Genomic DNA, 96,087 nt, shown 5'->3' on the forward strand with positions numbered 1-96,087 from the left:
TCGGTCCAGTCGATGACGTCGGAGAGCTTCTCCGCCCCGATGACGAGCGCGTTGCGCGACGCCCCGGCCCGGATCGCGTGGTCGACGGTGCCCAGCGCGTACGCGAAGCCGGAGCAGGCGGTGTTGACGTCGTACGCGGCCGGCGCCGTGATGCCGAGCTTCGCGGCGACCCGGCAGGCCACGTTCGGGCTGCGGTCGATCGAGGTGCAGGTGGCCACCACGACGAGGTCGATGTCGGCGGCGGTGAGGCCGGCGTTCGCCAGGGCCTTGCCGGCGGCGGCCGTCGCCATGTCGGCCACCGTCTCGTCGCCGGCGATCCGGCGGCTGACGATGCCGACCCGGTCCCGGATCCACTCGTCGTTGGTGTCGACGATTTGGGCGATGTCGTCGTTGGTGACGACCCGGGACGGCTGGTAGTGCCCCAGCGCGAGAATCCGGCTGCCAGTCATCAGTGTTGACCCCCGATTCGGGCGAGCGGTTGGCCCGGTGCGACCGGGTTCTCGTGGTGGGCGAGCCACTCGGTGAGCAGGCCGCTGTCGTGCGCGGTCACCTCGACCGGGCCCTGCCGGGTGGCGACGTGCCCGATCACCTGGCCGGTGTGCAGCGGCTCGCCCTCGGCCAGCCCCTCGGCCGGCGCGAAGGTGCCCGCCGCGGGGGCCACCACCACCCGGAACTGCATGGTCGGCTGGTGGCTCGGGGCCATTCCGTGGCGGGCGATCAGGTCGCGTGCTGCCGGCAGGTCGTTCGGCGTGTTCAGGGTGACGATCTCGGGGATGCCCGACTCCTTGAGCTCCCGCTTGATCAGGCCGGCGAGGGTGCCGGCCGGCGGTAGTTCGATGACCCCGGTGACGCCGAGGTCGGCGAGGGCGCGTACGCAGAGGTCCCAGCGCACCGGCGAGGTGACCTGGCGGACCAGCCGTCGCATCATCTCCCGGCCGTGGGTCACCGCCGCGCCGTCGAGGTTGGACAGCAGGATCCGGTTCGCGTCGGCCGGGGTGATCCCGGCGGCCACCGCGCCCAGCGCGGCCTCGGCCGGGGCCATGTACGGAGTGTGGAACGCGCCGGCCACCTTCAGCCGGACAACCCGGGCCTTCGCGGGCGGCTCGGCGACGAGCTTGTCCAGCCCGGCCATCGACCCGGCGGCGACGATCTGCCCGGCGCCGTTGCGGTTGGCCGGAGCGAGCCCGTGGGTGTCGAGGACGGCGAGCACCTCGTCGGTCTCCCCGCCCAGCACGGCGGCCATGCCGGTCGGCTCCAGGGCGCAGGCTGCGGCCATCTCCCGGCCGCGCACCCCGGCGAGGGTGATCGCGGTCTCGGCGGGGAGGACACCGGCGAGCGCCGCCGCCCCCAGCTCGCCGACGCTGTGTCCGGCGGTGAGTGTGACATCGTGCATGGGCAGGTGCTCGGCGGCGAGCAGCGCCGCGGCGACCAGCAGCGGCTGCGTGCGGGCGGTGTCCTTGATCTCGTCGGCGTCGGCCGCCGTGCCGAGGTGGATCAGGTCGACGCCCGCCAGCGCGGACCACCAGCGCAGTCGTGCCTCGGCGCCGGTCAGGTCGAGCCAGGGGGTCAGGAAGCCGGGTTTCTGGGAACCCTGGCCGGGCGAGAGTACGGCGAGCACGGCTATAACTCTTCCGGATACCGGCCAGTCAGGGCGTTACCGACCGGCACCAAACCGCACTAGAACCTTTGGAGGAAACCTACAAAAATAGGTGACCGTGATCATCGTTATGTGGCTTTGTGGCGGGCTATGGGGTTTGTCGTCTGATTTTGCGCCACCGGCGCCACCGGGTCCAGCCGACCCACGGTCAGGGCCACCTGGAGGGCGAACGCGTCCCGGGGAGTCAGCGGCGAGAACCCGGTCACCTCGGCGATCCGGCGCAGCCGGTAGCGCACCGTGTTGGGGTGCACGAACAGCGCCCGGGCGGCGCTCTCCAGGGTGCCGCCGGCGGCGAAGAACGCGTCCAGCGTCCCCAACAGCTCGCCGCCGGCCCGGGCCAGCGGCGCGTACACGTCGTGGCGCAGCAGCCGCCGGGCCTCGGCGTCGCCGGCGAGGGCCCGCTCGGGCAGCAGGTCGGCCGCCGGCACCGGGCGCGGTGCGGTCGGCCAGGCCGGGGCCGCCCGGAATCCGGCCAGCGCGGCGCGGGCCGAGTCCGTCGCCTCGTCCAGGCTCGGCACCGCCGGGCCCACCACCACCGGGCCGTCCCCGAACGCCGGCAGCAGCTTCCCGGCGGCGGCGAGGGGATCCGGCGCCCCGCCGAGCACGATCACCAGCCGGTCGCCGTGCACCCCACCGATCATCTCGACGCCGATCCGCCGGGCCAGCCGGTACACCGTGTGCAGCACGGCGGCCACCTCGCCGCCGGGGGAGCGACCCACCGTCACCGACACCGGCGGGGCGTCCGACCAGCCCAGCGCCGCGGCGCGGCTGGCCAGCACGTCCGGGGAGTCCCCACGCAGCAACGCGTCCACCAGCAGGGCCTGCAACCGGGCGTCCCAGGAGCCGCGCGACTCGGCGGCCCGTGCGTACGCCCGGGCTGCGGCGAAGGCGATCTCCCGGGAGAACCGCAGCACCACCTCCCGTAGCTGCTGCTCCTCGCCCTCGGCGGCCAGGGTGCCGACCTGCTCCTCGACCACCGCGATGGTCACCTTGATCAGCTCCACCGTGTGCTGGAGGCTGATCGAGAGGGCCAGCGCCTGCGGCGCGGTGGCGAAGACCTCGTCGGAGACCTCCTGGGTGCTGTCGGCCGTGCCGCCGCCCTGGCGCAACCACTGCACCAGCGACTGGGCGCCGGCCTGGGCCACCAGCATCACCCAGGAGCGCTGGTCGGCCGGGAGGGCCCGGAACCAGGGCAGCGTCTCGTCCATCCGGGCCACGCTGGCGGAGGCCAGCGCCCCCGCCGCCCGCTCGATGCGGCGCAGCGTGGCCGAGAGCTCGATCCCGCCCGGCTCGCTCACCCCCCCAGCCTTCCAGAAGGCGGGGGGCCCCGGTCAACGGCACCGGTGGCGTGGGCGCTCACCCGCTCGGCGGCGGGGTCGACGGCGCCCCGGCGGGCGGGGCCGGCAGGGCCAGCTCCTGCGCCAGGATCGCGGCTTGGACGCGGCTGCGCAGATCGAGCTTGGCCAGGATCCGGCTGACGTGGGTCTTCGCGGTGCTCTCCGCCATCGCCAGCCGGTCGGCGAGCTGCTGGTTGGACAGGCCCAGCCCGAGGCAGGCCAGCACGTCCTGCTCCCGGGCGGTCAGGCCGGCCACCGCCGCCCGGACGGCGGCCGAGGCCCCCGGGGCGGTGGCCGCGAACGCGCTGATCAGCCGCCGGGTCACCGCTGGGGCGATGAATCCCTCGCCCCGGGCCACCGTCCGGACGGCGGCGACCAGGGTGTCCGCGTCGGTGTCCTTGAGTAGGAAGCCGGCCGCCCCGGCCCGCAGCGCCCCGAACACGTACTCGTCGAGGTCGAAGGTCGTCAGCACCAGCACGTCGGCGAGCCGGCCGGCGACGATCTCCCGGGTGGCGGAGATGCCGTCCAGGCGGGGCATCCGCACGTCCAGCACGGCGACGTCGGGGCGCAGCTCGGCGCAGAGCCGCACCGCCTCCTCCCCGTCGGCGGCCTCGCCGACCAACGTGATCCCCGGCGTGCCGGCCAGGATCAGCGCCAGCCCGGCCCGCACCGCTGCCTGGTCGTCGGCCAGGACCACCCGCACCGGGCTGTCTCCCCGCCTGCCGGGGCCGGCCGCGTCCGGGCCGCCTGCGGCGTCGCCCCCTCGACCGGGGCCGGCCGCGTCCGGGCCGCTCACGCAGGCTCCCCGGTGGGCAGCGCCGCCCGTACCCGCCAGCCCCCGTCGGCCGGGCCGGCGGCGAACTCGCCGCCCAGCAGCACCGCGCGCTCGCGCATCCCGATCAGGCCGACACCAGCCCCGGCCAGCTCGCTGTCGTCCGCGCCGACCGAGTTCGTCACGGTCACCACCACCTCCACCGGCCGGTACGCCACGATCAACTCCGCCTCGCCCGCGCCGTGCTTCAGCGCGTTGGTCAACGACTCCTGCACGATCCGGTACGCCGCCAGGTCCACCCCCACCGGCAGCGGACGCGGCCCGCCGGCCACCTCGGCCCGCACCGTCAGCCCGGCGGCCCGCATCCGGTCCACCAGCAGGTCCAGCTCGTCGAGGCGGACCCGGGTCGCCTCCTCGGCCGGGTCCGCCGTCCCCGGCGTTGGCTCCCGCAGCAGCCCGATGAGCTGGCGCATCTCCGCCATGCCCTGCACGCTGCTCTCCCGGATGACCCGCAGCGCCGAGTTCACCTGTGCCCGGTCCAGCCCCGGCACGGAGAGCGCGGCGGTGGCGTGGATGGCCACCGCGCTGAGGTGGTTGGCCACCACGTCGTGCAGCTCCCTGGCCATCCGGGACCGCTCGGCGCGGACCGCCTCCCGCCGGTCGAGCTCGGCGAGCCGGGCGGTCTGCTCGGCCCGGGCCCGGTCGGCCGCGGCCTGGTCCCGGTACTGCCGCACACTGATGCCGGTCAGCACCGGCAGGACCATGACCAGCACCACTGGCACGGCGAGCGCCACCCCCTGCCAGTGGCCGGACAGCAGCGTCCCGCCGCCGGCGGCGAGCAGGCTGAGCGCCACGGTGACCCGTAACAGCCACCGCCACCGCCGGGGCGGGCCGTACACGCAGGAGTCGTAGAGCACCTGGGTGTAGATCAGCGCGGTGCCGAGGGTGGCGCCGAGGGCGACATCGACGACCAGCGCCGCCGTGCCGAGGGCCAGGCCGGTGCGGGTGGCCACCCGGCGCAGGCCGACCGCCACCGACACGGCCAGCAGCGACGGCAGGAAGGCCGCCGTCGGGACGTCGGCGGGCGGGGTGATCGCCAGGTGCACGCCGAGGCTGAGCAGCGCCAGCCCGCCTGCGAGGGACGCGCCGGCCAGCGCCAGGTCCCGGCCGAGGGTCCCGGAGCCGAGCCAGGGTGGCGGTCGCATGGCCCGATCCCACCACACCCCCAGCCGCTCCAGCACCGCCCGGGCCCGGCCGAGCTGCGCCGAGCCGACGTACGCGCGGGCGGCGACCAGGCGGATCCCCCCGGTCGTCGCCGTGCTCGGCCAGCAGCGGGCCGAGCAGGGTCAGCGCGCCCAGCGCAGCAGCAGCTCGCGGAGGGGGAGAGCCCGGGCGCGCAGCGGCGCAACGCGCCGTCCACGACCCGGGTCGCGCAGCGCCTCGTCGAGCGGCTCGGCCACCTCCGGGGCGGTCGGGTCGATCCGGTAAGGCCGCTCACCGACGCGATGGAGGACGCCGTCGCCGAGCTGGCCGCTCGCTTCGCCGCCGGCACCCGCCCGCCCGCCGCCGCTGACGTCCAGGCCGACGTGCACGCCGCCTGGCTCGCCGGCGCCCTGGTCGGGGTCATCGACCACTGGCTTGCCACCGGCACCCCCGGGCCGCCCTGGCCGCCTGGCGGCTCCTGCGCGCCTGACCGGGTCCATCCTTCGGCGGACCCGGATCTCACCGTCCGCGCCGACGCCGGGGCCCGCGACGGGCGGCATGCTGGACTTCGACGAACGGGGAGGTCGGCGTGCTGGTCGCGGTCATCATCGGGTGCGAGATCGGGTTCTGGGTGGTGCTCGCGGCGGGGCTGGTGGCCCGCTACCCGCTGCGTAGACCGCGCCTCGGCGCGGCGCTGCTGGTCTGCGTACCCCTGGTCGACCTGGTGCTGCTCGTGGCGACCGCGCTGGACCTGCGGCGCGGCACCACCGCGGACGTCACCCACGGCCTGGCCGCCGCCTACCTGGGCTTCTCGGTGGCCTTCGGACACTCGATGGTCCGCTGGGCCGACCAGCGCTTCGCCCACCGGTTCGCCGGCGGCCCGCCCCCGGTCCGGCCGCCCCGGCACGGCTGGGCGCGCACCCGGCACGAGTGGCGGGAGTGGGGCAAGGGGCTGCTGGGCTGGGCCGTCGCCTGCGCGCTGCTCGGTGCCGCGATCCTCTACGTGGACGACGCCGAACGCACCCGTGAGCTGTGGAACTGGATCCAGAAGCTCACCCTCGGCATCGTGATCTGGCTGGCCGCCTTCCCGGTCTGGGAGACGATCTTCCCGCGTCGCCCCAAGCGCTGAGGTGGGGTACGCGCCGCACGACCCGTCGGCCCGCCCCAGTACGGTGACAGGGCACGCGGGCCGCGACCGGCCAGGCGCGACTGCGAGCGTGAGGAGACCGGGGATGGTGCACGGGGAGGCCGAGCACGGCTGCGCCCAGGGGGAGAGCTGCCGACCGGGCTACCACGATCCCCAGCCGACGACCAAGCACCACCGCCGGGTCGCCGGTCCGGTCCACCCCGTCGAGCCGACCTCCGGCCGGGCCGCCGAGCGGGCCGAGGACGACGCGCCGGTGCCCCGCCAGCGCACCCCCGAGCTGCCCGCCGACGAGTTGGGCCGCGCCGCGGCCTGCTGCAGCGATCTGCCCGGCTGGGCCGGCGCGCACCGGCACGGCCCGGTTCGCCCCCGGCACCGGGCGGTCGGCCGCGAGCGCCCGCCGCGCCGCTGGTGCTGACAGCGGCCTGACGGCCCGCCGTCGGTCCGCCCCCGTGGACCTGCTCCGCCCGTGCCGCCCCGGGGCGATCCCGCAGCGGCTAGCGTGAGCAGGGTGAAGGCGATCGCTATCGACGCGTACGGCTCCGCCGACCTGCTCGCCGTGCGGGAGCTGCCCGACCCGCCGGTCGGGCCGGACACGGTGCTGGTGCGGGTGCGTGCGGCCGGCGTCAACCCGGTCGACTGGAAGGTCCGCGAGGGCCACCTCGACGCTGCCATCCCCACCCACTTCCCGCTGGTGCCCGGCTGGGACGCGGCCGGTGTGGTGGCGGCGGTGGGCCCGGCGGTGGCCGGGTTCGCCGTGGGCGACGAGGTGATCGGGTACGTCCGCCGCGACGACCTCCAGCACGGCACGTACGCGGAGCTGGTGCCGGCCCCGGAGCGGACTGTTGCCGACAAGCCGGTGCGGGCGTCCTGGGCCGAGGCCGCGGGGCTGCCGCTGGCCGGGCTGACGGCGTACCAGGCGCTCCAGCTCACCCGCACCGGAGCCGGGGACACCGTGCTGGTGCACGGCGCGGCCGGCGGGGTCGGGCACCTCGCCGTCCAGCTCGCCCGGGCGCTCGGCGCCGACAAGGTGATCGGCACGGCCGGCGAGGCTAACCACGACTTCGTCCGGTCGCTCGGCGCGGAGCCGGTCAGCTACGGCGACGGGCTGCTCGACCGGGTCCGTGCGGTCGCCCCGGACGGGGTGGACGTGGCCCTCGACCTCTTCGGCGGGGCGGCGCTGGACGTCTCGGCCGAGCTGCTGACCCGCCCCGCCCGGCTGGTCTCCACCGCCGACGCGGAGCACGTCACCCGGCTCGGCGGGAGCTACCTGTTCGTCAAGCCGTCCACGGCGGACCTGAGCGTCCTGGCCGGGCTGGTCGACGCCGGTCGGCTCACCGTCCACGTGGCACGAGTCTTCCCGCTCGACCAGGCTGCCGAGGCGCATCGCCTGGTCGAACGGGGACACGTCCGGGGCAAGGTGGTTCTGGAGGTCTGAGCCGGCCGTCCCGCCGCCCCCGCCCTCGGCGGGCGCCGGCCGCGACGGTCCTCGATGGGGCGGTCCTCGACGGCGCGGTGCTCGACGGCGCGGTGGCCTCAGTGGGTGCGGTGGCCTCAGCGGGTGCGGCGGCGGATCAGCAGCGCGATCCCGGCCAGCCCGAGGGTGATCACCAGCATCACCCCGACGTTGAGCAGCAGCAGCCGCTGCAACTCGCCCAGGGCCTCGTCGATGTTCCCGCCCGGCTTCAGCGCCTCGTCCGAGGCCACCCGCTCGCCGCCGCCGACGCCACCGCCGCCGCCGACCGTGTCGACCTGTTGCTCCAGCGGCACCCCGGCCGTCCGCAGGGTCTCCGGCATGTTCAGCCGGCCGAGGAACCAGCCCGCCTTGACCCGGCGGGAGGCGTCCGGCTGCTTCGCCGGCCGGTATACCCGAGGGCCGCCCTTGGCCAGCGGATAGAGGTCGTACGTCTGGGTCGCGACGTCCCCGGAGAGCACGACGACGGTGTACTTCGGGCCCAGGGCGTTCTTCGCCGGGCCGGCGGATGCGCCGACGCCGCTGAGCCAGTTCACCTGGTCGATGACCGCGCCCACCTCGGCGGGATGGGTGGCGGCCCGCAGCCGCAGCGGCTCGGTCAGCTGGTCGCCGCTGATGTCCACCCCGGCGGGTGCCAGCTTCGGCGCGGCGCGCCCCGGGCGGGCCAGCGCGGCGGCCCGCGCAAGGCCTGCCGCCGCAGCCTGTGCCTGGCCGGCGCCGGTGGTCCTCGCCGCGGCGTCGGCGTTGGCCGGCCCCGGGTGAACCGCCACCAGCCCTGCCGCCAGCAGTACGCCTACGGCCGTCGCGATCAGCCGCCCCACCTGTCGGATCATCGCCGCCTCCTCGCCCCGTTCGATTTGGATGGCTTCGCTGCAGGTCACGCGTTGGTCGGTCGACGGAGGTGACCATGCCCCAGGACGGGTGCCCACCTCTAAGACTGCGCAGAACGTCGATCAGTTGCAGCTGTTGGATCGGAAATTGGAACTATCTGCGATCTCGGCCCGACTAATCAGTCAGAGCCATTGATCAGCGGGCGGATAGTACCTTTGCGGAGGGGTTCATGGGGGGCAGGTTCCGGCACGTGGCGCGTACCTGGGTAGTGGTTCTCGGCGTGGCGCTCGGTGTGTCGCTGGCACTGCCGGCGTCGCCGGCCGCCGCGCACAACTCGCTGACGGGGAGCAATCCGAAGGACGGGGCGAGGGTGGCCGACGCGCCGACCCGGGTCGAGCTCCGCTTCCTGTCGAAGCCCGACCCGGGTACGACGAAGATCACAATCACCGGGCCGGACAACGTGGCCGCCGCGGGCGGCGAGGCGACCTTCTCCGGCAGCCGGGTGAGCGTGCCGTTCGCGCCCGGCGCCGCCGGCCTCTACATCGTCGGGTACCAGGTCGCCTCCGCCGACGGCCACCCGATCACCGGCGAGGTGCGGTTCACCCTCACCACCGGCACCCCCGCCCAGCCCCCGTCGTCAGCCGCCGCGCCCTCGGAGGCCGCACCGTCGTCGGGTGCCGCTACGCCGTCGGGTGGCACGTCGACCGGCGCGCTGTCGTCGGCCGGGCCCGGCACTGCGGCGCCGGCCGCCGTCGAGACGTCAGACGATGGCCCGCCCGGCTGGCTCTGGATGCTCGGCGGCGGGGTCCTGCTGCTCGCCGCCGCCGCGACCGTACTCGTCACGCGCCGCCGTACCACGCGTACCTGACCGGACCTCCGGCCGACGGTGTTCCTGACCGGACCTCCGGCCGACGGCGGCCCTGCCGCCGTCGGCCCAGGACGGCCGAGCCGAGGTCGCGCCGGCCGAACCCGCGACCGCCCGGCCGAGCCGGGACCTCGCCGGCCCGGATCAGGGCAGGCGGAGGCGGGCGGCGCGCAGCCGGGTGAGAGTGCGCTCGCGGCCGAGCACCTCCAGCGACTCGAACAGCGGCAGGCCGACGGTGCGGCCGGTGACCGCGACCCGGACCGGCGCCTGGGCCTTGCCGAGCTTGAGGCCGTGCTCCGCGCCCACCGCCTCCAGCGTCGCCTTCAGCGACTCCGCGTCCCACGGCTCGAGCGCCTCGTACGCGGCGATGGCCGCGTCCAGCAGTTCGGCCGCGGCCCCCTTCATCGCCTTGGCCCAGGCCGCCTCCTCGATCAGCGGCGAGGCCACGAAGAGGAAGTCGACGTTCGGCACGATCTCGCTGAGCACGGCGATCCGGGTCTGGGCCAGCGGGGCGACGGCGGCGAACGCGTCGGCGTCGAACTCCTCCGGCTGCCACGGCGGCGGGGCGATGGTGGCGGTGCCGGCCAGCCACGGCTGGCAGGCCGCGACGAACTCGTCCACCGGCAGCGCCCGGATGTAGTCGCCGTTGAACGAGCGCAGCTTCTTCTCGTCGAAGAACGCGGGGGAGGGGTTGACGTCCTCCAGCCGGAACTCCGCCTCGATCACCGGCCACGGCAGGATCTCCCGGTCGCCCGACGGCGCCCAGCCCAGCAGCATCAGGTAGTTGCGCATCGCATCGGCGAGGTACCCCTCGTCCCGGAACGCCTCCAGGGCGACCTTGTCCCGCCGCTTGGACAGCTTCTGCCGCTTCTCGTTGACCACCACGGGCACGTGCGCCCAGATTGGCGGGGTGACCCCGAGGGCGTCCCAGAGCAGTTGCTGCTTCGGGGTGTTGGGCAGGTGTTCCTCCGCCCGGATCACGTGGGTGATCCCCATGGTCATGTCGTCGACCACGTTGGCGAGCAGGAAGACCGGCGACCCGTCGGCCCGGGCGATGACGAAGTCTTCGATCAGCTTGTTCTCGAACGTCGGCTTGCCCCGGATCAGGTCCACCACCACGGTCTCGCCGGAGTCGGGGGTGCGGAAGCGCAGCGCCCGCCCCTCGCCCGGCTCCAGGCCCCGGTCCCGGCAGAAGCCGTCGTAGCCGGAGTACTGCGAGCGGGTACGGGCCTGCACGGCGTCACGGGTGCAGTCGCAGTAGTACGCCCGGCCGCCCTCGTGCAGCCGCTGGGCGGCGGCGCGGTGCTCGCCCGCGTACGACGATTGGAAGTACGGGCCCTCGTAGCTGTCCCGGTTGATGCCGATCCACTCCATCGCGGAGAGGATGCCCTCGGTCCACTCGGGCTTGTTGCGCGCCGCGTCGGTGTCCTCGATGCGGAGCACGAACACCCCGCCCTGCTGCTTGGCGTAGATCCAGTTCTGTAGGGCCGAGCGGGCGCCGCCGACGTGGAACATGCCGGTCGGAGAAGGGGCGAAGCGTACCCGTACTGTCACGCACCCCAGCCTACGGCCGCCGTCCGGCGGGCAAGGAAGGGCCCCTTGTTAACGCTTTCGGTATAGGAAGGGCACCCTCCTAACAAGCGCCGGCAGCCCCCGGCCTTAGGACACGCCGCGGATCTTGACCACCAGCGCGCTGCCGAGCAGGGTGACCGCCGCGGTGACCGCGTACAGGGTCGGGTAGCCGCCCAGGTGCACCACGATCGGGGCGGACAGTGCCGGGCCGAGCACCTGCGGCGCGGAGTTGGCGATGTTGATCACTCCGAGGTCCTTGGCCCGGTCGGTGGCCGTCGGCAGCACCTCGGTGATCAGCGCCGCGTCGACCGACAGGTAGACGCCGTAGCCCGCGCCGAGGAGCAGGGCGGCGACCACGGCCGTCGACCACACCGGCGCGACGGCGAGCAGCAGCGCGGCCACGGCCATGACCAGCCCGGAGGTGATCACATAGACCTTCCGCCGGCCGGAGCGGTCGGAGAGCCGGCCGGAGATCACGGCGGTGAGCATCATCCCGAGGGTGTAGAGCAGGATCAGCACCAGCAGCCCGCCCGCCGGGTCGGGATGGTGGACCCCGTCGGTGAGGAAATACAGCAGATACAGGGTGCCCAGCGCGTTGCCGAGCTGCACCAGGAACCGGGTGATCCAGGCCCAGGCGAAGTCCGGGTGCCGGCGCGGGCTGATCCACATCGAGGCGAGCAGCGTGCGCGCCCGCAGCGCCGGCCGGTGCCCCCGGGGCAGCGGGTCGTCGGCGGTGAGCAGTGCGAACGGCAGCGACAGCAGCAGCACCGCCCCCGCGATTACGGCGTACCCGGCGGCGTTGCCGGTCACCACGGCGGTCACCAGCACCACGCCGACGACGAGGCCGAGCGCCTGCGGAATGCCCACCCAGCCGGAGACGCCGCCGCGCTGGACCACCGGCACCCGGTCGGGGATGCCGGCGGTGAGGCTGGCCAGCATGGTGTTGAAGCAGACCTGGGCGGCGACCCAGCCGACCGTCACCCCGATGATCGTGTCCTGCCGGGCCAGCAGCACCAGGGCGATCGCCCCGAGCACCGCGCCGCCGGCCGTCCAGACGTGCCGACGGCCCCGTTCCCGGTCGAGAAGGCGCAGATTGGTCCGGTCCGACAGCGCCCCGGCGAGGGGGTTGGCCAGCACGGCGGCGAGCGCGCCGAAGCCGGTGACCACGGCGAACATGGCCTCCTTGTTGCCGGGCGAGATCCGTTCGATCTGCTGGGGCAGCAGCACCTGGATGGGGGTGAAGAAGGCCATCCACACCCCGAGGTTCGCCGCGAAGAGCAGCGCGATCCAGCCCCGCCGGACCGGCGTGGTCGGCTCGGCGAGCGCCGCCGGCAGCGCGGTCGGCGGCGGGTCGACGGTGGTCACCGCCCTACTCCTCGCCGCCGACCGCGCGGCCCGCCGGCCGGGTGACGGCGTCCCGGAACCAGGCGTACGAGGACTTGGGCGTGCGGGCCTGCGTGGCGAAGTCGACGTGCACCAGACCGAAGCGCTTGGTGAAGCCCTCGGCCCACTCCCAGTTGTCCAGCAGCGACCAGACGAAGTACCCGGTGACGTCCACCCCGTCGTCGATCGCCGCGCGCACGGCGCGCAGGTGCCCGTCGAGGTAGGCGATCCGCTCCGGGTCGTGGACCCGGCCGTCGGCGTCCGGTACGTCGTCGTACGCGCAGCCGCTCTCGGTGATCTGGATCGGCGGCAGCCGGTCGCCGTACCGGTCGCGCAGGCCGGTGAGCAGCTCGCGCAGCCCCTCCGGCGCGACCGGCCAGCCGAACGCGGTGCGCGGGTACCCGGCCAGCTCGACCAGCTCGAACGGCAGCGGGGAGTCCTCGTCGGGGGCTCGGACGCCGGTCGGGTTGTAGTAGTTGACCCCGAGCATGTCGATCGGCGCGGCGATGACCGCGAGGTCGCCGTCGCGGACGGTCCCGGAGTCGACGTCGAGGATCTCCGGGTGGCCGAGACCGAGCAGCGGGTCGGTGAAGAGCCGGTTGTGCAGCGCGTCGTAGGCGTCCGCGGCGGCCCGGTCGGCCTCGCTGTCGCCGGCCACCCGCACCGGGGAGTAGTTGTTGGTGAGCGCGATCGGGGCGGTGGTGCGGGCGCGCAGCGCGGCCACGGCCAGCCCGTGCCCGAGGAGTTGGTGGTGGGCCACCGGGAACGCGTCGAAGAGCAGGGTTCGGCCGGGGGCGTGCTGGCCGGTGCCGTAGCCGAGGCTCATCTGCACGAACGGCTCGTTGAGGGTGATCCAGAGCCGCACCCGGTCGCCGAGCCGGGCGGCGACCAGATCGGCGTACTCCGCGAACCGGGCGGCGGTGTCCCGGTTGAGCCAGCCGCCCGCGTCCTCCAAAGGCTGCGGCAGGTCCCAGTGGTACAGGGTGGCGACCGGGTCGATTCCGGCGGCGGCCAGGTCGTCGACGAGCCGGTCGTAGAAGTCCAGGCCGGCGGTGTTGGCCGGGCCGGTGCCGCCGGGCTGGACCCGGGGCCAGGCCACCGAGAACCGGTACGCCGACACGCCGAGCCCGGCCATCAGCGCGACGTCCTCGCCGGGCCGGTGCCAGTGGTCGCAGGCGACGTCGCCGGTGCTGCCGTCGGCGATCCGCCCCGGGGTGTGCGCGAAGGTGTCCCAGATGGACGTCCCCCGGCCGGCGGCCGTCGGTGCCCCCTCGATCTGGTAGGCGGCGGTGGCGACGCCCCAGCGGAATCCGGCCGGGAACTCGGGCAGCGGCTCGGTGGTCATGCACCCTCCAGGCGGGTCGAGAACCGACGGCGCTCGCGGGTCCGCGGGGTCGCCGGGAGCGCGACCCGCAGGACGCCCGCGAAACGCGAAACGTGTTCGGACTCTAGGCCCCCGACCGTCGATCGCGCCATAGGTGGCCGGCGATCGGCGCGCAAGGGTTTTCGGCGTGTCTTTTCCGAAGAAGTCCTGGTAAGTCCGTTTTCATGCATAGAGTGCGGAATATCGCGGATGTCCTCAGTGGGGGAAAGAACAAAAATGATCCTCGTGGAACGCAGTGCGCACGTGATGGCGCCGGTGGAAGCGGTCTGGGAAGTCGTCCAGCGGGCCGAGCAGTTGCCGGCCTGGCTGGCGGGGGTCCGTGCGGCCGAGGTGCTCTCGGGGGAGGGCTTCGGTCGCCGGCAGCTGGTCCAGGCCGGGCGCGGGTCGGCGCACGAGGCCGAGGTGATCGCCTACCAGGAGCCGACCCTGATCGGCTGGCGGGAACGGGCCAGGGGCGCCGGCGCCCGGTCCGAGGCCCGCACCGAGATCTACGTCCAGCTCACCGGGGACGAGCAGGAGGGCGGGACCGTCGTGCGGCTCATCGTCGTACGCTGGCCGGCCGGCCCGGTCAAGGCCGCCCTGCTCCGGCTCGGGTTGCGGCGGGTCGGCGCCGACCTGGAGGACTCGCTGGCCCGGCTCACCGACCTGGCCGCCGTCGGTTGAGGGTCGCGTCCCACGGCGCCATCCGCGACGGCGGTGGTCCGGAGGTTCCCGCCAGGGGCGTCCAGGCCACCGCCGTCCTGTGTGGTCTTGCGGGCGGTCACGGGAGGGCCACCACCTGGGCCGGCAGGTGCGGTGGCGTCGTGCCGCCGCCGGAACACGACTGAGGGCCCGGCGCACCTCGCGCCGGGCCCTCAGTCGGGTACGTCCTAGCTGTCGCCGCCGGTCTCGCCCACCGGGGCCGCGCGGACGTCGTCGATCGCGTACTTCTTGGCCGCCTCGGCCGGAACCGTGGCCGGCACCACGCCGCGCCGCGCGAGCTGCCGCAGCGTCGCGACCGCCACCGACTCGGCGTCGACGTGGAAGTGCCGGCGCAGCGCGTGCCGGGTGTCGGACATGCCGAACCCGTCGGTGCCCAGCGAGGTGTAGTCGCCCGGCACCCAACGGGCGATCAGGTCCGGTACCGCGCGCATCCAGTCGCTGACCGCCACCTTCGGGCCGTCGGCGTCGGCCAGCTTCTGCTGGATGTACGGCACCCGCTCCTCGCCGCCCGGGTTGAGCAGGTTGTGCTCCTCGCACTCCACCGCGTCCCGGCGCAGCTCGGACCAGGAGGTCACCGACCAGACGTCGGCGGCCACCCCCCAGTCCTGGGCGAGCAACTGCTGGGCCTTGAGCGCCCACTGCATGCCGGTGCCTGAGGCCAGGATGTTGGCCTTCGGCGCGTCGTCACCCACCGACGGGGCGGGGGAGTAGCGGTAGATGCCCTTGAGTAGGCCCTCCACGTCCACGCCCGCCGGCTCCGCCGGCTGGTGGATCGGCTCGTTGTAGATCGTCAGGTAGTAGAAGATGTTCTCCGGCCGCTCCCCGTACATCCGGTGCAGGCCGTTCTCGAAGATGTGCGCCAGCTCGAACGCGAACGCCGCGTCGTAGGAGACCACCGCCGGGTTGGTGGCCGCGAGCAGCAGCGAGTGGCCGTCCTCGTGCTGGAGGCCCTCACCGTTGAGCGTGGTCCGTCCCGCGGTCGCGCCGAGCACGAAGCCCCGGGCCATCTGGTCGGCCGCCGCCCAGAAGCCGTCGCCGGTGCGCTGGAAGCCGAACATCGAGTAGAAGATGTACAGCGGGATCATCGGCTCGCCGTGGGTGGCGTACGCGCTGCCGGCGGCGGTGAACGACGCCACCGAGCCGGCCTCGTTGATGCCCTCGTGCAGGATCTGCCCGGTCGTCGATTCCTGGTACGACAGGAACAGCTCCCGGTCGACCGAGGTGTACCGCTGGCCGTGCGGCGAGTAGATCTTCTGCGTCGGGAAGAGCGAGTCCATGCCGAAGGTGCGGGCCTCGTCCGGGATGATCGGCACGAAACGCTTGCCGAACTCCTTGTCCTTCATCACGTCCTTGAGCAGGCGGACGAAGGCCATCGTGGTGGCCACCTTCTGCTTGCCGGAGCCCCGCTTGACGTCGGAGAACCGCTCGGTGCCCGGGATCGCCAGCCGCTTGCCGGTGGTCCGCCGGGAGGGGAGGTACCCGCCGAGCTGCTGGCGCCGCTCCTTGAGGTACGCCAGCTCGTCGGAGGACTCGTCCGGCTGGTAGTACGGCGGGAGGTAGGGGTTCTCCTCCAGTGTCTTGTCCGAGATGTCCAGGTAGAGCCGGTCGCGGAAGAGCTTCAGATCATCCAGCGTCAGCTTCTTCATCTGGTGCGTGGCGTTGCGGCCCTCGAAGTGCGAGCCGAGCGTCCAGCCCTTGATCGTCTTGGCCAGGATCACCGTCGGCTGGCCGGTGTGCTCCGTCGCCGCCTTGTAGGCCGCGTAGAGCTTGCGGTAGTCGTGGCCGCCCCGCTTGAGGTTCCAGATCTCGTCGTCGGTCAGCCCGTCGACCATCTTGCGGGTCCGCTGGTCGCGGCCGAAGAAGTGCTCCCGCACGTACGCCCCGGACTCCGCCTTGTAGGTCTGGTAGTCGCCGTCGGGCGTGGTGTTCATCAGGTTGACCAGCGCGCCGTCGGTGTCGGCGGCGAGCAGCGGGTCCCACTCACGGCCCCAGACCACCTTGATGACGTTCCAGCCGGCGCCCCGGAAGAACGCCTCCAGCTCCTGCATGACCTTGCCGTTGCCGCGCACCGGCCCGTCGAGCCGCTGGAGGTTGCAGTTGATCACGAAGGTGAGGTTGTCCAGCTCCTCGCGGGCGGCCACGCCGATCGCGCCGAGCGACTCGACCTCGTCCATCTCGCCGTCGCCGAGGAACGCCCAGACGTGCTGCTGGGAGGTGTCCTTGATGCCGCGGTGCTGCAGGTACCGGTTGAACCGGGCCTGGTAGATCGCGTTCAGCGGGCCGAGGCCCATCGAGACGGTGGGGAACTCCCAGAAGTCCGGCATCAGCCGCGGGTGCGGGTACGACGGCAGCCCGCCGCCCGGGTGGGACAGCTCCTGGCGGAACCCGTCGAGCTGGTTCTCGCTCAGCCGCCCCTCCATGAACGCGCGCGCGTACATGCCGGGGGAGGCGTGGCCCTGGTAGAAGATGTGGTCGCCGCCGCCCGGGTGGTCCTTGCCCCGGAAGAAGTGGTTGAAGCCCACCTCATAGAGCGAGGCCGAGCTGGCGAAGGTGGAGATGTGCCCGCCGACGCCGATCTCGGGGCGCTGCGCACGGTGCACCAGCATCGCCGCGTTCCACCGGACGTACGCCCGGATCCGCCGCTCGATGTGTTCGTCACCGGGGAACCACGGCTCGCGCTCCGGCGGGATGGTGTTGATGTAGTCGGTGGTGGTCAGCGACGGCACCCCGACCTGGCGCTCGCGCGCGCGCTCCAGCAGACGCAGCATGACGTAGCGGGCGCGCTTGGTCCCTCGCTCGTCGATCACTCCGTCGAGCGACTCGACCCACTCGCCGGTCTCTTCGGGGTCGATGTCCGGAAGCTGGCTCGGCAGACCGGCGGTGATCACCGGGCGCTTGCGTTCCGTGGCCACAGGCTTTCCCTCGGTTGTGTGTGGGATAGGTCTCTGGACGCCATCCTGCCCCCTACCGGCAGCAGCCGTCACGTCTCCCTCCCCCAGACGCGACGCTGAACACACGTACCCGCCGGTAACTTTGGGTGACCGCCCCACCTGCGTCTCTGGCCGCAGCGGGGGTCCGCCCGGCCGCGGTGGGCCGGTCCGGGCGCCGGGACAGCGCTTGCCGGGGTGCCCGGATCGCGGTTGCCCGCGTCTCCTACCGTCGGGGCATGACGATGCGGCGAGCGGCGGCGAGCGCACTCGTACTGGTCGGCGGGATCTCCCTCCTGCTGGCGCTCTCCGGGCTCGCCGGCGGCGACCTCGGGATGGCCCCGGTCGGGTTGATCGGCTTGGCCCTGCTGGCGGCGGGTCTGGTGCTGCTCCCGCAGGCCCGTGGCCCGTGGTTGCCCGCGTGCCAGCCACACCTGGGGCAGAATGCGCCGTATGCGCACCGAGGTGATCGACGTCCAGACCGGGAGCCGACCGACCGTCCGGGACATCACCGCTGAGGCCGAGCGGTTCGTCTCCGGTCAGGGTGACGGCCTGCTGCACGTCTTCGTGCCGCACGCCACCGCCGGCCTGGCGGTGATCGAGACCGGGTCCGGCTCCGACGACGACCTGCTCCGCGCGCTGGACGACCTGCTGCCCACCGACGACCGTTGGCGGCACCGACACGGCTCACCCGGTCACGGGCGCGACCACGTGCTGCCCGCCTTCGTTCCGCCGTACGCGACCCTGCCGGTGGTCGACGGGCGGCTCGCGCTGGGCACCTGGCAGTCGATCTGCCTGGTCGACACCAACGGCGACAATCCCACCCGCAAGGTCCGCTTCTCGTTCCTGCCGGGCTGACCGGAGGTGGCGGCCGGCGAATGCGAAAACCGGGTCCACCAGGTGATGTCCGACTCCCGACTGCTCGTCGGGCTCACCGACGGGGCGTCGGCCAGCCCTGCGTGACCTGGTGCGGAAAGTCTCCGACGGCGGCAGCCCGGAGCGGTGCGCGACGGACTGGGTTGCCCTGGGCGGATCGTGTCTGAGTGGTCGAGTGGGCGTCGCGTCGGTAATGCTGTCGACGTGACCACCCCGCAAGACCTCGACGACCGGTTCCGGGAAACCCTCGCCGGGCTCGCCGCCGCGCCCCGGCGACGTGACCCTGCCGAGCCCGTACGCGACGGCACGACGCTGACCGGGGCGCAACTGCTGGACCTCTTCGACGCCCAGATCACCAGCCGGCAGCTCGACCTCGCCGGGCGCTGGCTGCGCAGCTTCGACGAGGGGTTCTACACGATCGGTTCCGCGGGTCACGAGGGCAACGCAGCGGTCGCCGCCGCGCTGCGTTCCGACGACCCCGCCCTGCTGCACTACCGCTCGGGCGCGTTCTACTGCCTGCGCGCCGCGCTGGCCGCCGGCCGGACAGCCTTCCCCGACCCGGCCGAAACCACCGGCCCGGACGACGTGGGCGACCGCCGGGATCCCGGCCGCCCGGAGGCCGCCGACCACGAGACCGCCGGGGTCGCCGACGATTCCGGATCGGCTGTTTCGGCCGCGTCGGCGGGCAGCCCGGCGGGCGACGGGCCGGCAACCGGCACCGGCCAGACCGGCCAGACCGGCCAGACCGGCCGGAGTGACCGGACCGGCCGGAGTGACTTGGCCGACCCGGCCGACTTGGCCGACCTGGCCGATCCGACCAGCCCGGCCGGTCCGCCGGTCCGCTCCGAGGTAACGGTCGTTGCCGCCGTGCCGGCCGAAGTCGGGGTCACCGCCGCGCCGGTGGGCACCCCCGGAGCCGCCGAGGGAGGCGAGCCCGCCGAGGGAACCGACCCGGAGGACGCGTACGCCGGGGCGGTCCGGGACGTGCTGCGCGGCATGGTCGCCTCCGCACGGGAGCCGATCGCCGGTGGCCGACACAAGGTCTTCGGCCGGGCCGACCTCGCCGTCGTCCCGATCACCTCCACCATCGCCTCGCACCTGCCCCGGGCGGTCGGCGTGGGCCTGGCCCTGGAGCGGCTGCGCCGGCGGGAATCGGCCGGGCGGCGGGCCGGCGCAGCCCCGATCGGCGATATCGGACAGCAGCCCCGCTCGCCGTGGCCGCCGGATGCCATCGTGGTCTGCTCGTTCGGTGACGCCTCGGTCAACCACGCCACCGCCACCGCCGCGTTCAACACCGCCGGCTGGTACGACCACACCGGGCTGCGCATTCCGGTGCTCTTCGTCTGCGAGGACAACGGGCTCGGCATCAGCGTCCGCTCGCCGAAGGGCTGGGTGCAGGCGACGCTGCGGGCCAAGCCCGGCATTCGCTACTTCGCCGCCGACGGGACCGACCCGGTCGAGGCGTACGAGGTGGCGGTCGAGGCGGCCGGCTGGGTGCGCCGGCACCGGCGGCCGGCCGTGCTGCACCTGTCCACCGTACGGCTGATGGGGCACGCCGGCGCGGATGCGGAGGCCGCGTACCGCAGCACCGACCAGATCGCCGCAGACCTGGCCCGGGACCCGGTGTCGGCCACCGCGCGGCTGCTGGTCTCCGCCGGCGTGGCCACCGCCGAGGAACTGCTGGCCCGGTACGACGAGCGCGGTTGGCAGGTACGCCGGATCGCCGAGGAGGTGCTCGGCGAGCCGAAACTCGCCTCCGCGGCCGAGGTGGTCGCCGAGATCGCGCCCCGGCGGCCGGCCCGGGTCGCCCGCGCGGTGGCCGACGCGGCCACTCGGGCCGCCGGGCCCGGCGCGGGCGGCCGGGCCGAGGCGTTCGGCCGCCGGCCGCCCGAGCGGGACGGCCCGCTCACCCTGGCCCAGAGCATCAACGCCGCCCTCGCCGACGGCATGCTCGACCACCCCGGGATGGTGGTCTTCGGCGAGGACGTCGCGGCCAAGGGCGGGGTGTACGGGGTCACCAAGGGATTGCGCGACCGGTTCGGCGCGGCCCGGGTCTTCGACACGCTGCTCGACGAGACCTCGATCCTCGGGCTCGGGCTGGGTGCCGGGCTGGCCGGGCTGCTGCCGGTGCCGGAGATCCAGTACCTGGCGTACCTGCACAACGCCGAGGACCAGCTGCGCGGCGAGGCAGCCACCATGCGGTTCTTCTCCTCCGGCGCGTTCCGCAACCCGATGGTGGTCCGGGTGCCCGGCCTGGCGTACCAGCAGGGCTTCGGCGGGCACTTCCACAACGACAACTCCCTCGCGGTGCTCCGCGACGTGCCGGGGCTGGTGATCGCGGTGCCGGCCCGTCCGGACGACGCCGCGCCGATGCTGCGTGCCTGCCTGGCCGGCGCGGCGGTGGACGGCAGCATCTGCGCCTTCGTCGAGCCGATCGCGCTGTACCACACCCGCGACCTGTACACCGAGGGCGACGGCGAGTGGCTGGCGGGCTACCCGGAACCCGAGGACTGGGCGGCCGGCCACGTCCCGATCGGGCGGGCCCGGGTGTACGGCGTGGGCTCGGCCGAGGATGTCACCATCGTCACCTTCGGTAACGGCGTGCGTATGTCGTTGCGGGCCGCCTCCGCCCTCGCCGACGAGGGAGTCGGCGTCCGCGTGGTGGACCTGCGTTGGATCGCGCCGCTGCCGGTCGCGGACATCGTCCGGGAGGCCTCGGCGACCGGCCGGGTGCTGGTCGTGGACGAGACACGCCGCTCCGGCGGGGTGGGCGAGGGGGTGATCGCGGCGCTGGTCGACGGCGGGTACGTCGGTACGGCGCTGCGGGTGGCTGGAATAGATTCTTTTGTACCATTAGGTCCGGCGGCGCGCCACGTACTGGTCTCCGAGGAAGCCATCACCCAGGGTGCCCGTACGCTGCTGGCACGGTAAATTCCGTTCCACCCGGTGCGCCACTTGCGCGGGGGGCCACGAGTGTGTGGACTTTGCCTGACGGCGTCGCAGCGATGCCGCGAGCAGGGATGAGATGAGGAGGCACGCGACAGTGAGCGCGACCGCTGGTCAGGCCGCCGACGGGGTACGTCTCCTGGCGGACCGGTTCGGGATCGAGCCGGGGATGGTCGTCATGGAGATGGGGTACGACGAAGACGTCGACCAGGATCTCCGGGACGCTCTGACCGACCGCTGTGGAGATCTGGTCGACGAGGACACCGACGAGGTGGTCGACGCCGTTCTGGTGTGGTACCGCGACGGTGACGGTGACCTCTTCGAACTCCTCGTCGACGCCCTCGGCCCGCTGGCCGAGAACGGCGTCGTGTGGTTGCTGACGCCCAAGGCCGGGCGGGAGGGTCACGTCGAGCCGAGCGAGGTCGCGGAGTCCGCGCCCACCGCTGGCCTCCAGCAGACGTCCACGGTCAACGCCGGCCAGGACTGGAGCGGTGCCCGTCTGGTGCTGCGCCGGGGCACCAAGGCCAAGAAGTAGCAGCAGCGTCCGCCTGCCACACCCGGTCGCCTCGGCCGCCGGGTGTGGCAGGCTGATGTCACCCCGACCCGACTTGAGGAGCTTGCATGCCGATCGATGTTGGCGCAGAGGCGCCGGACTTCGTGCTCAAGGACCAGAACAACCAGGAGGTCCGGCTGTCGGACTTCCGTGGCAAGCGCACCGTGCTGCTGGTCTTCTACCCGCTCGCCTTCACCGGCATCTGCCAGGGCGAGCTCTGCGAGGTGCGGGACAACCTCAACGAGTACGTCAACGACGATGTGCAGGTGCTCACCGTCAGCGTGGACTCGGCCTACAGCCACAAGATCTGGGCCGACAAGGAGGGCTACCAGTTCCCGCTGCTGGCCGACTTCTGGCCGCACGGCGCGGTGGCCCAGGCGTACGGCGTCTTCAACGACGTCGCCGGGATCGCCAACCGGGGCACGTTCGTGATCGACAGGGCCGGCGTCGTCCGGTTCGCCGAGATGAACATGCCCGGCGAGGCGCGCGACCAGCAGGGCTGGCGCAAGGCCCTCGCCGAGGCCGTCGCCGCCTGATCCACCCCAGGCACACCGGCGCGTCGGGCCGGGGCCGGCAGGGTAAACTTGCCGGACTCCGGCCCGCCGTGCGGGCGTCCGGGGCGCGTAGCTCAGTGGGAGAGCACTCGCCTTACAAGCGAGGGGTCGCAGGTTCGAAACCTGCCGCGCCCACCAACCCGCCCCCACCAGCGGAAATGCCGGTAGGTGAGTCTGGTTGGAAAGGCTTAATCCTTCGGACAGGACTCTCCTATTGGTCGCCCGGCCCGGTTGGGTGGGGCGGGTTTCTTGCCGCCCGTCCGGACGGGTCGACGACTGGACCTGGCTGCAGCAACGACGAGGCCGCCACACCCGCAGTCAGGGTGTGGCGGCCTCGTCGCGCGCTACTCGTCGCTGCGGCCCTCCACGATCCCGATCTCGTCGTCATCCTCATCGTCGGGGGCCCAGCCGAACTCCCGCCTGTCTACGTGAACGCCCTCGCGGTCCGGTGGATGATGACAAATCAGACAACGGGCGTCTCGCCCCCGGGGATCACCGGGACCGTGCGGCGGCGCCGGGCGAGGAGCAACATGATGCCGCCACCCGCCGCCATGGCGAGACCGGTTCCGGCGATCAGCCCGGTCTGTGGCCCGGTGACCGGCAAACCACCCCCGCCGCCCCCGCTGCCACCGTCGCCGTCCCCGCCACTGCTGCTCGCGGCGACCACGACGGCGAACCCGTTCCGGTTGTCGCTGTCGTCCACATCGGCTGCGCTTACGGCGACAGCGTTCGCCGGCAGATCGGTACGCTCCGGGCCGGAGCGGGCATCCGTTCGCTCGGTCAAGCCCTCGACCTGCACAGTGCCGCCCTCCAATGTGCCGGGTGCCTTGATGGAGGCTGATACCGTCACCAGATTGTGCAACTCGACAGCGGAGTAAATGCTGTCATCTGGGTCGGTGTCCTGACCGGCCGGTATGAGCGCGAGCGTGTCGTAGGTGCAAACCGCCGACCGTTTGTCTTTGCCGACCGCACACTCCTCCGGCGGTCGGGTGAACGTCACCCGCTTGGGTAGGTGCAGCGTGACCTTGACGCCGCTAACCGCCTTCCGGCCCTGGTTGACGACCCGGTACCGCACCGCGCCCGTCTCACCCGGGTTCAACGTCCCGGTGGGTTCGAGCCTGCCGCCCGCACCGACCCGCACCGACTGCTTCACGTCCGGCGCCACCACCGACAGGTCGGCTTCGGGGTCGTCGACCAACTTGAGCGTGAACCATTTGCTGGCACTGAGTTGCATCCTGTCCTCACCCCAGGCCATGCCAGCCTCGACGTGGAACCTGCCTTCGTAAGGCTCCTGATCCTCGCGGATGTGAATATCAATGGGAAGATCCACCGTCCCGCCGGGTGCCGGCAGTAGCTCCGGCAACAGGCTCGATTCGACACGGCAGTACCAACCCCCGGCGTCGCCGTCGCACTCGCCGGAGCCACCGCCCTCCGGCCACGCGAGTGAGACTTTGTTCGACCAGTCCAGTTCGAGGGGGCGGACGTAGAAAATGATCTCTCTCGGGGTCTTGTCGGTCAGGTTGGTGAGTTTCAGGTGGACCCTCTTCTTTTCGACCCCCAGCGGAATCGTCGTACCGGTCAGATCGAACGTGAACTTCGCACCCGTATCCGCTGCCGAGGCGGGGCCGGCGGGGGTAGCCATCCCGGCGAGGAGGAGTAGCGCGGCGGCGACTGTTCGCGACCGCCATCGATGACCAAAGGCCATAGCGAAACCCTTCAGGAGAGCGGACAGTGTGGTCGAGGACGCTATCCGTAATAGGCCCACATCGGTATCCTCCACTCACCCCACTACCCGGGCGAGGGCTGGATCGGAGCAGCGGAGACAGCCGCCCGCCACCGTTTCCACGGCGACTGGAACTACACGCTCCAGTCCGTCGGGCCCCAGCCGGCCGACGACCGAGAGGCAGAACCGCAAGCCGCCGCCGCGATCACCGCCGAGCAGCCCGGATGCCCGGATGGACTCAGCACCTCCCTGCTCCGCGACCCGGAGCTGACGGGCATCGCCATCGAGTAACTGGATGCTCTGATCGGCTCGTTGATCCCGGCGCTGGCACACCAACGTGAGCGGCTTCGCCACGAACGCCGGGGCAGCGAGCGACTCCGCGCGCGAGGCGCGGGCGCCAAGGACAAGCTCTCCGATGCGGACGGGATCCTGGCCGCCGTCCTCTGCCTGCGCAAGATCGGCACCCATGACCTGCTCGCCCGGCTCTTCGGCATCGCCGGAAGCACACTCACGCGGGCCGTCCAAGTTGCTCGACAACGCGGCCGCTGAAATGCACCCGCATGCTGATACCCACGATCCCATCGTGCCGGATTTTTCGGTTGCCGTGTTTGCGGCTCGCCCAGCCCGAGTGGCAGGCCCGCCGCGTATCCGGTTGATCAGTGAGCGTGTGGGCGGCGTGACCTTGGCACGGTTCAGCGCCCCCGCTGGCGGACCTTGATGCTGTCGAGGTCGGTCGACACCGACCTGAGGTCGCGGTAGTCGGCGCCCAGTCCCCGGACGGCGGCGGCGGCGAGCGTTTCCGTCCGGCCGATCACGACATCCTCCCTGTCCTCCGCCGTGGCCGGGACGATGCAGCGGAAGGTGAACGTGAGCAGGGAGCGCTCGTAGGTCACCGTGCCCTCCTCGGTGAACCTGGCCGCGAACACGTCGTGCTCGTCGGCCCGAGCGAGCAGTTCCGCCCGCTGCTCGGCATCGAGCGGCGCGAACTTGCCGCGCACGATGACCTGATAGGCCTTGCTGGTCATTGCTTGACCTCCGGATCTGCTGAGCGTCACGACACCCGTCGGACGGCGGCTTGACCCGGCCATCGTCCCGCGCCCTTGGCGTTTGGCAAGCCAAATACCGTGGTGTGCAACGGCGTTGCCACCCTTTCCTGTGGTCCCGCTTGGTCGCCGGCACCGCCCCGTATCCGGTCGACACGGATCCGAATGGCGGGTTGTCGTGGTGGTTCAGACGGCTATTCGTAGGATCTCGGCAAGCCGGGCGATTTCAGGGGCTGGCCGGGCGGTTCGGCGTACGAGGATGCGAAGCGTATGGCGAGCGGCGGGGCAGTGTCGTACTTCGGAGGGCGCCGCGCGGACCGCCCCCGGACGAATTGCGCAGAGCTTACATAGCGGGGGTGTCGCGCGGCGCGAGCGATCTTCTCGGCTGGATCGGCAGGCTGCCGGTGGTCCTCTCGACCGGATCTCATCGCCCTCGTCCATGTCGTCTTCGACGAACAACGTGGCACCGTCCGCCACCAGCTGTAGCCGGTTCTGGGGTGACGACAGGTGTTGGTCCGGCTGCGGAGGCCCGACGGCTTACCTGCCGGCTACCCAGGGGTGAGTTGCCGCAGCCGTTACGGTAGGTGGGGGCCCGCAAGCTGGGTGAGCAGCCCAGGTCGTCCGATGCGGACAGCCCGACTAAGTTCCGGCCGCCGTCCGGCCTGAACTGCCGGCGACCTGTCACCTGGCCGGCACCGCTTCCTGGCCGCTGGAGGTACCGTGACCGCCGCACCGGATCAGACCGCCAAGGCACGGCGGGTCTGGGACAAGGCTGCGCCCAGCTACGACAAGCAGATCGCCCTCTTGGAGAAGCTCCAGTTCGGGGGCGGCCGGGAATGGCTCGGTGCCCGCGTCCGTGGCCGGATCCTCGACGTGGCCATCGGCACCGGCCGCAATCTGCCCCACTACCCGCCCGGCGCTACGGTCACCGGGGTCGAACTCAGCCCCGCCATGCTCGCCATCGCCCAACAGCGGGCCAGCGACCTCGGCCGCGCCCTCGACCTGCACGAAGGCGACGCCGAGCGCCTGCCCTTCGCCAGCGGTTCCTTCGACACGGCCGTCTGCGCCCTGTCGCTGTGCACGATCCCCGATCCGGCCGCCGCCATCCGTGAGATGCACCGCGTTCTGGTCCCCGGCGGACGTTTGCTCCTGCTCGACCACATCGGCAGCACCTGGCCGCCCGTGTACGCCGCCCAGTGGCTGCTTGAACGGATCACCGTCCCCGCCGCCGGCGAACATTTCACCCGCCGTCAACTGCCCCTGGTGCAAGCGGTCGGCTTCGAGATTGTCGAGGTCGAGCGGCTCAAGGCCGGCAGCGTGGAACGCATCCACGCGATCAAGCCCGGCTGATGCGGGCACGGAGTTTCGTGGCAGTCATCCGGCCGATCCACCGGATCGGGCCGAGCGGCGGTGGCCCCGCGCCGGACCTCCGGCGCGGGACCACGGAAACGCCGGTCAGCTCGCGCAGACGGCGTACGCGCGCACCTTCCAGGTGTCGCTGAAACCGTTCTCGTCCTCCGCGGCGCGGACGGTGACGACGGTCGAGGACGTGGCCCGCATCTCGGTCAGGCGCACCTGGCCCTCGCCGCCGACGATCTCGCCGCCCACCCCGTGTACGCGGGTGCCGGCCGGGCAGGTGGCCGTGATCACCTGGGTGGCGGTGGAGCTGTAGGCGCTGTCGTCGATCACCCGCTGCTCGCCGGGGAGCGGGTCGGCGCAGATCGCGGTGGCGTCCAGCCACCAGGTGCCGGCGAAGCCGGTGCCGTCCTCGGCGCCCGCCACCACGACGCTGTTCTGGTTGATGCGCAGATCCTCCAGGACTACCTCGCTGTTCGCCGCCCCGACGACCGCGCCGCCGACCCCGATGGCGTGTTTGCCGGCGGGGCAGAACTTCTCGAACCAGTTCGACGTGCCCGGGCTGGGCGCCGAACTGCCGGAGACGGTCACCAGGCCCGGGGGCGGCGTGGCGCACAGCGCGCTCGCCGTGACCGCCCAGTTGCCGGCGACGCCGTTCTCGTCCTCGCGGCCGGTCACCGAGTACGTGGTTCCGCCGCTCACCGGCAGCATGATGTCCATGCCGACCTGCCCGAGGCCGGAACCGGTGATCGCGCCGCCCCCACCGATGACCTTGGTGCCGGTCGGGCAGGTCGCGTTCTGCGACTTCGCGACGCTGTTGCTGAGGCCGGTGGCCGTCTTGATGCTCAGGCCGGGCACCGCCGCCACCGGCCCGGTCAGGGCCACCTGGCCGAGCACGAGCACGCTCAGCGTGCTCCCGCCCACGGCGGCCAGCCGACGCGACCAACGGCTACGGTTCGATCCTTCTCGCATGGTGTCTTCCTTTTTCCCGGAGGTGTTTCAGACACCGGTAGGAGCGCGGTCGGGTCGGGATGCCAACAGAAAGCCCCGAAGAAAAAAATCTGCGGCTTTACTGGCACGGTTGACGAGCAGCGGGGGACACGATGGACACGACGGCACAGGACGACATCGCGCTGGTCGAGGCGGTGCGTCGCGGTGAGCGGGCCGGGCTGGAGGGCATGTACCGGCGGTACGCCGACCGGCTCTACACGTACGCCCGGACCATGCTGCGCGAGCCGGAGGCCGCCGCGGACGCCGTGCACGACGCGTTTCTCACCGCCGGCCAGCGCATCGACCAGCTCCGCGAGCCCGACCGGCTGCGCTCCTGGTTGTACGCGATCGTGCGCAACGAGTGCCTGCGGCAGCTCCGGGAACGGTCCCGCTCCCGGCCGCTGGAGGAGGCCGGCGAGCCGGTGGCCGACATCGCCGACCCGACCGTGGGCGTCAACGCCGAGCAGGTACGCGAGCTGGTGCACACGGCGGCCGACGCGCTGAACCCGGGCGACCGTGAGGTGGTCCACCTGGCTATCCGGCACGACCTGTCCTCCGCCGACATCGGCGCGGCCCTCGGGGTGCCCGCCAACCATGCGCACGCCCGCCTGTCGCGCGCCCGCACGCAGCTCGAACGGGCGCTGGGGGCGCTGCTGGTGGCCCGCACCGGGGCCCGGGACTGCCCCACCCTTGCCGACCTGATCGACGGCTGGCAGGGCCGGCTCACCCCGACCCTGCGCAAGCGGGTCTCGCGGCACATCGAGAGCTGCGTGGTGTGCGGGCTGTTGCGGCGGGAACAGCTCAGCCCGGCCGCACTGCTGTCGGCGTACACGGCACCGGCTTTCCTGGTTGTCGCCGACACGGTGTGGCCGAGACTGGCCGAGGCCCGCGCGAACGACCCCCTGACCGACGCGCTGCCCGACCCGGCGAGTCAGGTCACGGCCGACCCGGCGGCCGATCTGGCACCGGCGGCCAACGAGCCCACCGGATCGGGTGACGCCGGGCCGGGTGACGCCGGGCCGGGTGACGCCGGGCCGGGTGACGCCGGGACTGCGTACCGATCGGTCGGTGGGGCGGTGATCCGGGGCGGCGTGGCGGTGTCCCTTGGCTCGACGGCAGCACCGGGCGGTGCGACGCACGTCGTGCGGACGGCCTCGAAAGCAGACCGCGACCGGCGCCGTCGGCGGGCGGCCGCGACCGTGGCTGCGCTGATCCTCCTCGCCGTGCTCGGCACCTGGGCGCTGGGACCCGGCCGCCCGACCGCCGCGCGGGACGGCTCCGGCCGCCCAGTGGCCGAGGCGCTCGGCACACCGACCAGTGCGCTGCCGGCGTCCGTCACGGCCACGGAAGCCGGCACCAAGGCTGCCGACCGACCGGCGCCGGCCGGGGCCTCTGGTCCGGCGGCCGGAGGCGCTGCCGTGCCGGCGGACGGCGCCGTGCCGACTGCCGAGCCCGGTGCCGTACCGACTGCCGAGCCCGGTGCCGTGCCGGGCGGCGGCTCACCGGCACCGACCGCGACACCGGCCCGGCCGCCGACCGTGTCCCGGCCGGCCGTCGCACCGCAGATCGCCGCGCCGTTCACGGTCTCCGGCACCGCGCGGGTGCGGTGCGGTGCAGACACGTACAGCCTCGTGGCGCGGGCCACCGGCAGCGCCACCCTCGGCAGTGCCCAGGTTCGTTGGACGCCTGCCGGGGGCAGGACGGCGTCCCGGGCCATGACCGCGGACGGATCGGCCGCCCGGGCGACCGTCGACGGGCTACGCGCGACGGCACTGACCTGGTCGGTGCGGGCGACCGCCGTGGACGGCCGTACGGCGCAGAGCCCGAACTACACGATCACCGACCCGTGCGTACGGCCGGGATAGCCGGGACGGCTCCGGCGTGCCGGCACGGCGATGTGATCCCCAGGGCCGTCGGGGCGAGATCCCGGGACCGCCGGGTCGTCCCGAGTCTTGCAACGGGCGACGGCCTGTGAGTACGTTGCACCGATGCGCCAAGACGACCAGGCTCGGGTCGACTCCCTGTCGGACCGGGTGGCGTCGACGCAGTTGCTGTTCCTGGTCATATGCATGATCGGCAGCTTCGGTGTGCTTCTCGCGGCCGTCTGGCGCACCGGCGATCTCGCGGCCGTGCTCGATCCAGGCCTGGAGAGGCTGGGTGATCCGAAGGACTCCCTCCCGCCGGCCGGTCCCGACTCGCTGTGGAATCCGCTGCTCTGGGTCTTCGAAATCAGTCGGGTGGCGGCGATGTACGTCTATCCACTGGTGATCGCGGCTCTTGTCGTCGGAGTGCCGTCCCTGATCCGGACCTGGCGGATCGGTGACCGGAGGACATTCGCCCGGCTCGCCGTTCACACGGGATCGTGGCTGGCCCTGGGGGCACTGGCGCTGTCTCCGTACGGCACGCAACTGCACCACTGGTTGCTCGACTGAACCGCTGCCGACGACGCTGCGGGCGATGACGGTTGAGGATTGAAGAGAAGAGTCGAGGGACACGACCAGTTCGTACGGGGGATGGGGCACGTCGGCGGAGAGCACCGGGTTGCCGCTCCACCGGGCCACCACCGGCCCGTGATCGAACGCCTGCGTGATCGTGGGCGATCCGCGCCGGGATGTCGTACCGCTGGTGTTGGATCGGGGTGACCGGTTGGACCGGGCGGCGCGGGAGGTGCACGGGTGAGTTACGCGGACGTCAACGGCCTGCGGCTGTGGCACGAGGTCCACGGCACCGGCCGGCCGTTGGTGCTGCTGCACGGCGGGTACGGCGCGGTGGAGATGTTCGCCCCGGTGCTGCCCGCCCTCGCCGAGCGCCGGCGGGTGATCGGGGTCGACCTCCAGGGCCACGGCCGCACCGCCGACGTCGACCGCCCACTGCGGTACGAGTCGATGGCCGACGATGTCGCCGCGCTGATCCGCCAGCTCGGCCTGGGCGAGACCGACGTGCTGGGTTACTCGCTGGGCGGCGGCGTCGCCCTGCGGCTCGCGATCCAGCACCCGGAATTGGTGCGCCGGCTGGTGCTGGTCTCTACCCCCTGTCGCAGGCAGGGCTGGTACCCGGAGGTGCTGGCCGCGATGGCCACCCAGGGCGAGCGGACGGGCGAGCGGATGCGCGGCACCCCGCCGCATGAGCTGTACGCCCGGGTCGCTCCCCGCCCGCAGGACTGGCCGGCGCTCTGGGCCAAGACCGGCGACCTGCTCCGCCGCGACTACGACTGGTCCGCCGAGGTAGCCGCTCTGGTCCTGCCCACCCTGCTGGTCTTCGCCGACGCGGACTCGATCCCGACCAGCCACGTGGCGGAGTTCTTCGGGCTGCTCGGGGGCGGTCACCGCGACGCCGGCTGGGACGGCACGGACCGTCCCGCGTCGCGCCTGGCCGTCCTGCCCGGCCTCACCCACTACGACATCCTCACGTCGCCGGCGCTGCCGGCCGCGGTGATCCCGTTCCTCACCACCCAGGTCCGTGCCCCGGCCTGACCGGGGCGCCGGCCTGGGCCGGGCGCGGTGGTGGCCGTCGGATTACCGGGTGGCGCGTTCGAGATCGCTTTGCTGCACTATGCGGTGGACGGGTTGCTGCTCGACCTGCCCACCGCCTCCCTCGACGCCGGCTTCGACGTCGAGGAGGTGGTTTCCGCCCTGGTGTCCCGCCTGGTCGGCGGCGCCACCCCGCAACCGGCCGACGCGGGGCCGGCACCGCACGCCTGACGGCGGCCTGCCCCGAGGAGTCACCATGCCGCTCACCCTCGCCCCGATGACCGCCGACCGGTTCGCAAGCCTGCGGATGGGGCTGGAGCAGTCGTACGCCGAAAACCTGGCCGAGGCCCGGCATCTGTCGCTGGAGGCGGCCCTGGCCACCTCCTCCCTGCAGCTGGCCCAACTGCTGCCCGACGGGCTGGCCACCCCGGACGCGCTGCTGCGGCTGGCCCTGGTCGACGGCGTGGAGGTCGGCTGGATCTGGGTCACCCTGCCCCGCCCCGACGGCCCGAGCATGTCGTGGATCCACAACATCGAGGTTTATCCCGCGCACCAGGGCCGTGGCCACGCCGGGCGGATGATCGGGCTCGTCGAGGTCGAGCTCGCCCGACTGGGCTTCGACCGGCTCGGGTTGAACGTCTTCGCCGACAACACCGTGGCGGTCCGGCTATACGAGCGCCTCGGCTTCCGGGTGGACGCCCAACAGATGAGCAAGCGGATCGGCCCGGAGCGCGAGCCGAGGGGCTGACCGCCCCAGGTGTGCCCCCGCACGCAGCGGGAACCCTGCCCGGACGCATTACCGGGAGGAGCGTGGCGATGGGGGACCGCACCGCACTGACGATCGGTGTGCTGGGCTCGTACGGCGGACGCAACCTCGGCGACGAGGCGATCCTGACCGGCCTCCTGGCCGACCTGCGTTCGCACGAGCCGCAGGCGCGGATCATCGTCTTCTCCCGGAACCCGGCGCACACCGTCCGGGCGCACCCCGACGTGGAGGCGGTGCCCTGGGAAGGGGTGAGCCGGGTCGACTCGGCGGAGGTGTTGGCCGAGCTGGACCTGCTGATTCTCGGCGGCGGCGGCATCCTCTACGACCGCGAGGCCCGCCGCTATCTGCGGGTGGTCCGGGTCGCCCAGGAACGGGGTCTGCCCCTGCTCACCTACGCGGTGGGGGTGGGGCCGCTGAGCGACGCGGTGGACATGGGGATGGTGCGGGAGACCCTGGGCGGCGCCGTCGAGGTGACCGTGCGGGACCAGGAGTCCCGGATGATGCTGGAGGAGGCCGGGCTGTTCAACCCCATCACGGTGACCGCCGACCCGGCGTTCCTGCTCACGCCGGAGGAGTTCCCCGACCGGTTCCTGCGCGAGGAGGGGGTGCCTGGCGGTACGCGGCTGGTCGGGCTCAGCGTCCGGGAGCCGGGCCGGGCCGCCGAACGGCTCGACATCGACGGATATCACCGGCTGATCGCCCAGATCGCTGACTTCCTGATCCACCGGATCGACGCGCACGTGCTCTTCGTGCCCATGGAACGCGACGACATCCGGCACGCCCACGGGGTGATGTCGCACATGACGTCCGCCGAACGGGGCCGCATCCTGCACGGCGACTACTCGCCCCGGCAGGTGCTCGGGCTGATGCGGCACTTCGACCTGGCCGTGGGCATGCGACTGCACTTCCTGATCTTCGCCGCGATGGTCGGTACCCCGTTCCTGCCCCTGCCGTACGCCGGGAAGGTCTTCGATCTCGCCCAGCGGCTCGGCGTGCCCGCGCTGCGTGGCGTGGAACGTGAGGTGGAGGGGCCGCTGCTGGCCGAGGTCGACCGGCTGTGGGACGAGCGGGAGGCCCGCGCCGAGGAGACGGCCCGCCGGGTGGCCGAGGTCTGTGAACAGGCCCGGGGCACCTCGCGGGTGACCGGCGCGGTGCTGGAGAGCCTGCGCACGCAGGCTTCGAAGCGGGCCGGGGTCGCCTGACCGGGCCGCTCGTCAGGCGGCCGGCCCGCGCCAACTGTAGAGCCACCCCCGGCCACCGTCGGGCACCGACTCCAGCTCGTAGATCTCGGCCTCGGCCAGCCCATGCTCGCCGAGGTGGTGGTGGGTCAGCGGCGGTCGGCCGTTGCTGTCCAGCCCGACCGTGACCGTCTGCCCGTCGGCGGTGCCGCCCGCCAGCGGGATCTCTACCGTTGCTGCCATGAGGCCAATCCTGCCCGGGGGGACCGCCGCTCCGCAGGAGATAGCCGGCCGCGCTCGCTCTGTGCCGCGCTCGTGGGGACGGGTGATATCTCGGCCGAAGAGGCCCGCCCCACCGGGACTGAACCGCCGCGAGGCGCAGGCGAGCGGGGCAGCGTGATCGGGAACTTGACGGTTAGGGTCCGTAGATGGCGGAGATCGCGATCGACCCCACCCTCGGGCCGATACTGGCCCGCACCGGCGATGAGCGCGCGGTGCTCGAATCGTTCCTCGACTTCCACCGCGCCATCGTGATGCGCAAACTGCACGGCCTGGCCGACGTTGACGCCCGGCGCCGGCTGGTGCCCTCCCTGACCACCCTCGCCGGCCTGGTGAAGCACCTGACGCTGGTCGAGCGGAACTGGTTTTCCGGCCTGCTCGCGCCGGAGCCCGGCGAGGTCTACCAGCACACCGAGGAGAAGGCGGCGGCGGGCTTCATCCTCGACGACGCCGACACGGTGCAGTCGCTCCTGGCCGGCTACGAGCGGGCCTGCGCCCGGTCCCGCGCGGTCGCCGCGCGCTTCGACCTCGACCATGTGGTGCCGCACCCGCACCCGCTGCTCGGCGAGGTCTCGCTGCGCTGGATCCTGACGCACCTGATCGAGGAGACCGCCCGGCACGCCGGCCACGCCGACATCCTGCGGGAGCTGACGGACGGCTCGACCGGCGCGCTCTGACCCGTTCACCCGCAGATCCACCTCCAGGTCGCCTGGCACGAGGAGGGCCGGCACCGGGCCTGACGCCTGGCCGGTTGACCCGCCGAGACCGGTGCTCCGGGGCCGGGCCGGGGCCCGGCTATCCTCGGGTGTCGTCGGCCGGAGGGGGAGCGGTGCTGGTCATCCACGGGTCGTGGCTGCCCGGTGCGGGGCTCGTCGTCTGGGCCGAGGAGAGCGCCCTGCCGCCCCGGGCGCCCCGCCGCCCCGGCCGGGCCCCCCGCGAGCGCCCTCACCCGTTCGCCGCCGACCACGCCACCCTGGCCGCCGCCCTCGACGCCGGTCCGGAGATCGCCGAGGCCGGGTCGGTGCTGCTGCGCCTGCCCACCCGGGCGGGCACGCCGGCCGAGTCGCCGGAGCTGGTCCGGGCCGCCGTCGTCGAGCCGGGCCGCGGGCCGGTCACCCTCGCCGGCTGGCGGGCACCCGCCCTCCGGTACGCCCCGGCGGACGCGCCCGCGCTGCTGCGCGCTGCCGGTGACCACGCCGCCGTGCCCGGGGCCACCCTGCGGCACCTGGCCGAGGTGGCCGAGTTCGCCGCCGACCTGGTCCGCCGCGGCCGGCTCCTGCCCGGCCTCGCCCCGAACCCCGGGCCCCGGCCGACCGCCTTCCGCCCGACCGACTCCCCGACGGATGCCCGCTCGACGGATGCCCGCTCGACGGATGCCCGCCCGACCGACTTCCCGACCGAAGTCCGCCCGGCCGGAGCGTCGAGGGGCTCCCGCCCGGGCGGGGCACCGAGTCGTTCCCGGTCGGCGGGGCTCGTCGCGGCGCGGGCCAGCTGGCGGCCGCTGCTCACCGGCCCCGACGCGGCCTGGGCGCGGTCCCTGGCACTGGCCCTGCCCCCGGCCGCCCGGGCCGCCGCCGACCTGCCCCCGGGCGAGTTGGTCGCCGACGCCCTCGACGCGCTCACCGACGTCGCCGCCCGGGCCGCCCTCACCCACGCCTCGCTGACCCGGGCCGGCCGGGCGACCGGCGCGGTGCCGGCCTGGCTGGCGGCGCTGACCGGGCCGGACGGTGGGTTCGCCGCCGACCCGGCTGCTCTCGCCGCCCTCGCCGCCGAGCTGGACGACTGGCAGCGCGACGCGGCCGGCGGCGCGGTCCGGGCCAGCTTCCGCCTGGTGGAGCCGGCCGTCGACCCGCTCGCCGACGCCCTGGCCGCCGAGCCGGGCGTGGCCCCGGGTAGCCGCGACGCGGAGACCGTCCCGGCCGCCGAGCCGGGCGTGGCCCCGGGTGCCCACGACACGGAAGCCGCTCCGGCCGGAACCGGCCGCTGGCGGGTCGAGTTCGGGCTCCAGGCCGCCGACGAGCCGAGTCTGGTTGTCGACGCCGGGCAGGTCTGGCGGTCCCCGCACACCGTGCCCGCCCTCGCCGGCTGGCTGGACTCCCCGCAGGAGACCCTCCTCGCCGAGCTGGGCCGGGCCAGCCGACTCTGGCCGGAGCTGGACACCGCCCTGCGCACCGCCACCCCGGAGGCCCTGGAGCTGGACGTCGAGGGCGCGCACCGGTTCCTGCGCGAGGGCGCCCCGGTGCTGCACGCCGCCGGGTTCGGCGTGCTGCTGCCGGGCTGGTGGCGGCGGCCCTCGTCCCGGCTGGGGGCGCGGTTGCAGGCCCGCAGCCGCACCGCGCCCGGCACCGTGGCCGCCGCCGACGGCGGGTTCGGCCTGACCGCACTGGTCGACTACCGGTGGGAGGTGGCGCTCGGCGACGAGCCGATCTCGGCCGAGGAGTTGGCCGCGCTGGCGGAGCTGAAGACCCCGCTGGTCCGGCTGCGGGGGCGCTGGGTCGAGCTGGACCCGGGGCGGCTCGCCGCCGGGCTGCGGCTGCTGCGGTCGGCCGGCGAGCTGACCGTGGCCGACCTGCTCCGGCTCGGCCTCGCCGACGCGGACTCCGACGACGTGCTGCCGGTGCTGGAGGTCGCCGCCGACGGTGCGCTCGGTGACCTCCTCGCCGGGCAGGCCGAGCGGCGGCTCACCCCGCTGGACCCGCCGCCGTCGTTCGCCGGGACGCTGCGGCCGTACCAGCGGCGTGGGCTGGCCTGGCTGGCGTTTCTCCAGTCGCTGGGCCTCGGCGGGGTGCTCGCCGACGACATGGGGCTGGGCAAGACGGTGCAGCTGCTCGCGCTCTTTGCCGGGGACCCGCCCGACGCCGGGCCGACCCTGCTGGTCTGTCCGATGTCGCTGGTCGGCAACTGGCAGCGGGAGGCGGCCCGGTTCGCCCCGAAGCTGCGCGTACACGTGCACCATGGTGCCGAGCGGGCGAGGGGCGACGACTTCGCGGCGGACGTACACGCGGCGGACCTGGTCCTCACCACCTACTCGGTGGCGGCCCGGGACGCGGTCGACCTCGCCGGGATCGACTGGCACCGGGTGGTGGTGGACGAGGCGCAGGCGATCAAGAACGCCTCCACCCGGCAGGCGGAGGCCGTCCGGTCGCTGCCCGCCCGGCACCGGGTCGCGGTCACCGGCACGCCGGTGGAGAACCGGCTCGCCGACCTGTGGTCCATCATGCAGTTCGCGAACCCGGGCCTGCTCGGCCCGGCCGCCAGCTTCAGGAAGGCGTACGCCGAGCCGATCGAGCGGCACGGCGACGCCGAGGCTGCCGAGCGGCTGCGCCGGATGACCGGCCCGTTCGTGCTGCGCCGGCTCAAGACCGACTCGTCGATCATCTCCGACCTGCCCGAGAAGTTGGAGATGGAGGTGCTCTGCAACCTCACCGCCGAGCAGGCGGCGCTCTACCAGGCGGTCGTGGACGACATGCTGGCGCGGATCGCCTCCAGCGACGGCATCGAGCGGCGCGGCCTGGTGCTGTCGGCGATGACCCGACTCAAGCAGGTCTGCAACCATCCCGCCCAGCTGCTGCACGACGGTTCCGCGCTGCCCGGCCGCTCCGGCAAGCTGGCCCGGCTGGAGGAAATCCTCGACGAGGTGCTCGCGGCGGGGGAGCGTGCCCTGCTCTTCACCCAGTACGCCGAGTTCGGCGGAATGCTGCGCGGGCACCTCTCCGCCCGGTTCGGCCGCGAGGTGCTCTTCCTGCACGGCGGGGTGAGCAAGGACGACCGGGACGCCATGGTGACCCGGTTCCAGTCCGCCGACGGCCCGCCGCTGTTCGTGCTCTCGCTCAAGGCTGGCGGCACCGGGCTCACCCTCACCGCCGCCAACCACGTGGTCCACGTCGACCGGTGGTGGAACCCGGCCGTCGAGGACCAGGCCACCGACCGGGCGTTCCGGATCGGCCAGCGGCGGCGGGTGCAGGTCCGCAAGTTCGTCTGCGCCGGCACGGTGGAGGAGAAGGTGGCCGCGATGATCGCCGAGAAGCGGAGCCTGGCGGCGTCCGTGGTGGGCGCCGGTGAACAGTGGGTCACCGAGCTCTCCACCGACCGACTGCGCGAGCTGTTCGCGCTGGAGGCCGGGGCGGTGGTGGAGTGACCGGCCCGTCCCCGGCCGGGCCGGCGTCGACCGACCGGTTCGCCGACTACGGCCCGCCGCTGCGGGTCGACGGCGGGCTGCGGGCCCGCAGCACCCGGGGCGCGATCGGCAGGTCCTGGTGGTCCCGCCGGTTCCTGGAGGTGCTGGAGTCGTTCGCGTTGGGCACCCGGCTCACCCGAGGCCGGTCGTACGCGCGGGCGGGGCAGGTGCTCAGCCTCGACATCGCCCCCGGGGTGGTCACCGCCCGCGTGCAGGGCTCCCGACCCCGGCCGTACGAGGTGCGGGTCGCGCTGGAGCCGTTCCCGGCGCAGCTGTGGCAGCGGGTCGAGGCGGAACTCGCGGCGCAGGCGTTCTTCAGCGCCCGGCTGCTCGCCGGCGACCTCCCGGCCGAGCTGGAGGAGCTGTGCGTCGGGGCCGGTGCGCCGCTCTTCCCCGCCGGGGTCGACGAGTTGAGCCAGCGGTGCAGCTGCCCCGACTTCGCCGTCCCGTGCAAACACCTGGCGGCGACGTTCTACCTGCTCGCGGAGGCTTTCGACGCCGACCCGTTCGAGCTGCTGCACTGGCGGGGCAGGCGACGCGCGGACCTGCTGGACCGGCTGCGCGCCCTGCGCGGCACCGCCGCGGCGGACGACCACGGCTCACCCACCGGTGGCCGGCACGGCGCACCGTCCCTGCCGGACGACGGCAGCGCGACGGACTCGCCCTCCACCGCCCGGTCGCCCTCCACGGCGGATGGCGTCGACGGGGCGGGCCCGACGTCCACGGTTGGCGGCCCCGGCCGGGCGGGCCCGGCCGTCGGCGCGGCGCGGGCGCTCGTCTCGCTGCCCGCGGCGCCGCTGGCCGACGCGGTCGACCGGTTCTGGGTGCCCCCGGTGCCGCTGCCGGACCGGCCGCCGAATCTGTCGACCGGGCCGGACCTGCTGCTTCGGCAGCTCGGTGCGCCCGCGCCCGCGCTCGGCGGGCCCGGCCTGGTCGAACGGCTACACCGGGCGTACCGGGAGTTCGGCCGTGTCCGCCCCGAGGTGGACTCTGCCGTCCAGCGTGGACCATCGACCGTCCGCGTCACAGCCAGCGGCGACGGAATCGCCACATGAGCGCGGCGTTGGCCAGCAGCACCACCGCGAAGATCGCCCCGGCCAGACCGCCGGCGACGACGGTCGCCGCCGGCAGCGAGGCCCACAGCACGATGGTCAACAACATCAGATAGCGGCCGCGACGGGCCCGGGTTCGGTGGTCCAGTCGAGCGAAGAACCGTGGGTCGCTCTCCCGGAGCTGACGGGTGATCTCTTCGAACCTGCGCTGATCCTCTTTGCTGAGCATGGCGGCGCCTTCCCCTCACGCGTTCAGCGGTTCGGCGGCATACCCGCTGTGGCGGCGACTCACGCGCTCCTGCTGCTGCTACTTTCGACGCGACCGCCGGATAGCGGCGGTGCGAGCGGGCTTGCGCAGCGCGGCGGGCAGCGGCCCGCCGCCCGGAGCAACCCGGTGGCCCCGCGCAGAACGGGCTACCTGAGCGCTGCCTTATCTCCACCTTAAATTTCCCTGTGCCGTCAAAGGACGTGCGCGGGGCCGGGACGCGGCGAAACCTCGCGCCGGGGCCGGGTCGGCACGGGTTCGCGCTGCTCGGGGCAACCCCACCGGCACCGACCGATACGCAGCCGCCCGGGTGAACCGTTGAGCCCCGTCTTAAGTGCCGTCGATGGGCGGTTTCGGGCACCTTGAAGGCTCTCCACGCCCCGGTTACCTTCCCGTAGCAACGCCTCAGGCAGTAGTCGCCGCACCGCCCCACCCCCGGGCACAGCCGTGCCGGCGCTCGACGAAAACGGGATTGGTACATGGCCGACCAGAATGTGCCACCACGTCGCCCGCGGGACGACCGTGGCTGGGACGGACGACAGCACCCCACCCCGGACGGTTACCCCGACCACGACACGTCCGCCCCCAATGGCCCGACCGGCCACCAGCCGAACCACCCGTACCCCGGCGGTCAGCCCGTCCCGGCGACCCCGTACCCCGGGTACGCGCCCGCCGCCGGCCCCGCGCCGGCCCGCCGCGGCCCCCAGTGGGTCGGCCCGGAAGGCCTCGGCCGGCCGGCCCAGGCCGCCACGCCCGGCTACGGACTGCCCAATCTGGACGACGACAACGACCCGGGCCGCCGGGTGGGCCGGCGGCGCGCCCTCGCGGCCCTCGGTGGCACCGCCGCAGTGGTCGCCGGCGGCGCGGCCCTGGCCATGACCCCGCAGGTACGCGGGCTCTTCGGCGGTGGTGACGCCCCGGCCGGCGACGCCACCGGCACCACGGTCACCGACGGCACCCCCGCTCGTCCCAGCGGCCAGCAGCCGAGCACGGTGCGCACCTACACCGAGCAGAACGAGAGCTACATGGGCTCCCGGGCCGGGACGGCGCTGAAGAAGAACAGCCCCACCGGGGGCCGTACCTTCTCCGGCCCGGCCGCCGCTGCCGAGGCCACCCAGGTGACGGTGAAGACCGTGCTCGCCAAGGACCCGGTGCGGCACCTGGCCAGCCGGGCGACCTTCGGGGCCAACCCGAAGGTGCTCGCCGACATCAGGCGGCTCGGCATCGACGGGTGGATCCGTCAGCAGCTGGAGCCCGACAAGATCGCTCCCGGCGCGGCGGAGCTGAAGCTCGCCGACCTGCCCACCCTCAAGCTCAACCCGCAGCAGCTGCGCGCCCAGCGCGAGGCGCTCAACGAGCGGGGCGCCCAGCCGGAGCGGGAGCTGGTCGACGCCACCATCGCCCGGCAGATCTGGTCGGAGCGTCAGCTCCTCGAGGTGATGGTCGACTTCTGGAACGACTTCCTGCACGTCGCCGCCGACTTCGACGGCGGCGAGGTGTACCGGTCCTCGTTCGACACCGACGTGGTGCGCAAGCACGCGCTGGGCAGCTACCCGGAGATGCTGGTCGCCGCGAACAAGCACCCCGCGCTGCTGCTCTACCTGAGCCAGAACGACTCCCGTGCCGACGCGGTCAACGAGAACCTGGCCCGGGAGAACCTGGAGCTGTACTCGGTGGGCGTCGACGGCGGCTACACCGAGAAGGACGTGCGGCAGGCCGCCCTGCTGCAGACCGGCCGGGGCGTCAACGACGGCAAGTACGTCTTCCGCGCCGATCGGCACTACCTGGGCAAGGTGAAGATCCTCAACTTCACCCACCCGAACAACTCCGACGACCCGAAGAAGGCCGACGCGGCCATCGACGCGTACATCGCGTACATCGCGTTGCACCCGTCGACGGCGAAGTACGTCGCGCAGAGCCTGGCCACCCGGTTCGTCTCGGACACCCCGCCGAAGTCCCTGGTGGACCGGCTCGCCAAGACGTACGCGGCGAACAAGGGCATGATCAAGCCGATGCTGATGACGCTCTTCAGCTCCTCGGAGTTCTGGGCGTCCGTCGGGCAGAAGGTACGCCGACCGATGGAGTACCTGGTCGCCACGTACCGGACCCTCGGCGTCTCCCCGCAGGCGGCGCCCGCATTCATGCAGGGCGACAGCAAGCGCACCGCGTTCGCCCAGGGACTACGGCAGGTCCAGGACAAGATGCGTGCGCTGGGCCAGTACCCGATGGGCCAGCCCACCCCGGACGGCTACCCGGACGTCTACGTCGCCTGGACCTCGGCCGGCACCATGGTCAACGGCTGGAACGAGGCCGGCGAGCTGATCGGCGGCGGGCGCACCCAGTTCACGTACACCAAGCCGGAGAAACTGGTGGCCAGGCCGCCAGCGACCGCCGGGGCGTACGTGGACGCGCTGGCCCTGCGCCTGGTGCACCAGAAGCTCAGCGCCCGGGAGCGGGAGCTGATTCTCGACGTCGCCGGGGTCTCGGCGAGCACCAGGGTCGACGCCACGTTCAACGGGGCCGTCGCCGCCGTCGCGCGGGCGATCCTCGCGTCCCCCCAGCACCACCTCCGGTGAGGCATCCGATGGAGAAGACTGTGCACTCGTTCCCCCTGCACCCCGAATGCCCCGACGTGCGGCGGCTGGCCGAGAACCCGGCCGAGGCGCTGCTGCGGGCGGAGGCCGACATCGTCGCCGCCGAGAACGCCGCCGAGGCCGACCGCTATCGCCGGCTGGAGAATCTGGAGGAGGCCCAGCAGGACGGCCGGGGGGTCACCCGGCGTACCTTCGTCGCCGGTGCCGCCGCCACCGCCACCGCGCTGGCCACCGCCCAGTTCGTCACCACCTCCGCCTCGTTCGCCGCCACGAAGACCGGCACCCTGATCCACGTCTTCCTCTACGGCGGGCTGGACGGGCTGAGCCTGGTCGCCCCGGCCGACGACCCGGTGCTGGCCAAGGCCCGCCCCGACCTGCTGCTCGGCGACGACTCCCTGGCCCTCGGTCGCGGATTCAAGCTGACCAGCGCGTTCAAGCCGCTGGAGGGCCTGCTCAAGGCCGGCCAGCTCGGTTTCGTCCCGGCGGCCTCCGACGAGCGGCTGTCCCGCAGCCATTTCCAGGCCGCGGACGCCTGCAACCTCGGCGGCCTGCCCAGCGAGACCGGCGGCCGGGGCTGGCTGGACAGCCTCGTCGACAACCTCGGCAAGGGCACCGCCTTCCGCAGCGTCGGTATCGGCAGCACCCTGCCCCGGTCGCTGGTCGGCAACAACGGTGCGATCTCCATGAACAGCGTCGGCTCGCTGCGGCTCAACGGCGACGACAAGTACCGGGCCGCCACCGAGAAGGCGATCCGGGGCCTGTTCACCGGGATCAACCACCCGGTCCAGGAGGCCGTGCAGGACGGCCTCGGCGCGCTGACCACCGCGCAGAAGCTGGCGGCGAAGCCGTACGAGCCGGCCGAGGGCGTCAAGTACGAGGGCGTCGGGAACGCGTTCCAGCAGCTCGCGCAGCTCATCAAGGGCGGGGCGAACGTCCGGGTCGCCACCGTCGGCATGGGTGGTTACGACACCCACGAGAACCAGGGCACCCGCGCCGGCGGTCAGCTGCACCGGCGGCTGGGCGAGCTGGCCGGCGCGATGGCCGCGTTCTTCACCGACCTGGGCGACCGGGCCGACGACGTGACGATCATGGTGTCCAGCGAGTTCGGCCGGCGGGTCTCCTCCAACGGTGGCGGCACCGACCACGGCCACGGCAACGTGGTCACCATCCTCTCCGGCCGCAAGCTCGCCGGCTCGGTGCTCGGCGCCTGGAACGGCCTGGACAAGCTGGACTCCGGCGACGTGCCCGAGTACAACAACATGTTCAACGTGTACGGCTCCGTCGCCCAGGGCCGGTTCGGGCTGACCACCGCCGAGGTCGACAAGATCTTCCCCCGGCAGAAGTACACCCCGATGAAGCTGTACGCGTGACGCACCAGCACACCCACGCTGCCGGCCGCCGCACCGGGACGGAGTCCCGGCACGGCGGCCGGTCGGCTGCTCGCGTACCACCGCCGGCGGTGCCCCGGCGCGGGCCGGCCGGCCGACGGGCCCTGACCGCCCTGTTCTGGGTGGGCCTGCTCGCCGCCGTGGCGCCCTGGTGGCTGGACACCCCGTCCGGCTCGCTGGACACCACCGCTGCGACGGTGACCTCCGCCGGCCGGATCATCGGCCTGGTCTCCGGCTACCTGCTGCTGGTGCAGGTGCTGATGATGAGCCGCCTCGGGGTGCTGGGGCGGCTGGCCGGCGAGCGAATCTCCCGCTGGCACCGCGACGTCGGCGCGACCCTGCTGGTCGCCGTGCTGGCCCACCTGTCGCTGATCGTGGTCGGCTACGCCGCCTCCGGCCGGCGGTCCGTGCTCGGCCAGGCCGGCGAGCTGCTGCGCGACTACGAGGACATGGTCGCGGCGTTCTGCGCCGCCGGGATCCTGGTGCTGGTCGGTCTCACCAGCATCCGGGCGATCCGCACCGTCCTGCCCTACGAGCTCTGGCACCACCTGCACCTGACCAGCTACCTGATCCTCCTGCTGGGCTTCTCCCACCAGTTCAGCAACGGCGTCCAGCTCTTCCCGCATGGGCCGGTGCGCACCGGCTGGATCACCGCGTACGTGCTGGTCGCCGCCGCTGTGCTCTGGGGCCGGGTGATCGCCCCGCTGCGGTTCAACCTGCGGCACCGGCTGCGGGTGGCCGACGTGGTCGCCGAGAGCCCGGACACGGTCTCGGTCTACCTGACCGGCGGCCGACTCGCCCACCTCGACCTGCTCGGCGGGCAGTACTTCCGCTGGCGGTTCCTCGCCCCTGGCTGCTGGTGGCAGTCGCACCCGTTCTCCGTCTCCGCCGCGGCGAACGGCCGGTGGCTGCGGCTGACCGTCAAGGTGGTCGGCCGGCACACCGCCGACCTGCGTGACCTGGAGCAGGGCACCCGGGTCTGGGCGGAGGGCCCGTCGGGCACGTTCACCGCCGCCCACCGGACCCGGGAGCGGGCCCTGCTGATCGCCGGCGGCAGCGGAATCACCCCGCTGCGGGCCATGCTGGAGGAGCTGCCGCCCGGCGCGGCGCTGATCTACCGCGCCCGTACCCCCGCCGACGTGCTGTTGCAGCGGGAGCTGGACTGGCTGGCCGAGGAGCGGGGCACCGAAGTCTGGTACGTCATCGGCTCCCGCGACGACCCGGGGCCACGACAGCTGATGAGCGCCGATGGCCTGCGCCGGCTGGTGCCCGACGTGGCCCGCCGGGACGCCTACCTGTGCGGCCCGCCCGGTCTGGTCGCGCGGGCTGTCCGGGCGCTGCGCGCTGCCGGTGTGCCCCGCCGACAGATCCACCTCACCACCTTCGAGCTGTAGGAAAGGCTGCACCATGCGTCGCGTGCTGCTCGCGATCACCGGCCTCGCGGCCGGCACCACCGCGCTGGTGGTGCTCAAGGGCTCTCCGCAGGCCAGCCAGGTCGCCCAGAATCTGCCCGCCGCGCCGTCGTCGTCCGCCGTCCCGTCGCTCTCCGCCACCGGGTCGTCGTCGGCCGCCCCGACTACGGGCGCCGCCACCCCGAGGCCCCGCGCCACCGCCACCCGCGCCCCGGGCTCGCGGACCAGCGCCTCGGCCCGGCCCAGCACGGCGCGGCCCAGCTCAGCCCCACGCACCACCACCGCCGCGCCGCCGAAGTCGACCACCCGGACCGTGACCGGCACGGTGGTCTCCAACGAGTACGGCAACGTGCAGGTGCAGATCGTCGTCTCCGGGGACCGGATCGTCAGGGCGGTGGCGCTGGAGCTGCCCCAGAAGTTCGTGCAGTCCGAGCGGCGCAACGAGGAGGTCGAGGGCCGGTACAGCGGCACCTCCGGGCAGGTGGTGCAGCGGCAGAGCGCCGACCTGGACACGGTCTCCGGGGCGACCGCCACCAGCAACTCGTACCGGCAGTCGTTGCAGGCCGCCATCGACCGGGCCGGCTGAGATGTCCGGGTCGCTGATCCGCCCCGGCCTGCGCCGGGTCGAGCAGGTCATGGGTACGGCGATCAGCCTCGACCTCGCCGACGACCTGCCCCCGGCGCGGCTGCACGAGCTGGCCGACGACGTCTTCGGCTGGCTGCGAGAGGTGGACGCGCGGTTCAGCACGTACCGGTCCGACAGCGAGGTGTGCCGGTTCGACCGGGGCGAGGTGCTGCTGTCGGAGGCATCGGCGCAGTTGCGGGCCGTCCTGGAGCGCTGCGCCGATCTGTGGGGCGACACGGACGGCTTCTTCGACGCGTACGCCACCGGGCAGTTGGATCCGTCCGGCTACGTGAAGGGCTGGGCCGCGCAGGTCGCCTCGGACCGGCTGATCGCCGCCGGCGCGACGAACCACTGCCTGAACGCCGGCGGGGACGTTCGCGTGCGTGGGTGCTCGGCGACCGGCCGGCCGTGGCGGATCGGCGTGCGGCACCCGTGGGACGCGATGTCGACCTGCCTGGTGCTCACCGGCACCGACCTGGCCGTGGCGACCTCCGGCGTCTACGAGCGCGGGCACCACGTGCTCGACCCGCGCCGGGGCGCCCCGGCCACCGGCCTGCGCTCGGTCACCGTGGTCGGCCGGGACCTCGGGGTCGCCGACGCGTACGCCACGGCGGCGGTGGCGATGGGGGTGGCCGGCATCGGCTGGCTCGACGGCCTCCCCGACCATCCGCACGCGGTGATCACGGACGGCGGGCGCTGCCTGCACTCCACCCGCCTCCCGCTCGCCGACTGACGGCCGTGGGCCCGGCGGTGTGCGGTGACCATGCGATCGTGGCGCCGGAACGTGTCTTTTGCCCCACCCTGCCCGGGTGGTCTACGCAGGATCGCGCCGGGAGTCAGGGGTCAGCGGGCGGGGCGGCGGCTGCCGGCCGGATGGGAGCCCGCGGGCCGGGGTCGGCCGGGGCGCGAGCCGGACGGGCGGGTGGGCGGCCAGCGGTGCCCGTGTCGTTGGTGCGGCGGCGGTTCCGCGCCGTCGGGTCGGCGTGCCGCGTCATCCCTGCTGGACATCACACCCCCGCTCGGGGCGTTGTCGCCCCCTCGTCCGGGTCAACGACGCCCTGGGCCGCCGGGACGCTAGCCGGCCCTCGTCGGCTCCCCGACACCGCTGCCCGATCGCTCCGGGCCGACGGGGCGGGCCCGGTCACCAGCCGCGGCGGGGCAGCGGCAGGTGACCGGGGAGCACCTCGGGGGCGAGCGTCACGCCGGTGGCGCGCAGTGCGTCGATCAACGCGTTCTGCACCAGGTAGGAGTCCGGGAGTTGCCAGCGTGTCTGTTCCGGGGCAACCGCCCAACGGACCGCGCCCTCCGGCAGCCGGGTCGGCGGCGCCGGGATCCACGAGCCGACGCCATGCCGGACCACATGGAAGCAGTGCTCCAGCTCGGGGCGCAACGGATCACCGGGGCGGACCAGGAACATCCACCGCCCGGTCGGGGTCACCAGCACCGGGCCGCGGACCCCGAACCCGGCCGGGTGCGTCGCCACCGCGTCGAGGACGCCCCGCCCGAGTTGGGTCGGCACCTCCAGGACGTCGAACGCCCGTCCGGTGGGCAGCAGCACTCCGTGCGGGCGGCTGCGCCACCACGTTGCTACCCGCGCGGCGTCCGTGGTGGCCGCCCGCTCCCACTCCTCCAGGGCGGGGTGGCAGCCGACGGTGGGGCAGCCCGCCCGGCCGCACACGAAGCGGCTGCGGGCCAGACAGGCGCCCGGGGTCACTTCCCAGCCGTGCGTGGCGTAGCGGACGGCGACCCGGCGCATCCGGACCCGTTCCAGGGGCGACAATTGCGCGACCCGCGGCCCGACGTTCCTCCACATTCGTACGAACTCCTCTCGTCCGGACCGGTAGGTGTCAGGTCGGCTGAGCGCCGTCACTGCCATAACCCGGCGTCGTTGACCTGAACAAACAGTTGGTGCAACTTGCACGAAAGCTATGAGGACTGTCCGCACGGCCGACGTACCTGCTGTGCGACCAGCGAAAACCTGAAGACGAACGGACCACGGCTCCGTCCGCGCGGTCACCGCCGAGACCGACCGGCTCCGGCAAGGGGAGGAATGGGGAGATGGACGAATTACCCATCGGCCGGCGGGTGGCGTACTGGCGCGGGCGGCGCAAGATGTCCCAACAGGTCTTCGCCGACCGGCTCGGCAAGTCCAAGAGCTGGGTGGACAAGGTCGAGCGCGGGGTGCGCCGGCTGGACAAGTTCTCCGTCCTCTACGAAATCGCCGACATCCTCCAGATCGACGTGCAACTCCTGCTCGGCAAGGACCCGGAGCGGCGTACCGATGCGCTGAACTGCATCGACCAGGTCGAGATTCAGGAGATCCGGGCAGCCCTGGAGCGGTACGACTCGATGAGCGCCTACTTCGACGCGGCCCCGCTCCCGCCGCCGCTGGCGGACATGCGCAAGGCGGTCAACCACGCCTGGCTCACCTACCAGTACGGCCGCTACGGGATACTCATCCGGGCGCTGCCGAAGCTGCTGCGCGACGCCCAGGCGGCCGATGCGGGGCACGGCGGCGACCAGTCCCGGGAGGCGGCCCACCTGCTCGGCCAGGTGTACCAGATCGCCTCCTCGGTGCTGCGCAAGCTTGGCGAGTGCGACCTGGCCTGGCTGGCCGCCGACCGGTCGATGGCGGTCGCCCAGCGGGCCGACGACCCACTGCTGGCCGGGATCGCCACCACCCGGGTCTGCAACGCGATGGTCGCCATGGGCCGGTTCCGCCCCGCGCTCGAACTCAACGTCAACATCGCCAACCGGCTGGCCCCCGGCGGCCTCAACGACGCCAGCCCCGAGCGGCTCTCCGTCTACGGGATGTTGCTGCTGCAGGGCGCGATGGCCGCGGCCCGGCTCGGCGACCCCTCGACCGTCGACGACCTGATCAACGGAGCCGGGGAGGTGGCCGTCCTGCTCGGCGGCGACCACAACCACTACTGGACCTCCTTCGGCCCGACGAACGTCGAGCTGCACCGGGCCGCCGCCGCGGTGGAACTGGGCGACGGCGGGCGGGCGGTGGAGGTGCACCGCCGACGCATCGCCGAGCCCTCCTTCAACGCCCTGCTGCCCGAGCGCCGGGCCCACCACCTGCTCGACATCGCCCGGGGCATGGCCCAGATCGGCGACGTGGCCACCGCCGGGGAGATGCTGCTGCGCGGCGACCGGCTCGCGCCCTCGGAGATCCGCTGCCGCCCGATCGCCCATGAGGTGATGTCCGACGTCCTACGTCGCACACGGGGTGCGCCGCCTGCGCCGATTGCGGAGTTGGCTGAGCACATGGGAGTGGGAGTATGAGCGCGGCAGGGGTCGGCACGAACGGCCCGTACCGCAACAGCGAGCGCCACGGGGTGCTCCACGTCGTCGCCTGCGGGTCGCCGCTGGCCGGTCACGTCGGCCGACTCGTCGAGCTGGCCCAGCGAGAGGGCTGGGAGGTCTGCGTGATCACCACGCCGGACGGCGCGAAGTTCGTCGACCGGCCGGCGCTGGCCCGGCAGACCGGCCATCCGGTCCGCAGCCGCTACAAGAACCCGGGCGATCCGGACGTGCTGCCGCCGGCCGACGCGATGATCGTCTGCCCGGCCACGGTGAACACGGTCAACAAGTGGGCGGTCGGGATCACCGACACCCTCGCCCTCGGCCTGCTGGTCGAGGCGCAGGGCAGGGGCGTGCCGATCGTGGCGGTGCCGTTCACCAACGCCGCGATGGCCGTCCACCCGGCCTTCCGGGACAGCCTGACCCGCCTCGCCGCATGGGGGGTGCACGTGGTCTTCGGCGACCACGTCGTCCCGCTGCACCCACCCGGCACCGGCGAGCGAAACCTGCACGCGTTCCCCTGGGGCGCCGGCCTGGCCGCGCTCCGCGACCGGCGCTGCCCGGTCACCCCCGCCGCCTGACGAGAAGCAGGGGCCCCTTGTTGACGGATGCCGTTGTGCAAGGGGCCCCTTACAACGGCCGCGCCCCGGGCGTACCGGCCGCGCCGGTAGAGTGGCCCGCCGTGAGCACAACAGCGACACCGCCGACGGTGGCCGACGTGGTGGCGACGCTGGAGCGGCGCTACCCGCCGTCCTGGGCGGAGGAGTGGGACCGGGTCGGGCTGGTGCTCGGTGAGCCCACCGCCACGGTGCACCGGGTGGCCTGCGTCGTCGACGTCGTCCCCGAGACGGTCGCCGAGGCCCTCGCCGCCGGGGCGGACATGATCGTCGCCCACCATCCGCTGTTGCTGCGCGGTGTCTCCTCGGTCGCCCCGACGACGTACAAGGGGCGGATCGTCCACCAACTGATCAAGGCGGACGTGGCGCTGTACGTGGCGCACACCAATGCCGACGTGGCCGACCCCGGGGTCTCCGACGCCCTGGCGGCCTGCTTCGGGCTCACCGGGCTGCGCCCGCTGCACCCCCCGGCCCCGAACGCGCCGGCCGCCGGCGCGGGCCGGGGCATCGGCCGGATCGGCGAGCTGCCCCGCCCGATGACCCTCGCCGAGCTGACCCGGCACGCCGCCGCCGTGCTGCCTGCCACCGCCTGGGGCGTCCGCGCCGCTGGCGACCCCGAGCTGATGGTGCGTACCCTTGCGGTCAGCGGCGGCTCGGGGGACGGCTTCCTCGGCGCGGCGACCGCGGCCGGGGTCGACGCCTACCTCACCGCTGACCTGCGGCACCACCCCGCCGGCGAGCACCTCGCCGCAGGCGGCCCCGCACTGCTGGACGCCGCCCACTGGGCGACCGAACGACCCTGGCTGGACGATCTGGCCGCCGTACTGCGGGCCGAGCTGGGTGTCGAGACCACGGTTTCGGATCTGGACACCGACCCGTGGACGGTGCACGCCGCCGCGCTCCACTCCGACCGGGCACCCGCCACCGCCGCCGGCACCACTTCCGCCTCCGCCCCGGCACCCGCGCCCGCCTCCGGCACCGCGCCCGCCTCCGCCCCGGCACCCACCGCCGACCCCGACCCCGCACCCGCCGCGGACGACAAGGAGCCCCGACCGTGAAGGCTGACCCCAAGGTCCAGCGCCGCCTGCTCGACCTTCAGGCGATCGACACCGCCCTCGCCCAGCTCGCCCACCGCCGCCGGATCCTGCCCGAGCGGGCCGAGCTGGAGGCCCTGGCCCGGGAACTGTCCGCGCTGGAGGACGAGCGGGTCCGGGCCCAGGTGGCCGTCGACGACCTGGACCGGGACATCACCCGGCTGGAGAAGGACGTCGAGCAGGTCCGGGCCCGCAAGAGCAAGGACGAGGCCCGGCTGACCGCCGGCACCGGCCCGGCCCGTGAGCTGGAGGCGCTCCAGCACGAACTCGTCTCGCTCAACCGTCGGCAGAGCGACCTGGAGGACGCCGAGCTGGAGTTCATGGAGCAGCGGGAGACCGCCCAGGGCGTCCTCGACGACATCGAGCGGCGCGCGACCGAGGCACGCGAGCGACGCGCGGCGGCCGAGCAGCGCCGCGACGAGGCCCTCGCCACGATCGCCAAGGAGGAGGAGTTCAAACGGACCTCCCGCCAGCCCCTCGCCGGCGACCTGCCGGCCGACCTGGTCACCCTCTACGACAAGATCCGCGAGGACACCGGCCTCGGTGCGGCGCTGCTGACCGGCGCCCGCTGCGGCGGCTGCCGGCTGGAGCTCTACGGCGCCGACATGGCCCGCATCCGCAAGGCCGCGCCGGACGAAGTGGTCCGCTGCGAGGAGTGCCGCCGGATCATGGTCCGCACCAACGAGTCGGGGCTGTAGCCCCGATGGCGGTGCGCACGGTCGTCCTCGAGGCCGACGGTGGGTCCCGGGGCAACCCCGGTCCGGCCGGCTACGGCGCGGTGATCCGGGACCTGGCCAGCGGCGAGGTGCTGGCCGAGCGGTCCGAGGCGATCGGCACGGCGACCAACAACGTCGCCGAGTACCGGGGGTTGATCGCCGGCCTGGAGGCCGCCGCCGAACTGGGCGCGGCCGAGGTCGACGCCCGGATGGACTCCAAGCTGGTGGTCGAGCAGATGTGCGGCCGCTGGCAGATCAAGCACCCGGGCCTGCGCCCGCTCGCCGCGCAGGCGGCGGCCCTGGTCGGCCGGTTCGCCGCGGTGCGCTTCCAGTGGATCCCCCGGGAGCGCAACCGGCACGCCGACGCCCTCGCCAACGCCGCCATGGACGCCGCCGCCGGCAAGCCGCCCCGCGCCTCCGCCCCGCCCCGCGCCGTCGAGCCTTCTCGCGCCGCCGGACTTTCTCGTGCCGTCGAGCCTTCTCAGGGCGTCGAATCCCCGCGCGAGGTGGCCGCCCCGGACTCGCCCGCCCGGGCGCTGGCCCGCGAGGCCGCCGCCCGCGCCGCCACCCGGGGCGCCGGTTCCGACCCGGCCACCACCCCCGCGTCCTGGGAGTCGCGGCCCAGCGACACCGCCACCCGACTGATCCTGGTCCGGCACGGCGAGACCGAGTTCACCGCGCAGCGCCGCTACTCCGGCCGCGGCGACGTACCGCTCTCCGCGCGGGGCCGGACCCAGGCGCGGGCCACGGCCGCCCGGGTGGCCGCCCTCGCCCCGACCGTCGCGGCCGTCGTCAGCTCGCCCCTGGCCCGGTGTACGGCTACCGCACGGGCGATCGCCAGGGCCATCGGTGACGTCCCGGTGCGCACGGTGGACGACCTGATCGAGTGCGACTTCGGCGCATGGGAGGGGCACACCTTCGCCGAGGTGCGTGCCGGCTGGCCGGGGGAGTTGGACGCCTGGCTCGCCTCGACCCGGCTCGCCCCGCCCGACGGGGAGTCGTTCACCGAGGTCGCCGCCCGGGTGGCCCGGGCCACGGACGCGCTGCTCGAGGCGTACCCCGGGGAGACCGTGGTGGTGGTCACCCACGTCTCGCCGATCAAGCTGGTGCTGCGGGAGGCCCTCGCCGCCGAAGACGCGTTCCTGCACCGGCTCTACCTCGACGCGGCTGGCATCTCCGTGCTGGACCGCTGGCCCGACGGCGGCATCGCGGTCCGCTCGATCAACGACACCGCCCACCTGACCCCCCTCTAAACCCCACCCCACCGGGCGCAAATACACGGAAAGAGTGGCCATTCCTCGGCGAATGGCCACTCTTTCCGGGTATTTGCGGGGACACGGGGGGTGCGGGCGGGGTGCGGGGTGCGGGCGGGGGTGAGGAACGGGTGGGTGGAGGGGTGGGGCCGTTGGGCGCAGGTGGGGGGCCGCTTGGCGCATTGTCCGCCGCCGATGGGAGGTGATGGGCGGCACGGGGTCGTAACCTCCGGCCGTCACATGACGAGATGCGAATTCCCGGAGGTGTGTCGGATGGCTGCACCCGAACCGGAGACGCCCGGCTCGGCGTCGTCCAGGGCGAAGGACCACAGCCCCTGGAACTGGTTGTTGTTCATCCCGATCGTGGTGCCGCTGATCCCGGCGTTGTTCAACGCCGACGCGCCGCGTGTGCTTGGTTTCCCGCGCTTCTACTGGCTACAACTGGCCTACATCCTGCTCGGCGTGGCCACCACCACGCTGGTGTACCAGCTGACGAAGAAGCGGGGTGGCCGCTGATGTGGCGCGACCACCTCACCGAGATCATCGTCTTCTCGGCGCTGTTCCTGCTGGTCAGCGTCATGGGCTTCGTGGCCGCCCGGTGGCGCGCCCCGAAGGACATGGCCCACCTCGACGAGTGGGGACTGGGCGGGCGCAGCTTCGGCGGCTGGATCACCTGGTTCCTCGTCGGCGGCGACCTCTACACCGCGTACACCTTTGTGGCGGTGCCGGCGCTGATGTTCGGTGCCGGCGCGATGGGCTTCTTCGCCGTGCCGTACACGATCATTATCTACCCGCTGGTCTTCCTGGTGCTCTGCCGGCTCTGGTCGGTCTCGCACCGGCACGGCTTCGTCACCCCGGCTGACTTCGTCCGCAGTCGATTCGACTCGCCGGTGCTGGCGCTGATCGTGGCGATCACCGGCATCGTGGCCACCATGCCGTACATCGCGTTGCAGCTCGTCGGCATCGAGGCGGTACTCAAGACGATGGGGGTGACCGGCGACAACGCGGTGGCCCGACACCTGCCGATCATCATCGCGTTCGCGATCCTGGCCGCGTACACGTACCAGTCGGGGCTGCGTGCGCCGGCGCTGATCGCCTTCGTCAAGGACGCCCTGATCTACATCGTGATCCTGGTGGCGGTGATCTGGCTGCCGCAGAAGCTGGGCGGCTGGGGCAGCATCTTCGACGCCGCCGAGGCCAAGTTCGCGGCGTCGCCGAACCCGAACGACGGCATCCTGCTCAACGCCAACAACCAGCTCCAGTACATCACCCTGGCGTTCGGTTCGGCGCTGGCGCTGTTCCTGTACCCGCACAGCATCACCGGTGTGCTGGCCAGCCGGAACCGGGACGTGATCAAGCGGAACATGTCGGCGCTGCCGGCGTACAGCCTGGTGTTGGGGTTGATCGCGCTGCTCGGCTTCATGGCGATCGCGGCCGGGGTGAAGCCGCTGCCGGGGTCGACGGCCGGCAGTTCCGATGTGAACACCATCGTGCCGGTGCTCTTCGACCAGCAGTTCCCGGACTGGTTCGCCGGGGTCGCGTACGCGGCCATCGGCATCGGGGCGCTGGTGCCGGCGGCGATCATGTCGATCGCGGCGGCGAACCTGTTCACCCGCAACATCTACAAGGAGTACCTGAAGCGGGACGCCACCCCGGCGCAGGAGGCGAACGTCTCGAAGATCACCTCGCTGGTGGTGAAGGTCGGCGCGGTGGCCTGCATCGTCTTCCTCGACCCGCAGTTCTCCATCGACCTTCAGCTCATCGGCGGCGTGATCATCCTCCAGACGCTGCCGGCGGTGGCCCTGGGCCTCTACACCCGCTGGTTCCACCGGGGCGCCCTGATCGCCGGCTGGGCGGCCGGCATGGGCCTGGGCATGTGGATGCTCTACCAGATCGGTAACCCGGCCACCGGCAAGAAGCACTTCGCCGGCTCCGCGTTCCCGCTGAGCGAGTTCGGCTTCGACACCACGAAGACGATCTACGTCGGCATCGTGGCCGTGCTGGCGAATCTGGTCGTCGCCGCGCTGGTCACCCTGGCCCTGCGGGCCGGGAAGGTGGCCGACGGCACCGACGGCACCACCCCCGGCGACTACTTCGCCGACGAGGGCGACCCGCGCGTCACCCCCGGCCCCCGCCGGGGCACCGACGCCACCCCGGAACCGGTCGCCTGACGGCGAGTAAGGAAGGGCACCTTGTTAACGCATTCTGTTGTATAAGGTGCCCTTCCTAACAACTCGCACCCCGGCGCACCCCGGGGCGGCGGGGGGGCGGTTCAGCGCAGCGCGCGCCAGAGCAGGTACAGCCCGATGGCGGTGCCGAACACCACGATCAGCGCCTTCAACACCACCGGCGGGAGCCGGCGGGCCAGCCGGGCGCCCGCGTACCCGCCGACCAGGGTTGCCGGGGCGACCACCGCGACGGCCGCCCAGTTCACCGGCCCGAACAGCGCGAACACCACCAGCGTGGTCAGCCCGACCACGCCCGAGAGTAGATTCTTGACCGCCGACACCCGGGCCAGCGTCGCGTCCAGCACCAGGGCCAGGCCGGCCACCAACATCACCCCCAGCGCCGCGCCGAAGTAGCCGCCGTACACCGCGCCGACCGCGACCATGGCCTGCACCGTGACGGTACGACGGCGCGGCGCCAGGTCGGCCGGGTGCCCGACGAGACGGCGTAGCGGACCCTGGAACGCGAGCACCGCGGTGGCCCCCAGCACCAGGAACGGCACCACCAGCTCGAATGCCCGCGCCGGGGTGGCCAGCAGCAGCAGGCACCCGACGATCGTGCCCGCGACCGTGGTGGGCAGCAGCAGCCACAGCGACCGCCCGCGCGGCAGGTCTGCCCGGCTGCCCGCCACGCTGGCCAGGTACCCGGGGAAGACCGAGACCGAGTTGCTGACGTTCGCCGGCACCGGCGGGAGCCCGATCGCGATCAGGGCCGGGAAGGTGATCAGCGAGCCGCCCCCGGCCACCGCGTTCACCGTGCCCGCGGCGAGACCGGCGGTGACCAGGAGCGCGGCGTGGGGGAGATCCATGAACCCCGAGGCTAGTACGCCCCGGAAGGATCCGCGCCACCGCAGACTCACCCTTTGCCCGTCCAGACAACCGCTTCGGTACGCGACGGAGCCGCGCAGCTCACCCTGCCGGTGGGGACGCAGGTCAGCCTGAGGGCGCTCGACCGGGCCGGCCGGGTAGTCGGCTCCGGTCGGCACGTGCCGCCTACCCCGGCCGGCGTACGCGGCGCTGGGCGTCGTGACGATCGGCATCCGCTGAGAGGCGTCACCCCTCTCATAGGGTGGGGCAATAGACGCGGATGCCACGTCGTTAGGATGGGAAGTGCGACGGACGAGTCGACCGGGCGGTCGCGTTGACGGGCTTCGGCCTGTCGCCGAGGAACGTCCGGACTCCACAGGGCAGGGTGGTTGTTAACGGCAACCCGGGGCGACCCGCGGGACAGTGCCACAGAAAACAGACCGCCGACCCTTAACGGGGACGGTAAGGGTGAAACGGTGGGGTAAGAGCCCACCAGCATCCCGGGTGACCGGGATGGCTAGGTAAACCCCACCCGGAGCAAGGCCAAAATGGGTCGTCATCGCAAGATGGCGACCCAGCGCAGACGCTTGAGGGCTGCCCGCCCGAGTCTGCGGGTAGGCCGCACGAGCCTGCCGGCGACGGCAGGCCTAGATGGATGGCCGCCGCTGGCGCGCACCCCGCGAGGGGTACGCGCCGGGCACAAAATCCGGCGTACAGGTCGACTCGTCCGTCGCCCACCAGCTCAGAGACCTGGTCAACGCTCTGAGCTGGTTCTATGAGCCTTTTTCAGGCTGTCCCGGGCGAACGCTCTGGTGGGAACGGTCCAGAAGGCAGTAGCTCGGGGGCGTGGTGAAGGCCATCATGTCGGGGTGAAGCAGTACCGGAGCCTCGATGACCCGCTCAACGGCGCTGATGTCGTAGTCGTCGGTCTGTTCTCGGCCAAGGAAAGGGATTACGAGGTCCGGCTCGACGAGCTTGCCGCCGTAGTCGAGGCGCGTGGTGGTCGGGTGGTGGGTCGATACGTTCAACGCCGGGGTGTCTCCGACCGGTGGAAGGAACGTCCCGGTGGGGCCGCCCGGATGTCGCGGTCCTTCTCTCGCCGGACGCTGCTGACACACGGCAAGGTCCGGGAGATCGCCGATGCCTGCCGACAGGGGGACGTCGATGCCGCGATCTTCGTGAACGCCCTGACACCCGTTCAGCGGGCAGTCTTGGCCGGCATCCTGGACTGTGTCGTATTCAGCGGCGACGACCTCGCTGTCCACGGCGGGACCGGGTAGCGGCAGACCGCCGGGGTGCTGGTCGGGGCTGGTGGCTGCGGGGAGACGGCGGGCACGTCCTTCCGGTGGAACTGGTGCCGCGACCCGGTGGCAAGCCGATCCCGGGGTTGGACTGGCGCGGTAGCCGGAAGCCCCAGCCACGCGATCAGGCCGACATGTATCAGTGCCGGGGCGGCCCCCGCGTGGGCTGCGAAATTCGCTGTCCGGTCGTCGGAGCACAGTGGTAGAAAGCCGGATGCACAGGACTCTCACGTTCTCTGATCATCTGCGGCTGATCAACGAACGGTCGGCCGCCTTCCGCGCTGCGCTCGCCGCAGCACCCAGCCTCGGCCTGCAGGTGCCGACCCATCCCGAACGGACGCTGTTCGATCTCGTGCAGCAAGCGGGCATGGGCCGCCGCAAATCAGCCGCTATCGTCGCCGCAGGGCCGGCAGACGCGCCCCCGGCGAAGTCAGCTTGGGACGACGGCATGGGTGCGCCTCGCGAACGCGAGGCACTGCTGGCCTGGTGGACCGAATCCATCGAGCAACTGACGAGCGCGCTGCGTGAAGCCGGTCCGGATCGCAGTTGTTGGACGTGGTGGGATGACTCGCCGTCACCGCAAACCTCTGGTGCTTGGGCGCGGCGACAGGTCCCCGAGATCGCGGTGTACACCTACGATGCCCAGCTCACGGTGGGTGCCCCGCAGCCGCTGTCGGAGGAGGTCGCCCTCGACGGTTTTGATGACTGCCAGTTCACCCTCTGCGCAACCACGGTCGCCTGGCCACACGACCCTGCCATCGTCGATTACCACGCCACCGAGGGCCACTCCTGGCGCCTTCGGCTTTCCCACGACGGGGCACAGGTCGCCCGCTTCACGCCCGCTGCCGGCGAGGACACCGAAACGGCCGATGCCTCCGCCCGGGGTACGGCAAGCGACCTGGTCCTGTTCTTCTACGGCCGCATACCGCTGGATTCGCTGAAGTTCGAAGGCGCCCGTCGTATCTTCGATCAGCTCGCCGCCTGGGACCCGTCCGTGTGACAACCGACGACATGCAATCGCCGTACCTGCGACGCCTGACGGCCTGGCGGCGGCCTGCAGCGGCCTTCGCGAGGTTCCGCCCCTGGTCAAAGGGGTGCGGGTCGGTCGGCACCTGCTGTACGAGCCGGAAGCGGTCCGGTCGTGGTTCCGTGAGCAGGCGGCGGCGGCCTGATGGCACATGTAAATGATCGTTGGTACAACGTCCTCCGGCATCCTGGCGGCCGTACGGAGCGGGTGAAGTCCGAGCGGTTCGGTAAGGGCCTGCGGTACCGCGTCCGCGACATCGGACCGGATGGCCGGGAGCGTAGCCAGTCGTTTCCTGATCGGGCCAAGCGGGACGCTGAGGCATTCCTTGTCTCGAGCGAGACGGACAAGCTCCGGGCTCCTACCTCGGCCCGGTCGCCGGCCGGATGGCCTTCGCCGAGTACGCCGAAACCTGGCTACGGACGCGCTCGTTCGACGAGTCGACCCGGGAGAGCACGGAGTTCCGGGTACGGAAGCACCTGCTGCCGTTCTTCGGCTCTCGGCAACTGGCATCGATCAAGCCGGGCCACATCCGGGAGTGGGACGCCGGGATGGTCGGCAGGCTGGCTCCGGCAACCCGGGCCGTCGTCTTCGCGCACCTGCGGACCATCCTCGGCGCGGCGGTCGACGACGGACGGATTGCCAAGAACCCCTGTTCGGCAACGTCGGTCACGCCGCCGCGACCGGTTCAGCGCCGGGTAGTGCCGTGGCGGTACGACCAGGTTTCGGCAATCCGCGGTGGCCTCGCCCAGCGGTATCGCGCGATGGTCGACCTGGCTGCCGGCTGCCGGCTGCGGGTTGCGGCAGGGGGAGATTCTTGGCCTTGGCGTTGACGCCATCGACTTCGACGCGGGCTGGGTCCATGTCTCGCGTCAGGTCAAGCTCGTCCGTTCCCGGCTCGTCTGAGGCACGCGCCTCCGGCGGGAGGCAGCCCAAACGGTCAGGTAGGTTGCCTGCGTGGATCCCTGCCTGCACTTGGCACTGCTTGAGGCCGACTATCTCAACGACGCGGTCGCCAAGATCCGCGAACGTCCGGTCGAGGAGCTCAAAGCCCGGTATGCCGAGGTGCTCGCGTTGGAAGTCCTGGCGGACGCAGATCAGGCGTCCTGGACCGACGAGGCGGATCTGTGGGACGCGCTGCCGGACGGCGCCGACGGCACGATCCGGTCGCTGACCGGCATCGAGGGCTTTCCTGGCCTGCGCACCCTGAACCTGCTCGAGTCCGAGGTCAGTGATCTCGGACCGCTCACCGCGTTGCCTGCGCTGGAGCTGCTGTGGGTCGGTGTGCCGCCGGACGCGGACCTGACCCCGCTGCTGGCCTGCGATCAGCTCAAGCGGGTGCACATCGGCTGTGCGGCCGTGCTGCACCCAGCGGGCCACAAGGTGCTCGCGGCGCTGGCCGCGCGCGGAGTCCAGGTGGACAACTTCCTGCCAGACCCGGTCAAGGCGGCGGCACCATTCAGTGATCCAATCCTGAAACTGGCAGTGCTCGATAGATTGATGGGCTCGGTCGAGCTGCCGCCGATGTACTTCTTCGACGAATTCGAGTTCGACGAAGGCAACCTGGCCCGGCTGATGACGGTCGTGATACCCCAGGCGGCGCTCGACACCGTCGAATCCCTCAGCTGGCTCGGGGGTGGGCACCTCACGGCGCACATGGTGTGGCAGCAGTGGGACGGCGAGTCCGACGAGTTCCGCATTCGATCGCTGGCAGGCGTAGAGGCGCTGCGCAACCTGCGCGAGCTGAAAATCACCCCGCTCGCCGTACTGCCCGAGCACCAGATCGCGCAGCTGCGAGCGCGTGGCGTCACGGTCAGCGAGGCGGACTGAAGCAGCGAGGCGGGCAGCGCCGGGCGTTGCCCTAAAGGCGCACGGTGTCACCGTGATCGACAAAGCGGTGGCGGGCGCGAACGCACTGACGCGTCGGTGGGTGGACACGCTCGGCTCCGAAGCCTCGGTTGCGGTGTCCGGGGCCGGGGTGTGGCCACTGCTTGCCTATCTGGCCCCGGCCGCCGACGGTCCAGGCCGCGACGAGTTGACGGCGACGACGGGGGTGTCAACCGACGACGCTGCGTCCACAGCGGCGGCACTGGTCGGGCTGCTGCGATCGACGCCCGGCCTGCGGGCCGCGCCCGCCTGGAGCTGGATTTGAAAGCCCGCTGGCGAGACAGCCTGCCGGCCGGCGCCGTCGGGGTGCTCTACGACCAGGCATGAGTGACCTCCCGTTGGGCGTCGGCGCGGCAGCACAAGACCTGACCGCGTCGTTCACCGTGGAAGGGTTCGAGGCGGTCGTGGCGACCGCGATCGGGATCCAGTACACCGGCGCGCCACCGTCGAAGCGCTCACTGCAGGTGCGGCTGCTGCTGGACCGGCCATTCGCGTTCGTGGCCAGGCACCGCCACTCCGGACTTGCGCTCATCGCCGGGTGGGTCGCGCAACCAGGGGCAGCGTCCGCTTAGCACGACGCGTTACGACGCGTCGCCGACCAGGGATGGCCGCACGTGATCCTCGACGGGAAGCTGTTCGACACCGACCGACTGGCCGAGACGACCACCAGCGTGAAAGGCAGACGATCGACGCCTGGCACTCCGGCAAACACCGCGACTTCGGCGCGAACGTCCAGGCCGTCATGCGCCCGGACGGGCTACCGATCTGGACCTCGGACGCGATGCCCGGACACCTGCACGACCTGACCTGCGCCCAACACCTGAACATCACGGGAGCCTTGTACTGGGCGGCCTCCGAACTGCGGTTACCGACCCTGGCCGACTCCGGCTAGGACGGCGCTGGCCTGGGCATCCACACCCCGTACAAGCAGCCCACCGACGGCAGGCGCCTCGCGATCGACCACCGCGTCTACAACAGCACACTTCGCTCGATGCGATGCCTCGGAGAACGCGGCTTCGCGATCCTGCTCGGCCTATGGCGAACGCTACGACACACCACCGCCAGCCCTCGCCGAACCGGCGACATCGTCCGCGCCGCCCTCCACCTCACCCACTTCGAATACGGGTGGCTACCGGAATCTTGTTGAGATCACCTCAATCGCCGGCCGCGCGCACCGAAGCTGCCCGACCATGCCTGGATCAACCAGCCGACCCAACAGGAACAAACCGTCTCAGTTTGACTTGACAACTACCGTGCTGCTTCTTGAGGATCTACGCGGCTCGTTCGTACTCGTTGATAAGCCCGTCGAGGATCGGTGTTCGCCGTATCCGGCGCTGCTTGGCAAGGTCGATGACGGTGGCCGGTGGGCGTAGCGGTGACAGGTTCAGGGCCCGGTGCGGCCGTGCCTGGTTAACGGCACATGGGAACTAGAGAGCCCCTACAGGCCTCCACGCTACGAGGAGGGCACAACAGCGGCTTACCGCCTGACCGGCTTCCTGACTCAGGTCTCCTCGCGGAGCCGGATCTGAAGCTCGGCGATCGTGGAGGCGTCACCCGTCACGCGTATGGGGGCCGAGTCGAGCGGATGCCGTCCCCAAAGAGCGAGCAGTAGATCCTCCGGCTCGCCTTCGAGGCACGCGTCAATCACTGGAGTACCAGCCGGACGCTGCACATCGCGTTCTCGAAGCGAGACGTACCATGACTGACCACCAGAACGCAATTCCACTGTCCGATGGGGACAGCCTTGCCGAGGCGGCCGATCGGTGGAGTGTGTAAGGAATCCGAGAAGCTCGGCTATGCCATCAGTCGCCAAACCCGGATCCAGCGGGGTTTTCCGACCGCAGGCGAGTTCAACGTCGACGCGGTGGATCACCGTCTCGTGAGCCATCCGTCGGTACCAGAATCCAACGGACTGATCCGGCGGAAACCAGGTGTATGACATGTCATTCGGATTACGAGATGAGAGCAGCGTGAACAAAGCATCACGTTCATCGAGATATCGCGCCAGCACCTCTGAGACGGTCTCCGGCACCGGAGACCGCTCCCCGTCGACGGGATCTCTACCCAACTCCATACAGAGGATCTTATGTTCGTAGACCTCGGCTAGGTGTCGGACGACGCCGAGTACGTTCCAGCCCGGACAAGTCGGGACCCGACGATCCGGGAAATCGGCCGCGAGAGCAGCGAGGCGTTCGCTGTCGATACGCAGATGACGAAGGTAAGATTCGTACTTCATGAAATACTCATTCTGCTCGCGCCAAATCTGAGCTAACCTTCTCGGCAAACGGACCCGGTAGGCCGACTAGCAGTCGGCAGAGACTCATTAGTAGGAGGACGTCAAAGTTGGCCCCCGCCCCACGCGTTGACGTACCAGGCCGAGGGCCTGCCCGCTGCCAAGGTGGTCGTCCATGCGCCGCAGGCTGGCCGTCACGGCGTCGAAGTGGTCGACGACGCCCCCGGAGATCGGCCGGCCGGTGGCCGAGGCGACGCTCTGCGGCGGCTGGGTGATCAGCCATTCATGGGCCGGCGAGGTCAGTGCGGAACCGAGCAGAGCGAGGAACATCCGTCGCTGCATCATGTTCTCAGGTTCGTTCACCACCACGGCGGCCTGCAAGGCTCCGGCCGGGGACCAGGGCAGTTCCAGGCCGACCTTGGTTCACTCCAATTTCAACCACACGGGGCTCCGGTCCTGCCCTGCCTGACTGTCAGGGCACGTCGGTCGCGTCGGGTGGTGACCACGGGTCGACGGGCATCTCGTAGACGAGCCGGTAACGGTCACCGGGGAACACGATGTCGGCGGCCTCCACCGGGGTCTGCCCGGCATAGTAGGTGCGCTCCACCGCGATCACCCACCTGCCGCCGCGTCGGTCGAGTTCGAGGGCGTCGGCCTCTTCCGGCATTGCCGGTCGGGTGGTGACCTCTTCCACGAATCGGTCGATGGCGACGCCGATGGAGTCCATGCGGGCGACGACGCCGATGATCGGCCCTTGCTCGGGGTGCTCGACCGGCGTGCCGCCGGTGATGGCCAAGGGCTCGTACGAGTGGGCGAGCTGGATCGGGGCCCCGTCGGCCAGGTAGCGGTACCTGGTGTGCATGACCAGGTCGCCGGGCTGGATTCTGAGCCGTTCGGCGGTGCGGGGCGTTGCGGCGACCTTCTTGCTCTCCGACTCCCAGCTCGGTTGCTTGCCTGCGGCTTCACTGTCCCGGGCGAACGGTGACGTGCTGCCGATGCGCCTGCGCAGGTCGCGGGAGTGGGCGCGGCGCACGAGCTGGGTTCGGTCTCGTACGTAGTTGCCGGAGCCGCGCCGGCCCTCGATGAGTCCTTCGCTGCGGAGCAGCGTGAGGGCGTGCTTGACGATCGTGGTCGAGAAACCCCAGCTCTCCTGGAGGTCCTTCTCTGTGGGCAGCTTGTCGCCGGGGGCCAGTTCGCCAGAGAGGATCCGCCAGCGCAGGTCGTCTACGACGCGCTGGTAGTTGGGCGGTTCCTTGTCGGGCATGGACAACCCCTTCGAGTGGAAGCACCTGCTTGCTTCAAGTCGACCATGGCACCCGAGGGACAGCAAACGAGGCGAGTCTTCATGACCGATAAGTAAGCGCAATCACTCTCTTTACTTCTCTCAAGCTAGTGCGCTAACTTGCTCTGGCGGGGCGACAGCCCTTTCCACTAAGAGCCGAGACGGGGTAGTCCCCGCCTCGCCTTGCCAGAAGGTGAAAGTCATCGTGATCGACGAAGTCGTACCACTCGTGTTCGGGGGTCTGGTCCCCGGGTTCCTGCTCGGGCTCCTGGCCTTCCGGGTCAAGTCGCGGTGGTGTCCGCGCTGCGGCGCGTCCACCGAGGCCATGCACCACCTGGGGGAGCGGTGACCGGGCGCAACCAGCGCGGCGGCGCGGAACTGCCGGTCGGGCGGCGGATCGCGCGGCTGCGGGCACGGCGCGGCATGACCCAGCAGATCTTCGCCAGCCGGGTCGGCAGGTCGAAGAGCTGGGTGGACAAGGTCGAACGTGGCCTACGCACCCTCGACCGACTCTCCGTCATCGAGACGGTGGCCGGGGTGCTCGGCGTCACCCCGGAAGTGCTGTTGGGCAAGGGAACCCGACGCGGGGAGCCGGCCGCCGCCGTACCCGAGGCCATCGCCCGGATGCGGGCGGCGCTGGCCTCCTACCACGTTGCGGAGCCCGGCGATCCCGACTGGCGACCGCCGCCGCCCCTCGGCGAGATCGAGCGTCAGGTGGCGTACGCCTGGACGGCGTACCGGCACGCCGACCACCACCAGGTGTTGCGGATGCTGCCGGACCTGCTCGGCGACGCCCGGCGGGCCGGCGAGGCGGGTGGTGCGCCCGGCGCGGCGGGCGCCGCCGAGTTGCTGGTCGGTGCCTACCGGCTCGCCGCGCAGCTTCTCGTCAAGCTCGGCGAACCCAGTTTGGCCTGGCTCGCCGCCGACCGGGCGATGGCCGCCGCCGCAGGCGATCCCCGCCGCGCGGCCCTCGCAGCGGTCCCCCTCGCGCAGGCGCTGCGCGCCCTCGGCCAGAGCCGGCTGGCGATGACCGCCGCCACCGTCGCCGCGCGCCGACTGAGCCCGCCACCCACCGTCGATCATCCGCCGCGCCACCGTGCCCTCGCCGGCACGCTGCTGGTCGAGGCCGCCCTCGCCGCTGCCACCTACCGCGACCACGCCGCCGCCCGCGACCTCCTCGCCCACGCCACCCGCCTCGCCGAAGCCCCGGCCACCGGGCCCGCCGAGCCCCAGGCGGCCCGGCCCGCCGAGGCCCACGACACCGACGACATCGGGTACGGCCCGCTCGTGGTCGAGCTGGCCCGCGCCCTGGTCACCGCCGAACTGGGCGACGCCCCTCAGGCCATCACCATCCACACGCGCGCCACCGGCCAGGACGACTGGCAGCGGCTCCCCGCCGAGCAGCGGGCGGCCCACCTGATCGGCATGGCCCGCGTACACCTCGATGCCGCCGACCCCCGCGCCGCCGGCCGCGCCCTGCTGACCGCCGACCGGATCGCCCCCGCCGAAACCCGGCTCCGCCCCGCCGCCCGTACGGTGCTGACCGCCGTGTTCCGCGACGGCCCCGCCGCCGCCGACGTGGCCCGCCTTGCCGCCACCCTCGGCCTGACCCGAGGGTGACCCCGTGCGGACCGTCCGGGCGCTATTCGTTGACGAGCTGCTCTCGCAGAATGTCGGCGTGCCCGCAGTGCTGGGCGAGCTCGCGCAGGACGTGGAAATAGACCCACCGCAGCGGAAGTGGGCCCCGCCGATTCCCACGCAGGAGGTCATCCAGATCCAGGGATGACACCGCGCGGCGTGATGCCTCGCAGGCTTCGCGGTGTGCGTGCTGGACGCTGGCGATCGTGTCGTCGTCATCGAGGATGAACGACTCATCTGGCGTCGCGGGGATGCCGATCTCCGCGCGCGGCCGGCACGTGATGGCTTCGTCGAACCAGACCCTCTCGACGAAGGTCGCGTGCTTCACCAGACCCAGCAGCGTGGTCTGGGAGGCCACCAACGACCGGCGTGCCTGCTCCTCCGTGAGGCCGTCCAAGCAGCCGTTGAGCGCGCTGCGGTGCTCCTCGATGAACACCTCGAGCTGGACCCGGGCCGGCTGGTCGATGGCCTGCTCGGCGGAGGCGGGCGGGTAGGAAGACATGGGTGGAGCATTCCAGACCGTCGCCAAGAGGAAACCGGCACACACCGGCGCGAGCGGATGAGGAAGGCTGGCGCGATGACCGACCTGGACGAGGCGAAGGCTGTGCTGCACTACCACCTGCGAAAGACTCGCGAGGGTCTGTTCTGGAAGCTCGACGGGCTGAGCGAACGCGAAGCCAGACTGCCCCGCACCCCGACCGGCAACAATTTTCTGGGCATCGTCAAGCACTGCCTCAACGTCGAGGCCGGTTACTTCGGGCCCACCTTCGGGCGGGAGTTCCCGACGCCTGCGGAACTGGTCCCGTTGACGGCGTTTGACGAGGACCCGCAGGCGGACTTCTACGCCTACGAGGACGAGACGAAGGACGGGCTGCTCGACCTGTACCGCCGGGTCGGGGCGTTCGCGGACCAGACGATCGAAGAGTTGCCCCTCGACGCGCCGGGGCGGGTGTCGTGGTGGCGGCCGGGCGCACAGGACGTGACGCTGCAACAGATCATCGCCCACGTGACCTGCGACCTGGCCCGGCACGCCGGGCACGCCGACATCCTGCGAGAGCAGCACGACGCGGCGATCGGCCTGCGCCGGGAAAGCACCGGCATCCCCGACGGCTACGACTGGCCCGCGTACGTCACCAGGCTGACGAAGCTCGCCGACCGCTTCGAATAGCCGCACCGCCTCGAATAGCCGCACCGCCTCGACAGGGGCCCGTTCGCGGCGTGCGCGGGCGCCCCCGTCGCGGTCACCCGGTCGAGCCGGCGCGGCCGGTCAGTCGAGGCAGAACTCGTTGCCCTCGACGTCCTGCATCACCATGCACGACTCGTTGAACTCGTCGGCGGGCAGCAGTCGTACGCGGGTCCCGCCGAGCGCGACCAGTCGCGCGGATTCGGCTTCGAGCACGGCCAGGCGCTCTTCGCCCACCAGCCCGGCGGCGGCCCGCACGTCGAGGTGCAGCCGGTTCTTGACGACCTTGCCCTCGGGCACGCGCTGGAAGAACAGCCGCGGACCGGCCCCCGACGGGTCGACGCACGCGAACGCGGAGCCCTGCTGCTCGGGCGGCAGCGAGCGATCGAAGTCGTCCCAGGTGGCGAAGCCCTCCGGTGGCGGCGGCACGACGTAACCCAGCACCTCGCACCAGAAGCGGGCGACGCGCTCCGGTTCGGCGCAGTCGAACGTGACCTGGATCTGCTTGACCGATGCCATCGGTCCACCATAAGGGGCGGCCCTTGTTGTCGCGGCCCGGGTCGCGTCCCCGATCGGCGTTTCCACGGAAGCGGCCCGGCCCAGCGGCTAACCCCTCGCCAACTCGGCCAACTGGTCGAAGGTCCGCACGAGCACCTCGCGTCGCTGCTGCTTGTATTCCGGCCCGGGTTCCAGGCTGTCGATCGTCTCGTCCCAGACGGCCAGGTAGCGGCTCTTCCACTCGGCGAGGGTCTCCGGGGTGGGCAGGCCGACGCCGACGAGGTGCTGCCGCCCGATGAGGTGGAGCAGCTCCAGGTCCCCATCGTGTCCCGCCTTCCGCCCCGCCCGATCCTGCGCGTATTGAAGCAGACACCACCGACGATCGTGCCCCCGCGCGCCGGCCGGCCGGCGCGCTGCCGGACCGGGGTCGGGGTCGGTGTGGCGTCAGGGGATGAGCCGGTCCAGCAGGTCAAACCGCTCGTACGGCTGGTCGTGGTCGCCGAAGTGCCCGTCGTCGCGCACGATCTGGGTGCCGCCGAGCCGCTCGAACATGGCGCGTCCCTGCCGGTCGTCGCAGCCGTACGGGTCCTCGCGGGAGTTGATGAAGTAGATGTCCCGCACGTGCGAGCGGATCGCCGCCCAGTCGTAGGCCTGCTGGAGGACCGGCTCCTGCTCGGTGTTGGGCCGGGTGCAGTAGCCGGCCACCAGGATGGCCTGGGCGACGGTCACGTCCACCTGCTCCAGGAGCGCGAGCAGCAGCGCCGCGCCACCGGAGTGGCCCACGAGGACGGTGTCGGCGTCGAAGCGGTGCCCGCTGAGCACCTTGGGCAGGAACGTGGCGATCGGCTCGACGTTGATGCCGGGGTGATGCGGCACCTCGACGGCGTACCCCCGGCTCGCGAGCCGCCCCGCCAGCCAGGGATACCAGCAGACGTCCGGGTTGCCGCCGGTCCCGTGGAAGATGATCGCTTTGCGCCCCACCGTGCCCCCTTCGGATCCAGGTGCAGAGCAAAGCACGTGGTCCGCACCGACGGATCGCCGCACCCGTAGAACTACAGTCGCGCGGTGAACACCGCACGGGTTAGGCGGGCTTACGCGTCCGTCGCAGAGCTCTACATCGAGCTGTTCGGCACGAGCCAGCAAGTACACGCCGACGACCTCGCCTTCATCGGGCGACATCTGGCCGACCGACCCGGCCCGGTGCTGGATCTGGGCTGCGGGCCCGGCCATATCACCGATTACCTGCGCTCGTTGGGCGTCGACGCAACGGGAATCGACATGGTCCCCGAGTTCCTCACCCATGCTCGGGCGGCCCACCCGAGCGGCAGGTACCAGCTCGGGTCGATTGAAAGCCTCGATGTTGCCGACCACTCCATCGCCGGCATCCTGGCCTGGTACTCGTTGATCCACCTGCCGCCGCAGGATCTCGACGGCGTGCTCGCTGAGTTCCGGCGAGCGATGGCCCCGGCCGGCAGGTTGGTGCTCGGTCTCTTCGACGGTGACGAGGTCGCCGCCTTCGACCACAAAGTCGTGACCGCGTATCGCTGGCCCGTCGACGAGATCTCCGAACGATTGACGCGAGCCGGATTCACGGAGCTGGAGCGCCTGCAGCGGCCCAACGAAGGCACTCATCGGCCGCACGCCGCCATCGCGGCAGTCGCCACCGAAGGGTGAGCTGAGCCGGCGGGCCTTTGTGCTCCCGCGGTCGGCGTTCCTGGCCGAGCTTCTGCGCGCCCCCAGGCGTTACGCACTTGACATTGACACCGTGACAGGGCCTTCACTGGGTGCAGGAGGTGGTTCCCATCATGTCAACCCACCGGAGTTCGCCGGACACCCGCCTGATAGACGCGTTGAGCGCCGGAAACTCCTCGACGCGGCTCCAAGCGGCCCTGGCGGTTGGCACGTACCCCGACCCCGGCCTCGTCGATGTGCTCATGGCGCGGTGCGCGATCGAGCCGGACTTCTTCGTGCGCGACATGCTCACCTGGGCGTTGACCCGCCTCCCGTCGGAGATCACGGTGCCCAGACTCCGCGCGGAGCTCCGCTCCGAGCGCGCTCAGGCCCGAAGCCAGGCATTGCATACGCTGTCGAAGATCGGGGACGGGAATGCGTGGCCCGCGATCACGCGGTCGTTGCTGCACGACGCCGACGACGAGGTCGCGCGAAGCGCCTGGCGTGCTGCCGTCGTCCTCGTGCCCGCCGGGGAACAGGAAGGGCTGGCAGCGGACCTGGCCGCACAACTCGGTCGCGGCGACCGGAATGTGCAGCTGAGTCTCAGCCAAGCACTCGTCGCACTCGGAGACGTGATCGAGCCCGCCCTACAGTCGGGACTGGCGAGTATCGACCCGACGGTGCGTGCACATGCCCGCGCCACGGAGCTGCTCCTCCGTGACCCGGATGCCGGTTTCGACTCAGCCGTCAACGAGGCGAGACGGATCGTCGCGCTCGGCCCGGAACGGATCGAGGGAACCGCGTGCTGATCGGCGAGGTGGCCCGCCGATCGGGGGTGAGCGCCCGGATGCTCAGGCACTACGACTCCCTGGGGCTGGTGCGACCAACGGGCCGCACCGTGGGCGGCTACCGCGAGTACTCCGCCGAGGACATGCGCCGGATCCTGTGCGTGGAAGGTCTGCGGTCCCTGGGATTGTCGCTGCGACAGATCGGACGCGCTCTGGAGGATCCCGCCTGCACGCCGTCCGCACTGGTCGGCGACCTCATTCGATGGGCCGAAGACCGACTGGAGCGGGAACAGGAGCTACTCGAGCGACTCCGTACGGTCGACGCCTCGGCGCCCTCCGGCTGGCAGGGCGTCCTGCGCATCGTCGAGCTCATGCACGGGCTCAACTCGCCCAGTGCCGCGCGCCGACAGCAGGCCGTCCTGGCCCCGGCCGAGGACGTGCGGGTTCCCACCGAGCTGCTGGCTGGGGCGGTCCTCGCCGAATCCGACCCGAACGTCGCGGGCGCCCTGCGGTGGGCCCTCGCGCGGGCAGGCAGTGACGCTGTGGCGAGCGTGGTGTCCGGCGCGTACTCGGAGAACGTCGACATCCGGCGGCGCGCGGTCCTGGCGATCGCCGAGATGTCCGGTGACGAGGCGACCGCGGTGCTCGCGGACGCACTCCGGGACTCGGACCCGACGGTGCGCCGGCATGCTGCGCTGGCATCGGGTACGCGTGGCGTGACCGCGGCCGTGCCGACGCTCGTCGGCATGGTGGTCGAGGGCACGAACGACGTCGAGGCGGCCGAGGTCCTGGGAAGATTGTCACTGGACCCCGAGTGCGCGGACCGGATCATGGCTGCACTGGTCGATGAGCTCGCCGCACACTCTGCGGACTCCGCGGTGCGGATACGCCTGACCCAGGCACTCGTCGAGATGTCGGGGACCATCGCGCAGGGCGTCCTGGGGCAGTTGGCCCACGACGGTGATCGGGCTGTCGCCCTCATCGCCTCGGCCTCGCTCCGCCCGGTGAGGGTCGTCGGCCTGCCGGACGACGAGAGCTGCGACGACGCCGGTCGCCGTCATCCGTCGCAGGTTCTACGCCGGTGAACGGCGACCGCGTCAGCTCCTGCTGATCGCCAGCTCGGCGAGCTGGTCGAAGGTCCGCACCAGGACCTCGCGCCGCTGGGCCCGGTATTCCGGGCCGGGCTCCAGGCCGTCGATCGCCCCGTCCCAGACGGCCAGGAACCGGGCCTTCCATGCGGCGATGGTGGCCGGGTCGGGCAGGATCGCCCCGACATAGTTCTGCCGCGCGACGAGGTGGAGCAGCTCCAGATTGCAGGGCACCGCGACACCCCAGTAGTCGTCCGGCTCGATCCCGGCCGGGTCGCCGGACATCGCCTCGGTGACCTCGGCGATCAGCCGGTTGGTCACGTCCGTCAGATGGTCGGCCGCCGTGTCGTCATCGAAATTTCCGCTGCCCCAGGTTCCCATGGTGTCCGCACCTTCTCCGTCTCGAATCCGACCGGCATTGAAGCAGGCCCCACCGACGGTTTTCCGGGGCCGCCGGTTGGCCCGTGCGGCGCGGGCGACTGACATAGGGTCGTGAGAGTCCGAGGAGGAGGGCACGATGCCGGACAGTGAACGTGAGGCCGAGCTGCTCGACGCCGAGCGCCGGCTTCAGGCCGCCCAGCGGGCGGGGGACGTGGCCGCCCTCGACGGCCTGCTCGACGAGCGCCTGATCGCCGTCGGCCCGGACGGGAACAGGTTCACCAAGCAGGACGACCTGATGGCCCACCGCGACCGGACCTCGATCATCGACGAGCTGGTGGAGGACGAACTGGACCTGATCGTCGAGGGGACGACCGGGGTGACGCTCTTTCTGGGGCGGGTGGCGGGGACCTTCGGCAGCGTGCCGGTCACGGCGAGGCTCCGGTACACCAGAACGTGGACGTACGGCGATCATGGCTGGCGGGTCCTGGCGGCCCACATCGGCCCGGTCTGAGCGCGGCCCGGCACACGGGACGGGATCACTCGGTGACGTCGACCGTCCGGGGCTGGTCGGCGTCGGCCGGCCGCGGCGCGACGATCTGCACGCAGACACCCGCGTTGCCGTTGTGCGTTTCGATCCAGGAGTCCAGCGCCGCCCGGCAGGCGAGGTCCACGTGCCGCAGGCCGTGCAGGTCCAGCCGTACGGTCCGGTCGGCCGGCAGTTCGCCCAGCTTGGTGAGCAGGGTGGGCAGCCGCAGGAAGGTGGCGTTGCCGGAGATCGCGACATCAACGGGGCCGGGCCCGCCGTCGCGGACGGTGACCCGCACGTGGGACGTCTCCCAGGCGGTCTTGACGATGGCCAGGCCGAGGCCGACGAGCACGCCGGTGAACATGTCCATGGTGAGGATGGCCATGGCGGTCACCGCCAGCACCACCACCTCGCCCTGGTGCTGCCCCCGCCAGAGCTGCGGCGCCGCCCGCAGCGGCAGCAGCTTCACCCCGGCGTGGACGAGCACGGCGGCCAGCGCGGGCAGCGGGATCAGCCCGAGCAGGCCGGGCGCGGCGGCGGCGAAGAGCAGCAGCCACACCCCGTGCAGCACCCGGGACGCCTTCGTCCGCGCGCCGGCCCGCACGTTGGCGGAGCTGCGCACGATGACCGCCGTCATCGGCAGCGCGCCGAGCAGGCCGCAGAGGGTGTTCCCGGCCCCCTGCGCCACGAGTTCCCGGTCGAAGTCGGTGCCCGGCCCCTGGTGCAGCCGGTCGACCGCCGCCGCGCTGAACAGGCTCTCCGCCGAGGCGACCAGGGTGAACGTCGCGATGGTGGCGAGCACACCGACGTTCCCCAGCGTGCCCCAGTGCCCGAATGAGGGCCGCACCGCCTCGATCAGGCCCTCGACCCTGATCGTGTCCACCGGCAGCCCGAGTAGGGCGGTGGCCCCGGCCGCCCCGGCGACGGCGACCAGCGCGCCGGGGACCGTCCCCAGCCGGCCGGGCAGGGCGTCCCAGAGCACCATGACCACGATGGTGGCGACGCCGACGCAGAGCGCGACCTGCGCCGTGGTGGACGTGACGAGGCCGCCCACCAGGCCGGGCAGGCCGGTGAACTTGCCCGGCCCGGTGTGCGGCGTGGCGGCGCCGGCCAGGACGTAGAGCTGCCCGACGATGAGCAGCAGGCCGATGCCGGCGAGCATGCCCTGCACCACGGCCACCGAGATGGCCCGGAACCAGCGGCCCAGCCGCAGCAGCCCCAGGGCGACCTGGAGCAGCCCGGCGACCAGCACGATCATGCCGAGGCCGGCCAGGCCGTAGCGGTCCACGGCCTCGGCGACCAGCACGGTCAGGCCGGCCGCCGGGCCGCTGACCTGCATGCTGCTGCCGGGCATGAGCCCCACGACCAGGCCGCCGACCACCCCCGTGATCAGGCCCAGTTCGGCGGGTACGCCGGAGGCGACGGCGATGCCGACGCAGAGCGGCAACGCGACGAGGAAGACGACGAGCGAGGCGGGCAGGTCGGCACGGAGGGTGCGCCAGGGCTGGGCGGGAAACGGCATGGTCCACTCCGGGAGACGGTGGGGCGAGTAACGGGTGGCGCGCCACCGTCGGCGGAAGGCCGGGCGCACCGCCGGCTTCGGTCGGCGGTACGGGTCGGTGGGGCGCGTGTGGTCGGCGAGCGACCGCGTGGTCGACGGGTGTGCGGGGCCCGCTCCAGCCGGTCGGGTCTGCACCGCCGCTGCCGCCCGCCCGGCAGTGGCTCGGGGAGGCGGTGGCTCGGGAAGGCGGTGGCTCGGGAAGGCGGTGGCTCGGTGGGCGCGGCCGGGGCTCGCGGCGCGCGCCGGTCAGCAGCGCAGGACGCTCGACCGGATCGGGTCGGGGCCGGTGACCGTGCTCAGCGGACGCCCGTCGGCGGTGTTGGCCCGGCGCAGCGGCGCGTCGGGCGGCGCGCATGCCTCCTGGCCCACCGGGTCGCGTCGGTCGGACGTCGGGTTGTTGCGCCCGGGGCGGGTGACCGAGCCGCACGCCTTACCGTCGAAGTTCGCCACCACGGTCCGCTGCGGCGACTGCCCGGTCGGCGCGCCGAGGGTGGTCACGGGGAGGTGCGCTTCGAGCCGTACCGAATCGGACCGCGACGCGACACCGTCTCGCGTCGTGCGGACCGGCGGATCGGTGCGGGGCGGCGCGGCGTCCGACACCCGGGTGTGGGTCGTGGCGGGTCCGGGGAGCGCCGTGGCGAAGGCGAAGCCGAGGTGCAACAGGAGCACGCAGGCGAGCAGCGGGGCGAGGGAGAGGAGTCTGCGCTGCACCGCTCACCCCCAGGCCGTGACGCGTGCCGGCGGGCATTCGCCCACGTCATCGGGATCAACCCGCCGTCGGGGGCGTCGGTTACGCCTGTTTCAGCAGGTGAACGGGGGTGCTATGGGGTCGGCGGGTGGAACGGCTCCCGAACCCCGAACCTCGAACCCGGACCCGAACCCCGAACCCGGACGCGGTACGGCCCCGGAGCGATCGGGCGCTCCGGGGCCGTACCGGGGGTGGGGTGATCAGCTGGTGGGGGAGAGGTAGAGCAGGCGGTTCGGGGAGCCGGTGCCCGGGCTGGTCACCGTGCCGGTGCTGGCCGTGGAGATCAGGTACGAGGCCACCTGGGCCGGGCTCCAGCTCGGGTTGTTCTGCAGCACGCGGGCGGCGCCGCCGGCCACGTGCGGGGAGGCCATCGAGGTGCCGCTGATGGTGTTGGTCGCCGTGGTGCTGGTGTACCAGGCGGACAGCACGCCGGTGCCCGGCGCGAAGATGTCCACGCAGGTGCCGTAGTTCGAGTACGACGCGCGGGCGCCGTTGCTCTGCGTCGCGCCGACGGTGATGGCGCTGGCCACGGCGGCCGGCGAGTAGTTGCAGGCGTTGGCGTTGGAGTTGCCGGCGGCCACCGCGTAGGTGACGCCGTCGGCGACGGAGTTCGCCACGGCGGTGTTCAGCGACGTGTTGAGCCCGCCGCCGAGGCTCATGTTCGCCACCGCAGGCTGGCCGGCCTGGTGGTTGGAGGTAACCCAGTTGACCCCGGCGATGACGCCGGCGTTGGTGCCGCTGCCGGCGCAGTTGAGCACCCGCACGGCCACCAGCCGGACGCCCTTGGCGACGCCGTACGTCGAGCCGCCGACGGTGCCGGCGACGTGGGTGCCGTGGCCGTTGCAGTCGGCGGCCGGCAGGGCGTTGTCGACCGCGTCGTAGCCGTCGACGGCCCGCCCACCGAAGTTGGTGTGGCTGGTCAGGATGCCGGTGTCGATGATGTACGCGGTGACGCCCGACCCGGTGCTGGTGTAGCTGTAGGCGCTGTTCAGCGGCAGGCTGGTCTGGTCGATCCGGTCCAGGCCCCACGGCGGGTTGGTCTGGGTGGTCTCGATGCTGACCTCGTGGTTCTGCTCGACCCAGGCGACCGACGGGTCGGCGGCGAGTCGCTTGGCGGCGGCCTCGGAGAGCCGCGCCTCGAAGCCGTTGAGCGCCGCGCCGTACACCTGGGCGACGTCGCCGCCGTACCGGGTGGCGAGCTTGTCGGCGGAGCTGGTGACGGCGGCGGACCGGGTGCCGGCCTTGCCGCCGACGGCGGTGTCCTTCAGGACGACGATGTAGCTGGAGGGTACGGCGGTGGCACCGCCGGCGAAGCGGATCTCACCGGTTGCCGGTGCTGCGGACACCGGGCCGCCGATCAGGGTCGTGGCCATCGCCGAGACGGTCAGTACGCCCAGGGCGGCGACCTTGCGGGGTAGCGTCATCTGTCGGTCTCCTCTGTCGTCCACCGCGTCGGAGCTGGTCGTCCGCGGTATGAGATCGTGATGACAGGCTATCGATGGATCCACGGTCAGCTATATATCAGAAGGGTCATAGCATCGCGCGAAGATCGTCGAGGACGCCCCGCTGGAAGGCCCGGGCCGCGTCGCCGTTCGGTGGCGGGCCGCCGTGCCGGGCGGCGATCGACCGCTCGATCAGCGCCCCGTCCGGATGCCCCCGGTCGATCAGCCGCCGTCCGGCGGCGACCTTGGACAGCCAGACCCCGTCGTGGCAGCGCACCACGCAGCGGCCGGCGCCGAGTACGGCCTCCTCGGCCCCGGCGGCCGGCGCGTCACCGGGCGGTGTCGGCAGGGCGAGCCACCAGGTCAGCGCGTCCATCAGCAGTCGGCGCAGGTCGGCCGGGGCCAGGTCGGTGAACGTCTCCGCCGCCGGGGGCCCGGCCAGGACCAGCCCGCCGGAGTGCAGGATGCTGCGGTCCAGTCCGTACCAGAACCGGCCGTCTGCGGCCGGCCGCTCGGCGCCGGACCAGGTCACCCGGAACGGCATCCGGGCGCCGGTGTTCAACTCCACCTCGAAGCCCGGCTCCGGGGTGCCGGAGCGGGCCGCCTCCCACCGGTAGACGACCAGTTCCAACCCCCGCGCGGGGCAGGGCAGCGCCTCGTGTCGCAGCCGAGCCACCAGTTCGCGCTTACGCCCGTCGGCCAGGGCGTCCGCGCAGACCAACGCCACGTCGACGTCACTGCGCCCCGCCTGGTACGCGCCGAGGGCGACCGAGCCGGCCGCGTACGCCGCCACCAGGTCGTCACCGAGTACGTCGCGGGCCGCCCCGACCAGGTCCGCCAGGTATCGCCGCAGGTCTGTGTCCACGCCGTATTCTGGCGTGCCGGCCCGGTGTTGCCGGCCCCGGGTCGAATGCGGCGGTTCGGGCGTGCCGCCGCTCAGCGCGGGGAGATGGGCGTCACGCCGTCCAGCAGCGCGGCGAGTCGCTCGGCCACCGAGGGGGCGTGCAGGTGCAGCCGGGCCACGTTGATGGTGTCCTCGCCGACCACCGCGAGCAGGGCCTGCGTGCTCACCGCGTAGACGCTCAGGTAGCCGTTTGCGTTGCGGACCGTGGACTGCTGGAAGTCGCCCTGCCCCAGCCGCAGGCCGACCTGGCGGCCCAGACCGTAGGTGGTCGCCGCGAGCGCCGCCAGGTCGTTCGGGTCCACGTCGGTCTGCAGGTTGTGGGTGATCATCAGGCCGTCCACACCGCCGAGGACGCAGCCGTGCACCCCAGGAATCTGTACGCGCAGTTCGGCCAGTGCCTGACCGATCGCCGGGTACGGCAGCGCCGGGTTTCCCGCCAGCGACGGCGGGAACGACCGGGCCGGCGGCAGCTCGTCCGGGCGCCGGGCGGCGCGGCGGGGAAGGACCGTTCCGGTGTCGTCGGACCCTCTCACAGCTCCAGGCTCTCCTCGATGGTGCGAAGCTGGTGACGGGCCATCGCCAGGTTGGCCCGGCTCTTGCTCAGCATCAGGTAGAGGAACAGCCCCTTGCCGGTGCGGCTGGTCACCGGCCGGATCAGGTGATATTGGCCGCCGAGCGTGATGAGGATGTCCTCGATCTCGTCGTTCAGGTTCAGCATCTCGATGGTGCGCATCTTGGCGCGGACCACGTCGGTGTTGCCGGCGGCGGCGACGGTCAGGTCGATCTCCCCGGTGCCGCCGGCCACGCCGAGCGTCATCCCGCTGTTGTAGTCGACGAGCGCCACCCCGATCGCACCATCGATACTCATCGCGCTCTTCAGCGCGATGTCCAGGTTCGCCACAGTTCTTCTCCCCAGTAGGACGGGCCGATACCCGCCATTCTTGCCTGCTGAGCGGCGCCGTCCGCCGACAGGTTGTGCGACGCCGTGAAAGGCTGCGAAGAGGCTCGCACACGGGAGAACGCCCCGCATCCGGGGGGCGGTGGTCCTCTCAGCCCGCCCAGCTGGCCATTCGGCGGATCCGCTCGTACTCCCGTGCCGACGCCGCGCGCCGATCCGCGCCGCCGCTCGGCGGTCAGTGTCACCGCCCGGTCCTGCGGGGCCGGCTGCCCCGTCCGGCCCTGCATCGGACGCCCCGGCGGCCCGGTCCGCAGGGAGGCAGAACATTCGTCCGGTGATTTCGCCGTTCCGGTCCGCCCGGTGAGCAGCGCGTCTACTGTGGAAGGCATCGGCGAGTTTTTGCGTGATCCGGTGGCGGCCGGGTGGTTCGCGGTGCACAGTGATCCCATGAGCGACAGCGGAAGCGGTGGGCACTACTACTGGTGCACCCGACACCACCGGGTCGAGACCGACACCGACGTCTGCGCGGCGCGGCACGTGCTCGGGCCATACGCCTCGGCCGGCGACGCGGAGAACGCCCTGCAGAAGGTGCGGGAGCGCAACGATACGTGGGACGCCGAGGACGCCCGTTGGGCCGGGGAGGGCAGATAGGCGGCGCGGGACTGCCCGCGTCGAGGAGCTCCGTGCCCCCTCCCGGAGGCACGCGAGAGCATGTCCCCAAGGAGGGAACCGAGATGGCCGAAGCACAGCAGGCCACCACCCGGCCGGCCGCCCGACGTACGTCCGCGAAGAAGACCACCGCGGCCGAGCGGACCACGGGCGGGACCCGTGCCACGGCTATGCGCCGCTCCGGGACGACCGCCGCAGCGACCGGGTCGACCGTGACCAAGGCGTCCCCGAACGCCTCCGGAGCCGGCGCGGGGCGGGTACCGGCGAAGAAGGCGGTCGCGAAGAAAGCCGCCGCGACGAAGATCGCGGCCACCAAGGCCCCGGCGAAGAGGGCCCCGGCCACGAAGACCTCGGGCGCCGGGACTACCGCGAAGAAGACGACCGCGGCCGGGGGGAGTACGTCCGCGAAGAAGACGACCGCCGCCAAGGCCATGGCGGCGAAGAAGACGGCTGAGGCCAAGGCCACGGTGGTGAAGAAGACTGCCGCCGCCAAGGCCCCGGTGGCGAAGAAGGCCCCGGCGGCGAAGACCGCCGCCGCGAAGAAGACCGCCGCCGCGAAGAAGACCGCCTCCACTCGACCCACTGGTGGTGCCCGCAAGACCGCCGCGAAGAAGGCCCCGGCGAGGAAGGCGACCGTCGCCTCGTCGAGCACCACCCGGAAGGCGGCGGCGAAGACGGCTCCGGCCAGGAAGACCACCGCCGCCAGGAAGACCACCGCCCGCACGGCATCGCCCCGGGTGGCGTCGGCCCGCGCGACCACGCCGCGCGGTGCCCGGGCACCGGCGCGAAAGGCCACCGGCTGACCCGCGCCATCGGGGCCCGGCTTTCTGCCTATCCGGCCAGCGTGGGCCGTTCGCATGGGCCGGTCCGCTGGGACGTCCGTGCGGGCCCCGGCCTGCTGGGCCGTCCGACACCCGGGCCGTCCGTCCGACACCCGGGCCGTCCAAACCGGGTCGACGGTCGCGCCGGGGAGCGGATCCCCCGTCCCGCTGTCAGGATTGACCCCGTGGTCATCCGACGCGTACTCGCGCCCCGCATCGACTTCGGCGCGCTGCGCCGCGAGATGGGGTTGCCCGAGCAGTTCCCGCCCGCGGCGCAGCGGGAGGCCGAGGTGGCGGCGAGCTCGCCGCCCCGGCCTCCCGCCGACCGCACCGACGTCCCGTTCGTCACCGTTGACCCCGCCACCTCCCGGGACCTCGACCAGGCGATGCACCTCACCCGCCGCCCCGGCGGTGGCTACCGGGTCCGGTACGCCATCGCGGACGTCGCCGCCCACGTGCGCCCCGGCGGCGCGCTGGAGGAGGAGACCTGGCGGCGGGGGCAGACCGTGTATCTGCCCGACGGCAACGTGCCCCTGCACCCGTACACCCTGAGCGAGGGTGCGGCCAGCCTGCTGCCGGGCGAGGACCGGGCGGCCGTGGTGTGGACCCTCGACCTCGACTCCGACGGCGGAACGGTCGCCGTCGAGCTGGAACGCGCTCTGGTCCGCAGCCGCGCGAAGCTGGACTACGTCGGCGTCCAGGCCGACGCCGACGCCGGGCGGCTGCCCGAGCCGATCGCCCTGCTGCCCGAGATCGGGGCCCTGCTCACCGCACGTGGCCTGCGCCGGGGTGCGGTGAACCTGCCGCTACCCGAGCAGGACGTCGAGGCGGACGGCGACGGTTGGCGGCTGGTGTTGCGCGGGCCGGCGCCGATGGAGGACCACAACGCGCAGATCTCCCTGCTCACCGGGATGGCCGCCGCCGACATCATGCTGGCCGGCCGGGTCGGGCTGCTGCGCACCATGCCGGCGCCGAAGCCGGAGGCGGTGGCCCGGCTGCGTACCGCCGCCGCCCCGCTCGGCATCGACTGGCCGACGGGGGCGAGCGTCGGCGAGGTGCTCGCCGGGCTGGACCCCTCGGAGCCCCGGGCGGCGGCGTTCGTCGACCAAGCGGCCGAGCTGATGCGCGGCGCCGCCTACACGGCGTTCGACGGCGTGGTGCCGGACCAGCCGGAGCACGGCGGGGTCGCGGCCGCGTACGCCCACGTCACGGCGCCGCTGCGCCGGCTGGCTGACCGGTACGCCACCGAGGTATGCCTGGCCCTGCATGCCGGCCGGGCGGTGCCGGACTGGGCCCGGGCGGCGCTGCCGAAGCTGCCGGAGGTGATGGCCGCGACCGATCGGACCGCCGGCGCGGCCACCCGGGGTTCGGTCGAGTTGGCCGAGGCGGTGCTGTTGGAGCACCGGGTCGGCGAGACGTTCGACGCCGCGGTGCTCGACGTGGACGCCCCGCCGAACGGCCAGCCGAAGCCGGGCCGACAGCTCGGCGGCACGGTGGCGCTGGACGCCCCGCCGGTGCGGGCCCGCTGCATCGGCGAGCTGCCGCTGGGGGAGCGGGTCCGGATCCGGCTGGTCACCGCCGACCCGGCCGCCCGGAAGGTGCTTTTCGAGCTGGTCTGAGGCCGGCCTGGGGAGACCGGCGGGCGCTCCCGGCGGCACCCGGGTCGCCGACTGGCCCGGTGCATGGGTCGCCGACTGGCCCGGCGGGTGGCGGCGTGACGCCATCCTGGCTTTGGGGATTTCTCACACCGGTCGGCGCCGTCAGGGTGCCCGGCCGTTTGGAAGGATGGGCCCATGGCATACGACGCGAGCACGCTGCCCGACGTATCCGGGCTGGCCATCGGCATCATTGGTGGCACCGGCGACCAGGGTCGGGGGCTGGCTTACCGGTTCGCCCGGGCGGGGCAGACCGTGCTGATCGGCTCCCGGTCCGCGGAGCGGGCCGCACAGGCCGCCGAGGAGATCGCCGCCCTGCCCGGGGTGCCGTCCGGTGCGACCGTCAGCGGCGCGGACAATGACGAGGTGGCCCGCCGTAGCGACGTGGTGGTGATCGCGGTGCCGTGGGACGGCCACGCCGCCACCGTCGCGGCCCTGGCGCGGCCGCTCGCCGGGAAGATCGTCGTGGACTGCGTGAACCCGCTCGGCTTCGACAAGCAGGGCCCGTACGCGCTGCCCGTCGAGGAGGGCAGCGCCGTCGAGCAAGCCGCCGGGCTGCTGCCTGACTCCCGGGTGTGCGCAGCGTTCAACCACGTCAGCGCGCCGCTGCTGGCCGACCCGGAGGTCGAGCGGATCGACCTCGACGTGCTGATCTGCACCGAGGACCGCGAGCTGGTGGACATCGTGGGCGCGCTCGCGGCCCGCATCCCCGGCATGCGCGGCATCTACGCCGGCCGGCTGCGCAACGCCCACCAGATCGAGGCGTTCACGGCCAACCTCATCGCCATCAACAAGCGTTACAAGGCGCACGCCGGCATCCGGGTCACCGACCTCTGAGCCGGACGATCTCCGCGCGAGGGTGTCTGGGCGGCGTCACCGCCGGGTGTGGGCAACTGGTCGCTCCGCAGGACAAGACGGCAGACGTCGGCGAGCGCGTCGGTACGACGCTGGCCCGGGTCGCGGATCTACTACTCGGTCCATCTTGCCGATCCGGAGGACAACGAGTTCTGCGTGTACTGATATCAGCCCACCCGGCGAGTGGTGCAGCCGGCGGCCGCACCACTCGCCGTGCTCAGCAGGCCGCCATGCTCAGCGGGCCGTCGTGCTCAGAAGGTGTGTTCGGTGGCGGGGAACTCGCCGCCGCGGACCTCGTCGGCGAACAGGCGGCTGGCCTCGGCCAGGGTGCCGGCCAGGTCGGCGTAGCGCTTCACGAAGCGCGGCGCCCTGCCGCTGCGCAGGCCGGCCATGTCCTGCCAGACCAGCACCTGGCCATCGGTGTCCGGGCCGGCGCCGATGCCCACCGTCGGCACTCGCAGCTCGTGGGTGATCCGCTTGGCGACCTCGCCAGGCACCATCTCCAGCACCACCGCGAACGCGCCGGCCTCGGCCACCGCCCGGGCGTCGGCGATGACGTCCTCGGCGGCCTCACCGCGCCCCTGGACCCGGTACCCGCCGAGGTTGTGCTCGCTCTGCGGGGTGAAGCCGATGTGCGCCATCACCGGGATGCCGGCGCCGACGATCGCGGCGATCTGCTGCGCGCAGCGGCGCCCGCCCTCCAGCTTCACCGCGTGGCAGCCGCCCTCCTTCATGAACCGTACGGCGGTCCGCAGCGCCTGGGTCGGGCCTTCCTCGTACGAGCCGAACGGCAGGTCGCCGACGATCAGCGCGGTACGGGTGGCCCGGACCACCGCGCGCACCAGCGGCAGCAGCTCCTCGGCGGTGACCGGCAGCGTGGTCTCGTAGCCGAAGACGTTGTTCGCCGCCGAGTCGCCGACCAGGAGCACCGGGATACCGGCCTGGTCGAAGATCGCCGCGGTGTACTGGTCGTAGGAGGTGAGCATCGCCCATCGCTCGCCGCGTTCCTTGGCGGCGAACAGGTCTCGGGTGCGGACCCGCCGGGTGGCCGGGCCGCCGTAGAGGGCGGTCACCTCGTTCGGGGTGGATTCCACCATGACTTTCTCCTTCCTCGAGGCCGCCTGCGCGGTCCCCGGGTCATGCCACGATCGTCGCACCGTGCGGCCGCGCTCCGGCAGAGTGCAGTGGAGGATCTCACTCCCCGGCCGGGGAGCCGCCACCTCAGCCGTTCTCGCGCCAGCGGTTGGTGATCGGCAGCCGGCGGTCCCGCCCGAACGCCTTCATCGAGATTTTGGTGCCCGGGGCCGACTGCCGGCGTTTGTACTCGGCGGTGTCCACCATCCGCAGCACCCGGTCGATGACGGCCGGGTCGTGACCGGCCTCGACGAGTCCGGCCCGGCCGAGGTCGCCGTCGACGTAGCCGATCAGGATCGGGTCGAGCACGTCGTAGTCGGGCAGCGTGTCGCTGTCGAGCTGGCCGGGGCTCAGCTCGGCGCTCGGCGGCTTGCCGATCGAGTTCTCCGGGATCGGCGGGGTCTCGCCCCGGCGGGCGGCGTCCGCGTTACGCCACTTCGCCAGCCGCCAGACCAGCGTCTTCCACACGTCCTTGATCGGGTTGAACCCGCCGACCGAGTCGCCGTAGAGGGTGGAGTAGCCGACCGCCAGCTCGCTCTTGTTGCCGGTGGTGAGGACGAGATGGCCCTCCTGGTTCGACAGCGCCATCAGGATCACCCCACGCACCCGGGCCTGGAGGTTCTCCACCGCCACCCCGGAGAGCGACATGTTCGCCAGGAAGGTGTCCACCATCGGCTGGATCGGCTCGATCCGGTAGTCCAGCCCGGTGCGCTTGGCCAGGTCCTCCGCGTCCGCCCGGGAGTGCTCCGAGGAGTGCTGGCTGGGCAGCGACACCCCGACCACCCGGTCCGGGCCGACCGCGTCGACCGCGAGGGCCGCCACCACCGCCGAGTCGATGCCGCCGGAGAGGCCGAGCACCACCGACGGGAACCGGTTCTTGTCGACGTAGTCACGCAGGCCCAGCACCAGCGCCTGCCACACCTCGGCCTCGTCGGCCGCCGGCTCGATGATCCCGCCGAGGGCCACCTCGCCCGGGGCGGGCGGCCGGACGTCGCCGACCTCGGCGCGCACGATCCGCATCCCGTCGGCCAGCTCCCCGTCGCGGGAGGCCAGCTCCCTGTCGTCGGAGGCCGGCTTGCTCGACGAGGGCAGCTCGACGTCGTGCAGGAGCAGGTGGGCGACGAACTGCGGGGCACGGGCCAGCAGCGTGCCGTCCGCGCCGACGATCATCGAGTCGCCCTCGAAGACCAGCTCGTCCTGGGCGCCGACCATGTTGACGTACGCCACGCATGCGCCCGCCTCGGCGGCCCGGCGGCGGACCAGCGGCAGCCGGATGTCGTCCTTGTTCAGCTCGTACGGCGAACCGTTGATCGTGACCACCAGGCCCACCCCGGCCTGCCGGGCCGCCGCGAACGGGCCGCCGGCCTGCCACAGGTCCTCGCAGATGGTCAGCGCCACGTCCACCCCGCCGACCCGCACCACCGTGAGGGTGTCGCCGGGGACGAAGTAGCGGTCCTCGTCGAACACCCCGTAGTTGGGCAGGTGGTGCTTGAAGTAGGTGGCCAGCACCTCGCCCCGGTGCAGCACCGCGGCGGCGTTGCGGGCGCCGCGCCCCGGCTCGGCGTCGGAGCTGACCTGCGGCGGGCCGTCCGCGTCCAGGTAGCCGACGACCACCGGAAGGTCGCCGAGGCCGTCGGCGGCCAGGTCGGCGGCGAGGCGGCGCAGCGCCGCCTGCGACGCGGCGACGAAGGACCGGCGGAAGACCAGATCCTCGACCGGGTAGCCGGTCAGCGTCATCTCCGGGAACAGAACGAGTTGGGCGCCGTTGTCGGCGGCCCGCCGGCTCCACCGGCGGACCAGGTCGGCATTGCCGGCGAGGTCGCCGACGCTCGGGTTGACCTGGGACAGGGCGAGACGCAGGGTGGGCATGCCCACATCTTGCCCCAGCCGCACGGCCCCGACACGGCGGGCGGCGGTCACCCGGACGAAGGCCCGGGGCGGGTGGCCCGCAGGCTACCCGCCAGGTGGCGGGACACGGCGGGACGCCGTACGGGAGTTCGCGTAACGTCTGCGTAAAAGAGCCGGGGGAGACTGGGCGGCCAGGCCCGGCCGGCGGGTAGGTGGACAACGTGTCGCGAGGGGTAGAAGTGGACCGTCAGCAGGAGTTCGTTCTCCGTACGCTGGAAGAGCGCGACATCCGGTTCGTCCGGCTGTGGTTCACCGACGTGCTGGGCACGCTCAAGAGCGTGTCGGTTGCGCCCGCCGAGCTGGAGTCGGCCTTCGAGGAGGGCATCGGCTTCGACGGCTCGGCGATCGAGGGCTTCGCCCGGGTCTTCGAGTCCGACATGGTGGCCATGCCCGACCCGACCACCTTCCAGGTGTTCCCCTTCGAGGGCGGGGCGAGCGGCGAGAGCGCCCGGATGTTCTGCGACATCCTGCTTCCCGACGGCGGCCCGTCCTGGGCCGACCCCCGGCACGTGCTGCGCCGGATGCTGTCCAAGGCCGCCGAGAAGGGCTTCACCTTCTACACCCACCCGGAGATCGAGTTCTTCCTGCTGGAGAACGGCCCGCAGGACGGCTCGGTGCCCATCCCGGTCGACACCGGCGGCTACTTCGAGCACACCACCCACGCGGTGGCCCGGGACTTCCGCCGCCAGGGGGTGCTGGCCCTGGAGCGGATCGGCATCTCGGTGGAGTACAGCCACCACGAGGTCGCTCCCGGCCAGCAGGAGATCGACCTGCGCTACGCCGACGCGCTGACCACCGCCGACAACATCATGACCTTCCGGCACGTGGTCAAGGAGGTCGCGCTCTCCGCCGGTGTGCAGGCCAGCTTCATGCCGAAGCCGTTCACCGACCAGCCGGGCAACGGCATGCACACCCACCTGTCCCTGTTCGAGGGGGAGCGCAACGCGTTCCACGACAGCGGCGACCCGATGAAGCTGTCGAAGGTGGCGAAGTCGTTCATTGCCGGGCTGCTCACGCACGCCCGGGAGTACACGGCGGTCACCAACCAGTGGGTCAACTCGTACAAGCGGCTGTTCCCGCAGGCGCTGCCGGACCGGATCACCGAAAGCCCCGCGTACGTCTGCTGGGGTCACCTGAACCGCTCCGCGCTGGTCCGCGTCCCCGCGTACGGCAAGCCGAACTCCGCCCGGGTGGAGGTCCGTTCGCTGGACTCGGCGACGAACCCCTACCTGGCCTTCGCGGTGTTGCTCGGCGCCGGCCTCAAGGGCATCGAGGAGGGCTACGAGCTGCCCCCGGGCGCCGAGGACGACGTCTGGTCGCTGAGCAGCGCCGAGCGCCGCGCGATGGGATACGAGGCGCTGCCGGAGAACCTTGCCGAGGCGATCGACGTGATGGCCGGCTCCGAGCTGGTCGCCGAGGTGCTCGGCGAGCACGTCTTCGACTTCTTCCTGCGCAACAAGCGGGCCGAGTGGGAGCAGTACCGCCGCGAGGTCACCCCCTACGAGAGGCAGCGCTACCTGTCGCTGTAGGGCCGCCGACGGCGCCCCTCGTCGGGGGTTGCGGCCGGCCGATATCGTCTCGATCACCGCGCCGGCACCCCCGTCGGGCGGCAGGTGGTCGGGAGGCAGTCGGTGCTGGAGGATCTGTTCAGCGGAGCCTGGCAGAGCGTCGTGTTCGGGGTCGTCGGGGTGGGGCTGATGGCGGCCGGCTTCGGCCTGGTCGACCTGCTCACCCCCGGCAAGCTGCGCGAGCTCATCTGGGTGCGGCGCAACTCCAACGCCGGGTTGCTGCTGGCCGCGAACCAGCTCGGCATCGCCGGGATCGTCTTCACCGCGATCCTCACCAGCTACAGCGACTTCGCCAAGGGACTGGCCTCCACGGTGATCTTCGGGCTGATCGGCCTGCTGGTCATGGCGCTGGCCTTCTTCGTGCTGGACCTGCTCACCCCGGGCCGGCTCGGCGAGGTGATCTGCTCCGACGAGCCGCACCCGGCGGCCTGGGTCAGCGCCGCCACCCACTTCGGGGCCGCGCTGATCGTCTGCGCCTGCATCGCCTGACCCGGCGCGGCTCTCGGCCCTGCCCCGCCCCGCCTGACCCGGCCTCGTCGTCGCACCCGGCGGCTAGCCTGCGGGCGTGAACCGGACGGACCGCCTCTACGCCCTGGTTGAGGAGCTGCGGGCGGTGTCGCCCCGGCCGCGCAGCGCCCGCTGGCTCGCCCACCGCTTCGAGGTCAGCTCCCGCACCATCGAACGCGACATCGGCGCGTTGCAGCAGGCCGGGGTGCCGATCTGGGCCGAGCCGGGGCGCACCGGCGGCTACGCCGTCGACCGGGCGCACACCCTGCCGCCGGTCAACCTCACCGCCGCCGAGGCGGTGGCGATGGCCGTGGCGCTGCACCGCCTCGGCGCCGGCCCGTTCACCGAGGCGGGAGCCACTGCCCTGCGCAAGCTGCTCGCGGTGATGCCATCCGCCGACGCCGCCGAGGCCCGCCGGCTCGCCGGCCGGGTGCACCTCATCGGCGGTGGGCCCGCCGCGCCCGTCCCGGCCACCGTCGCCGGCGCGGTCGCCGCCCGCCGGGCGCTGCGCCTCGGGTACGCCGACCGCGCGGGCGTCGTCACCGAGCGGACCGTCGAGCCGCTGGGCTTCCTCGGCAACCCCACTCACTGGTACCTGGTGGCCTGGTGCCGGCTGCGCGACGGGGTGCGGGCGTTCCGGGTCGACCGGATCGGCGCGGTGACCGTGCTGCCGGAGCCCGTCACCCGGGAGCTGCGCACCGACGATCTGGACATTCCGGCCGAGCGGGTCCGCACACTCAGCCTCGCCTGAGCACGAGCGAAAGGCGGAGGAGAAACACCGACAGGACGGTGTCGCGGACGGGGGCGAGGCTGTCTCCTGACGCCGGCCGAGCGGCCGGCACGAGGAGGCAACATGTCCAGCACGCCCGTCACCTGGTTCGAGATCGGCACCGACCGCCCCGACGAGGCGGAGCGCTTCTACGGTGAGCTGTTCGGCTGGGCGTTCGAGGATCAGGGGGCACCGGGACGGTCGTACCGGGTGACCGCCGGTGGCGGCGGGGAGGCCGGGATCGGTGGGGCGATCCGCGCCTCCGACGGCAGCACGCCGAACTACGCGATCTTCTATGCCCAGGTCACCGACGTGGCCGACGCCTGCCGGCGGGCCGAGGCGGCCGGCGGCAAGGTGCTGGTGCCGCAGGTCACCGCGCCGACCGGGCTGACCTTCGCCCACCTGGCCGACCCGGCGGGGAACCACTTCGGGGTGTTCACGCCGCCCGCCGGGTGAGCGCCGGCCCAGGGCTGACTCCCGCGATGGTCAGGTCGAGCACTACGCGCGGGCCCTCGGCATCCCGCTCACGACCTTGATCCGGCGGTTCTGTGGCGCCTTGCCCGGGTGGGACCCGAGAATGTCGGGCCCCACCCTGTCGGCGTACGGTGCGCGGCCCACCCCGGTCGGGGTGGGCCGCGCGGGCGTCACTTGCCCTCGGAACCGCCGTCGGCCTGGTCGCCCTTGGCCGGGCCACCCTTACCCGGGCCGCCGGGGCCGTGACCCCGGTCGCCACCGGCGGGGAAGACGCCCGCCTCGGCGGCCTTGGTGATCGCGTCGGCCTGCTCCTGGGTGAGCTTGCCGTCCTTGACGGCCTGGGCCAGGCGCTCCTTCAGCGCGGCCTGCCGGTCGGCGGCGTCGGGACGCTCGCCCCGCTCGCCGCGCTCCGGCCGGTCGTTCTTCTGCTGGTCGCGCACCTTCTCCAGGGCGTCGGTCACCTTGGCGGCGTCCACCCCCAGCTCCTTGGCGAGGGCCTCGGCGAACGCGGCCCGCCGGTCGTCCTTCTGCTGCTTCCGATCGGTGTCCTGGCTGCTGCTCGCGCTGGGCGTCGAGGCGGTGCTGTCCTCGGCGAACGCGACGGTCGGCGCCGCGATCCCCACGGTGAGCACGCCCGCCGCCGCGAGGCCGGCCAGCAGTTGCTTCTTCGTGATCGTGCGGGACATTCGTCCTCCAACTGATCGCTCGAATGCGTTGACGTCACCGAGCGTGACCGGTTGAACTGGGCGCGAGCCGTGCCGAACCTGTCAGCAGGCTGAAAGTTTGCCCGGCTCCGGGCAGAAACCGCTTGCGGTGGGACGTTCCACCCCACAGGGTGTGGCGAACAGACCGGAGAGGCGGGCCCCCTTGATCATCCCCACCATTCGGGAGACCACCCTGCCGGACCCGCACTGCGGGCCGTACGGAATCGCCGCCGGCCCCGACGGCGCGCTGTGGCTGACGCTGGTGCGCACCGGCGGGATCGCCCGGGTGAGTGTCGACGGTGCGGTGCGGATGCACCCCGGCGTCCCCGAGAGCCGCCCGCTGGTCATCACGGCCGGCCCGGACGGCGGGCTCTGGTTCACCCGCTCCGGCGACGACCGGATCGGCCGGCTCACCACCGCAGGCGAAGCGACCTCCGTGACGCTGCCACCTGGCACCGGCCCGTGCGGCATCGCCGCCGGCCCCGACGACGCCTGCTGGTACGCGGGGATGAACGACGACACCATTGGCCGGGTCGGCATGGACGGGACGGTCACCGTGTACCCGGTGCCGGTCGCCGGTGGGTTCCCCTCGATGATCACGGCAGGGCCGGACGACGCCATGTGGTTCACCCTCAACCAGGGCAACGCCGTCGGCCGGATCGCGCTCGACGGCGCGGTGACCCTGCACGAGCTGCCCACCGCCGCCGCCGGTCCGGTCGGCATCACCCTCGGCGTCGACGGCGCGCTCTGGTTCGTGGAGATCGCCGCCGGTCAGCTCGGCCGGATCACCCCGGACGGGCGGATCGAGGAGTTCCCGCTGCCGGACCGGGCCGCCCGGCCGCACGCGATCGTCGCCGACCCGGCCGGCGGCTGCTGGTTCACCGAGTGGGCGGCCAACCGGATCGGGCACGTCGCCCCCGACGGCCGCATCGACGCGTACGACCTGCCCACCCCCGACTCCGAACCCCACGGGCTGACCGTCCTCCCCGACGGCACGGTCCACGCCGCCCTGGAACGCGGTGCGGTGGCGCACCTCACCGCCTGAGCGCGCACCTCACCGCCTGAGCGGTCGGCGGCGCGGCGGCCGAGCGGTCAGCGGACGGCGGGGGTGACCGTGAGGGTGCCGGCGTCGGCGTCCAGGGTGGCCGGCACGCCCACGCCGACCGTGAGCTGGCCGGGGCCGTGGCCGATCGGCAGGCCGCCGAGGACCGGGACGCCGAGGTCGCCGAGGCGGTCGGTCAGCACGTCGGCGACGGTGGTGTCCCAGCCGTCCGCGCAGTCGGTGAACTGCCCGACGGCCACCCCGGCCAGCGCGTGCAGCAGGCCGGCCCGGCGCAGCTGGGTGAGCATCCGGTCCACCTTGTACGGCGGCTCCTGCACGTCCTCGATCAGCAGGATCGCCCCGGTCAGGTCGGGCAGGTCCGGGGTGCCCAGCGTGGCGACGAGCAGGCAGAGGTTGCCGCCGAGCAGCGTCCCGGTGGCCCGGCCGGACACCCGCACGGCGTACGTCTCCTCCTCGGGCACGGCGGCGACGGTGACCGGCTCGGTGGTCATCAGCGCGGCGTGCAACGACTCGGCCGACCGCAACGGGGTGCGCTCGTCCAACCAGGCCGCCCCGGGACCGTGCACGCCGGCCAGCCGGGCGCCCCGCCAGAGGGCGAACTGGAGCGCGGTGATGTCGGAGAAGCCCGCCACCACCTTCGGGTCCCGGCGGACCGCCGCCATGTCGATCGCGTCGACCACCCGCTGGGCGCCGTACCCGCCCCGGGTGCAGATCACCCCGCGCACCTCGGGATCGGCGAACGCGGTGTTCAGGTCGGCGGCGCGCAGCTCGTCCGCCCCGGCCAGGTACCCCTGCCGGGCGTACGCGTTCGGCGCGAGCACCGGCCGCAGCCCCCAGCCGGTGAGCAGTTCGACGCCCCGGGCCACCCGCTCCGGCCGGGTCGGCCCGGACGGGGAGACCAGCATCACGGTGTCCCCGGGCCGCAGGACCGGGGGGCGTAGGACCGGTGGGCGCAGGACGGCGTCGTCGGTGAACACAGCCGCAGAGCCTAGCGCCGCAGTCCGGGGCCAGGGGCCCCGTCGCCCCCGGAGACCGGCGCGGTGGAGAGGCGTCCTCGGCCGTCGTCGACGAACCCGATAGCCTCGACGTCGTGGGAACCGCGCTGGTGATCGAGAACGACCCGACCGATGACGTCCGCCGGCTGGGGGAATGGCTGGTGGAGGGGGGCCTGGAGCTGCGGGTGCTGCGCCCGCACGCCGGCGAGGACCTCCCCGCCGACCTGGAGGGGTACGTGGCCCTGGTGGTGCTGGGCGGCGAGCAACTGCCGTACCTGCCCGACGGCAGCCCCGGTGCGCCCTGGTTCCCGAAGCTGGAGGGGCTGCTGCGCAAGGCGGTACGGCACCGGGTGCCCGCCCTCGGCATCTGCCTGGGCGCGCAGCTGCTGGCCACCGCGCACGCCGGCCGGGTGGAGCGGAGCGCGTCCGGGCCCGAGGTCGGCCCCGCCGTGGTCGGCAAGCGGGACGCCGCCGACGCCGACCCACTGTTCCGGTACGTGCCGCTGATCCCCGACGTGTTCCAGTGGCACACCGACGAGATCACCGAGCTGCCGCACGGGGCGACCCTGCTGGCCGCCTCCACCCGCTACCCGCACCAGGCGTTCCGCCTCGGCGACCGGGCCTGGGGGCTGCAGTTCCACATCGAGTGCGACACCGCGATGATCGCCGACTGGGCCACCGACTCGCACCTGATCGCCGAGCTGGGCTACGACCCCGAGCTGGTGGTCGACGCCTGCGCCCGGCTGATGCCCGACGTCGAGGAGGTCTGGCAGCCCTTCGCGATCCGGTTCGCCGCCCTCGCCCTCGGCGAGCTGGGCGACGACAGCTTCCGGCGCGATCTTCCGCTGCTCGGGCACTGAGTGCGATGAGCAGACCGGCCCGGGCCCGGCTGGCCCGCTACGGCTTCGGCGTCGCCGACGGCGACAACGGCTCCCGGGCCGCCGACCTGCTCGGCCCGTCCGGGCTGGGCCTGTGGCGGCCACCCGAGCAGGAGCCGGTCGACGAACGCGCTGGCGATCTGCTGGCCGCGCTGTCCCGGGCCGCCGACCCGGACCTGGCCCTGCGTCAGCTGCACCGCCTCGTGGAGTCCGAGCGACGCGCCGCCGAGCGCAGCGGCGACGCCGCCGGCCTGCCTGCTGGCCCGGCCGCTGGTTCGGCCGACTCGACGCTGCTGGACGCGCTGCACGCCGACCCGGGGCTGCGCCGGCGACTGGTCGCGGTGCTCGGCGCGTCGTCGGCGCTCGGCGATCACCTGGTGGCCAACCCCGGCCAGTGGCCGGTGCTGGGCACCGCCCCCGACGGGCTGGCCCCCGTCGCCGAGGGCCGGCTGGACCTGGCCGCCGCGACCCGGGTCACCGCGTCCACCCAGCCGATCGCGGTGCTCCGCCAGGCGTACCGGCTGGCCCTGCTGCGGATCGCGGCGGCCGACCTGACCGCCGGGCGGGCCCTGGAACAGACCATGGCCGCGCTCTCCGCGCTCGCCGACGCCACCCTCGCCGCGGCGTACGACATCGCGGTGGGCGAGCTGCCCGAGGGCACGGCCCGGCCACGCCTCGGCGTGGTGGCGATGGGCAAGTGCGGCGGCGGCGAGCTGAACTACGTCTCCGACGTCGACGTGATCTTCGTCTGCGCCGAGGACGACGAGCTGCCGGCGGCCACCACGATCGCCACCCGACTGATCCACATCTGTGGGCTGGTCGCCTGGCCGGTCGACGCCGCGCTGCGGCCCGAGGGCAGCCGGGGCCCGCTGGTCCGCACCCTGGCCAGCCACCTGGCGTACTACCGGCGCTGGGCGCGCACCTGGGAGTTTCAGGCGCTGCTGAAGGCCCGCCCGGCGGCCGGCGACCTGGCGTTGTCCCAGGAGTGGATCGACCAGCTCGCCCCGCTGGTCTGGCGGGCCGCAGAACGCCCCGAGGCGGTCTCCGACGTCCGCTCGATGCGCCGCAGGATCATCGACAACATCCCGCCGAAGGAGCTGGACCGCGAGATCAAACGCGGCCCCGGCGGGCTGCGCGACATCGAGTTCGCCGTCCAGCTGCTGCAACTGGTGCACGGCCGGGGCGACGAGACGCTGCGCGTCCCCGGCACCATCCCCGCCCTGCGCGCCCTGGTTGCCGGCGGCTACGTCGGCCGGGCCGACGGGGAGGCGCTGCTGCGCGGGTACCGCTTCCTGCGTGGCGTCGAGCACCGGCTCCAGCTCCAGGGCCTGCGCCGCACCCACACCGTGCCGACCGAGCCGGCCGCGCTGCGCTGGCTCGCCGCCGCCCTCGGCTACGCGGCGACCCCGGGCCGCAGCGTCGTCGAGGAGTTCCGCGCCGAGTGGGTCACCCACGCCACCGAGGTACGCCGGCTGCACGCCAAGCTGCTCTACCGGCCGCTGCTGGAGTCGGTCGCCCGGGTCCCCGCCGACGGGCTGCGACTCACCCCGGAGGCGGCCCGGCACCGGCTGGAGATCCTCGGCTTCGCCGACCCGGCCGGGGCGCTGCGCCACCTCCAGTCCCTCACCGGCGGGGTGAGCCGCACCGCCGCCATCCAGCGCACCCTGCTGCCGGTGCTGCTCAGCGAGTTCGCCGACGCGCCCGAGCCGGACCGGGGGCTGCTCAACTACCGCAAGGTCTCCGACAAGCTGGGCAGCACCCCCTGGTACCTGCGGCTGCTGCGCGACTCCGGCCCGGTGGCCCGCCGGCTGGCCCGGGTGCTCTCCTCCTCCCGGTACGCCGCCGACCTGCTGGCCCGGGAGCCGGAGGCGCTGCGGATGCTGGCCGAGGAGAACGAGCTGACCCCGCGCCGCCGCGACGTGCTCTGCGAGGGTTTCGCCGCAGCGGCGGCCCGGCACGCCGACCCGGTCGAGGCGACCCGGGCGGTGCGTGCGTTGCGCCGCCGGGAACTGGTCCGGATCGCCTGCGCCGACGTGCTCAGCCGCGCCGGGTCGCTCGCCCCCACCCCGACCCGCCCCGACCCGGAAGGCCGGCTCGGCCTCGCCGACATCACCACCGTCGGCACCGCCCTGGCCGGCGTCACCGACGCGACCCTGGCCGCCGCGCTGCGTGCCACTCGCTCCGCCCAGCAGGCCCTGCCCGGCCTGCGGTTCGCGGTGATCGGCATGGGTCGGCTCGGCGGGTACGAGTCGAACTACCTCTCCGACGCCGACGTGCTCTTCGTCTACGACCCGCCCGCCGGGGCGGACGAGGGCGTGGCCAGCGCCGCCGCCCACGCGATCGCCGAGGAACTGCGCCGACTGCTCTCCGCCCCGGCCCCCGACCCGCCGCTCGGGGTGGATGCCGACCTGCGCCCGGAGGGCCGACAGGGCCCCCTGGTGCGCAGCCTCGCCGCCTACGCGCAGTACTACGCCCGCTGGTCGAAGGTGTGGGAGGCCCAGGCGCTGCTGCGGGCCCGGTTCGTCTGCGGCGACGCCGACCTGGGTACGGAGTTCGAGGCGATGGCCGATCCGGTCCGCTACCCGGCCGACGGGCTGACCCGGGAGCAGATCGTCGAGATCCGCCGGATCAAGGCGCGGGTGGAGACCGAGCGGCTGCCCCGGGGCGCCGACCCGGCCACCCACACCAAGCTGGGCCGGGGCGGGCTCGCCGACGTCGAGTGGGCGGTCCAGTTGCTCCAGCTCCGGCACGCCGGGCAGCTCCCGGCACTGCGCGGCACGCGTACCCTCGACGCGCTCGTGGCGGCGGCCGACGCCGGCCTGGTCGACCCGGCGGACGCCGCCGCGATGGCCGCCGGGTGGACGCTGGCCGCGCAGGTCCGCAACGCGCTGATGCTGGTCCGCGGCCGGGAGGGCGACCAGTTGCCCCGGCACGGCGTGGAGCTGGCCGGGGTGGTCCGGTTGCTCGGCCGCGACGACCCCGGCGAGTTCCTCGACGAATACTTGCGCACCGGCCGCCGCTCCCGCGCCGCGATGGAACGCGTCCTCGACGCCTGAGCCCAGGCGTCGGCGTCGGGGCAGGGCGGAGCCGCCGGCTAGCGGATCGTGTACCGGCCGGTGACCGGCACCGTCATAGTCGTCCACTTCCCGGCGGCAGACAGCCGCGCGGGGGGATCGGCGGTCAGCCATCGGCTGTACCGGATCCGGATCGACACGGGGACCCCGGCGGGAGCTTCGACTGTCATCGAGTGAGCATCGTGCCCTGTCAGCACGCCCGGCGGCGCTACCAGGGGCGTCGGGTCGGCCACCGCGTAGAGCCGCCAGTGCCCTTCGGACCAGACCTCGGTGAGGTACGGCAGGCCGCCGTCGACCAGTTCCGCCTCCGCGCGCCCCACCCAGGACAGCTCGGCGTCGGGCATGGCGACGTACTGCACGGCGTTGTCGGCCAGCCAGTCCCGGTAGCTGTCGGCGGTCAGCGGCACGCCGGTGCCGGCGGCACCCGGCACGGTCGTGAAGAAGAGCGGATTGCGGGCGATGTCGGCCTGCCGCAGCCAGCCCCGGGCCAGCGGGACGTCGCCGAGGAGGGCGGCCTCCCAGTAATCGCGGGTCGGCGGCACCTCGACCCGCCCGGTGAGCCCACGCCGGGCCAGCTCGGCGCTCAGCGGGGCGAAGTAGCCCGGCTCACTGGTCGGGTGGCCCACGCCACGGAGGTCGGCCGGCACCACCGGGGGCTGCCACCAGCAGATGGCGGCCAGCAGCGCCGCCAGGGCGGTGCCGGCCACCCCGCCCCGGCGCAGCGTGGCCGGCAGCCGCCCGGTGGCCCGCTCCGGCAGCCGGGCGGCGGCGGCCAGCACCGGCAGCGCGAACATCACCACCAGCCGGGTCGCGTTCAGCCCGACCGGCGTGTGTACCAGCGCGGCGAGGAGCACCCCGGCCGCCGACAGCAGCGCGCCCACCTGGACCGGCCGGTACGCCACCAGCGCGGCCACCACCAGGCTGGTCAGCACGGCGTGCAGGGTGTCGGTGCGGCTGATGTTCATCCAGCCGCCCTCGCCGAACAGCAGCCCGGTCAGCGTCAGCGGGGCCGCCGCGGCGACCCCGAGCAGCAGACCGTCGCCGTACCGGCGGGTGAGTAGCAGCGCGACCCCGGCCAGCCCGACGAACAGGCCGGCGACCGGGCTGGTCGCCGAGGCCAGCAGCGCTGCGGCAGCGGCCAGCCCGACACGCAGGCAGCGGCAGCCCGGTGACGTCTTCGTCGGCAGGGTGAGCGCGAGCAGGGCGACGAGCCCGAACGCCACGCCGAGGCCGTAGGTGACCCGTCCGGAGACGAGGTTGCCGGCGATGGTGACCACCCCGACCAGGCCGCCGAGCAGCGGGCGGGGCACCCCGGTACGCACCAGCAGCGCAGCGAACGCCGCCGCCGCGACCACCAACGCGAGAACGCCGGTCACCCGGACGCCGAGGACAGCCATCACCGGCGGGGAGACCAGGCTGTAGCCCAGCGGCTGGATCCCGCCGTACCACCGCAGGTCCATCAGGGCGGGGCCGTGCGCGGCGAAGAAGTCGGCGCGGGCCACCTGGGCCGAGAGGTCGGAGCCCATCCTCGGCAGGAGCAGGTACCCCGCGCCCAGGACGGCCGCGAACCCGGCGGAGACCGCCACCACCGCACTGCGTCGCATGCCCACCTCCGTACCGCGACCACCGTACTGGCAGCATGGCGGGCGTGCCTCACCACCTCGCGCGCTGGACGGGTTTGACCGGTTCCCTGCTGCTCGCCGTGTCCGCGTACCTCGGCGGCGCGTTCCCGACGGGTGACCTGCGCCCCACCCCGCTCAGTATCTGGCAGGGGCCGAACGGGCCGCTGATCATCGCGGCCTGGCTGCTCGGCACCGCCCTGATGGCGTGGGCCTGGTGGTCGATGCGCGACCGGGTGCCGTCGGCACGCTGGGCGCTGGTCACCGCCGGGCTCTGGCTGCTACCGCTGCTGGTCATCCCGCCGATGGCCAGCCGGGACGTCTACGCGTACGCCTGCCAGGGGGCCAGCTTCGCCAACGGGATCAGCCCGTACGAGCAGGGGGTGTCCGCGCTGCCCTGCCCGTGGCTGGACAGCATCTCCTACATCTGGCGGGACACCCCGGCACCGTACGGGCCGCTGTTCGTGGTGCTCGCCGGGGCGGTGGTGAAGGCGACCGGTTCGTTGACCGCCGCCGTCGTCGCGTTCCGGCTGCTCGCGGTCGCCGGGGTGGCGCTGATCGCCGCCTGCCTGCCGGTGCTGGCCCGCCGCTGCGGGGTCCCCGTCGGGCGGGCGCTCTGGCTGGCCCTGGCCAGCCCGCTCATCGGGGTGCACCTGGTGGCCGGTGCGCACAACGACGCGTTGATGGTCGGCCTGCTGGTCGCCGGTCTGGCAGTGGTGGCCGCCCGCCCCGGACGGCCCGGCCTGTTGCTGGCCGGCGGAGTGCTGCTCGGGCTGGCGGTGTCGATCAAGATCACCGGATTGGTGGTGATCCCGTTCGCCGCGCTGGCCGCGATGGCCGGGCCGTACCGGATCCGGACCCTGCTCCGTGACGGTGCGCCGGTGGTCGTGGGAGCGGTCGCCACGATAGTCGGGGTGACCTACGTCGGCGGCCTGGACTTCGGCTGGATCGGTGGCCTGGAGAGCGGGGGCGACGTGATCGCCTGGACGTCGCCCTCGACGGCGGTCGGCCAGACCATCGGCTACGTCGCGGTGATCTTCGGGGTGCACCTGGACGCGCTGCCGGTGGCCCGGGCCGTCGGCCTGGTCACGCTGGCCGTGCTGCTGGTCTGGTTCTGGTGGCGGGCCCGCACCCGGGAACCGCTGTTCTACGCCGGACTGGCGCTCGCCGCGACCGTCGCGCTCTCCCCGATCGTGCACCCCTGGTACTGGATCTGGCCGCTGACGGTGCTCGCCGCAACCGCCCGGCGGGGCACGTGGTTCGCCGGGATCGCGCTGGTCGGATCGTTCCTGGTGTTGCCGGACGGCACCGGCCTGGCCCGGTATACCAAGGTGCCCGGTGCGCCGCTCATGACGCTGTTGCTGATCTGGGCGGTCGTGCGGTGGGTACGGGCGGCGAGGGCTGACCGCACCCCGACCCCCGCCGCCGCGGGAGCCGACTGACCGAGGGGGCGCGCCGCAGCCGCTCGCGGAGGCTGCCGCCCACGAGGTCGGCGGCGTCCGCGAGCGAGGGCCGAAGCCGGCCCTCGCTCGCGAGATCGAGGTACGTTCCGACGAGCTCGGCGCCCCGGTCCTGCCGGTACGCCGACGGGTACGCCCAGAGCAGCCGTCGGTAGCGGCGCTCCAGCTCGCCCTGAGGGCGGCGCATCGGGCGACGGGCGAAAGCCGGCCGGGGGGGGGGGGGGGGGGGGGGGGGGGGGGGGGGGGCGGGGGGCGGGGGGGGGGGGGGGGGGGGGGGGGGGGGGGGGGGGGGGGGGGGGGGGGGGGGGGGGGGGGGGGGGGGGGGGGGGGGGGGGGGGGGGGGGGGGGGGGGGGGGGGGGGGGGG

95 protein-coding genes, 1 tRNA gene and 1 other RNA gene (1 of these 97 only partly in view) are annotated in these 96,087 nt (G+C 72.8%); 61 read left to right on the forward strand and 36 right to left on the reverse strand.

Features of this window, described 5'->3' with window-relative positions:
• From SNR22_RS13065 to SNR22_RS13090, 6 genes are all read right to left on the reverse strand, one after another.
• Positions 1-449, reverse strand: partial view of a beta-ketoacyl-ACP synthase III gene (locus SNR22_RS13065; RefSeq protein ID WP_320066792.1) — the start only. The gene continues 496 nt to the left of window position 1, outside the view; the window shows 449 of its 945 coding nt (coding positions 1-449); it begins with the start codon at positions 447-449; its stop codon lies off the left edge, out of view.
• A complete protein-coding gene (locus SNR22_RS13070) occupies positions 449-1,618 on the reverse strand; it encodes an acyltransferase domain-containing protein (RefSeq protein ID WP_320066793.1) in 1,170 nt (389 codons plus the stop codon). Before SNR22_RS13070 ends, SNR22_RS13065 begins: the two co-directional genes overlap by 1 nt.
• A gap of 107 nt (positions 1,619-1,725) precedes the next feature.
• Positions 1,726-2,955, reverse strand: a complete 1,230-nt coding sequence (locus tag SNR22_RS13075; protein WP_320066794.1) for a helix-turn-helix domain-containing protein — start codon at positions 2,953-2,955, stop codon at positions 1,726-1,728.
• Positions 2,956-3,013: 58 nt separating this feature from the next.
• A complete protein-coding gene (locus SNR22_RS13080; protein WP_320066903.1) occupies positions 3,014-3,697 on the reverse strand; it encodes a response regulator transcription factor in 684 nt (227 codons plus the stop codon).
• A gap of 89 nt (positions 3,698-3,786) precedes the next feature.
• Entirely contained in the window at positions 3,787-4,971 is a 1,185-nt protein-coding gene (locus SNR22_RS13085) for a sensor histidine kinase (RefSeq protein ID WP_320066795.1), read from the reverse strand.
• Between the two features lie 141 nt (positions 4,972-5,112).
• Positions 5,113-5,400 carry a hypothetical protein gene (locus SNR22_RS13090; RefSeq protein ID WP_320066796.1) on the reverse strand — a complete coding sequence of 96 codons (288 nt, stop codon included), beginning with the start codon at positions 5,398-5,400 and terminating at the stop codon, positions 5,113-5,115.
• Positions 5,401-5,558: 158 nt separating this feature from the next.
• On the opposite strand from SNR22_RS13090, the gene SNR22_RS13095 reads away from it, so the two are divergent.
• The 3 genes from SNR22_RS13095 (at position 5,559) to SNR22_RS13105 (ending at position 7,551) form a co-directional block, all read left to right on the forward strand.
• Entirely contained in the window at positions 5,559-6,098 is a 540-nt protein-coding gene (locus SNR22_RS13095; protein ID WP_320066797.1) for a hypothetical protein, read from the forward strand.
• Positions 6,099-6,201: 103 nt separating this feature from the next.
• Positions 6,202-6,531, forward strand: a complete 330-nt coding sequence (locus SNR22_RS13100) for a hypothetical protein (RefSeq protein ID WP_320066798.1) — start codon at positions 6,202-6,204, stop codon at positions 6,529-6,531.
• 93 nt (positions 6,532-6,624) lie between these two features.
• Entirely contained in the window at positions 6,625-7,551 is a 927-nt protein-coding gene (locus SNR22_RS13105) for an NADP-dependent oxidoreductase (RefSeq protein WP_320066799.1), read from the forward strand.
• Positions 7,552-7,667: 116 nt separating this feature from the next.
• Here the strand turns inward: SNR22_RS13105 and SNR22_RS13110 are convergent, their stop codons facing one another.
• Positions 7,668-8,420: a hypothetical protein gene (locus SNR22_RS13110; protein ID WP_320066800.1), complete on the reverse strand. Its 753-nt coding sequence runs from the start codon at positions 8,418-8,420 to the stop codon at positions 7,668-7,670.
• Positions 8,421-8,647: 227 nt separating this feature from the next.
• On the opposite strand from SNR22_RS13110, the gene SNR22_RS13115 reads away from it, so the two are divergent.
• Positions 8,648-9,286: a copper resistance protein CopC gene (locus SNR22_RS13115; RefSeq protein ID WP_320066801.1), complete on the forward strand. Its 639-nt coding sequence runs from the start codon at positions 8,648-8,650 to the stop codon at positions 9,284-9,286.
• 141 nt (positions 9,287-9,427) lie between these two features.
• On the opposite strand, the gene gltX is transcribed toward SNR22_RS13115, so the two are convergent.
• The 3 genes from gltX to SNR22_RS13130 all read right to left on the reverse strand — a co-directional run bounded on the left by gltX (position 9,428) and on the right by SNR22_RS13130 (position 13,583).
• Positions 9,428-10,837 carry a glutamate--tRNA ligase gene (gltX, locus tag SNR22_RS13120; RefSeq protein ID WP_320066802.1) on the reverse strand — a complete coding sequence of 470 codons (1,410 nt, stop codon included), beginning with the start codon at positions 10,835-10,837 and terminating at the stop codon, positions 9,428-9,430.
• 105 nt (positions 10,838-10,942) lie between these two features.
• Positions 10,943-12,220 carry an MFS transporter gene (locus SNR22_RS13125; protein ID WP_320066803.1) on the reverse strand — a complete coding sequence of 426 codons (1,278 nt, stop codon included), beginning with the start codon at positions 12,218-12,220 and terminating at the stop codon, positions 10,943-10,945.
• A gap of 4 nt (positions 12,221-12,224) precedes the next feature.
• Entirely contained in the window at positions 12,225-13,583 is a 1,359-nt protein-coding gene (locus tag SNR22_RS13130; RefSeq protein ID WP_320066804.1) for a GH1 family beta-glucosidase, read from the reverse strand.
• A 255-nt stretch (positions 13,584-13,838) separates the two neighbouring features.
• On the opposite strand from SNR22_RS13130, the gene SNR22_RS13135 reads away from it, so the two are divergent.
• A complete protein-coding gene (locus SNR22_RS13135; protein WP_320066805.1) occupies positions 13,839-14,285 on the forward strand; it encodes an SRPBCC family protein in 447 nt (148 codons plus the stop codon).
• A gap of 206 nt (positions 14,286-14,491) precedes the next feature.
• Here the strand turns inward: SNR22_RS13135 and aceE are convergent, their stop codons facing one another.
• Entirely contained in the window at positions 14,492-17,236 is a 2,745-nt protein-coding gene (gene aceE, locus SNR22_RS13140) for a pyruvate dehydrogenase (acetyl-transferring), homodimeric type (RefSeq protein WP_320066806.1), read from the reverse strand.
• Between the two features lie 254 nt (positions 17,237-17,490).
• On the opposite strand from aceE, the gene SNR22_RS13145 reads away from it, so the two are divergent.
• The 6 genes from SNR22_RS13145 (at position 17,491) to SNR22_RS13175 (ending at position 22,318) form a co-directional block, all read left to right on the forward strand.
• Positions 17,491-17,769, forward strand: coding sequence for a hypothetical protein (locus SNR22_RS13145; RefSeq protein ID WP_320066807.1), 279 nt, complete (start codon positions 17,491-17,493; stop codon positions 17,767-17,769).
• Entirely contained in the window at positions 17,705-18,109 is a 405-nt protein-coding gene (locus SNR22_RS13150) for a secondary thiamine-phosphate synthase enzyme YjbQ (RefSeq protein WP_320066808.1), read from the forward strand. Before SNR22_RS13145 ends, SNR22_RS13150 begins: the two co-directional genes overlap by 65 nt.
• 345 nt (positions 18,110-18,454) lie before the next feature.
• On the forward strand, positions 18,455-21,058 hold the full coding sequence (locus tag SNR22_RS13160) for a thiamine pyrophosphate-dependent enzyme (RefSeq protein WP_413775628.1): 2,604 nt from the start codon (positions 18,455-18,457) through the stop codon (positions 21,056-21,058).
• A 112-nt stretch (positions 21,059-21,170) separates the two neighbouring features.
• Entirely contained in the window at positions 21,171-21,608 is a 438-nt protein-coding gene (locus tag SNR22_RS13165; protein ID WP_320066809.1) for a DUF3052 domain-containing protein, read from the forward strand.
• Positions 21,609-21,694: 86 nt separating this feature from the next.
• On the forward strand, positions 21,695-22,162 hold the full coding sequence (locus SNR22_RS13170; protein WP_320066810.1) for a peroxiredoxin: 468 nt from the start codon (positions 21,695-21,697) through the stop codon (positions 22,160-22,162).
• Between the two features lie 81 nt (positions 22,163-22,243).
• Positions 22,244-22,318, forward strand: a tRNA-Val gene (locus SNR22_RS13175).
• Positions 22,319-22,643: 325 nt separating this feature from the next.
• On the opposite strand, the gene SNR22_RS13180 is transcribed toward SNR22_RS13175, so the two are convergent.
• Positions 22,644-23,822 carry a hypothetical protein gene (locus tag SNR22_RS13180; RefSeq protein ID WP_320066811.1) on the reverse strand — a complete coding sequence of 393 codons (1,179 nt, stop codon included), beginning with the start codon at positions 23,820-23,822 and terminating at the stop codon, positions 22,644-22,646.
• Positions 23,823-24,215: 393 nt separating this feature from the next.
• Between SNR22_RS13180 and SNR22_RS13185 the strand changes: the two genes are divergently transcribed.
• On the forward strand, positions 24,216-24,452 hold the full coding sequence (locus tag SNR22_RS13185) for a hypothetical protein (RefSeq protein ID WP_320066812.1): 237 nt from the start codon (positions 24,216-24,218) through the stop codon (positions 24,450-24,452).
• A 143-nt stretch (positions 24,453-24,595) separates the two neighbouring features.
• Here the strand turns inward: SNR22_RS13185 and SNR22_RS13190 are convergent, their stop codons facing one another.
• The gene (locus SNR22_RS13190; protein ID WP_320066813.1) at positions 24,596-24,928 is read right to left on the reverse strand and encodes a DUF6204 family protein; all 333 of its coding nucleotides are present in this window, start codon (positions 24,926-24,928) and stop codon (positions 24,596-24,598) included.
• Positions 24,929-25,666: 738 nt separating this feature from the next.
• Between SNR22_RS13190 and SNR22_RS13195 the strand changes: the two genes are divergently transcribed.
• Complete coding sequence (locus SNR22_RS13195; RefSeq protein WP_320066814.1) at positions 25,667-26,296, forward strand: class I SAM-dependent methyltransferase; 630 nt, start codon at positions 25,667-25,669, stop codon at positions 26,294-26,296.
• A gap of 105 nt (positions 26,297-26,401) precedes the next feature.
• On the opposite strand, the gene SNR22_RS13200 is transcribed toward SNR22_RS13195, so the two are convergent.
• The gene (locus SNR22_RS13200) at positions 26,402-27,274 is read right to left on the reverse strand and encodes a hypothetical protein (RefSeq protein ID WP_320066815.1); all 873 of its coding nucleotides are present in this window, start codon (positions 27,272-27,274) and stop codon (positions 26,402-26,404) included.
• Positions 27,275-27,405: 131 nt separating this feature from the next.
• Here SNR22_RS13200 and SNR22_RS13205 point away from each other — a divergent pair, with 131 nt between their 5' ends.
• The 6 genes from SNR22_RS13205 to SNR22_RS13230 all read left to right on the forward strand — a co-directional run bounded on the left by SNR22_RS13205 (position 27,406) and on the right by SNR22_RS13230 (position 32,730).
• A complete protein-coding gene (locus SNR22_RS13205) occupies positions 27,406-29,157 on the forward strand; it encodes a sigma-70 family RNA polymerase sigma factor (protein ID WP_320066816.1) in 1,752 nt (583 codons plus the stop codon).
• 123 nt (positions 29,158-29,280) lie between these two features.
• A complete protein-coding gene (locus SNR22_RS13210) occupies positions 29,281-29,724 on the forward strand; it encodes a hypothetical protein (RefSeq protein ID WP_320066817.1) in 444 nt (147 codons plus the stop codon).
• Positions 29,725-29,967: 243 nt separating this feature from the next.
• Positions 29,968-30,765: an alpha/beta hydrolase gene (locus SNR22_RS13215; RefSeq protein WP_320066818.1), complete on the forward strand. Its 798-nt coding sequence runs from the start codon at positions 29,968-29,970 to the stop codon at positions 30,763-30,765.
• A 30-nt stretch (positions 30,766-30,795) separates the two neighbouring features.
• On the forward strand, positions 30,796-30,993 hold the full coding sequence (locus SNR22_RS13220; protein ID WP_320066819.1) for a hypothetical protein: 198 nt from the start codon (positions 30,796-30,798) through the stop codon (positions 30,991-30,993).
• A 25-nt stretch (positions 30,994-31,018) separates the two neighbouring features.
• On the forward strand, positions 31,019-31,510 hold the full coding sequence (locus tag SNR22_RS13225) for a GNAT family N-acetyltransferase (protein ID WP_320066820.1): 492 nt from the start codon (positions 31,019-31,021) through the stop codon (positions 31,508-31,510).
• Positions 31,511-31,578: 68 nt separating this feature from the next.
• Positions 31,579-32,730: a polysaccharide pyruvyl transferase family protein gene (locus SNR22_RS13230; RefSeq protein ID WP_320066821.1), complete on the forward strand. Its 1,152-nt coding sequence runs from the start codon at positions 31,579-31,581 to the stop codon at positions 32,728-32,730.
• A gap of 12 nt (positions 32,731-32,742) precedes the next feature.
• Here the strand turns inward: SNR22_RS13230 and SNR22_RS13235 are convergent, their stop codons facing one another.
• Positions 32,743-32,949: a hypothetical protein gene (locus SNR22_RS13235; RefSeq protein ID WP_320066822.1), complete on the reverse strand. Its 207-nt coding sequence runs from the start codon at positions 32,947-32,949 to the stop codon at positions 32,743-32,745.
• Between the two features lie 185 nt (positions 32,950-33,134).
• Here SNR22_RS13235 and SNR22_RS13240 point away from each other — a divergent pair, with 185 nt between their 5' ends.
• The 3 genes from SNR22_RS13240 (at position 33,135) to SNR22_RS13250 (ending at position 38,217) form a co-directional block, all read left to right on the forward strand.
• Complete coding sequence (locus SNR22_RS13240) at positions 33,135-33,662, forward strand: DinB family protein (RefSeq protein WP_320066823.1); 528 nt, start codon at positions 33,135-33,137, stop codon at positions 33,660-33,662.
• Between the two features lie 152 nt (positions 33,663-33,814).
• Positions 33,815-37,123, forward strand: coding sequence for an SNF2-related protein (locus SNR22_RS13245; protein WP_320066824.1), 3,309 nt, complete (start codon positions 33,815-33,817; stop codon positions 37,121-37,123).
• Positions 37,120-38,217, forward strand: coding sequence for an SWIM zinc finger family protein (locus SNR22_RS13250; protein ID WP_320066825.1), 1,098 nt, complete (start codon positions 37,120-37,122; stop codon positions 38,215-38,217). Before SNR22_RS13245 ends, SNR22_RS13250 begins: the two co-directional genes overlap by 4 nt.
• On the opposite strand, the gene SNR22_RS13255 is transcribed toward SNR22_RS13250, so the two are convergent.
• A complete protein-coding gene (locus SNR22_RS13255; RefSeq protein ID WP_320066826.1) occupies positions 38,186-38,443 on the reverse strand; it encodes a DUF3040 domain-containing protein in 258 nt (85 codons plus the stop codon). The genes SNR22_RS13250 and SNR22_RS13255 overlap by 32 nt on opposite strands.
• 515 nt (positions 38,444-38,958) lie before the next feature.
• Here SNR22_RS13255 and SNR22_RS13260 point away from each other — a divergent pair.
• Genes SNR22_RS13260 through SNR22_RS13280 form a run of 5 tightly spaced genes read left to right on the forward strand, consistent with a single transcriptional unit; the run spans position 38,959 to position 45,231 of the window.
• Positions 38,959-41,055 carry a DUF1800 domain-containing protein gene (locus tag SNR22_RS13260; RefSeq protein WP_320066827.1) on the forward strand — a complete coding sequence of 699 codons (2,097 nt, stop codon included), beginning with the start codon at positions 38,959-38,961 and terminating at the stop codon, positions 41,053-41,055.
• Positions 41,056-41,063: 8 nt separating this feature from the next.
• Entirely contained in the window at positions 41,064-42,443 is a 1,380-nt protein-coding gene (locus SNR22_RS13265) for a DUF1501 domain-containing protein (RefSeq protein WP_320066828.1), read from the forward strand.
• Positions 42,440-43,855 carry a ferredoxin reductase family protein gene (locus tag SNR22_RS13270; RefSeq protein ID WP_320066829.1) on the forward strand — a complete coding sequence of 472 codons (1,416 nt, stop codon included), beginning with the start codon at positions 42,440-42,442 and terminating at the stop codon, positions 43,853-43,855. Before SNR22_RS13265 ends, SNR22_RS13270 begins: the two co-directional genes overlap by 4 nt.
• 13 nt (positions 43,856-43,868) lie before the next feature.
• Positions 43,869-44,459 carry an FMN-binding protein gene (locus SNR22_RS13275; protein ID WP_320066830.1) on the forward strand — a complete coding sequence of 197 codons (591 nt, stop codon included), beginning with the start codon at positions 43,869-43,871 and terminating at the stop codon, positions 44,457-44,459.
• A gap of 49 nt (positions 44,460-44,508) precedes the next feature.
• On the forward strand, positions 44,509-45,231 hold the full coding sequence (locus SNR22_RS13280) for an FAD:protein FMN transferase (RefSeq protein ID WP_320066904.1): 723 nt from the start codon (positions 44,509-44,511) through the stop codon (positions 45,229-45,231).
• 408 nt (positions 45,232-45,639) lie between these two features.
• Here the strand turns inward: SNR22_RS13280 and SNR22_RS13285 are convergent, their stop codons facing one another.
• Entirely contained in the window at positions 45,640-46,311 is a 672-nt protein-coding gene (locus SNR22_RS13285) for a bifunctional DNA primase/polymerase (protein WP_320066831.1), read from the reverse strand.
• Positions 46,312-46,556: 245 nt separating this feature from the next.
• Here SNR22_RS13285 and SNR22_RS13290 point away from each other — a divergent pair, with 245 nt between their 5' ends.
• The 7 genes from SNR22_RS13290 (at position 46,557) to mctP (ending at position 53,655) form a co-directional block, all read left to right on the forward strand.
• Positions 46,557-47,786, forward strand: coding sequence for a helix-turn-helix domain-containing protein (locus SNR22_RS13290; RefSeq protein WP_320066832.1), 1,230 nt, complete (start codon positions 46,557-46,559; stop codon positions 47,784-47,786).
• Positions 47,783-48,385, forward strand: coding sequence for a flavoprotein (locus tag SNR22_RS13295; RefSeq protein ID WP_320066833.1), 603 nt, complete (start codon positions 47,783-47,785; stop codon positions 48,383-48,385). Before SNR22_RS13290 ends, SNR22_RS13295 begins: the two co-directional genes overlap by 4 nt.
• A 101-nt stretch (positions 48,386-48,486) precedes the next feature.
• Positions 48,487-49,479, forward strand: a complete 993-nt coding sequence (locus SNR22_RS13300) for a Nif3-like dinuclear metal center hexameric protein (protein WP_320066834.1) — start codon at positions 48,487-48,489, stop codon at positions 49,477-49,479.
• Positions 49,476-50,213 carry a zinc ribbon domain-containing protein gene (locus tag SNR22_RS13305; RefSeq protein ID WP_320066835.1) on the forward strand — a complete coding sequence of 246 codons (738 nt, stop codon included), beginning with the start codon at positions 49,476-49,478 and terminating at the stop codon, positions 50,211-50,213. The genes SNR22_RS13300 and SNR22_RS13305 overlap by 4 nt, the downstream gene beginning before the upstream one ends.
• A gap of 5 nt (positions 50,214-50,218) precedes the next feature.
• Entirely contained in the window at positions 50,219-51,484 is a 1,266-nt protein-coding gene (locus SNR22_RS13310; protein WP_320066836.1) for a bifunctional RNase H/acid phosphatase, read from the forward strand.
• A 273-nt stretch (positions 51,485-51,757) separates the two neighbouring features.
• Positions 51,758-52,000 (forward strand): DUF3311 domain-containing protein, encoded by a 243-nt coding sequence (locus SNR22_RS13315; protein ID WP_320066837.1) that lies wholly within the window; start codon positions 51,758-51,760, stop codon positions 51,998-52,000.
• Complete coding sequence (mctP, locus tag SNR22_RS13320; protein WP_320066838.1) at positions 52,000-53,655, forward strand: monocarboxylate uptake permease MctP; 1,656 nt, start codon at positions 52,000-52,002, stop codon at positions 53,653-53,655. Before SNR22_RS13315 ends, mctP begins: the two co-directional genes overlap by 1 nt.
• 101 nt (positions 53,656-53,756) lie before the next feature.
• On the opposite strand, the gene SNR22_RS13325 is transcribed toward mctP, so the two are convergent.
• Positions 53,757-54,518, reverse strand: a complete 762-nt coding sequence (locus SNR22_RS13325; protein WP_320066839.1) for a sulfite exporter TauE/SafE family protein — start codon at positions 54,516-54,518, stop codon at positions 53,757-53,759.
• 311 nt (positions 54,519-54,829) lie between these two features.
• On the opposite strand from SNR22_RS13325, the gene rnpB reads away from it, so the two are divergent.
• From rnpB to SNR22_RS13365, 8 genes are all read left to right on the forward strand, one after another.
• Positions 54,830-55,246: RNase P RNA component class A (gene rnpB / locus SNR22_RS13330), an RNA gene on the forward strand.
• 139 nt (positions 55,247-55,385) lie between these two features.
• Positions 55,386-55,796 carry a hypothetical protein gene (locus SNR22_RS13335; protein WP_320066840.1) on the forward strand — a complete coding sequence of 137 codons (411 nt, stop codon included), beginning with the start codon at positions 55,386-55,388 and terminating at the stop codon, positions 55,794-55,796.
• Positions 55,797-56,031: 235 nt separating this feature from the next.
• Entirely contained in the window at positions 56,032-56,817 is a 786-nt protein-coding gene (locus SNR22_RS13340) for a maleylpyruvate isomerase N-terminal domain-containing protein (protein ID WP_320066841.1), read from the forward strand.
• Positions 56,818-57,227: 410 nt separating this feature from the next.
• On the forward strand, positions 57,228-57,674 hold the full coding sequence (locus SNR22_RS13345) for an N-terminal phage integrase SAM-like domain-containing protein (RefSeq protein ID WP_320066842.1): 447 nt from the start codon (positions 57,228-57,230) through the stop codon (positions 57,672-57,674).
• Positions 57,675-57,798: 124 nt separating this feature from the next.
• Positions 57,799-58,671, forward strand: a complete 873-nt coding sequence (locus tag SNR22_RS13350; RefSeq protein WP_320066843.1) for a DUF6892 domain-containing protein — start codon at positions 57,799-57,801, stop codon at positions 58,669-58,671.
• A 52-nt stretch (positions 58,672-58,723) separates the two neighbouring features.
• Entirely contained in the window at positions 58,724-58,993 is a 270-nt protein-coding gene (locus SNR22_RS13355) for a hypothetical protein (RefSeq protein WP_320066844.1), read from the forward strand.
• A gap of 58 nt (positions 58,994-59,051) precedes the next feature.
• Positions 59,052-59,300 carry a hypothetical protein gene (locus SNR22_RS13360; protein ID WP_320066845.1) on the forward strand — a complete coding sequence of 83 codons (249 nt, stop codon included), beginning with the start codon at positions 59,052-59,054 and terminating at the stop codon, positions 59,298-59,300.
• A gap of 170 nt (positions 59,301-59,470) precedes the next feature.
• Positions 59,471-59,620: a hypothetical protein gene (locus tag SNR22_RS13365; protein WP_320066846.1), complete on the forward strand. Its 150-nt coding sequence runs from the start codon at positions 59,471-59,473 to the stop codon at positions 59,618-59,620.
• 609 nt (positions 59,621-60,229) lie between these two features.
• Here SNR22_RS13365 and SNR22_RS13370 read toward each other — a convergent pair.
• The 3 genes from SNR22_RS13370 to SNR22_RS13380 form a co-directional block, all read right to left on the reverse strand.
• Entirely contained in the window at positions 60,230-60,964 is a 735-nt protein-coding gene (locus SNR22_RS13370) for a maleylpyruvate isomerase family mycothiol-dependent enzyme (RefSeq protein WP_320066847.1), read from the reverse strand.
• 87 nt (positions 60,965-61,051) lie between these two features.
• On the reverse strand, positions 61,052-61,306 hold the full coding sequence (locus tag SNR22_RS13375; protein WP_320066848.1) for a hypothetical protein: 255 nt from the start codon (positions 61,304-61,306) through the stop codon (positions 61,052-61,054).
• Between the two features lie 127 nt (positions 61,307-61,433).
• Positions 61,434-62,225, reverse strand: coding sequence for a GntR family transcriptional regulator (locus SNR22_RS13380; RefSeq protein WP_320066849.1), 792 nt, complete (start codon positions 62,223-62,225; stop codon positions 61,434-61,436).
• Between the two features lie 223 nt (positions 62,226-62,448).
• Here SNR22_RS13380 and SNR22_RS13385 point away from each other — a divergent pair, with 223 nt between their 5' ends.
• Both SNR22_RS13385 and SNR22_RS13390 read left to right on the forward strand, forming a co-directional pair.
• The gene (locus SNR22_RS13385; protein ID WP_320066850.1) at positions 62,449-62,592 is read left to right on the forward strand and encodes a hypothetical protein; all 144 of its coding nucleotides are present in this window, start codon (positions 62,449-62,451) and stop codon (positions 62,590-62,592) included.
• Entirely contained in the window at positions 62,589-63,863 is a 1,275-nt protein-coding gene (locus SNR22_RS13390; protein WP_320066851.1) for a helix-turn-helix domain-containing protein, read from the forward strand. The genes SNR22_RS13385 and SNR22_RS13390 overlap by 4 nt, the downstream gene beginning before the upstream one ends.
• 22 nt (positions 63,864-63,885) lie before the next feature.
• On the opposite strand, the gene SNR22_RS13395 is transcribed toward SNR22_RS13390, so the two are convergent.
• The gene (locus SNR22_RS13395) at positions 63,886-64,383 is read right to left on the reverse strand and encodes a DinB family protein (RefSeq protein WP_320066852.1); all 498 of its coding nucleotides are present in this window, start codon (positions 64,381-64,383) and stop codon (positions 63,886-63,888) included.
• 75 nt (positions 64,384-64,458) lie between these two features.
• Between SNR22_RS13395 and SNR22_RS13400 the strand changes: the two genes are divergently transcribed.
• A complete protein-coding gene (locus tag SNR22_RS13400; protein ID WP_320066853.1) occupies positions 64,459-65,049 on the forward strand; it encodes a DinB family protein in 591 nt (196 codons plus the stop codon).
• A 99-nt stretch (positions 65,050-65,148) separates the two neighbouring features.
• Here SNR22_RS13400 and SNR22_RS13405 read toward each other — a convergent pair whose 3' ends face one another.
• Together SNR22_RS13405 and SNR22_RS13410 are read right to left on the reverse strand one after the other, a co-directional pair.
• A complete protein-coding gene (locus SNR22_RS13405; RefSeq protein ID WP_320066854.1) occupies positions 65,149-65,583 on the reverse strand; it encodes a VOC family protein in 435 nt (144 codons plus the stop codon).
• Between the two features lie 423 nt (positions 65,584-66,006).
• Complete coding sequence (locus SNR22_RS13410) at positions 66,007-66,543, reverse strand: RBBP9/YdeN family alpha/beta hydrolase (RefSeq protein ID WP_320066855.1); 537 nt, start codon at positions 66,541-66,543, stop codon at positions 66,007-66,009.
• Between the two features lie 84 nt (positions 66,544-66,627).
• On the opposite strand from SNR22_RS13410, the gene SNR22_RS13415 reads away from it, so the two are divergent.
• The 3 genes from SNR22_RS13415 (at position 66,628) to SNR22_RS13425 (ending at position 69,106) form a co-directional block, all read left to right on the forward strand.
• On the forward strand, positions 66,628-67,236 hold the full coding sequence (locus SNR22_RS13415) for a class I SAM-dependent methyltransferase (protein ID WP_320066856.1): 609 nt from the start codon (positions 66,628-66,630) through the stop codon (positions 67,234-67,236).
• 131 nt (positions 67,237-67,367) lie between these two features.
• Positions 67,368-68,042 carry a HEAT repeat domain-containing protein gene (locus tag SNR22_RS13420; RefSeq protein WP_320066857.1) on the forward strand — a complete coding sequence of 225 codons (675 nt, stop codon included), beginning with the start codon at positions 67,368-67,370 and terminating at the stop codon, positions 68,040-68,042.
• Entirely contained in the window at positions 68,036-69,106 is a 1,071-nt protein-coding gene (locus SNR22_RS13425; protein ID WP_320066858.1) for a MerR family transcriptional regulator, read from the forward strand. The genes SNR22_RS13420 and SNR22_RS13425 overlap by 7 nt, the downstream gene beginning before the upstream one ends.
• A gap of 12 nt (positions 69,107-69,118) precedes the next feature.
• On the opposite strand, the gene SNR22_RS13430 is transcribed toward SNR22_RS13425, so the two are convergent.
• Positions 69,119-69,490 (reverse strand): DUF4259 domain-containing protein, encoded by a 372-nt coding sequence (locus SNR22_RS13430; protein WP_320066859.1) that lies wholly within the window; start codon positions 69,488-69,490, stop codon positions 69,119-69,121.
• Positions 69,491-69,626: 136 nt separating this feature from the next.
• Between SNR22_RS13430 and SNR22_RS13435 the strand changes: the two genes are divergently transcribed.
• Entirely contained in the window at positions 69,627-70,001 is a 375-nt protein-coding gene (locus SNR22_RS13435; protein WP_320066860.1) for a nuclear transport factor 2 family protein, read from the forward strand.
• Positions 70,002-70,026: 25 nt separating this feature from the next.
• Here SNR22_RS13435 and SNR22_RS13440 read toward each other — a convergent pair whose 3' ends face one another.
• The 6 genes from SNR22_RS13440 to SNR22_RS13465 form a co-directional block, all read right to left on the reverse strand.
• Positions 70,027-71,538 carry a SulP family inorganic anion transporter gene (locus tag SNR22_RS13440; RefSeq protein WP_320066861.1) on the reverse strand — a complete coding sequence of 504 codons (1,512 nt, stop codon included), beginning with the start codon at positions 71,536-71,538 and terminating at the stop codon, positions 70,027-70,029.
• Positions 71,539-71,823: 285 nt separating this feature from the next.
• On the reverse strand, positions 71,824-72,288 hold the full coding sequence (locus SNR22_RS13445) for a hypothetical protein (RefSeq protein WP_320066862.1): 465 nt from the start codon (positions 72,286-72,288) through the stop codon (positions 71,824-71,826).
• A gap of 237 nt (positions 72,289-72,525) precedes the next feature.
• Positions 72,526-73,749 (reverse strand): S8 family peptidase, encoded by a 1,224-nt coding sequence (locus SNR22_RS13450; RefSeq protein ID WP_320066863.1) that lies wholly within the window; start codon positions 73,747-73,749, stop codon positions 72,526-72,528.
• 106 nt (positions 73,750-73,855) lie between these two features.
• Positions 73,856-74,632 (reverse strand): nucleotidyltransferase domain-containing protein, encoded by a 777-nt coding sequence (locus SNR22_RS13455; RefSeq protein WP_320066864.1) that lies wholly within the window; start codon positions 74,630-74,632, stop codon positions 73,856-73,858.
• Between the two features lie 71 nt (positions 74,633-74,703).
• Positions 74,704-75,204, reverse strand: coding sequence for a roadblock/LC7 domain-containing protein (locus tag SNR22_RS13460; RefSeq protein WP_320066865.1), 501 nt, complete (start codon positions 75,202-75,204; stop codon positions 74,704-74,706).
• Entirely contained in the window at positions 75,201-75,572 is a 372-nt protein-coding gene (locus SNR22_RS13465; protein WP_320066866.1) for a hypothetical protein, read from the reverse strand. The genes SNR22_RS13460 and SNR22_RS13465 overlap by 4 nt, the downstream gene beginning before the upstream one ends.
• Positions 75,573-76,016: 444 nt before the next feature.
• Here SNR22_RS13465 and SNR22_RS13470 point away from each other — a divergent pair, with 444 nt between their 5' ends.
• From SNR22_RS13470 to npdG, 4 genes are all read left to right on the forward strand, one after another.
• Positions 76,017-76,220, forward strand: coding sequence for a hypothetical protein (locus SNR22_RS13470; RefSeq protein WP_320066867.1), 204 nt, complete (start codon positions 76,017-76,019; stop codon positions 76,218-76,220).
• An 83-nt stretch (positions 76,221-76,303) separates the two neighbouring features.
• On the forward strand, positions 76,304-77,041 hold the full coding sequence (locus SNR22_RS13475; RefSeq protein WP_320066868.1) for a histone: 738 nt from the start codon (positions 76,304-76,306) through the stop codon (positions 77,039-77,041).
• 203 nt (positions 77,042-77,244) lie between these two features.
• Complete coding sequence (locus tag SNR22_RS13480; protein ID WP_320066869.1) at positions 77,245-78,678, forward strand: RNB domain-containing ribonuclease; 1,434 nt, start codon at positions 77,245-77,247, stop codon at positions 78,676-78,678.
• Positions 78,679-78,852: 174 nt separating this feature from the next.
• A complete protein-coding gene (gene npdG / locus SNR22_RS13485) occupies positions 78,853-79,551 on the forward strand; it encodes an NADPH-dependent F420 reductase (RefSeq protein ID WP_320066870.1) in 699 nt (232 codons plus the stop codon).
• Between the two features lie 269 nt (positions 79,552-79,820).
• Here npdG and panB read toward each other — a convergent pair whose 3' ends face one another.
• On the reverse strand, positions 79,821-80,666 hold the full coding sequence (panB, locus tag SNR22_RS13490) for a 3-methyl-2-oxobutanoate hydroxymethyltransferase (protein ID WP_320066871.1): 846 nt from the start codon (positions 80,664-80,666) through the stop codon (positions 79,821-79,823).
• A gap of 124 nt (positions 80,667-80,790) precedes the next feature.
• On the reverse strand, positions 80,791-82,572 hold the full coding sequence (locus SNR22_RS13495) for an NAD+ synthase (protein WP_320066872.1): 1,782 nt from the start codon (positions 82,570-82,572) through the stop codon (positions 80,791-80,793).
• A gap of 218 nt (positions 82,573-82,790) precedes the next feature.
• Between SNR22_RS13495 and glnA the strand changes: the two genes are divergently transcribed.
• The 4 genes from glnA to SNR22_RS13515 all read left to right on the forward strand — a co-directional run bounded on the left by glnA (position 82,791) and on the right by SNR22_RS13515 (position 85,911).
• Positions 82,791-84,140, forward strand: a complete 1,350-nt coding sequence (gene glnA, locus SNR22_RS13500; protein WP_320066873.1) for a type I glutamate--ammonia ligase — start codon at positions 82,791-82,793, stop codon at positions 84,138-84,140.
• 102 nt (positions 84,141-84,242) lie between these two features.
• Entirely contained in the window at positions 84,243-84,668 is a 426-nt protein-coding gene (locus SNR22_RS13505; RefSeq protein WP_320066874.1) for a DUF350 domain-containing protein, read from the forward strand.
• Between the two features lie 76 nt (positions 84,669-84,744).
• Positions 84,745-85,437 (forward strand): helix-turn-helix transcriptional regulator, encoded by a 693-nt coding sequence (locus SNR22_RS13510; protein WP_320066875.1) that lies wholly within the window; start codon positions 84,745-84,747, stop codon positions 85,435-85,437.
• A gap of 102 nt (positions 85,438-85,539) precedes the next feature.
• Positions 85,540-85,911, forward strand: a complete 372-nt coding sequence (locus tag SNR22_RS13515; protein ID WP_320066876.1) for a VOC family protein — start codon at positions 85,540-85,542, stop codon at positions 85,909-85,911.
• 188 nt (positions 85,912-86,099) lie between these two features.
• Here SNR22_RS13515 and SNR22_RS13520 read toward each other — a convergent pair whose 3' ends face one another.
• The gene (locus SNR22_RS13520) at positions 86,100-86,615 is read right to left on the reverse strand and encodes a hypothetical protein (protein WP_320066877.1); all 516 of its coding nucleotides are present in this window, start codon (positions 86,613-86,615) and stop codon (positions 86,100-86,102) included.
• Positions 86,616-86,796: 181 nt separating this feature from the next.
• Between SNR22_RS13520 and SNR22_RS13525 the strand changes: the two genes are divergently transcribed.
• The gene (locus SNR22_RS13525; protein WP_320066878.1) at positions 86,797-87,678 is read left to right on the forward strand and encodes a virginiamycin B lyase; all 882 of its coding nucleotides are present in this window, start codon (positions 86,797-86,799) and stop codon (positions 87,676-87,678) included.
• Between the two features lie 47 nt (positions 87,679-87,725).
• Here SNR22_RS13525 and SNR22_RS13530 read toward each other — a convergent pair whose 3' ends face one another.
• Positions 87,726-88,601, reverse strand: coding sequence for an LD-carboxypeptidase (locus tag SNR22_RS13530; protein ID WP_320066905.1), 876 nt, complete (start codon positions 88,599-88,601; stop codon positions 87,726-87,728).
• A gap of 185 nt (positions 88,602-88,786) precedes the next feature.
• Between SNR22_RS13530 and SNR22_RS13535 the strand changes: the two genes are divergently transcribed.
• Complete coding sequence (locus SNR22_RS13535) at positions 88,787-89,551, forward strand: type 1 glutamine amidotransferase (protein WP_320066879.1); 765 nt, start codon at positions 88,787-88,789, stop codon at positions 89,549-89,551.
• A 5-nt stretch (positions 89,552-89,556) separates the two neighbouring features.
• On the forward strand, positions 89,557-92,625 hold the full coding sequence (locus SNR22_RS13540) for a bifunctional [glutamine synthetase] adenylyltransferase/[glutamine synthetase]-adenylyl-L-tyrosine phosphorylase (protein WP_320066880.1): 3,069 nt from the start codon (positions 89,557-89,559) through the stop codon (positions 92,623-92,625).
• Positions 92,626-92,663: 38 nt separating this feature from the next.
• Here SNR22_RS13540 and SNR22_RS13545 read toward each other — a convergent pair whose 3' ends face one another.
• Positions 92,664-94,247 carry a hypothetical protein gene (locus tag SNR22_RS13545; RefSeq protein ID WP_320066881.1) on the reverse strand — a complete coding sequence of 528 codons (1,584 nt, stop codon included), beginning with the start codon at positions 94,245-94,247 and terminating at the stop codon, positions 92,664-92,666.
• A gap of 44 nt (positions 94,248-94,291) precedes the next feature.
• On the opposite strand from SNR22_RS13545, the gene mptB reads away from it, so the two are divergent.
• A complete protein-coding gene (gene mptB / locus SNR22_RS13550; protein ID WP_320066882.1) occupies positions 94,292-95,704 on the forward strand; it encodes a polyprenol phosphomannose-dependent alpha 1,6 mannosyltransferase MptB in 1,413 nt (470 codons plus the stop codon).
• Positions 95,705-96,087 lie beyond the last annotated feature (383 nt).

It is taken from the genome of Micromonospora sp. RTGN7 (assembly GCF_033804645.1).
Classification (GTDB): Bacteria; Actinomycetota; Actinomycetes; order Mycobacteriales; family Micromonosporaceae; genus Micromonospora.

Coding starts and splice junctions, on each gene's coding strand:
- SNR22_RS13360 (WP_320066845.1), top strand. CDS start 59,052: ATGAGTGACCTCCCGTTGGGCGTCGGCGCGGCAGCACAAGACCTGACC.
- SNR22_RS13210 (WP_320066817.1), top strand. CDS start 29,281: ATGCGCCAAGACGACCAGGCTCGGGTCGACTCCCTGTCGGACCGGGTG.
- SNR22_RS13370 (WP_320066847.1), bottom strand. CDS start 60,964: ATGAAGTACGAATCTTACCTTCGTCATCTGCGTATCGACAGCGAACGC.
- SNR22_RS13255 (WP_320066826.1), bottom strand. CDS start 38,443: ATGCTCAGCAAAGAGGATCAGCGCAGGTTCGAAGAGATCACCCGTCAG.
- SNR22_RS13405 (WP_320066854.1), bottom strand. CDS start 65,583: ATGGCATCGGTCAAGCAGATCCAGGTCACGTTCGACTGCGCCGAACCG.
- SNR22_RS13100 (WP_320066798.1), top strand. CDS start 6,202: ATGGTGCACGGGGAGGCCGAGCACGGCTGCGCCCAGGGGGAGAGCTGC.
- SNR22_RS13265 (WP_320066828.1), top strand. CDS start 41,064: ATGGAGAAGACTGTGCACTCGTTCCCCCTGCACCCCGAATGCCCCGAC.
- SNR22_RS13205 (WP_320066816.1), top strand. CDS start 27,406: ATGGACACGACGGCACAGGACGACATCGCGCTGGTCGAGGCGGTGCGT.
- SNR22_RS13380 (WP_320066849.1), bottom strand. CDS start 62,225: ATGCCCGACAAGGAACCGCCCAACTACCAGCGCGTCGTAGACGACCTG.
- SNR22_RS13430 (WP_320066859.1), bottom strand. CDS start 69,490: ATGGGAACCTGGGGCAGCGGAAATTTCGATGACGACACGGCGGCCGAC.
- SNR22_RS13530 (WP_320066905.1), bottom strand. CDS start 88,601: ATGCTGGTCTCCCCGTCCGGGCCGACCCGGCCGGAGCGGGTGGCCCGG.
- SNR22_RS13435 (WP_320066860.1), top strand. CDS start 69,627: ATGCCGGACAGTGAACGTGAGGCCGAGCTGCTCGACGCCGAGCGCCGG.
- SNR22_RS13395 (WP_320066852.1), bottom strand. CDS start 64,383: ATGTCTTCCTACCCGCCCGCCTCCGCCGAGCAGGCCATCGACCAGCCG.
- panB (WP_320066871.1), bottom strand. CDS start 80,666: ATGGTGGAATCCACCCCGAACGAGGTGACCGCCCTCTACGGCGGCCCG.
- SNR22_RS13365 (WP_320066846.1), top strand. CDS start 59,471: ATGCGCCCGGACGGGCTACCGATCTGGACCTCGGACGCGATGCCCGGA.
- SNR22_RS13240 (WP_320066823.1), top strand. CDS start 33,135: ATGGCGGAGATCGCGATCGACCCCACCCTCGGGCCGATACTGGCCCGC.
- SNR22_RS13150 (WP_320066808.1), top strand. CDS start 17,705: ATGCGCACCGAGGTGATCGACGTCCAGACCGGGAGCCGACCGACCGTC.
- SNR22_RS13230 (WP_320066821.1), top strand. CDS start 31,579: ATGGGGGACCGCACCGCACTGACGATCGGTGTGCTGGGCTCGTACGGC.
- SNR22_RS13260 (WP_320066827.1), top strand. CDS start 38,959: ATGGCCGACCAGAATGTGCCACCACGTCGCCCGCGGGACGACCGTGGC.
- SNR22_RS13280 (WP_320066904.1), top strand. CDS start 44,509: ATGGGTACGGCGATCAGCCTCGACCTCGCCGACGACCTGCCCCCGGCG.
- SNR22_RS13340 (WP_320066841.1), top strand. CDS start 56,032: ATGCACAGGACTCTCACGTTCTCTGATCATCTGCGGCTGATCAACGAA.
- SNR22_RS13135 (WP_320066805.1), top strand. CDS start 13,839: ATGATCCTCGTGGAACGCAGTGCGCACGTGATGGCGCCGGTGGAAGCG.
- SNR22_RS13110 (WP_320066800.1), bottom strand. CDS start 8,420: ATGATCCGACAGGTGGGGCGGCTGATCGCGACGGCCGTAGGCGTACTG.
- SNR22_RS13375 (WP_320066848.1), bottom strand. CDS start 61,306: ATGATGCAGCGACGGATGTTCCTCGCTCTGCTCGGTTCCGCACTGACC.
- SNR22_RS13325 (WP_320066839.1), bottom strand. CDS start 54,518: ATGGATCTCCCCCACGCCGCGCTCCTGGTCACCGCCGGTCTCGCCGCG.
- npdG (WP_320066870.1), top strand. CDS start 78,853: ATGGCATACGACGCGAGCACGCTGCCCGACGTATCCGGGCTGGCCATC.
- SNR22_RS13115 (WP_320066801.1), top strand. CDS start 8,648: ATGGGGGGCAGGTTCCGGCACGTGGCGCGTACCTGGGTAGTGGTTCTC.
- SNR22_RS13440 (WP_320066861.1), bottom strand. CDS start 71,538: ATGCCGTTTCCCGCCCAGCCCTGGCGCACCCTCCGTGCCGACCTGCCC.
- SNR22_RS13450 (WP_320066863.1), bottom strand. CDS start 73,749: ATGACGCTACCCCGCAAGGTCGCCGCCCTGGGCGTACTGACCGTCTCG.
- SNR22_RS13345 (WP_320066842.1), top strand. CDS start 57,228: ATGGCCTTCGCCGAGTACGCCGAAACCTGGCTACGGACGCGCTCGTTC.
- SNR22_RS13085 (WP_320066795.1), bottom strand. CDS start 4,971: ATGCGACCGCCACCCTGGCTCGGCTCCGGGACCCTCGGCCGGGACCTG.
- SNR22_RS13235 (WP_320066822.1), bottom strand. CDS start 32,949: ATGGCAGCAACGGTAGAGATCCCGCTGGCGGGCGGCACCGCCGACGGG.
- SNR22_RS13310 (WP_320066836.1), top strand. CDS start 50,219: ATGGCGGTGCGCACGGTCGTCCTCGAGGCCGACGGTGGGTCCCGGGGC.
- SNR22_RS13545 (WP_320066881.1), bottom strand. CDS start 94,247: ATGCGACGCAGTGCGGTGGTGGCGGTCTCCGCCGGGTTCGCGGCCGTC.
- SNR22_RS13315 (WP_320066837.1), top strand. CDS start 51,758: ATGGCTGCACCCGAACCGGAGACGCCCGGCTCGGCGTCGTCCAGGGCG.
- mctP (WP_320066838.1), top strand. CDS start 52,000: ATGTGGCGCGACCACCTCACCGAGATCATCGTCTTCTCGGCGCTGTTC.
- SNR22_RS13495 (WP_320066872.1), bottom strand. CDS start 82,572: ATGCCCACCCTGCGTCTCGCCCTGTCCCAGGTCAACCCGAGCGTCGGC.
- SNR22_RS13295 (WP_320066833.1), top strand. CDS start 47,783: ATGAGCGCGGCAGGGGTCGGCACGAACGGCCCGTACCGCAACAGCGAG.
- SNR22_RS13190 (WP_320066813.1), bottom strand. CDS start 24,928: ATGACCAGCAAGGCCTATCAGGTCATCGTGCGCGGCAAGTTCGCGCCG.
- SNR22_RS13130 (WP_320066804.1), bottom strand. CDS start 13,583: ATGACCACCGAGCCGCTGCCCGAGTTCCCGGCCGGATTCCGCTGGGGC.
- SNR22_RS13520 (WP_320066877.1), bottom strand. CDS start 86,615: ATGTCCCGCACGATCACGAAGAAGCAACTGCTGGCCGGCCTCGCGGCG.
- SNR22_RS13475 (WP_320066868.1), top strand. CDS start 76,304: ATGGCCGAAGCACAGCAGGCCACCACCCGGCCGGCCGCCCGACGTACG.
- SNR22_RS13285 (WP_320066831.1), bottom strand. CDS start 46,311: ATGTGGAGGAACGTCGGGCCGCGGGTCGCGCAATTGTCGCCCCTGGAA.
- SNR22_RS13170 (WP_320066810.1), top strand. CDS start 21,695: ATGCCGATCGATGTTGGCGCAGAGGCGCCGGACTTCGTGCTCAAGGAC.
- SNR22_RS13400 (WP_320066853.1), top strand. CDS start 64,459: ATGACCGACCTGGACGAGGCGAAGGCTGTGCTGCACTACCACCTGCGA.
- SNR22_RS13275 (WP_320066830.1), top strand. CDS start 43,869: ATGCGTCGCGTGCTGCTCGCGATCACCGGCCTCGCGGCCGGCACCACC.
- SNR22_RS13420 (WP_320066857.1), top strand. CDS start 67,368: ATGTCAACCCACCGGAGTTCGCCGGACACCCGCCTGATAGACGCGTTG.
- SNR22_RS13515 (WP_320066876.1), top strand. CDS start 85,540: ATGTCCAGCACGCCCGTCACCTGGTTCGAGATCGGCACCGACCGCCCC.
- SNR22_RS13290 (WP_320066832.1), top strand. CDS start 46,557: ATGGACGAATTACCCATCGGCCGGCGGGTGGCGTACTGGCGCGGGCGG.
- SNR22_RS13145 (WP_320066807.1), top strand. CDS start 17,491: ATGACGATGCGGCGAGCGGCGGCGAGCGCACTCGTACTGGTCGGCGGG.
- SNR22_RS13540 (WP_320066880.1), top strand. CDS start 89,557: ATGAGCAGACCGGCCCGGGCCCGGCTGGCCCGCTACGGCTTCGGCGTC.
- SNR22_RS13200 (WP_320066815.1), bottom strand. CDS start 27,274: ATGCGAGAAGGATCGAACCGTAGCCGTTGGTCGCGTCGGCTGGCCGCC.
- SNR22_RS13180 (WP_320066811.1), bottom strand. CDS start 23,822: ATGGCTACCCCCGCCGGCCCCGCCTCGGCAGCGGATACGGGTGCGAAG.
- SNR22_RS13225 (WP_320066820.1), top strand. CDS start 31,019: ATGCCGCTCACCCTCGCCCCGATGACCGCCGACCGGTTCGCAAGCCTG.
- SNR22_RS13470 (WP_320066867.1), top strand. CDS start 76,017: ATGAGCGACAGCGGAAGCGGTGGGCACTACTACTGGTGCACCCGACAC.